Origin of the sequence: Thiomonas sp. 13-64-67 (assembly GCF_002282795.1) — a bacterium.
In the GTDB taxonomy this organism is placed as follows: Bacteria; Pseudomonadota; Gammaproteobacteria; order Burkholderiales; family Burkholderiaceae_C; genus Thiomonas; species Thiomonas arsenitoxydans.
Genome location: NZ_NCKP01000010.1, coordinates 1 through 115343 on the forward strand (window position 1 = coordinate 1; position 115343 = coordinate 115343).

General features: G+C 64.1%; 95 protein-coding genes and 2 pseudogenes (1 of these 97 running past the window's edge). 45 read left to right on the plus strand and 52 right to left on the minus strand.

The features are described from left to right. The 7 genes from B7X30_RS04095 to B7X30_RS04125 form a co-directional block, all read right to left on the minus strand. Nucleotides 1-387: shikimate kinase (locus B7X30_RS04095; protein WP_286729399.1), on the minus strand; the 387-nt coding region annotated here is incomplete at its 3' end. A 53-nt stretch (nucleotides 388-440) separates the two neighbouring features. Further along, the gene (locus tag B7X30_RS04100) at nucleotides 441-1322 is read right to left on the minus strand and encodes a hypothetical protein (protein ID WP_286729202.1); all 882 of its coding nucleotides are present in this window, start codon (nucleotides 1320-1322) and stop codon (nucleotides 441-443) included. Nucleotides 1323-1364: 42 nt separating this feature from the next. Beyond that, a complete protein-coding gene (locus tag B7X30_RS04105) occupies nucleotides 1365-3623 on the minus strand; it encodes a type IV pilus secretin PilQ (RefSeq protein WP_286729204.1) in 2259 nt (752 codons plus the stop codon). After that, the gene (locus B7X30_RS04110) at nucleotides 3620-4192 is read right to left on the minus strand and encodes a pilus assembly protein PilP (protein WP_013104916.1); all 573 of its coding nucleotides are present in this window, start codon (nucleotides 4190-4192) and stop codon (nucleotides 3620-3622) included. The genes B7X30_RS04105 and B7X30_RS04110 overlap by 4 nt, the downstream gene beginning before the upstream one ends. Continuing rightward, on the minus strand, nucleotides 4189-4872 hold the full coding sequence (locus B7X30_RS04115) for a type IV pilus inner membrane component PilO (protein WP_013104915.1): 684 nt from the start codon (nucleotides 4870-4872) through the stop codon (nucleotides 4189-4191). The genes B7X30_RS04110 and B7X30_RS04115 overlap by 4 nt, the downstream gene beginning before the upstream one ends. Nucleotides 4873-4882: 10 nt before the next feature. Beyond that, nucleotides 4883-5515, minus strand: a complete 633-nt coding sequence (locus B7X30_RS04120; protein ID WP_013104914.1) for a PilN domain-containing protein — start codon at nucleotides 5513-5515, stop codon at nucleotides 4883-4885. Between the two features lie 19 nt (nucleotides 5516-5534). Next, nucleotides 5535-6614: a pilus assembly protein PilM gene (locus B7X30_RS04125; RefSeq protein WP_013104913.1), complete on the minus strand. Its 1080-nt coding sequence runs from the start codon at nucleotides 6612-6614 to the stop codon at nucleotides 5535-5537. 397 nt (nucleotides 6615-7011) lie between these two features. Here B7X30_RS04125 and B7X30_RS04130 point away from each other — a divergent pair, with 397 nt between their 5' ends. Continuing rightward, nucleotides 7012-9381, plus strand: a complete 2370-nt coding sequence (locus tag B7X30_RS04130; protein ID WP_286729208.1) for a penicillin-binding protein 1A — start codon at nucleotides 7012-7014, stop codon at nucleotides 9379-9381. Nucleotides 9382-9393: 12 nt separating this feature from the next. Here B7X30_RS04130 and cyaY read toward each other — a convergent pair whose 3' ends face one another. After that, nucleotides 9394-9720, minus strand: coding sequence for an iron donor protein CyaY (cyaY, locus tag B7X30_RS04135; protein ID WP_286729209.1), 327 nt, complete (start codon nucleotides 9718-9720; stop codon nucleotides 9394-9396). A 25-nt stretch (nucleotides 9721-9745) separates the two neighbouring features. On the opposite strand from cyaY, the gene lptM reads away from it, so the two are divergent. Together lptM and lysA are read left to right on the plus strand one after the other, a co-directional pair. Beyond that, nucleotides 9746-9904, plus strand: a complete 159-nt coding sequence (gene lptM / locus B7X30_RS04140) for an LPS translocon maturation chaperone LptM (protein ID WP_079668451.1) — start codon at nucleotides 9746-9748, stop codon at nucleotides 9902-9904. A gap of 81 nt (nucleotides 9905-9985) precedes the next feature. Further along, a complete protein-coding gene (lysA, locus tag B7X30_RS04145; RefSeq protein WP_286729210.1) occupies nucleotides 9986-11278 on the plus strand; it encodes a diaminopimelate decarboxylase in 1293 nt (430 codons plus the stop codon). On the opposite strand, the gene msrQ is transcribed toward lysA, so the two are convergent. The 5 genes from msrQ to B7X30_RS04170 form a co-directional block, all read right to left on the minus strand. Beyond that, nucleotides 11251-12018 carry a protein-methionine-sulfoxide reductase heme-binding subunit MsrQ gene (gene msrQ, locus B7X30_RS04150; protein WP_286729212.1) on the minus strand — a complete coding sequence of 256 codons (768 nt, stop codon included), beginning with the start codon at nucleotides 12016-12018 and terminating at the stop codon, nucleotides 11251-11253. The two genes, lysA and msrQ, sit on opposite strands and share 28 nt — an antisense overlap. A gap of 5 nt (nucleotides 12019-12023) precedes the next feature. Beyond that, nucleotides 12024-13040: a protein-methionine-sulfoxide reductase catalytic subunit MsrP gene (msrP, locus tag B7X30_RS04155; protein ID WP_276706272.1), complete on the minus strand. Its 1017-nt coding sequence runs from the start codon at nucleotides 13038-13040 to the stop codon at nucleotides 12024-12026. 222 nt (nucleotides 13041-13262) lie between these two features. Then, nucleotides 13263-14627, minus strand: coding sequence for a c-type cytochrome biogenesis protein CcsB (gene ccsB / locus B7X30_RS04160; protein ID WP_465020133.1), 1365 nt, complete (start codon nucleotides 14625-14627; stop codon nucleotides 13263-13265). 112 nt (nucleotides 14628-14739) lie between these two features. Next, nucleotides 14740-16959, minus strand: coding sequence for a cytochrome c biogenesis protein ResB (locus tag B7X30_RS04165; RefSeq protein ID WP_276727818.1), 2220 nt, complete (start codon nucleotides 16957-16959; stop codon nucleotides 14740-14742). Nucleotides 16960-17367: 408 nt separating this feature from the next. Then, nucleotides 17368-18084 (minus strand): c-type cytochrome, encoded by a 717-nt coding sequence (locus B7X30_RS04170; protein WP_286729216.1) that lies wholly within the window; start codon nucleotides 18082-18084, stop codon nucleotides 17368-17370. Nucleotides 18085-18300: 216 nt separating this feature from the next. On the opposite strand from B7X30_RS04170, the gene yihA reads away from it, so the two are divergent. Further along, nucleotides 18301-18993, plus strand: coding sequence for a ribosome biogenesis GTP-binding protein YihA/YsxC (gene yihA, locus B7X30_RS04175; protein WP_286729218.1), 693 nt, complete (start codon nucleotides 18301-18303; stop codon nucleotides 18991-18993). Here the strand turns inward: yihA and B7X30_RS04180 are convergent. From B7X30_RS04180 to B7X30_RS04205, 6 genes are all read right to left on the minus strand, one after another. Beyond that, nucleotides 18974-21274, minus strand: a complete 2301-nt coding sequence (locus B7X30_RS04180) for a patatin-like phospholipase family protein (RefSeq protein ID WP_286729220.1) — start codon at nucleotides 21272-21274, stop codon at nucleotides 18974-18976. The two genes, yihA and B7X30_RS04180, sit on opposite strands and share 20 nt — an antisense overlap. A gap of 28 nt (nucleotides 21275-21302) precedes the next feature. Continuing rightward, nucleotides 21303-21941 carry a zinc ribbon domain-containing protein gene (locus tag B7X30_RS04185; protein ID WP_286729222.1) on the minus strand — a complete coding sequence of 213 codons (639 nt, stop codon included), beginning with the start codon at nucleotides 21939-21941 and terminating at the stop codon, nucleotides 21303-21305. A gap of 63 nt (nucleotides 21942-22004) precedes the next feature. Continuing rightward, nucleotides 22005-23156: a zinc ribbon domain-containing protein gene (locus B7X30_RS04190; protein ID WP_286729223.1), complete on the minus strand. Its 1152-nt coding sequence runs from the start codon at nucleotides 23154-23156 to the stop codon at nucleotides 22005-22007. 55 nt (nucleotides 23157-23211) lie between these two features. Continuing rightward, nucleotides 23212-24453 (minus strand): zinc ribbon domain-containing protein, encoded by a 1242-nt coding sequence (locus tag B7X30_RS04195; RefSeq protein ID WP_288060396.1) that lies wholly within the window; start codon nucleotides 24451-24453, stop codon nucleotides 23212-23214. Between the two features lie 136 nt (nucleotides 24454-24589). Further along, a complete protein-coding gene (gene groL, locus B7X30_RS04200; RefSeq protein WP_286729226.1) occupies nucleotides 24590-26230 on the minus strand; it encodes a chaperonin GroEL in 1641 nt (546 codons plus the stop codon). 58 nt (nucleotides 26231-26288) lie between these two features. Continuing rightward, a complete protein-coding gene (locus tag B7X30_RS04205; protein WP_013104897.1) occupies nucleotides 26289-26579 on the minus strand; it encodes a co-chaperone GroES in 291 nt (96 codons plus the stop codon). Between the two features lie 407 nt (nucleotides 26580-26986). Here B7X30_RS04205 and B7X30_RS04210 point away from each other — a divergent pair, with 407 nt between their 5' ends. The 8 genes from B7X30_RS04210 to B7X30_RS04245 all read left to right on the plus strand — a co-directional run bounded on the left by B7X30_RS04210 (nucleotide 26987) and on the right by B7X30_RS04245 (nucleotide 37287). Beyond that, nucleotides 26987-27454, plus strand: coding sequence for a type IV pilin protein (locus B7X30_RS04210; protein ID WP_286729228.1), 468 nt, complete (start codon nucleotides 26987-26989; stop codon nucleotides 27452-27454). Between the two features lies 1 nt (nucleotide 27455). Beyond that, nucleotides 27456-27938, plus strand: a complete 483-nt coding sequence (locus B7X30_RS04215; RefSeq protein WP_013104894.1) for a GspH/FimT family pseudopilin — start codon at nucleotides 27456-27458, stop codon at nucleotides 27936-27938. Then, nucleotides 27935-28435: a type IV pilus modification PilV family protein gene (locus B7X30_RS04220; protein ID WP_286729230.1), complete on the plus strand. Its 501-nt coding sequence runs from the start codon at nucleotides 27935-27937 to the stop codon at nucleotides 28433-28435. Before B7X30_RS04215 ends, B7X30_RS04220 begins: the two co-directional genes overlap by 4 nt. A gap of 1 nt (nucleotide 28436) precedes the next feature. Next, a complete protein-coding gene (locus B7X30_RS04225; RefSeq protein ID WP_156054464.1) occupies nucleotides 28437-29768 on the plus strand; it encodes a PilW family protein in 1332 nt (443 codons plus the stop codon). Further along, nucleotides 29756-30304: a hypothetical protein gene (locus B7X30_RS04230; protein WP_156054463.1), complete on the plus strand. Its 549-nt coding sequence runs from the start codon at nucleotides 29756-29758 to the stop codon at nucleotides 30302-30304. The genes B7X30_RS04225 and B7X30_RS04230 overlap by 13 nt, the downstream gene beginning before the upstream one ends. Beyond that, nucleotides 30301-33825, plus strand: coding sequence for a pilus assembly protein (locus B7X30_RS04235; protein ID WP_286729234.1), 3525 nt, complete (start codon nucleotides 30301-30303; stop codon nucleotides 33823-33825). The genes B7X30_RS04230 and B7X30_RS04235 overlap by 4 nt, the downstream gene beginning before the upstream one ends. A 116-nt stretch (nucleotides 33826-33941) precedes the next feature. After that, nucleotides 33942-34421, plus strand: coding sequence for a type IV pilin protein (locus B7X30_RS04240; protein ID WP_156054461.1), 480 nt, complete (start codon nucleotides 33942-33944; stop codon nucleotides 34419-34421). 61 nt (nucleotides 34422-34482) lie between these two features. Further along, entirely contained in the window at nucleotides 34483-37287 is a 2805-nt protein-coding gene (locus B7X30_RS04245) for a putative bifunctional diguanylate cyclase/phosphodiesterase (RefSeq protein WP_286729235.1), read from the plus strand. A gap of 3 nt (nucleotides 37288-37290) precedes the next feature. Here B7X30_RS04245 and B7X30_RS04250 read toward each other — a convergent pair whose 3' ends face one another. Further along, nucleotides 37291-38118 carry a TIGR04325 family methyltransferase gene (locus tag B7X30_RS04250; protein WP_286729236.1) on the minus strand — a complete coding sequence of 276 codons (828 nt, stop codon included), beginning with the start codon at nucleotides 38116-38118 and terminating at the stop codon, nucleotides 37291-37293. Nucleotides 38119-38348: 230 nt separating this feature from the next. Here B7X30_RS04250 and B7X30_RS04255 point away from each other — a divergent pair, with 230 nt between their 5' ends. From B7X30_RS04255 to B7X30_RS04265, 3 genes are read left to right on the plus strand one after another with little or no spacing between them, the layout of a single operon-like run. Then, nucleotides 38349-40163, plus strand: a complete 1815-nt coding sequence (locus tag B7X30_RS04255) for a tetrathionate reductase family octaheme c-type cytochrome (RefSeq protein WP_286729238.1) — start codon at nucleotides 38349-38351, stop codon at nucleotides 40161-40163. 12 nt (nucleotides 40164-40175) lie between these two features. Further along, nucleotides 40176-40838, plus strand: a complete 663-nt coding sequence (locus B7X30_RS04260) for a cytochrome b/b6 domain-containing protein (protein WP_286729241.1) — start codon at nucleotides 40176-40178, stop codon at nucleotides 40836-40838. Continuing rightward, nucleotides 40831-41628 (plus strand): hypothetical protein, encoded by a 798-nt coding sequence (locus B7X30_RS04265; RefSeq protein WP_286729243.1) that lies wholly within the window; start codon nucleotides 40831-40833, stop codon nucleotides 41626-41628. Before B7X30_RS04260 ends, B7X30_RS04265 begins: the two co-directional genes overlap by 8 nt. Nucleotides 41629-41800: 172 nt before the next feature. On the opposite strand, the gene B7X30_RS04270 is transcribed toward B7X30_RS04265, so the two are convergent. Beyond that, a complete protein-coding gene (locus tag B7X30_RS04270; RefSeq protein ID WP_286729244.1) occupies nucleotides 41801-42937 on the minus strand; it encodes an NAD(P)/FAD-dependent oxidoreductase in 1137 nt (378 codons plus the stop codon). A 235-nt stretch (nucleotides 42938-43172) separates the two neighbouring features. Here B7X30_RS04270 and B7X30_RS04275 point away from each other — a divergent pair, with 235 nt between their 5' ends. Together B7X30_RS04275 and B7X30_RS04280 are read left to right on the plus strand one after the other, a co-directional pair. Then, nucleotides 43173-44831: an alpha/beta hydrolase family protein gene (locus tag B7X30_RS04275; RefSeq protein WP_286729246.1), complete on the plus strand. Its 1659-nt coding sequence runs from the start codon at nucleotides 43173-43175 to the stop codon at nucleotides 44829-44831. A gap of 96 nt (nucleotides 44832-44927) precedes the next feature. Then, nucleotides 44928-45494 carry a Uma2 family endonuclease gene (locus B7X30_RS04280; RefSeq protein WP_286729248.1) on the plus strand — a complete coding sequence of 189 codons (567 nt, stop codon included), beginning with the start codon at nucleotides 44928-44930 and terminating at the stop codon, nucleotides 45492-45494. A gap of 8 nt (nucleotides 45495-45502) precedes the next feature. Here the strand turns inward: B7X30_RS04280 and B7X30_RS04285 are convergent, their stop codons facing one another. The 7 genes from B7X30_RS04285 to hutC are packed head-to-tail and all read right to left on the minus strand — an operon-like array spanning nucleotide 45503 to nucleotide 51984. Then, on the minus strand, nucleotides 45503-45910 hold the full coding sequence (locus B7X30_RS04285; RefSeq protein ID WP_013104880.1) for a VOC family protein: 408 nt from the start codon (nucleotides 45908-45910) through the stop codon (nucleotides 45503-45505). Between the two features lie 19 nt (nucleotides 45911-45929). Next, entirely contained in the window at nucleotides 45930-47336 is a 1407-nt protein-coding gene (locus tag B7X30_RS04290; RefSeq protein WP_286729250.1) for an FAD-binding oxidoreductase, read from the minus strand. Further along, nucleotides 47333-48649, minus strand: coding sequence for a formimidoylglutamate deiminase (gene hutF, locus B7X30_RS04295; RefSeq protein WP_286729251.1), 1317 nt, complete (start codon nucleotides 48647-48649; stop codon nucleotides 47333-47335). Before hutF ends, B7X30_RS04290 begins: the two co-directional genes overlap by 4 nt. Next, nucleotides 48633-49454, minus strand: coding sequence for an N-formylglutamate deformylase (gene hutG, locus B7X30_RS04300; RefSeq protein WP_286729253.1), 822 nt, complete (start codon nucleotides 49452-49454; stop codon nucleotides 48633-48635). Before hutG ends, hutF begins: the two co-directional genes overlap by 17 nt. A gap of 3 nt (nucleotides 49455-49457) precedes the next feature. Continuing rightward, entirely contained in the window at nucleotides 49458-50657 is a 1200-nt protein-coding gene (hutI, locus tag B7X30_RS04305; protein WP_286729254.1) for an imidazolonepropionase, read from the minus strand. Next, nucleotides 50651-51253: a HutD/Ves family protein gene (locus tag B7X30_RS04310; protein ID WP_286729255.1), complete on the minus strand. Its 603-nt coding sequence runs from the start codon at nucleotides 51251-51253 to the stop codon at nucleotides 50651-50653. The genes hutI and B7X30_RS04310 overlap by 7 nt, the downstream gene beginning before the upstream one ends. After that, entirely contained in the window at nucleotides 51250-51984 is a 735-nt protein-coding gene (hutC, locus tag B7X30_RS04315) for a histidine utilization transcriptional repressor HutC (RefSeq protein WP_286729256.1), read from the minus strand. Before hutC ends, B7X30_RS04310 begins: the two co-directional genes overlap by 4 nt. A 147-nt stretch (nucleotides 51985-52131) precedes the next feature. On the opposite strand from hutC, the gene hutU reads away from it, so the two are divergent. The 11 genes from hutU (at nucleotide 52132) to B7X30_RS04370 (ending at nucleotide 69899) form a co-directional block, all read left to right on the plus strand. After that, nucleotides 52132-53838 carry a urocanate hydratase gene (hutU, locus tag B7X30_RS04320; RefSeq protein ID WP_286729258.1) on the plus strand — a complete coding sequence of 569 codons (1707 nt, stop codon included), beginning with the start codon at nucleotides 52132-52134 and terminating at the stop codon, nucleotides 53836-53838. Beyond that, the gene (hutH, locus tag B7X30_RS04325) at nucleotides 53835-55391 is read left to right on the plus strand and encodes a histidine ammonia-lyase (RefSeq protein ID WP_286729260.1); all 1557 of its coding nucleotides are present in this window, start codon (nucleotides 53835-53837) and stop codon (nucleotides 55389-55391) included. Before hutU ends, hutH begins: the two co-directional genes overlap by 4 nt. A gap of 89 nt (nucleotides 55392-55480) precedes the next feature. After that, nucleotides 55481-56878: a purine-cytosine permease family protein gene (locus B7X30_RS04330; protein ID WP_286729261.1), complete on the plus strand. Its 1398-nt coding sequence runs from the start codon at nucleotides 55481-55483 to the stop codon at nucleotides 56876-56878. Between the two features lie 133 nt (nucleotides 56879-57011). Next, nucleotides 57012-57605, plus strand: a complete 594-nt coding sequence (locus tag B7X30_RS04335) for a cob(I)yrinic acid a,c-diamide adenosyltransferase (RefSeq protein WP_286729262.1) — start codon at nucleotides 57012-57014, stop codon at nucleotides 57603-57605. 122 nt (nucleotides 57606-57727) lie between these two features. Further along, a complete protein-coding gene (locus B7X30_RS04340) occupies nucleotides 57728-59032 on the plus strand; it encodes an efflux RND transporter periplasmic adaptor subunit (protein WP_286729264.1) in 1305 nt (434 codons plus the stop codon). 160 nt (nucleotides 59033-59192) lie between these two features. Further along, on the plus strand, nucleotides 59193-62300 hold the full coding sequence (locus tag B7X30_RS04345) for a multidrug efflux RND transporter permease subunit (protein WP_286729402.1): 3108 nt from the start codon (nucleotides 59193-59195) through the stop codon (nucleotides 62298-62300). Beyond that, complete coding sequence (locus B7X30_RS04350) at nucleotides 62297-65401, plus strand: efflux RND transporter permease subunit (protein ID WP_286729266.1); 3105 nt, start codon at nucleotides 62297-62299, stop codon at nucleotides 65399-65401. Before B7X30_RS04345 ends, B7X30_RS04350 begins: the two co-directional genes overlap by 4 nt. A 5-nt stretch (nucleotides 65402-65406) precedes the next feature. Next, complete coding sequence (locus B7X30_RS04355; RefSeq protein WP_286729267.1) at nucleotides 65407-66852, plus strand: efflux transporter outer membrane subunit; 1446 nt, start codon at nucleotides 65407-65409, stop codon at nucleotides 66850-66852. 47 nt (nucleotides 66853-66899) lie between these two features. Beyond that, the gene (locus B7X30_RS04360; protein ID WP_286729269.1) at nucleotides 66900-68708 is read left to right on the plus strand and encodes a cation:proton antiporter domain-containing protein; all 1809 of its coding nucleotides are present in this window, start codon (nucleotides 66900-66902) and stop codon (nucleotides 68706-68708) included. A gap of 93 nt (nucleotides 68709-68801) precedes the next feature. Continuing rightward, complete coding sequence (locus B7X30_RS04365) at nucleotides 68802-69566, plus strand: SDR family oxidoreductase (RefSeq protein ID WP_286729271.1); 765 nt, start codon at nucleotides 68802-68804, stop codon at nucleotides 69564-69566. A gap of 24 nt (nucleotides 69567-69590) precedes the next feature. Then, nucleotides 69591-69899, plus strand: coding sequence for an antibiotic biosynthesis monooxygenase family protein (locus B7X30_RS04370; RefSeq protein ID WP_286729274.1), 309 nt, complete (start codon nucleotides 69591-69593; stop codon nucleotides 69897-69899). 42 nt (nucleotides 69900-69941) lie between these two features. Here B7X30_RS04370 and B7X30_RS04375 read toward each other — a convergent pair whose 3' ends face one another. Genes B7X30_RS04375 through B7X30_RS04385 form a run of 3 tightly spaced genes read right to left on the minus strand, consistent with a single transcriptional unit; the run spans nucleotide 69942 to nucleotide 74849 of the window. Further along, nucleotides 69942-70619: a histidine phosphatase family protein gene (locus B7X30_RS04375; RefSeq protein ID WP_013122367.1), complete on the minus strand. Its 678-nt coding sequence runs from the start codon at nucleotides 70617-70619 to the stop codon at nucleotides 69942-69944. A 47-nt stretch (nucleotides 70620-70666) separates the two neighbouring features. Next, a complete protein-coding gene (locus B7X30_RS04380) occupies nucleotides 70667-73216 on the minus strand; it encodes a YbcC family protein (protein ID WP_286729277.1) in 2550 nt (849 codons plus the stop codon). A 1-nt stretch (nucleotide 73217) separates the two neighbouring features. Continuing rightward, nucleotides 73218-74849, minus strand: coding sequence for an NADH-quinone oxidoreductase subunit L (locus B7X30_RS04385; RefSeq protein ID WP_286729279.1), 1632 nt, complete (start codon nucleotides 74847-74849; stop codon nucleotides 73218-73220). A gap of 136 nt (nucleotides 74850-74985) precedes the next feature. Between B7X30_RS04385 and B7X30_RS04390 the strand changes: the two genes are divergently transcribed. Further along, nucleotides 74986-75915: a LysR family transcriptional regulator gene (locus B7X30_RS04390; RefSeq protein WP_286729281.1), complete on the plus strand. Its 930-nt coding sequence runs from the start codon at nucleotides 74986-74988 to the stop codon at nucleotides 75913-75915. Between the two features lie 7 nt (nucleotides 75916-75922). Here B7X30_RS04390 and B7X30_RS04395 read toward each other — a convergent pair whose 3' ends face one another. The 5 genes and pseudogenes from B7X30_RS04395 to B7X30_RS04415 form a co-directional block, all read right to left on the minus strand. After that, a complete protein-coding gene (locus B7X30_RS04395; RefSeq protein ID WP_286729283.1) occupies nucleotides 75923-77170 on the minus strand; it encodes a Y-family DNA polymerase in 1248 nt (415 codons plus the stop codon). 114 nt (nucleotides 77171-77284) lie between these two features. After that, the gene (locus tag B7X30_RS04400) at nucleotides 77285-77785 is read right to left on the minus strand and encodes a hypothetical protein (RefSeq protein ID WP_286729285.1); all 501 of its coding nucleotides are present in this window, start codon (nucleotides 77783-77785) and stop codon (nucleotides 77285-77287) included. A 171-nt stretch (nucleotides 77786-77956) separates the two neighbouring features. Continuing rightward, nucleotides 77957-78808 (minus strand): DMT family transporter, encoded by an 852-nt coding sequence (locus B7X30_RS04405; RefSeq protein WP_286729405.1) that lies wholly within the window; start codon nucleotides 78806-78808, stop codon nucleotides 77957-77959. 9 nt (nucleotides 78809-78817) lie between these two features. After that, nucleotides 78818-79279 carry a methylated-DNA--[protein]-cysteine S-methyltransferase gene (locus B7X30_RS04410; protein ID WP_286729287.1) on the minus strand — a complete coding sequence of 154 codons (462 nt, stop codon included), beginning with the start codon at nucleotides 79277-79279 and terminating at the stop codon, nucleotides 78818-78820. Beyond that, nucleotides 79276-80720: pseudogene (locus B7X30_RS04415) on the minus strand (AlkA N-terminal domain-containing protein). Before B7X30_RS04415 ends, B7X30_RS04410 begins: the two are co-directional and overlap by 4 nt. Before the next feature lie 207 nt (nucleotides 80721-80927). On the opposite strand from B7X30_RS04415, the gene B7X30_RS04420 reads away from it, so the two are divergent. The 4 genes from B7X30_RS04420 to B7X30_RS04435 all read left to right on the plus strand — a co-directional run bounded on the left by B7X30_RS04420 (nucleotide 80928) and on the right by B7X30_RS04435 (nucleotide 86153). Then, a complete protein-coding gene (locus B7X30_RS04420; RefSeq protein ID WP_286729289.1) occupies nucleotides 80928-82364 on the plus strand; it encodes an FAD-linked oxidase C-terminal domain-containing protein in 1437 nt (478 codons plus the stop codon). A gap of 51 nt (nucleotides 82365-82415) precedes the next feature. Continuing rightward, nucleotides 82416-83540 carry a glycolate oxidase subunit GlcE gene (gene glcE, locus B7X30_RS04425; RefSeq protein WP_286729291.1) on the plus strand — a complete coding sequence of 375 codons (1125 nt, stop codon included), beginning with the start codon at nucleotides 82416-82418 and terminating at the stop codon, nucleotides 83538-83540. 5 nt (nucleotides 83541-83545) lie between these two features. Continuing rightward, nucleotides 83546-84778, plus strand: a complete 1233-nt coding sequence (gene glcF, locus B7X30_RS04430) for a glycolate oxidase subunit GlcF (protein WP_286729293.1) — start codon at nucleotides 83546-83548, stop codon at nucleotides 84776-84778. Nucleotides 84779-85016: 238 nt separating this feature from the next. Next, entirely contained in the window at nucleotides 85017-86153 is a 1137-nt protein-coding gene (locus B7X30_RS04435) for an ABC transporter substrate-binding protein (protein WP_286729295.1), read from the plus strand. On the opposite strand, the gene B7X30_RS04440 is transcribed toward B7X30_RS04435, so the two are convergent. After that, nucleotides 86125-87063, minus strand: coding sequence for a DMT family transporter (locus tag B7X30_RS04440; RefSeq protein ID WP_286729296.1), 939 nt, complete (start codon nucleotides 87061-87063; stop codon nucleotides 86125-86127). The two genes, B7X30_RS04435 and B7X30_RS04440, sit on opposite strands and share 29 nt — an antisense overlap. Nucleotides 87064-87260: 197 nt before the next feature. Between B7X30_RS04440 and B7X30_RS04445 the strand changes: the two genes are divergently transcribed. Continuing rightward, nucleotides 87261-90620, plus strand: coding sequence for an EAL domain-containing protein (locus B7X30_RS04445; RefSeq protein WP_286729297.1), 3360 nt, complete (start codon nucleotides 87261-87263; stop codon nucleotides 90618-90620). Nucleotides 90621-90646: 26 nt separating this feature from the next. On the opposite strand, the gene B7X30_RS04450 is transcribed toward B7X30_RS04445, so the two are convergent. The 3 genes from B7X30_RS04450 to lplT all read right to left on the minus strand — a co-directional run bounded on the left by B7X30_RS04450 (nucleotide 90647) and on the right by lplT (nucleotide 93730). Continuing rightward, nucleotides 90647-91450 carry a TlpA family protein disulfide reductase gene (locus B7X30_RS04450; protein WP_286729298.1) on the minus strand — a complete coding sequence of 268 codons (804 nt, stop codon included), beginning with the start codon at nucleotides 91448-91450 and terminating at the stop codon, nucleotides 90647-90649. A gap of 58 nt (nucleotides 91451-91508) precedes the next feature. Beyond that, on the minus strand, nucleotides 91509-92324 hold the full coding sequence (locus B7X30_RS04455; protein WP_013104846.1) for a mechanosensitive ion channel family protein: 816 nt from the start codon (nucleotides 92322-92324) through the stop codon (nucleotides 91509-91511). A gap of 77 nt (nucleotides 92325-92401) precedes the next feature. After that, nucleotides 92402-93730, minus strand: coding sequence for a lysophospholipid transporter LplT (gene lplT / locus B7X30_RS04460; protein WP_286729300.1), 1329 nt, complete (start codon nucleotides 93728-93730; stop codon nucleotides 92402-92404). A 206-nt stretch (nucleotides 93731-93936) separates the two neighbouring features. Between lplT and alr the strand changes: the two genes are divergently transcribed. Together alr and radA are read left to right on the plus strand one after the other, a co-directional pair. Beyond that, entirely contained in the window at nucleotides 93937-95040 is a 1104-nt protein-coding gene (alr, locus tag B7X30_RS04465; RefSeq protein ID WP_286729301.1) for an alanine racemase, read from the plus strand. Nucleotides 95041-95137: 97 nt separating this feature from the next. Beyond that, complete coding sequence (gene radA, locus B7X30_RS04470) at nucleotides 95138-96700, plus strand: DNA repair protein RadA (RefSeq protein ID WP_286729302.1); 1563 nt, start codon at nucleotides 95138-95140, stop codon at nucleotides 96698-96700. Nucleotides 96701-96745: 45 nt separating this feature from the next. On the opposite strand, the gene B7X30_RS04475 is transcribed toward radA, so the two are convergent. The 3 genes from B7X30_RS04475 to B7X30_RS04485 form a co-directional block, all read right to left on the minus strand. Continuing rightward, entirely contained in the window at nucleotides 96746-97120 is a 375-nt protein-coding gene (locus B7X30_RS04475) for a hypothetical protein (RefSeq protein ID WP_286729303.1), read from the minus strand. A 106-nt stretch (nucleotides 97121-97226) separates the two neighbouring features. Beyond that, on the minus strand, nucleotides 97227-97853 hold the full coding sequence (locus B7X30_RS04480) for a hemerythrin domain-containing protein (protein ID WP_286729304.1): 627 nt from the start codon (nucleotides 97851-97853) through the stop codon (nucleotides 97227-97229). Nucleotides 97854-97863: 10 nt separating this feature from the next. After that, nucleotides 97864-99735, minus strand: coding sequence for an ABC transporter ATP-binding protein/permease (locus B7X30_RS04485; protein ID WP_286729305.1), 1872 nt, complete (start codon nucleotides 99733-99735; stop codon nucleotides 97864-97866). Nucleotides 99736-99916: 181 nt separating this feature from the next. Here B7X30_RS04485 and B7X30_RS04490 point away from each other — a divergent pair, with 181 nt between their 5' ends. From B7X30_RS04490 to B7X30_RS04500, 3 genes are all read left to right on the plus strand, one after another. Beyond that, a complete protein-coding gene (locus B7X30_RS04490) occupies nucleotides 99917-100192 on the plus strand; it encodes an acyl-CoA-binding protein (RefSeq protein WP_286729306.1) in 276 nt (91 codons plus the stop codon). Between the two features lie 197 nt (nucleotides 100193-100389). Then, a complete protein-coding gene (locus B7X30_RS04495; protein WP_286729307.1) occupies nucleotides 100390-101805 on the plus strand; it encodes a cytochrome c1 protein in 1416 nt (471 codons plus the stop codon). A 187-nt stretch (nucleotides 101806-101992) separates the two neighbouring features. Next, nucleotides 101993-102268, plus strand: a complete 276-nt coding sequence (locus B7X30_RS04500) for a hypothetical protein (RefSeq protein ID WP_286729308.1) — start codon at nucleotides 101993-101995, stop codon at nucleotides 102266-102268. A gap of 187 nt (nucleotides 102269-102455) precedes the next feature. Here the strand turns inward: B7X30_RS04500 and B7X30_RS04505 are convergent, their stop codons facing one another. The 4 genes from B7X30_RS04505 to B7X30_RS04520 all read right to left on the minus strand — a co-directional run bounded on the left by B7X30_RS04505 (nucleotide 102456) and on the right by B7X30_RS04520 (nucleotide 105893). After that, the gene (locus tag B7X30_RS04505; RefSeq protein WP_286729309.1) at nucleotides 102456-103742 is read right to left on the minus strand and encodes a TRAP transporter large permease; all 1287 of its coding nucleotides are present in this window, start codon (nucleotides 103740-103742) and stop codon (nucleotides 102456-102458) included. Further along, on the minus strand, nucleotides 103739-104362 hold the full coding sequence (locus B7X30_RS04510) for a TRAP transporter small permease (RefSeq protein WP_013122339.1): 624 nt from the start codon (nucleotides 104360-104362) through the stop codon (nucleotides 103739-103741). Before B7X30_RS04510 ends, B7X30_RS04505 begins: the two co-directional genes overlap by 4 nt. Before the next feature lie 92 nt (nucleotides 104363-104454). Next, nucleotides 104455-105471, minus strand: coding sequence for a TRAP transporter substrate-binding protein (locus B7X30_RS04515; protein WP_013104833.1), 1017 nt, complete (start codon nucleotides 105469-105471; stop codon nucleotides 104455-104457). Nucleotides 105472-105632: 161 nt separating this feature from the next. Then, entirely contained in the window at nucleotides 105633-105893 is a 261-nt protein-coding gene (locus B7X30_RS04520; RefSeq protein WP_286729312.1) for a DUF3149 domain-containing protein, read from the minus strand. A gap of 51 nt (nucleotides 105894-105944) precedes the next feature. On the opposite strand from B7X30_RS04520, the gene B7X30_RS04525 reads away from it, so the two are divergent. Next, nucleotides 105945-106739, plus strand: coding sequence for a 5'-methylthioadenosine/adenosylhomocysteine nucleosidase (locus B7X30_RS04525; RefSeq protein ID WP_286729320.1), 795 nt, complete (start codon nucleotides 105945-105947; stop codon nucleotides 106737-106739). On the opposite strand, the gene B7X30_RS04530 is transcribed toward B7X30_RS04525, so the two are convergent. From B7X30_RS04530 to B7X30_RS04540, 3 genes are read right to left on the minus strand one after another with little or no spacing between them, the layout of a single operon-like run. Beyond that, nucleotides 106705-107463 carry a glycerophosphodiester phosphodiesterase family protein gene (locus B7X30_RS04530; RefSeq protein WP_286729321.1) on the minus strand — a complete coding sequence of 253 codons (759 nt, stop codon included), beginning with the start codon at nucleotides 107461-107463 and terminating at the stop codon, nucleotides 106705-106707. The genes B7X30_RS04525 and B7X30_RS04530 overlap by 35 nt on opposite strands. A 59-nt stretch (nucleotides 107464-107522) precedes the next feature. Continuing rightward, nucleotides 107523-110054, minus strand: coding sequence for a DNA topoisomerase III (locus B7X30_RS04535; RefSeq protein WP_286729322.1), 2532 nt, complete (start codon nucleotides 110052-110054; stop codon nucleotides 107523-107525). A gap of 18 nt (nucleotides 110055-110072) precedes the next feature. Then, nucleotides 110073-110624, minus strand: coding sequence for a TlpA disulfide reductase family protein (locus B7X30_RS04540; RefSeq protein WP_276708364.1), 552 nt, complete (start codon nucleotides 110622-110624; stop codon nucleotides 110073-110075). Nucleotides 110625-110771: 147 nt separating this feature from the next. On the opposite strand from B7X30_RS04540, the gene B7X30_RS04545 reads away from it, so the two are divergent. The 4 genes from B7X30_RS04545 to B7X30_RS04560 are packed head-to-tail and all read left to right on the plus strand — an operon-like array spanning nucleotide 110772 to nucleotide 113514. Continuing rightward, complete coding sequence (locus B7X30_RS04545; RefSeq protein WP_276708361.1) at nucleotides 110772-111269, plus strand: SET domain-containing protein; 498 nt, start codon at nucleotides 110772-110774, stop codon at nucleotides 111267-111269. A gap of 51 nt (nucleotides 111270-111320) precedes the next feature. Further along, on the plus strand, nucleotides 111321-112073 hold the full coding sequence (locus B7X30_RS04550; protein ID WP_286729326.1) for a biotin--[acetyl-CoA-carboxylase] ligase: 753 nt from the start codon (nucleotides 111321-111323) through the stop codon (nucleotides 112071-112073). A gap of 55 nt (nucleotides 112074-112128) precedes the next feature. Further along, the gene (locus B7X30_RS04555) at nucleotides 112129-112899 is read left to right on the plus strand and encodes a sporulation protein (RefSeq protein WP_286729328.1); all 771 of its coding nucleotides are present in this window, start codon (nucleotides 112129-112131) and stop codon (nucleotides 112897-112899) included. 42 nt (nucleotides 112900-112941) lie between these two features. After that, on the plus strand, nucleotides 112942-113514 hold the full coding sequence (locus B7X30_RS04560; RefSeq protein ID WP_286729331.1) for a Uma2 family endonuclease: 573 nt from the start codon (nucleotides 112942-112944) through the stop codon (nucleotides 113512-113514). Here the strand turns inward: B7X30_RS04560 and B7X30_RS04565 are convergent. Beyond that, nucleotides 113477-114007: a Uma2 family endonuclease gene (locus B7X30_RS04565; RefSeq protein WP_286729334.1), complete on the minus strand. Its 531-nt coding sequence runs from the start codon at nucleotides 114005-114007 to the stop codon at nucleotides 113477-113479. The two genes, B7X30_RS04560 and B7X30_RS04565, sit on opposite strands and share 38 nt — an antisense overlap. Before the next feature lie 29 nt (nucleotides 114008-114036). Continuing rightward, a pseudogene (locus tag B7X30_RS04570) lies at nucleotides 114037-115180 on the minus strand (M20 aminoacylase family protein). Between the two features lie 152 nt (nucleotides 115181-115332). Between B7X30_RS04570 and B7X30_RS04575 the strand changes: the two are divergent. Beyond that, nucleotides 115333-115343: the 5' portion of a Uma2 family endonuclease gene (locus B7X30_RS04575; RefSeq protein WP_286729337.1), read on the plus strand. Its footprint extends 550 nt past the window's final position; only the first 11 of its 561 coding nucleotides appear in the window; it begins with the start codon at nucleotides 115333-115335; the stop codon falls past the right edge of the window.

The following is a 115343-nucleotide window of genomic DNA, read 5'->3' on the forward strand; positions in this document are numbered from 1 at the left end:
ATGCAGCTTGGCCCGCGCATCGCCTTGTTGCAGCAAAGGCCGATTGCGGTCGTTGCGCAAGCGATGCGCAAGATCGTCCGGGCTGGCGCGCAGATAGACAACCGTGCCCCTTTCGTGCAGCGCCTTGCGGTTTTCCGGCCTCAGCACCGCACCGCCCCCGGTAGCGAGCACGATGCCCTCAAGCTGCGTCAGCGCGTCAATAGCGCGCGCCTCGATGTCGCGAAACCCCGCCTCACCCAGCCGAGAAAACAGCGCGGAAATCGTGCAGCCCTGCTCGCGCTCGATCTCATGGTCGCTGTCGATGAAGCGAAGGCCCACCCTTTGGGCCAAGGTTCGTCCTACCGTCGTCTTGCCAGCCCCCATCAGGCCAACCAGAAAAATACTAATCAATAAAGCCTCTGATCAAATAGAGTGAGCGAAAACAAAGATGCGTATATTCTTTAATTCACGACGACTGTAACCGACTGACTTGCAATAATGATTCCATTGCGAGTCACTGTAAAAATAACTATGTCCGTACCAGCCCTACCTCCAGATATGTATGTTGGATTTACCAGGCCGCTAGCGTCAGTTGTATTTGTCAAAGTAGGAGAAACGGTCGCGCTCTGAGTAAGGAACCCAGGCACCACGGCAACAGGAGGATTGCCAAGATACGTTGCTGAATTGGCACTACCGAGAGCCGAGGTAACAGTCAGATTTGGCACCGCATTTCCATTTGAGTCCTTCACACTGATCGTAAACGGAATTGCTTTATCCACCGTCTGCAATGTTCCGCTAACAGCATTAGGCCCGACACTAAGTTGCCCGTTTGGCGTAACTGTCATAGTGTAGTTACTGGTTGTTGCTTGAACAGCAAGAGAGACGGATGCCGTTGCCACATTCCCCGAGCTATCTGTCACTGTCGCGGTAACGATGTCCGTGCCGCTGCTCTGATTTCCCGCAGTGTAAAGAGTCGCCGCTTGTCCGTTAGCGCTTGTATTAGCGCTGGTGGCGGTAATATTTGCGTTAGAAATATTGGCAGAAAATGCAAATGTTACCGCTTGGTTAGCAACCACTGCCCCTGTTAATCCATTGGTAACAGTCGCAATCAGAACTGTACTTTGACCGCTTGCAATGTTTGCTGTACTGGTTCCCCCAGCAACAATCAGGCTAATGGCTAGCGCAGTGCTGCCTGAAGTAGACGTTGGCGCGCCACCGCCACCCACACCAGTTCCAAGAAGCGGAGTCCCAGAACTGCCGCCCCCACCACCACAAGCCACCAGCGCTAGTGTTGCCAGCGCAGCCAAAACAAATTTCAGAGTAGAAAAAAGTGGTCGGAACATAACGTGTAATCCCATTAATTTAGTGCGCTGCCCCGAAACAAGTCAGCGAGATAGATCGTTGTTTGTCACAATTTTTGGCGTCAAAAAAACCATCAACTCGTTTTTGTTATACATCTTGCTGTTGTTCTTGAATAGATTTCCAAGTACCGGAATATCGCCGAGCAGCGGCACCTTGTCGGTCTGATTCTGCTCTTGCGAGGTATAAATTCCCCCAAGCACGACAGTGCCGCCGTTTTCCACTTGAACCTGGGTAGTCACCGTATTGGTATTGATGGAAGGTACACCCGCCGTTGATGCGCCCGGGCTATCCTTGTGAATTTCCACGTTCATGATCACATTTCCTTCGGGTGTGATTTGCGGGGTGACATCCAAGCTCAAAACGGCCTTCTTGAAAGTCACCGCAGTGGCGCCGCTCGATGTAGCTTGCTGATACGGGATTTCTGTTCCCTGCTCAATAGTTGCCTTGCTCAAATCCGCCGTAATAACACGCGGCGAAGAAATAATTTTTCCTTTGCCGTCTGCCTCCATCGCAGACAGTTCGAGATTGATGAAACGGTTGGCCGCAGCGTTGAACAAACTGATACCCAAGGAACTCGGGGCAGCACCAGCCAGCAAACTGCCGGCCAAACCGAAGGCGGGGAGATTGACAAACTGTGAATCCGCCAGTGTTGCCGCGGAGGAACCCGGTTGGTTGGTTTGATTGGCAACCCCCAAATAGTCGCCTGAAACCGTAGCATTTGTTCCGCCGACCAAATTGACGCCCGGCACGCCGCCCTGAATCCCGCGCGCATCCAGGAAACCCAGCTTCACCCCAAGGCTGCGTCCAAACTGGTCGCTGGCTTCCACAATGCGCGCTTCGATCATGACCTGGCGCACGGGCTTGTCGATCTTGGCGATGAGTTGGGCGACTTCTTCGAGCTTGGAGGGAATGTCGGTGACGAAAATCTGGTTGGTGCGGGGGTCAGCCAGCACGGTACCGCGCGGGGAGAGGATGCGCGAGGTGGGCGCTGCGGAACTGGACAGGCCGGGCAACAGTACCGGAGAAGGCGTTGCCGTCGTGCCAGACTGCGCGCCCCCAGCGGCGCCAGTGAGCATGGCGACCACGGTAGCGGCTTTCTGGTAGTTGAGCTGGAAGGTCTCTGACTTCACCGGCTCCAGGGCGCTGAGCGATTTTTTCGCTTCAAGGTCGGCCTTTTCACGGGCGAGGATTTCGTCGCGCGGCGCGATCCACAGCACATTGCCTTCCTTGCGTTCGCCCAAGCCCTTGGCGCGGAGGATGACTTGCAGCGCCTGATCCCAAGGCACGTCTTTCAATCGCAGGGTGAGGTTGCCGGTGACGGAATCACTGACCACCACGTTCAGATGCGTGAAATCGGCGAACACTTGCAGCAGCGAGCGCACGTCTATGTTCTGGAAATTGAGAGAGAGCTTTTGGCCGTGGAAGCCGGGGCCGTTGCCTTGCACCAGGGCATTCGGGTTGGGCTGGGTGCGGCGCAATTCGACGACGAACTGGTCGTCAGCCTGGTAGGCGCTTTGCTCGTAGTCGCCATTGGGCTGAATGACCATGCGCACGTTGTCGCCCATCTGGAAGGTCGTGATGGAGGTGACAGGGGTGGCGAAGTCGGTGACGTCGAGGCGACGGCGCAGGTCGGCGGGCAGCGAGGTTTTGAGGAAATCGACAACGATATTCTGGCCCTGTTGGTGAATGTCCACGCCCACCTGATTGTTGGGCAAGTTGACGATCACGCGGCCCGCGCCGTCGGTGCTGCGCTTGAAGTTGATGGCCCGAAGCGCAACTTGATGGGTGTTGAGGTTGTCGGCGAAGTGCACGGTCTGGGCTTGCGGAGCCCCCGTGGCGGCAGAAGTCGCGGCCGCTTGTTCATGCGTGGTATTGAGCAGCACGAGCAGGCGATTGCCATCCAACTGGGTTTTGTAGGTGGCAGACTGGCGCAGGTTGAGCACCATGCGGGTGCGGCCCTGGGCCTGCACCACGTTGACCGAACGCAGATTGCCCTGCTCGAAGTTGACGGTCTGGCGATCGAGCGCCGAATCAACGCCGGGGAAATCGAGCACGATGCGAGCCGGCTGGTCGATCACGAAGCCATTGGGCGCGGCACTCAGAGGCTGCGCCAGATTGACTTGCACCACGGTTTCCGTGCCCTGCCGACTGGCGGTGACGTTCTGGATCGCGTTGTTGGCGGCGTAAGCCGGAACGGCCCCAAGCCCCAATACAACCGCTACGGTCAACAGTGCAATGCCCAGGCATCGGTTAAAAAGCGGCCGTTTGAAAGGCGTCTTCATTGTGTGCTCTCCTGCAATTGAAGGGTTGCCGGGTGCTCGACCCAATCGCCTGTGGCGTCTTGCACCAGTTCCCTCAAATCGACTTGGCTATCAGTAATTTTGATGATCTTTCCGAAGTGCTGGCCGGCATACTCGCCGACATGCGCCCGGTACAACAGGTTGCCCGCCTTGAGCAGGGCGTATTGCTGCCCTTTGATCTTCACGCTGCCCACCATTTGAATCTGGTCGAGTGAATACGCCTCAAGCGGCTGTTTGGGACGGGCCAGCTCGGCCTGCAGCAGCGGGTTGAGCTGCTGCACCTCCTGTCGCACGCCCACTTCGAGTTTGGTCGTGGAGAACGGATCGGTGCCGATCGACGGGTCGTAAACGGCAGGAATGAAAGGCTTGGGCGGCTCGATGGGTTTGATGCGCGGGTGCATGCTGGCGCGCTGTTGCGCCATCCACTCGCGCAGATCTTCATGCTGCTGGCCGCAGCCCGACAGGAGTACCGCTGACAACAGGGCCGCAGAAATCAGCGGCAAACGAAAGCGCTGAAAGTGCTGATATGGGCTAACGCGGTGCAAACTCATTTCGCCCCTCCCGGTTTTTTCGCCTGCTTGGCCTGGGCGGCGATTTCATCGGCGTCCAGATAGCGGAAGGTCTTGGCCGTGGCGTCCATGACCATCGGGGCGCCGGTCTTGCCCGTATTGGCCGTCAGGCTGATGTTGTTGAGGGTCACGATGCGCGAGAGCTTGGCGATATCGGTGGCGAAGCCCGCCAGATCGGTATAGCCGCCGTCGAGCTTGATCGAAATCGGCAGTTCGGCGTAATAGGGTTTCACATCCACCTGACCCGGTTTGAACAGCTGGAATTGCAAACCGCGGCCAATGCCCGCCTGGTTGATGTCGGAGAGCAGGGCGTCCATCTCGGCCTTGCTCGGCAATTGTTTTTCCAGCAGGGCCACGTATTGCTGCACCTGGGCTTTCTGCGCCTTGAGCAGATCGAGGCTGACGGCCTGTTCGAGTTTGTTCTTGTATTCCTGACGCAGGGTGACTTCCTGCTGCTGGGCCGAGGTGAGTTCGTCACGCGTGCCCGACAGCCAGGCATACCAGCCCAACCCCAGGGTCAGCAAAAAGGCAGCGACATAGACGGTGTTGCGCGGCCAGGCCGGCCAGGCGCCCGGATCGTTGGGGTTGAGCCCGCGGAACTGTGCCGAAATATCCTGAAACGCACCGTTCAGGTCGATTTTTGAGAGTTTGGAGGTCGCCATCAGTGTCGCCTCACGAAGGATTCTTGGCCATTGGCGCCGCACCTGAAGTGGCACCCGAGGCGGCGCCCGCCGGCGTGGGCCGCTTGAGGGTGGCGCGCAACTGGAACTGCGCCACGACGCGCGCCGCATTGCCCGCCGCAGCGGGAGCAATCTGCGAGCGGATCTCGATCAGTTCAGGCTTTTCGAGCCAACCATCGGGGCGGCTCAGATTGCGCAGAAAGTCGGCCACGCGCTCCTGGCTGAGCGCGACGCCCTGAATGAGCACAGTCGCCCCGTCCTGGCGAATCTGCGAGAGCTGAACCCCGGTCGGCGTGTCTTTGGTCAGATCGTCGAACAGGTGCACCGGCAGGTTGCGGTCGGCCTGCAGGCCCTCAACCGCATCTTGACGCGCCCGCAGCGCTTCGATCTCGGCCTTGAGCGAGGCGATGTCCTTGATCTGGCTGTCGAGTTTGGCGTTTTCCGCCTTCAGGAAGTCGTTGCGGCTTTGTTGCTGGGTGATCATTTCACTCAGCACGGTATAGCCGAGCGCCAGCACCAGCCCGCCCAGCACAATGGAGGCAAAGACTCCCGCATAGAAGGCCTCGCGCCGTTTTTTGCGCTTGGCATCCCGGTGGGGAAGCAGATTGATCAACACGATATTCATGACAGATCCCGTTGCTGCGTCATTGCAGGAAACGCCGCATCGCCAAGCCGCAGCAGGTCAGATACGACGGCGCCTGACTGCGCAGCTTCTTTTCGCGCACGGATTCGGCAACCGCCATGCCCTCGAACGGATTGATGACCATGCAGGCCACCGAAGCCGTTGCGGTAATTTTTTCCGCCAGACCGGGCAAGGCCGACGAGCCGCCGGCCAGCAGGATGTAGTCGACCCGGCCAAACGGCGTGGCGCGATAGAAGAACTGCAGCGCCCGCGCGATTTCCTGCGTGAGACTGTCCATATAGGGCGCCAGCACTTGCGTGGCGTAGTCGTCTGGAAGGTCTGCGGCGCGTTTCTTGGCCTCGGCCTCCTCGAGCGAAAAACCGTAGGTGCGGGCGATCATCTGGGTGAGCTGGGCGCCACCGAAGGCCTGATCGCGGTCGTAGAGGGTTTCACCGTTGCGCAGAATCTGCAGACTGGTGGAACTTGCACCCACCTCGAACAGCGCCACGAGCAAGTCGAGCCCGGCGCGGGGCAGCCGCTCAATCAGACGTTGAGCGGCCAGACGCGAGGCGAAGGCTTCGATATCCATCACCACGGGCTTGAGACCGGCAGCCTCGGCAATACCGCGGCGATCATCCACCTTTTCGCGCCGTGAGGCGGCGATCAGCACCTCCTGGTCGCCAGGGGAGGTGCTGCTGGGGCCGAGGACGCTGAAATCAAGCGCCACCTCATCGATAGCGAACGGAATGTACTGATTGGCTTCGCTTTCGACCTGCACTTCGATTTCTTCTTCGCGCAACTCGCCCGGAAGAACAATCTTTTTAGTTATGACAGCCGACGGCGGCAGGGCCATGGCGACTTGCTTGGCCTTGGTGCCGCTCTTGCGGACGACCTTGCGCACGGCCTCGACCACATCGTCGAGCTTCTCGATGTTGCCATCGACCACGGAACCCTTTTCGAGAGGCTCCATGGCGGCGCGCAGCAAGGTGTACTGGCCGCGGTCATCCATATCGAGCTCGACGAGCTTGACGCTGGAACTGCTGATATCCAGCCCGATCATTGGCGCATAGCGCTTGCGAAACAGACTGCCAAATGTGGCCACTGAAGACCCCCCGATTGATTTGCAACATTGTGCGCAAGCTCGTAGGCCAGCTTTTGGTGCACCGAAATGCGTGCCAGCCCCTGTTGGTGCATCAACCTGCACCCCGGTTTGTTTGCGCTACGAACTCAGATTTTTTCTTCGATCCTACCAACAAGTCCTTGATGTACTAACGTGTAAACCCCGGCCCAGCAGAAAAACGTTGCAAAACTCCCACGACGGCTAGGCGGGTGAGCATTTGTGATTTCTTACGGCACAACGGCGGGGATTTTTATAATTTGCAACAAAATTTTCTTTCCGCCCTCTCCAAGCGTTTGCTCGTGGGTCGTGCGGCGGCCTCCTTCTCCACTGCGCGCAAGCCGCGTAAGCCTCCTGCGGAACTTCGCGTCCGCCCGCCTCAATGAGTTCTTCCTCTACCGCTTCGCCCTCTCCGACGCCGCGCCCGCGCGCTCGCTCTCCCTGGTGGCTGCGCGCCCTGATCGGCCTGGTGGTCACGGTCGTGGGGCTGCTGATCGCGGCCGCGCTGGTTGTGGGGCTGGTGCTGGCGCTCAGCTGGCCGCGACTGCCCGACATCTCGGAATTGCAGAACTATCAACCCCAGTTGCCGCTGCGGGTGTATTCGGCGGACAACGCGCTGCTGGGCGAGTTTGGCGAGGAGCGCCGGGTGTTCATGCCCATTGGGCAAATTCCCGATCTGATGAAAAAAGCGGTGCTGGCCACAGAAGACGACCGCTTCTATCAGCACGGCGGCATCGATTGGCCCGGGGTGGCTCGTGCGCTGCTGGCGAATCTGGAGCGCTCGCGCAGTCAGGGCGCCTCGACCATCACCATGCAGGTGGCGCGCAATTTTTATCTGTCGCGCGACAAGACCTTCACCCGCAAGTTGTTCGAGGTGCTACTGGCGCTGAAGATCGAGCAGCAGATGAGCAAGGACCAGATTCTGCAGCTTTACATGAATCAGATTTTCCTCGGCCGCAAGGCCTACGGTTTTGCCGCGGCCGCACAGGCTTACTTCGCCAAACCGCTCGACCAGCTCTCCCTGGCGCAGATGGCGATGCTGGCAGGTCTGCCCAAAGCGCCCTCGGCTTACAACCCCATCAGCAACCCGCAGCGAGCGCGGCAACGCCAGTTGCATGTGATCGCGCGCTTGCAGCAACTGCGCTGGATCACCCCGACGCAGGCGCAACAGGCCCGGGACGAACCGCTGGCGCTGCGCACCGCGCAGACGGAGGACAACGTGCATGCGGGCTACATCACAGAGACGGTGCGTCAGATGGTGTTCGACCGCTACCACGAAGCCGCCTACACGCGAGGATTGAATGTTTACACCACCATACGCTTGCGCGATCAACTGGCGGCCTGGCGCTCGGTGCAGAGCGGCGTACTGTCTTACGAGTTGCGCCAGCCGTATCGAGGACCTGACGCCTTCATCGATCTACCAGGTGCGGTGGACGCGATTCCCGGAGCGATCGAACAGGCCTGCGCCGACCGACTCGCAGCCGACGACATGGTGTGCAGCGTGGTGCTCAGCGCAAAGCCCGCCGAAGTGAAAGTGATGACCGAGGCGGGACAGATCGTGACCGTCTCAGGCGCGGGGTTGCGGCAGGTGCGCGCACTCGGGCTGTCGGACAAGGCGCAGCCCGCCATCAAGCTGCGCGCCGGGGCGGTGGTGTGGCTGGCGGAGGATGGGCCAGGACAATGGGTCATCACCCAACTGCCGCAGGTGCAGTCGGCCTTCGTGTCGATGAACCCGAATAATGGTGCCATCGTTTCGATGGTGGGCGGCCTGGACTTCGCGCGCAACAAGTTCAATCACGCCACCCAGGCCTGGCGCCAACCGGGATCGAGTTTCAAGCCCTTCATCTACTCGGCAGCGCTGGAAAAAGGCATCACCCCGCTCACCGTGGTCAACGACGCGCCGATATTTTTCTCCGCGGCGCAGACAGGCGGCGAATCGTGGGAGCCGAAAAATTATGACGGCAAATACGAAGGGCCGATCAGCCTGCGGCGAGCCGTGGCGCAGTCGAAGAATATGGTGGCCATCCGCGTGCTCGACGACATCGGCCCGAAGTTCGCGCAAACCTGGAGCACCCGTTTTGGCTTCGAGGCCAGCCGCCAGCCGCCTTACCTCACCTTGGCGCTGGGCGCGGGCACGGTCACGCCCTTGCAGATGGCACGTGCGTACAGCGTGCTTGCCAACGGCGGCTATCTGCTCAAGCCCTTTTTAATCAGCAAGATCACCGATTCCCAAGGGCAGGTGCTGTTTCAGGATCGGCCGCAGCAAGCGGGCGATGAAAAACTGCGGGTGATTTCGCCGCGCAACGCCTATGTCATGGACAGTCTGCTGCAGGAGGTCACGCGCTCGGGCACCGCGGCGCGGGCGCAGGCGACGCTCAAGCGCCCCGACCTTTACGGCAAGACGGGCACGACCAACGACTTTCTCGACGCCTGGTTCTGCGGCTTCCAGCCCAGCTTGGTGGGCGTGGCCTGGGTGGGCTACGACACGCCAAAGAAACTGGGCAACAAGGAGACCGGCGGTGCGCTGGCCCTGCCGATCTGGATTCGCTACATGCAGACGGCTTTGCAGAACGTGCCGGTTACCAGCTATGCGCAACCGCCGGGCATCGTGGTGGAAAACGGCGAGCCCGTGTACAGCAATTTCGCCAATGGCGGCGGGGTTGCCAGCCTCGGACTGGACGCGCCCCTGCCGCCGCCCGAGGTCACGCGGCAAGAGCGCGACTCCATCCTCGATCTGTTCAAAGGCAATTGACGCCGAACTGGCTTACAGCGTGGGCAAGTCGAGAAGCGGCGCGTCCAGCGTCTGCATGACCCGGTGCAGTGCCGCGCCGAGCGTTTCGCCGGTGCGGGTGTCGCACCAATGGCTGCCGCTCCACACAAAGTGATGCGCTCCGGCGCGCGAGGCGAGCCAGACCTGATGCGTGGGCTGCTGCAGGTTGATGATGACCTGATCTCCGCTGTCGAGTTCCAGCCGCAGCACGGAGCCGTCGCGTTTGGAATCGAGGTCGGCGGCGTCGGCGGCCGCTTCGATGGCGGCCATGGCCTGTTCGGCAATCTGCAGATAACGGGTGTCGTCGAGCGTGTCGGACATGGGGCGGCTGATACACTGATTTTCGATGGACACAAAGCTTAATCGACCGCAGCACCTGCGCCCTCTGCTACGCCTGATGGCCGCGCTCGGGGTGGTTGTTTTGCTGGGCGGCTGCGGACAGACCGGCCCCTTGTACCTGCCCACGCCCGCCCCAGCGCATTCAGCCTCTGCCGCACCGCGCTGAGGGTTGGCTGCCTCGGTTTGCTGCCTCGGTTTGCTGCAATGACTTGCCACGTTTGTTTGCCGCCATTTTTCGGACGCCTTGATGAAGACCTTGCTCCTCCCTGCCCTGCCTGGGCATCCCCACATCGCCTATGCCGGCTCGACCTTGAAGATCGAGCAAGTCACCGCCTCTGCCGTGGCGGCTGAATTCGGCACCCCGACCTATGTCTATTCGCGCGCCTCGATCGAAGAGGCGGCGCAACGCTATAGCCAAGCGGCGCAGGCCAGCCCGGTGCACGTCGCCCTGCGTTACGCGGTGAAGGCGAACTCCAACCTGGTGGTGCTGCAGCTGCTCGCGCGCCTGGGCTGGGGCTTCGACATCGTTTCGGCGGGTGAACTCAAACGGGTATTGGCTGCAGGGGGCGAAGCGGGCAAAGTGGTGTTTTCCGGCGTGGGCAAGTCGGCCGACGATATGCGCTTTGCGCTCGATGTCGGTGTGGAGTGCTTCAACGTCGAGTCGCCCAGCGAGTTGGCCGCGCTCAACCGGGTCGCACAGGCCGCGGGCAAAGTCGCGCGTGTGGCGCTGCGCGTCAACCCGGACGTCGACGCCGGTACGCATCCCTATATTTCCACGGGCCTGAAAACCAACAAATTCGGCATCTCGCAAGATCAGGCTGCGCAACTTGCGCTGCAGACTGCGCAGTTCGAGCAAGTGCAACTGGTAGGCATCGCCTGCCACATCGGCTCGCAGATCACGACCGTCGAACCCTATCTGGACGCGCTGGACAAGGTGCTCGATCTGGTGGAGCAGATGGAGCGCAAAGGCGCGAAAATCGAGCACATCGATCTCGGCGGCGGTTTGGGCATCCGCTACACCGACGAAACCCCGCCGACGCCGCAGGAATGGCTGAGCCCGCTGCTGGCGCGCATCTCCGCGCGCGGTTTCGGTCATCGCACCGTCGTGATTGAGCCCGGTCGTTCCATCGTCGGCAATGCCGGCGTGCTGCTCACGCGCACCCTGTTTCTCAAATCCACCCCGGTCAAGCACTTTGCCGTGGTCGACGCTGGCATGAACGATCTGATCCGCCCCGCGCTTTACTCGGCCGAGCAGGCCGTCGTCCCTACCGAGCAAAGGGAAGGCAGCGCCTTGAAATACGACATCGTCGGCCCAGTGTGCGAATCGGCCGACTGGCTGGCCCGCGACCGCGCGCTGGTGCTGGCGGAAGGCGACCTGCTGGCCATTTTGTCGAGCGGCGCCTACGGCATGGTGATGGCGTCCAACTACAACAGCCGCGGCCGACCCGCCGAAGTCATGGTCGACGGCGCCACCGCCACGCTGATTCGTCCGCGCGAAACGCCCGAACAACTCTACGCCAGCGAACGGCTCTTGCCCTGATTGACGACCTGCTTGCCGACCTGATTGGTGACCTGCTTGCCGACCTGTTTTCCGATCGGATCGTTGCTCTGATCGTCGCTAGCTCTTGCGCGGTGCAGTTGAGTGCGGCGAGCCTGCGCCGCCCGCCAGGCCCACCACAGCCGCAGCCCCAGCAGTAGCGCGAGAATCAGCGCATAGACCGTGGGGCTGGCGGTATTGTTCTTCGCCAGCTTGCCCCACCAGAAGTGGAACACCGCCACCACGCCGACCACGTAAACCAGACGGTGCAAGGCCTGCCAGCGGCGGGCGCCGAGACGGCGGATCATGCCGTTGGTGGAGGTCAGCGCCAGCGGGGTCATCAGCAATAAGGCGGTCATTCCGGCGAGCACAAAGGGATGTTTGACCACATCGCGCAAGGCCATGTCAACGCTGAAACCGTTGACCAGGCCCAGCCACGCGGTGAAGTGCAGCAGCGCGTAGAAAAACACGAACAAGCCGAACATCCGCCGAAAGCGCGCCAGCTCGGCCCATACGGTGAGCTTGCGCAAGGGCGTGACCGACAGGGTGATCAGCAGCAGCCGCAACGCCCATAGACCGGTGGTCCAGATCACGGTCTGTTCCGGGTTGGGCCCCAGATCGTTGGTCCAGCCGCGCCAGAACAAACCGGCGAAAGGCAGCAGGCACAGCACGAACAACAGCGGCTTGACCGCCCGGCTGCGCAAGACCCGACGCGGCAGAGAGAGCGACGACGCGGCAGTCATGGCACTCAGAAAAACTTTTTCAGATTCATGCCCTGATACAGGCTGGCGACCTGCGCGCCATAGCCGTTGAACAGTTGCGTGGGAATGCGCGGCGCGAACAGGCCGCCGAAGGCGCCGCCCTGTCCGATCATGCGTTCATTGGCCTGGCTCCAGTTCTGCGGGCTCACGTCGGGGTTGACGTTGGAGTAAAACCCGTACCACTGCGGCACGGCTCGCATCCATGAAGTGACGGGCTGTTTTTCCACCAGCCGAATCTTGACGATGGACTTGCCGCCCTTGAACCCGTATTTCCAGGGAATGACCATGCGCATCGGCGCGCCGTCCTGATTGGGCAGCACTTCGCCATAAAGGCCAAACGTGAGCAGGGTGAGCGGGTGCATGGCCTCGTCCATGCGCAGCCCTTCGAGATACGGCCATTGCAGAATGGGGTCGTTCTGTCCCGGCATCTCCGCCGGGTCGAGCAAGGTGATGTATTCCACATACTTGGCGTTGCCCGTGGGCTCGACGGCCTTGAGCAGGTTGGAGAGCGAATAGCCCAGCCAGGGCACCACCATCGCCCAACCCTCGACGCAACGATGGCGGTAGATGCGCTCTTCCATCGGCGCGAGTTTGAGCAGATCGTCGATGCCGAAGGTGCGCGGCTTGTGCACCTCACCCTCCACCACCACGGTCCACGGCCGGGTCTTCAGACTGCCGGCATTCTGGGACGGATCGCTCTTGCTCGTACCGAATTCGTAGAAATTGTTGTAGGTCGTGACGTCCTTGTATGGCGTCGTCGCCTGCGTGGTGGACAGGGCGGTGTTTTTTTGCGCGGCCAGCGCAGGCAACTTGCCCGGTGCGGGCAGGCCGCCGTGCACAGGTGTTGCGGTCGCCTGCGCACGATGTGCAGTGAGCGCCGCCACGCCTGCCGCGGCGCCGACTCCGGCCGCCGCGAGAAAGTGCCGACGATCTTTATAGACTTCTTTCGGCGTGATTTCCGAAGAATGCGGGTGCTCGAAACCTTGGTCTTGACGCTTGCTCATGATGTGCTCCTGTGCGGCGGGCTGGTATGCCGGTCGATAGACGGCAGATCGGGCGACCTTATTCCATCGCGACAGCGGGTAGTCGCTGCAACACGCCGAACCTTACAGTGCGAGCCCATCCCCGCCTGCTCTGAGGGGATTGGGGTGTGAAGGAGGTCTTTCTTCATGGCTACTTCCAATAAAAAAGGCCCCGAAGGGCCTTTTTTACGTCGCTAGTTCATCTCACAGCTTGCCGTAGGAATGCAGGCCCGAGAGGAACATGTTCACGCCGAGGAAGGCGAAGGTGGTGACCAGCAGGCCGGTCAGCGCCCACCACGCGGCAACCTGACCGCGCAGACCCTTGATGAGGCGCATGTGCAGCCATGCGGCGTAGTTCAGCCAGACGATCAGCGCCCAGGTTTCCTTCGGGTCCCAGCTCCAGTAGCCGCCCCAGGCCTCGGCGGCCCACAGCGCACCCAGAATGGTGGCGATGGTGAAAAAGGTGAAGCCGATAGCGATGGACTTGTACATCACATCATCCATCACTTCCAGCGAGGGCAGATGCGAGGCGATGCGACGGCGGCCATACAAAATACCGGCCACGATCAGCGCCGAGACACCGGCGAACACGCCCCAGTACTCGGAGATGCCGCCCTGACGGAACACCAGCGGCTCGAAGAACATCACAAAGCCGATCAGCCACAGCGGCGTGAGCTTCCACAAGGAAGTCTCGTTGGCATGGGTCTTGATGAGGTAAGCGAAGCCGACCATGGCCGCGATGGCGAAGGTGCCGTAGCCGATGAAGTTCGCCGGGACGTGCAACTTCATCCACCAGCTTTGCAGCGCAGGCACCAGCGGCTGAATTTCGTAGGCGTTCTGCACCATGCTGTACCACAGCAGGAAGCCCACCGCGGCGCTGACCACCAGCATGGCGAAGGCGCCCATGCTGCGGGTCTTGTATTTCTGCTCGAAATACAGATACAGAATGGTGGTCAGCCAGGAGAACAGCACGAACACTTCGTACAGGTTCGACAGCGGGATATGACCGATGTCCGGCCCGATCTGATAGCTCTCATACCAGCGCATCATGGTGCCGACCAGCGCCATGGTGATGCCCACCCAGGCTAGACGCGAACCGAAGTACTGCGAGAAATTGGACTGCCAGCCCTTGGCATCGCGCACCATACCGTCGCCGCCGCCTGCCATCGCCCCGCCTCCGCCGGCCAGCGCCATACCTGCTGCGGTATTCTGCGCCGGGCCGGTGAACATGCCGAACCAGTAGGCTGCGGTGCTCAGGAACATCAGGAACGCCATCCACAGAATCGCAGACTGGCTGGCGAGGAAGTACTTGAGGAAAAACACCTGTTCACTGCGCGCCAGCACGGCGTGCCCATCCGGCCCCTGATACAGCCAGATGCCGAAGAGCGACAGGCCCGTCACAACAAGCGCCAAATTCTTGATGGCCGTCCACCCCCATCCGAGGAACATCAACGTCGTCGTCGCTCCCAGGAAAATGAGCTTGACGTAATAGTTCATGTTCTGGCCGTACTGGCTCAGCACATACGCATCGCCGCCGGCGATGAGCAGTAGAAAAATCCAGTCATACATGGAGCGTCGGCGCAAGTAAGCACCGATGCCGTTCTGGCGCGGAGGTTCCGAACTCTTGGAGTTCAGTGGCAAGCTATGGGATTTGCTGGCAAGTTCCATGGCGGGTCCCTATTCAGGTCGAGGCAGTGTCCGGCGATTGTGCTTTCGCCGGGTCGGGTGATGCTACGCCCAGACTGGCTGTGCGCAGTGTTTCAAATTCCTTCTTGTATTCCATGGTGCGACGGTTGGTGCTCATGGCCATGAGGGTGTCGCTGCCGCCGTCTTCACGGTCTTTCACCAAAAACCAGACGCGGCGTTCACGGATGTAAAGCATGGCAAATACGCCAAGAATGAGCAAGACCGCGCCGGTATAGACCACAACCTTGCCAGGGGCGCGCGCCACCTGGAAGATGCTGGCCTGGATCTGCTTGTAATTGGTCATCTGCAGATAGAGCGGCGACGGATAGAAGAAGGTGTCGGACAGGGCGAGTACGGCCGAGTCGAAGAATTTTTCATGCGCCGGGTCTTGAGTGACCGGCTTTTCTCCATGATTTTCGCGGCTGATCTGCCAGAGCTGCCACAGCGTGCCGTTCAGAATGCGCACGAACACGTCGGACGCCTGCTGCTGCTTGTCTTGCGGCACGGCGGCTTCGAGATACTGCGCGAGCGCGGGCAGGCCGCCGGGCGCCTGAACCACCGGCTTGCCGGTTTTGGGATCGTTGGGAATTTCACCCGCAAAAATATCCAACGTGCGCGAGGCGGTTACCAGGAGTTGATTTTTCAGCTCGGCAGTCGCGTCTGGCGGCAAAGACGCGGCGACGTACTGGGCTGCGGCCTCCTGACGATCTTTCGAGTTGAACAAGGCGGCGCGGAACCGCATCCAGCCATCGATGGAATCATTGCTGTCGGCCGGTATGCGCAGATATTTGTAACCCGCGTCGAGCGAACCGCGCTCCCCGGCGAGGAACACCTTTTCGCCATTGAGCTCAACCGGCAACATGTAGTTGAAATACTCGTGCGCCTGACCCGAAGCATCGCGAATCTTATAGATCACCGCGGGGCCGATGTTCTGCAGATGCCGCTCACCCGGCGCGGCCACAGGTGCGCCCAGGTGCCGATCGAAGCCGGACATGAAGGATTGCTCCTTGGGTTTGACGCCGGTCATCTGCGCCGGGCTCATGTCCTGCACGTTGAAGATCCGCAGTTCGGTGAACTCGACCTGCATGCTCTGCGCCCCATTGCTGAGCTGGCGATCCGAGCCCACGGTGCCGGTCAGATCGAAGGTCTTGTCGCTGGGGCCGTGCATCGGCCAGGCCTTGAGGAACAGTTCAGATCCGCCATCGGCGAAGCCCGACTGGAAGATGGTGACGCCGTCATACGTCAACGGATGGTTGACCTCGATCTTCGCCGGAAAGCTCTTGCCCGAGCGGGGATCGGTGATCACCACATCACTGGCGAACAAGCGCGGCATGCCGGTGGAATAGAAGTCGATGTTGAATTTTTTCAAATGGATGTTGAACGGCAGCGGCTGCAGCAACACGCCGTCGCCCATGCTGAGCACCGCCATATTCGATTCGCCGCCATCGGGAATCTGCAGATTGCCGCGAAAGGTCGGGTTGTGCACCGACAGCTTGTTGATCTCGGGCACCTGCGACAACAGCATATTCGCCTTGAGCGGCTCTTTGCCGAACATCCACATCTGCGCCTTGATCATCATGTCGCCATCGAACAGCGCTCCTACGCAGATCAGCACGAATGCGGCATGCGCCAGCACATAACCAATGCGGTTGATGCCTCCGGTCTTCGCAGCGATCATGGTGGCGCCCGCACCGCCCTCCTGCGCCGCAGGACGCTCCTGCACCTTGAACTTGTAGCCGTGGCTCTTCATGACGCCCGTCAAATGCGCCACGGTGGCCGCGCGGCCATCGGTGAACGTGGTTTCGCCACGCTCGTGGAAGTGGCGCATGCTCTGCTCGCGCATCCCCTCTTTATAGGTCTTCAGATCGGTGATGATCTTGGGCGTATTGCGGATCAGGCACAGGCTGGTGGACACCACCAGAAAGGTCAGGATCAGCAGGAACCACCAGGAGGAATAGACGTTATACAGCTCGAACTTACGGAAAACTTCCGCCCAGAACGGTCCGAACTGGTTGATGTAATTGTTGTAGGGCTGTCCCTGGGTGAGCACCGTGCCGATGATGCTGGCGACGGCGACGATCACCAGCAGCGCAATGGCAAAGCGCATCGACGAAAGCAGTTCGACAAAGGCGCGCCAGGCGCGTGAGCCGTGCTGCAGCTCCCAGCCGGAGGTACTCAGAGTGGTGTTGGGAACTGGCGATGGGGTGGCAGACATACGATGGGAAACTAGGCGCAGCGAACGATTAGCGATCGATGGGAAATCGGTAGGCCGGACTTTGATGAATCAGACCACCCAGCGGCGCCCCGCAAAAGGGTAGGTGGACAGCATCGAAGACAGGTATGACAAATGCAATAGCTTGAAAAAATCAACGAATCAATATAACAAAACAGAAAAACCTCAAATTTGATATCCCACAGGCCAGAGGTGTCATGCGCCAGGCTGGGGCAGCGTGGTTTTCCGCGGAGCGAGCGGCCGTTCGTGCCGGGTCATTTCAAGCCAAACCCAAACCATCGGCCCCTGACTCTCACCCTTGGTCTCGCCGTAGGACAGAGCATGCCCGGCGGGGGAAAGTTCCGGTAACAGAGCGTATCGGTCGCCTTTCAGCTGGAGGCGCGGCCCGATTCAGCGCGGCAACTCGGTCGGAGCGCGCAAGCCAGCCGCATACTCCGCCACGGCGGTGATCTGCTTGTCGGTCATGCGAGACGCGATGTCGTGCATTTCCGGGCTGTTGGTGCGGCGGTCGTTGCGGAACATCTGCAGTTCCATTTCCAGGTAGCCCTGCCACTGCCCGCCGATACGCGGATAGCGCGAAGGCATGCCCGCGCCGCCCGGGCCGTGGCACGATACGCACGCCGGTACGGCCCGGTCGGGAATGCCCGCCATCCAGATCGCCTGGCCGAGTTTCAACTCTTTTTTGTCGGCAAAGGCCACCCCGGGCTTGAAGGTCTGGCGGCTGTAATACAGCGCGACATCTCGGATTTGCGCGTCGGTCAGCGTTGCCGCCATGCCATTCATGATGGCGTTGACCCGCGCCGGGTGTTTGGCGCCCTTGGCGATGCGATAGTCGTGCAACTGCTTGACCAGATAGTCGGCATGCTGGCCGGCCAGTTTGGGAAATTCGGTCGAAGTGGCGTTGCCGTCGATGCCGTGGCAGGCAGCGCAGGTCTGCGCCACCTTGGCGCCCGCCTGAAGCTGCGCCGGCGTGGGCGCGGGAAAGGAAGTTTCGCTGACGCTGGACGCCGTAGCCGCCGGGGCGTCTGCGCCCCACGATGGAGCAGACGCCAGCGACAGGCCGGCAAGAGTCAAGACAACGCGCACTGCAACCGAAGGGGTAGGCATGAAAGCGATCCATCAGAAATTCGCCCGCGCCGGACTAACAGTGACAAACAGCGACAATGCACTGCGCCGCGCGGCTCGGACACCGGCGAGAGCGCAGCCCTTTGCTGCACCCGGCCAGCCTGTTTGCACAAGATGGCGCATCCTACCGATACATAAGTTATGGCGAATATAGGGAATTCCAGCAGGTCAACCCCCCCGCAGGTGCGTTTCAGCCCCTTGCTCCACAGTGCGCGCTTTATGGTGACGAGTTCTTCGATGGAGAACCTGCCCGTTACCGGGCTGCCTGAAATCGCTTTTGTCGGCCGCTCCAACGCGGGCAAATCCACGGCGATCAACACCCTGTGCCAGCAGCGGCAACTGGCGTTCGCCTCCAAAACGCCCGGCCGTACCCAGCACATCAATTTTTTCGCCGTCGGCCCAAAAGAGTCACCCAGCGGATTGCTGGTCGATCTGCCAGGCTACGGCTATGCGGCGGTGGCCAAAACCGACAAAAAGCGCTGGCAATTGTTTCTCGCCCAGTATCTGGCCGAGCGCGGGCCGCTGGTCGGGCTGATTCTGCTGGCCGATTCGCGCCTGGGGCTGACCGAAACCGATCTGAGCCTGCTGGCTTTCATGGCCCCGGCCAGCGTGCCGCTGCATGTGCTGCTGACCAAGGCCGACAAGCTCAACCGCCAGGAGGGACAGCGCGCCGCGCAGGCGGCACGCGATCAACTCGCGCAGCACGCGCAGGCGGTGGGCATGACGGCGCCGATTTCGCTGCAACTGTTTTCAGCCACCAAGCTGTCGGGCGTTGAATCGGCGTCGCAACTCATTGAAAGCTGGCTGGAGGAGGCTGCGCGGCCAGTGGAAGGTTCCGAATCCGAGCGGGAGTCCGGCGCGGCGAGCGAGCTCACGGACGACCCAGAGTGAGATAGAAGTTGACTTTCTGCCCTGGCGCCTTGCCGAGGCCGAAATACACCGGGCCCAGCGGCGTATCGGTGCCGAGATACACACTGGTGCTTGAGCGCAGATCGCTCAGGCTGACCTGCGAGCGCTGCGCCCAGGTGTTGCCGCGCTCATAGGCCAGACCAAGATAGGCGGCGCCGCCAAACAGTCCGGGCGTGACCAGTTCGTAGCGATAGCCAATGCGGCCATAGATCAGATAGTTGCCGATGAGCTGGCCCTCGCGATAGCCGCCCAGCGCGTCGAAGCCGCCGAGCGAGAGGTAGTCGAGATTGAGCAGCCCGGCGCGGTCGCGGAAGCTGGCCACCCGGGCCGCCACCTCCACGGTGTGTCGCCCGAAGCTGGCGACGTCTTGCCCGGAGAGGTCGATGCGGTCGTAATTGGCATCGCTGCCCAGCGCGGTGCGGGCGAAAAACAGCTCGCCCCGCCCGCTCCAGCCTTTGCGGGGAAAGTAGGCATGATCGAGCCGGTCGGCCAGCACCAGCAGCCGCATGCCGCCTTCGCGCAGCAGGGCGCTGCTATTGTTCAGCGGCGGCGTTCCAAGCAGATAGGTGCCGTAGATGTTCGCCCGGCTCAGACCGGCGCGCAATTCGCCATAGTCGCCCAGGGGCACGCCCAGATCCAGGCCCACGCGCTGCGTGGTGAGGCGGTAGCGCAGCACGGGGTTGTTGCCGGAATACACATCGACGGGCCGCGCGTCCAGATCGAGATAAGGCGAGACGAACAGCCAGCCGCCGCGCGTGACGGGCTGATATAGCTCGGACATCCAGCGGTTGCGCCAGCCGATCTGCAGATCGTTGCGCCACTCGCCGCCCAGACTGTTGAGCCAGGGCCGCCGCTGCGAGAGCTGCAGCGAAAACCGCGACTGGTTGCGCAGATCGGTGTAGAGCCCGAGCCCGAAGCGCAGATAGTTGGGGCCCCAGGGCTTGTCCTGCAGGCGATATTCGAGCACCTGTCCGCGCCGACCGGAGACCAGGCGGTAATCCACCCGCGAAAAATCGCCGCTGCCGAAGAGACGATCGACATCGGTGCGCACTTTGTCGAACTGCAGCGGCTCGCCGGGCTTTTGCTCCAGCCGGGCTTTCAAGGTCTGATCGATGCCCGCAGACAGCCCGCGCACTTCCACCCCGGCCAGCGGCGCGTTGAACTGCAGCTGCGCCACCAGCGACTGCGCCCGGCGGGCGAAGGCGTCGCGCCACTGCGCGTATTGCGCGGGCGGCAAGGCCAGCGGTTCGAGCTGCGCGCGGGCGGCCATCACCGCGTCATAGCCGATTTTGATGGCGCGGTCGCCCGCCTGAAAATCGAGCGAGGACAGGTCGCCGAGGTCGGGCGAGATAAGCACGTCGCCCGGCTTGAGCGTGGCGATCTGTGCGCGGATGTTCTGCTCGATCAGAATATTGATCATCTGCGAGGTCAGCCCGACGATGTTGTCGAGCGACTCGCGCGATGCCAGCGGCGTGCCGATATTGATCGCCACCACATGCTGCGCCCCCATGTCGCGCGCCACATCCACCGGCAAGTTGTCCACCAGTCCGCCATCGCCCAGCAAGGCACCGCCAAACTCGGTGGGCGGAAACACCCCCGGCACCGACATGCTCGCGCGCAGCGCCGTGGCCAGCACGCCCTGCTGCAGGATGACCTTCTTGCCCGTCACCATATTGGTCGCCACGGCGCGGAAGGGAATCGGCAGATCGTTGAAATCGCGCACGGTCAGCGCGGGCAGGGTGAGGTTGGTCAGCACCTGCTCAAGCTGGGTGGTATTGACCGCCGCGTTGGGAAACTGCACCTGTCCGTGATCGCTCAACCCGAACTCGATGCCGCCGGGCATTTGCTCGTCGGCCCGTTTTCGACGGAAGGCGAGCCCTTCGCGCGCCGGACGGCTGGAGAGCACGCTGGCCCAGTCCATGCCCGAAACCTGACTGCGCAGCACATCCACCGACACGCCCTCGGCATACAGCCCGCCGATGATGGCGCCCATGCTGGTGCCCGCGATGCAGTCGATCGGCACGCGCAGTTGCTGCAAAGCTTGTAGCGCGCCAATGTGCGCTAGCCCCCGCGCCCCGCCGCCCGAGAGCACGAGACAGGTCTTGCCGGGCACGACGATGGGGGCGGGTGCAGGGGCAAGCGCGGGCGCGGAAGGTGTTTGAGCGGCGGCAGGCAGCAGCGACAAGCCGCCGACGACCAGCACCCCGATCAGGCACGCAGCCGCCGCGCCCCGAATCCGCCTGTAGCCCGGAAATTGCCGCATGCGAACTTTCTCGGCCCTTACCTGGCACTCAGGCCAAAGCGTTTCCGCAAGAGCCGCAAAACCGATCTTCCGGAGCCGTCTGTGTGCCACATTTCGAACAGAACCGCGCTTTCAGGGAAGGCGTCGTCGAGGCAGATTCGGCGGCCTGCGCGGCGGGCATCAGCCCCAGGGCCTGGGCGGTCGCCGCGGGCAGCACCGCGGCCGACTCCGCGCCGCCGCCGAGCAACTGATTGAACTTCCCGATATGAGCCGCGCGCTCCGCATCGAGGCTGGACTGCGGCGCGATCAAGGTGGGCCGCTCCTGGCCAAAGCCGCGCAATTCGGCCGCCATGCCCCGCGCCACATCGGGCAGCCCGCGCATGGCCAGCACCTGTCTCGGGCCGGTGCGCTCGAACAGCACGGTGTCGATCTCGGACGCCCAGACCCGCAAGGTCATGGCCTCGATGTTGATGACGTCTTTTTCCGTCTTGAGCCGATCGGCCAGCACATTACCCATTTCCATGCGCGCCGATTCATAGCTGCCCTGAATATCGACCCAGATCACGGTGGAACGAAAGTCGTAGCGCCCCCACAGCGCATACACCGCCGCCACGCTCAGCCCCGCCCCCAACAGCGCGGGATTGGGCAGGTTCAGCGCCTGACTTCGGTCGGAAAATTCGTAACTCATAGTGATGGGTTGGGTGGGTGTTAGCAGGCGATTTTCTGGCTTCCCTGGCTTCAGGGAGCGTGTTTACTTGAGCCGATAACCGCAGCTACCGCAAAACACATCGTCCGGCTGCACGGCGGCGCCGCAGGCCGGGCAATGTGTGGTGTCGGCCACTTGGGCGGGGGAAGTCGGCTCCGGTGATGGAGCGGGAGGTTCGGCCGGAGGAGCCGACGGAGCCGGGGGTGGCGGCGCGACAGGCGCGGGGCGTAGCTTGTAGTCGTCGAGCTTCTGTTTGAACTGGGCCAGCTTCTGCCCAATCTGCTCAGACCCAGCCGACTCCACGCCTTCACTCACCGCCCGGTACACGAAGATCATGCCCAGCACATAGATCAGGCTCACCACCGACCAGGCGAGAAACCACACCAGGCCGATCGACAGGCCCGCGCCGCCCATGCCCGCGCCGCCCAGCGCCACACCTTCCATGCCGCGCATGCCACCGAAGCTCCCCATACCGCCCATACCGCCGAAGCCCCCCATGCCCATGCCGCCGAAACTGCCCGCGGCAAAAAATCCGCCGACGAACATGCTGCCCACGAACACCACGGCAAAGATGAACGCCACAGCCGGGAACACCAGCAGCCCCAGCACCAGAAAGTGCATGAACACTTCCAGCGGCCGCTGGGTGACGATGCCCACGGCGCGCGACAGGCTGGCGATGAAGCCCTCGCCATGCCAGACCGCCGCAATCATCAGCGGCCCGGCGAGCAGCAGCACGGCGTAAGCCAACGCCACCACCACGACCAAAGGCCCGCCGAGGAGAAAGCCGAGAAACCCGCCAATGCCCGGAATGCGGCCGAACAGCGACAGCAGATAAGCCGCCAGCAGAATCACGGCAAACCCCAGGCCAAGCAGAATCAGCAGCCCGATGACGTAGAGCGCCGCCTGCACCCCGCCCAGAAACGCCGGGGCGAAACCGCGGATCGGCTGGTCATACGCCTGATCGACCAGCATCAGCCCGCTGGCATTCATGCCCACGATGATGATGATCGCGCCCAGCAGCCCCATCAGCATCGATACTGCGGCGCTGCCCGAGCTCATGCCCGCCGCCGCGCCCCCGCTGATCGCCAGCCCGCCGAGCACGAAGCTGCCCGCCAGCATGGCCAGCGCGCGCCAGTTGTGCAGCGCCTCGTAGCTGCGCAGCAGCACGCCGAGGTTGTTGGTGGTTTTCACGGTCATCATGTCCTCCCTGGACGGTGGTGAAGTTTGGTCGGGTCAAACCCGGTACACGCTCTTACGGATTGTTTTGTTCCGACGAATTTGGGCATTCGGGAATCTTGCCCCACAGCGGATCGGGCGACAGCGGCGCGCCGCAATACTTCCAGCGCGTTTCCTGAATGCAGAGTTGCTGGGTGAAAAAATTACCCTTGGTCTGACAGGCCGCAAGCGCGGCGCGCAGGGCTTCGACCCGTCCCGTCGGCTTGGGTGGTGCGGCGTGAGGCACGGGCTCTGCGACGGGCGCGGGGGCCTGCGTCGGCTGAGCCGCTGGCGCCGCAGGGCGCGCAGGCGCAGCAACGGGCGCAAAGGTCTCCGGCTGGGCCTGACGTTGCGGCACCGCCGGAGCAGGCGTGGCCGTGCTGGGCTTGCGCACGACAGGCTCGGGCTTGGGTGCGACCACAGGCGGCGCCGACGCCACCGCCGGTGTGGTCGGCACGGCCTGCGACGCTGGGGCAGGCGCGGTCGCAGCAGTGCGGGATGCGCTCGCCGCCGTTGACTGAGCCGGAGCCGACGCCGCAAACGCCGCCTCGCTCGCACCTACGGAAGCGCCCGTCTTGTCTTGCTGCGGAGGTTGCATCGACCACCACAGCCCTCCCCCGCCTATGAGCAGCAGCGCAATCACGCTCGTGGCGATACCGCCGATGAGAAACGCGTTGCTGCCCTTCACCGGCTGCTGGGCGCCTTGGCCTTGGCCTTGGCCGAGCCCGGATCGAGGCGATTGATCGGGCGAGGCACTGCTGCGGGGCGGCGGCGCGGCGCGGGCCGCCTGTGCACGCTCGCGTATTTCCGCTTCCAACCGGGCCGTGGCGGCAAGGCGCTCGGCCTCGCGCTGCGTGCGCTCACGCTGCGCGGTCTGTTCGGCTTCTCGCGCAGCCGCGGCGGCTTCTTTCTCCGCCTGCTGCTGCTTCGCGCGCTGCAGTTGCGCCTGGGCCTGCGCTTGCCGATCAGCGGCCTCCTGCGCCTGTCGCTCGGCTTGCCGCCGGGACTGCTCGGCCTCGGCTTCGGCCCGTCTCGCCTCTTCAGCCCGGCGCGCCTCTTCGTCTCTCAAGGCCTGTGCATCGCGCTGCGCCTGAAGTTGCGCCGCCTGAAGTTGCTCCGCCTGCTCGGCTTGCTGGCTCGCCTCATTCTGGGGATGGGGGGCAGCGGCCTCTGGGGGCTGCATCGGCTTGGCCTGAGTCGGCAACAACGCGCCGCACTGTCGGCAAAACTTGGCGTCTTCTTGGTTCTGCGTGCCGCATTGGGTACAAAAACGTGGCATGTTGGCCCCCAGATCGAAATGGCAACGATCTTAGCGAGAGCGTTGACAGCTTCATGCGTTTTTCATGACAAAAAAGCCCGCCATCCTTACGGATGGCGGGCTTGCGTTGCAGCAGGCTGCTGAACGGGACCTGGAATTACATGCCCATGTCGCCCATGCCGCCCATACCGCCGCCGGGCATGGCGGGTGCGCTATCGTCCTTCGGCGCCTCGGCCACCATGCACTCGGTGGTCAGCATCAGGGCCGCCACGGAGGCGGCGTTCTGCAGCGCGGTGCGGGTGACCTTGGTCGGGTCGAGAATGCCCATATCCAGCATATCGCCGTAGGTGTCATTGGCGGCGTTGAAGCCAAAATTGCCCTTGCCTTCAAGCACCTTGTTGATCACCACGCTGGGCTCGCCACCGGCGTTAGCAACGATTTCGCGCAGCGGCTGTTCAATGGCACGCAGCACAATCTTGATGCCAGCTTCCTGGTCGTGGTTGTCGCCCTTGATCTCGCCTGCGGCCTGACGGGCACGCAGCAGCGCCACGCCGCCGCCAGCCACAATGCCTTCTTCCACCGCAGCGCGGGTAGCGTGCAGGGCGTCTTCGACACGAGCCTTCTTCTCTTTCATTTCCATCTCGGTGGCGGCGCCGACCTTGATGACGGCCACGCCGCCGGCCAGCTTGGCCACGCGCTCTTGCAGCTTTTCGCGGTCGTAATCAGAGGTGGCTTCCTCGATCTGGATGCGGATTTGCTTGACGCGCGCTTCGATGTCGGCGGCCACACCAGAGCCGTCGATGACGATGGTGTTTTCCTTGCCCACTTCGATGCGCTTGGCTTGACCCAGATCGGCCAGCGTGACCTTCTCCAGCGTCAGGCCGACTTCTTCGGCGATGACCTTGCCGCCGGTCAGGATGGCGATGTCTTCCAGCATGGCCTTGCGACGGTCACCGAAGCCCGGTGCCTTGACGGCCACGGTCTTCAGGATGCCGCGGATGCTGTTGACCACCAGGGTAGCCAGCGCTTCGCCGTCCACGTCTTCAGCGATGATCAGCAGCGGACGGCTGGACTTGGCCACTTGCTCCAGCGCGGGGAGCAGGTCGCGGATGTTGGAGATTTTCTTGTCATGCAGCAGCACGAACGGGTTGTCGAGCACGGCAACCTGTTTGTCCTGGTTGTTGATGAAGTAGGGAGACAGATAGCCACGGTCGAACTGCATGCCTTCGACGATGTCGAGCTCGTTTTCCAGGCTCTTGCCGTCTTCGACGGTGATCACGCCTTCCTTGCCCACCTTGTCCATCGCCTCAGCGATGATCTGGCCGACATTCGCGTCGCTGTTGGCCGAGATGGAGCCGACCTGCGCGATTTCCTTGGTGTTGGAGCAAGGCTTGGAGGCCTTCTTCAACTCTTCGACCAGCGCGGTGACCGCTTTGTCGATGCCGCGCTTGAGGTCCATCGGGTTCATGCCGGCGGCCACATACTTCATGCCTTCGCGCACGATGGCTTGGGCCAGCACGGTGGCGGTGGTGGTGCCGTCACCGGCGTTGTCGGAGGTCTTGGAAGCGACTTCCTTGACCATCTGCGCGCCCATGTTCTGCAACTTGTCCTTCAGCTCGATTTCCTTGGCCACGGACACACCGTCCTTGGTCACGGTGGGGGCGCCGAACGAGCGCTCGAGCACCACATTGCGGCCCTTGGGGCCCAGGGTCGTCTTGACAGCGTTGGCGAGAATGTTCACGCCTTCCACCATGCGGGCGCGGGCGTCCGCACCAAAAATCACGTCTTTTGCAGCCATTGAAATTCTCCGTAAATTTGCAGTTGAAGCAGGAATCAGATCACGCGAATGACGTGAATTACTTCTCGATGACGGCCATCAGGTCGTCTTCGCGCATCACCATCAGTTCGTCGCCGTCGACCTTGACGGTCTGACCGGCGTATTTGCCGAACAGCACGCGGTCGCCCACCTTCACTGCCATGGCCACCAGCTTGCCCTGGTCGTCATGCTTGCCCGGCCCCACGGCCAGCACTTCGCCTTGATCGGGCTTTTCCGCCGCGCTGCCCGGGATCACGATGCCCGAGGCGGTAGTGGTTTCTTGTTCGATACGCTTGACCACGACACGGTCATGCAGAGGGCGCAATTTCATGCAAATCTCCTGAAGTTTGTGGAAAACCGGGCGCCTGCTCGGAGCCCAATGACAAACCGCCTCCCGGACGATGCCCGGAACCGACGGCCAGAAACCCATTTTGAAGGCGCGTACATGACAGTGCGATGAAGCCGTTGTTAGCACTCACCTTCAACGAGTGCTAATTATAGGGACGGACTTTCGGGTTTCAAGAGCCAGCGCACAAACCCTGCAAGCGGAGGTGATCGCCAAGAAGTCCGCCGAGAGGTCGCCCGCCGCCTCAGTGCCCACCCAACCGTGTCACCAAATGTACATCCGGTAAATATTGGAAAGAATCGACCGTTCGTCGCCAGATTCACACCGTTCGTCGGCTCGCTGCGGCAGTTTGTGCAAAGCAATTCCACAATGCACGCAAGGAGAGTCCATCCATGCAGCGCAACCGCGGTTTCACCCTGATTGAACTGATGATCGTCGTGGCGGTCGTCGCCATTCTGTCGGCCATCGCCATTCCGGCTTACACCAGCTACGTCACTCGCAGCAAGCTGACCGAGGCGTTCTCGAACCTCTCCAGCATGAGCGTGGCCCTGCAGCAGTACTACCAGGACAACCGCACCTATGTTGGCGCTCCCATCTGCGCGACACCGCCCGCCGGAAAGGATTACCAGTTCAGTTGCCCCACCCTGACGGCGACTACCTTCACCATCACCGCCACTCCGACGGGCGGCCTCGTCGCACCCAGCTACGCCATCGATCAGGACGGCAACAAATACACCACCAACGTACCCGCCTCTGGCTGGGTCATGCCGCCCGGGGTGAACACGCCTCCCACCACGCCGCCTCTACCAGCCGGAACCTCATCGAACGGCTGGGCGCGCGATCAATCCGGAAACACCTGACATGTCCCTCATCAAGTCACGTCAGACGGGGTTCACCCTCATCGAAATGATGGTGACCATCGCCATCGCCGCCCTGCTCGGCCTGATGGTCGTGCCCAATCTGGTGAGCATGGTCGATTCCGGCAAAACCTCGGTGCTGGTCAACAAGTTTCCCCAAGACGTGGCCTGGGCACGCAATCAGGCGGTGACCACGCAGCAGCCGGTCACCATCACCCTTGGGGCAAACAACACCTGTACCTGGAGCACCAGTGTGGGCGGAACGGTGATTGCAGAGCACTCGATGTCGCCAAGCCAAATCGCCGCCAGCTACCCGGGCATTACCTGCAGCATCACCGGCGGCAACACGCAGACGCTCACTTTCGATAGCCAAGGCTTCATCAACACGGCGCCCACCATCACCGTGACCGCTGCGCAAGGCCAGACCTGGACGCTGCAGGTACTCGCCTCGGGCAGTGTGATTCTCAACGCCAACACCGCATCATGATCCGCCCATTCACCGCCCCTGCCCGCGCCGCAATGCATCAGGCCGGGATGTCGCTCATCAGCGTGCTGGTCGCCATCGTCGTTTTCAGTTTAGGCATGCTCAGCATCGCCTCGCTTTACAGCCTGGCCGTACCTGCCGTCACCAGCAACCAATACGCCACCGACACCGCTGCCTTCGGCAACCAATTCTGGGCATTGGTGCAAGCCAACCCAGCGGTAGTCGGTCAATTGGCGGCAGGCACTTCTACCTACACATCGAGCACGTCGGGCTCTGCCCCGCCAGCGTTACAGCCCTTTCTCGCCAATGTATTCAGCAATCCCGCAACCATGCTGCCCAATGCCAAGGTCACCATCACCCCCGGCCCCGATGCGCAAGGCAACGCCTGCAGTGCCGCTTCCTGCGGCCTCGGTTTGCAAATCCAGTGGAGCAACGTCGGGGGCGCCAATAGCGGCAACGCCTTGCGCACACAGAACTACAACTTCCAGCTGGGGTTTTGACATGCGACACCTCTGCCAGCGTTCTACGGCCACACATCAGCGCGGCCTGAGCCTTGTCGAATTGATGATCGCCCTGGTGATCGGGCTGATTTTTTCCATCGCCATCCTGGTGGTGCAATCATCGCTGACCAAGCAGAACGTCCAGATGTCGGACGTCTCGCAGCGTGACGATCAGGCCCGCGCCGCGCTCAACCTCGTCACCCGCGACCTCAGCAATGCTGGCTTCATGCTGGGCGGCGTACAGCCCGCATGCAGTGCCACACTGGCCTACGACAACGCAGGGGCCATGCCCGGTGTGTTCAACCAGTACCCCGTGTCGGCCGTATCGCAAACCACATCCCCGGCGCTGCCCACGGCCAGCGCGCAGCCCGCGCTGGCACCCACCTCCTACACCGCCACACCCACAGACATGCTCAGCATTTACGTGGCAAAAAGCGGCGTGGCTCCGCAGCCAGCCGGCGCGGCGATGACCTTAATCAATAGCACCCTGGTGAATGCCGCCCCAAATAAGGGATCAACTAACAGTGGACCTGTCGTCACGACACAACTACCGCTGAACAGCGTCACCGGAATCAATGGCGGCATGGTGGGTTACTTGCGCTTTTTTCTGAGAAACGGCCAACAGGCCCCTCAATGGGTCTGCATCCGCGTGCCGATCGTGGGCGCTGCGAACACTCAGACACCAAATCCGATTAACAGCCTTGACCCAACCCTGTTTCCAAGCAACGGTTACAGCGGATTCAATTCCGCACTGCAATCAGAGAAATTCTTGGCCAATGGCGTCGATCTTTCCAACGCCTACTTTCCGGCGCCGACACGGTTTTATCTCCCCTTTCATGACCCGGCCAACAAAGATCGGATCTTGGTGGTGTATTACATCGCCCTGTCCAATCCAGGCGCTGCGCCGGGAACTGCGGGCAACTATCCCATGCTCATGCGAAGCGAAATCAACGCGCTTAATGACCAAATCATCACACCCCCAACTCCCGTCGCCGCAGGTGTGGTGAGCCTGCAGATCTTGTTTGGCGTGGATGAAACCAACTCAGGCGCAATTACCAATTACCTGAACTGGAGTGACGTGGTGAGCAATCACTTCACGGGCAGCGTGCGTAGCGTGCTGTTTGGAATCATTTCCAAAACATTGCACAGCGACCCCAAGTACAACGCCCCCAGCGCAATCAACATCATGCCGACAACAGCAACTTTGCCAAGCACCGGGCCCGTGGCCTCTGACAGTTTCAAGCCTTATAACGTGCCCAGCGCATACGCAAATGATCGATTTTCCGTGCTGCAGTCGGAAGTTGCCGTGAGGAATCAAATATGGCCGCGCTGAAAGCGCCCTTGCAGCGCAAACCCCAGCGGTCCCCTGAGCAGCAAGGCTATGTGCTGCTGCTCACCCTCATCACCCTGCTCGTGCTCTTATTCGGCGTGTTGTTCACCATGCGCGGCGCGGCGCTGCAAACCGTGATGACTGGCAATACCGTGCAACGGCAAAAGGACGTACAGGCCAGCGACATTGCCCTGCGGGTGATTCAGCAAACGCTAACCAACGCCTCGAACAACGCGGGCGGTGTGGCTCTCGAATACATCTCACCGCAGCCCGCCTGGTTTTCCTCACCCTCAAACAGCACTGCAGCTTGGTGGCCAACCCCCAGTGCGACCTACTGGACGCAAGCGATCAACGCTGGAACCGCCTATTCGGTGCCCCTCCCGGCAGGAACGTCTGCTCATGCCTGGGCTCTTGTCGTGTCTGCCAATCTACCCCCAGACTCCGCAGGCTGCTCCTTCTACGACATCTTCATTCACACGATAGAAGCGAACAACGTCACCGCAGCCAACACCGAAGCCCTGTTCAAACTTTGCTCGTGAGCATCATGAAATCCCATATCCGTTCAGCAGTCTCTCTCTCGGTCTCTTTGGCACTGATGCTCTCGCCCTTTGCCACAGCACCTAGCGAGGCCCAAACGACCGGTACGCCTGACCGCCCGCAAATCGTCATCGCCATCGGCAACTCGCAGTCGATGGACGGCGACCTCAGCGGCGCCATCATGACCGGATCGGGCAATCTCTCCAGCGGCCTGACCAGCCTGTACAACAGCAGTTCGCCGGTCAACTACTCAGTGCCCTCCGGCTTCACACCGCCGATGACCCCGAGCCAGACCGCCTCGGCGCCCTATACCTACAACAACAACGGCACCCTGGTGGACAACGGCGCCAGCCGACTGAATGTGGCCAAGGCCGGTCTATCCTCGGTGCTCAGCCAGTATCTCCCCAGCATGGACTTTGCGCTGGAAGACTATTCAACCTCGGGGACGAGCCTTTACACCACTTGGGTGTATTACATGTCACCGAGCGGCGGTTTCACTTTCGCCAACAGTCTGCCGACCAACGGTTTCACCAGCTACGCGGCTTACCAGAGCTTTAATGCAGCAAATCCGAATGCCTCCCCCCCACCCACGCGCTGGGTCAATAACCCCTGTTACAAATACGGCAGCGCCTCGTCTTCGGTCAAGAGTTACTGCACTAGTTTGTCGAAATCCGGCTTGTATGGCAGCAGCGCGAGTTCCGCTGCCAGCACGCTGTCAGGCAATCAATACATGCAGATCGGCGCCTCTAGCGACGACCCGAACGTGAACGACGTGCTCTATTCGAATGGGAACTCAGGACTATTCGTGTCATACAACGGGCCCAATCCGGCGTCACCCTATCCACCAAATTTCAGCCTTAACGACTACGAAAACGGCTCGATTTACGTTTCCTACGCTAGCACTTCCCCCAAACAAGGCACATATGGCAACTTTGGCACCAGTCCGACAAATGCTGGCTATGTGCCGTACTCGCCTCAGGTGGTCTATGCCCAGCGCGGCTTTGGCTACTACGTGCAAAGCCTCAACGCGACCGGCGGCAACCAGGTCGTTTCCATGACCAATCTGGGCACAAATCCCAGCACATCTGCAGTCAACACGGCACTGACGCCTTTCACCACAGCGTTAAAGCCAGAGACCAACAATTCATCGTCCAGCGAGATCAAGGCGCTGGCCTATCAGTCTCCGACGGCGGGGCTGGTGCAGGGCGCGGGCAATGTGTTGAGTAATCTCACCGCTTCTTGCGCAGGTCAATACGTCATTTTGGTGACGGATGGCCTGCCAACGATGGACTTGAACGGCAATAACTGGCCGCCGCTGGGCAGCGCTGCGGGACAGGGTTATGGGGTCAATGCCGCGTTCTATGGCATTGCAGGCGACTCCAACCACGGTATCAACGACGATAGCGGCAACGTTCCCAGCGGTCAGACCCAGGGTGGCTTGGACAGCAGCAAGACCAATGACCAAGCGCTGATCGACACCATCACCGCCATTCAGGCGCTGAACAAAAAGGGCATCAAGACCTATGTCGTCGGCCTTGGCGCGGGTGTGGACGCCAACGCGAATCCCGCAGCCAATTACGCCCTCAACGCCATGGCCATTGCCGGTGGCACGGGGACGGAATACCCGGCAAATAATGTGAGCGCATTCAACGCAGCTCTGGGAAGCATCGCCGCACAGATTTTCGGCACTATCAACGTATCCGCACCAGTGGCGCCGTCACGCCTGCCAGCTGGTGGGCTGATTTATACCGCGACCTCCAACAACAACTCAGGTGAGTTAGCCGGGCATGTTCAGGCTTTCCGCACCGTTGCTGCACCGACCACAGGCGCCAGTGCCCCCATCGGCACGGCAAGCGGCCCTGCGCTTTGGGACGTGGGCGATCCGCAATACGGACTCATGACGGCGGCGAATCGGCAGGCCAATCTGTATTCCACCGTGTCGGCAAATAGTGGAACGGCACGCTCTGTTGCGACTCTTGCACAAATGGGCGCAGCTTCAGGCACCTACTCTGACCAAGCGGCTTTCGGATTCACCGCGGCCAGCCCAGCGATACCGAATATTCAGACCATTCTTTATTACACCTGGGATCCCTCCTACAACACGACAGGAGACACCACCTCCCCGGCCTACCCTGCCGGGCCAAGCGGATATTCCTATCTTGCGGGGCGACAGCTCAACTGGATGCTCGGGAGCTTCAGCCCGAATGATCAGTTGCAGTATTTGGCCCCACCATCAGACCAGTACTTAGGGGGGCTTGGCGGGTATGTGAATTTCGCGCGGAATGAGAGCGGGCGCCAGAAGCTGGTGTTGTTCACCAGCAACGACGGTTTTCTGTATGCGGTCGATTCCCAGACGGGCAAACTCGCGTGGGGTTGGATGCCGCGTGAATTTGTCGGCCAGCTACAAAACTATCAAAATTTCCAGCGCCTCCAGCTGTTTGACGGGGGTTTCACCACCACGGATGCCGTCGATACGACGACTAACCCTACAGCGTCGAACTGGGCGAGCTATGTGGTGGGTACGGCTAGCGCAGGGGCGTATCACTACGCCATCAAACTGGCGGACGACCCGTCCACCAGCCCGCCCAGCCCAACACCCACCAAGCAGACTTGGGGAATTTCCACGCCAGGCGGAAGCTCTCCACAAATGCAGGCGCCCATCATCGCCACGGTCAATGGTGCGCAATATGCGATCTTTGTGGTGAACACCAAGACTGGCTCTGGCAGCACACAAGTGACGACCAGCACGTTGTACGAAGTGAATGTGGCGACAGGTCAGCCCGCCAGCGGCTCGGCGCAGTCTGCCAGCTTAGGGCTCGGCACAGGAAACTATGTGACCAGCGCGCTGAACTATGACTCCAGTTCGGGCACGCTCTGGTTCGGTGACAGCCAAGGCCAAGTATGGAATGTGTACCTCACCGGAACAGCCACTGCTGACGCTGCCGGCCTGCAACTTGCAGGCGCAACCAATCCGGCTCAGCCGATCAATTATGTGGGCTACACAGAACAGGGCGGCATGCCATATTTCTGGGCAGCCACACAAAACGAGGTAACTGTGTTTGAGCAGGTAAGCGGCGGCTCTGGCTATATCGTCTGGGCCAGCAGTAGTTCCGGAGGATACGAGCCAGACGCCTCTGGCACTCTGCAACAGGCGTCTGGGGTGAATGCTTTGATGGGGCAGGTTTCTGCGGTGCCCTACTTAAAAAATGGCGTGTTTTGGGTCCCTGTCTATCAGCCCCCTACGGGCACGAATGTTTGCGGCGTTGGATCAGGGGGGTTGAATTACTTCAATTTTGTCAATGGATTAGAGCCAACCACCCCGATCACCTACAAAGGGCAAGTGGTCACCGGTGGATATATCTACCTCGGCAAAGGCCCCGCACTTAGTCCAACGGGCAGCAACACAACGACCGGTGCAATTATTTTGGCGACAACCCAACTGACAAACCTGAATACGCCGCCGACCCCGATCACCCAGTTGTTTCAAAACTTGAACAGACCGATCCTCTGGCGCCAATATTGAGCGGGATTGGCAACCCGGCCACGCCTTGTGGGTTTTCCTCCACAGCGCGCCGCCGGTTTGTGCAGCATTTCACAAAACCAGCCATTCGCTCTGCGTGGCGGCGCTACAAAGCGAGCATGAATCTGTCCATCTCCTGCTCCTGCACGCCCGGCAAGCGCTCGCGCGGCTTCACCCTGCTGGAGTTGATGATGGCCATTGCCCTGGTGGGCGTGCTCACGGCCATCGCCCTGCCGATTTACAGCGGCTACCGGCTCAAGGTTGAAAATGCCCAGGCGCAGCAAGACGTGGTGTCCATCTCTGCGGCCATCCAGAACTATTGGGTTTACAACCGCACGTTGCCCAATTCGCTGGCCGACATCGGCATGGCGGGCAAGCTCGATCCCTGGGGCCACCCCTATGTTTACTACAACATCGAGGAAAACGGCAAAGGCGGCGCGCGCAAGGACAAGGCGCTCAACCCCATCAACACCGACTTCGATCTCTACAGCATGGGGGCGAACGGGCAGACCAAATCGCAGATCAGCAACAAGGTCAGCCTTGATGACATCATCCGCGCCAACAACGGCGCGTATATCGGCCTGGCCGCCAATTACTGAGCCCGTGGCCTGCGCCTCTTACTTCCCCTGCGGCGCTACGCCGCGTTGTCGTTGAGCAGCGATGCGCTCGCCGCGCCTGTCCACCTGGTTTTCCGGCAGCCGCCTGGGGCGCCAGTTGTTTGCCTTGTTCGTCGTTGCGGCACTGGTGCCGCTGGCGCTGTCGGACTGGTTGTCGAGCACAGCGGTCAACCAGGTGGCGCAGCAGCTCAATATGCAGAGCCAGCAGCGCATGACCCGGCAGGTCAGCCGTCAGGTGTTCGACCGTTTGCTCACGGCCAAAACCCTGCTGCTCGCCTTGCCGTCCTCCGCGCCGCAAGCTGACGCGCAGCTCCCGGGTTTGGGGCGGGCGTTTGATGCACTGCTGCTGCAAACGCCGCAGGGCAAGCCGGAATGGGCCTCCGCAAACGCCGCCAATCTGTGGCGCAACTGGCAGCGCGCCTTCCCCGCCATCCCGCCGGTTCAACCCCTCATGGATACCAGCGCCGGTTTGACGCAGGTGTTGTTGCGCACGCATCGCGCGACGGGCGAACCGACCCGGGTCTACCTGGCCGCCTTGCAAAACGGGCAGCCCCGGTGGATTGCAGAACTCAACCCGAAATTCCTCTGGGGCCCGGTGCATGATGCGATGGATGGCGGCGTGTGGAGCGTGCGCAATGCCGAAGGCGCCTTGCTTTACCCCGTTGCCAACGTCACGGCACCCGCCGCCCAGCGCGGCACAGCGGCCGGCTCGGTGTTTCGCTTTCAGCTTTTTCTTGGCGGCGAGTTTGGCGCGCCAGACTGGCTGTTCATTCAACAAGCGCCGCCGCCCCGCGTGAGCTGGCTGGGCTGGCCGCTGGCGGTGTGGCTGGGCCTCGTGGCGGCGGCCACGCTGCTGCTGATCGCCCTGCTCGCGCAGCGGCAAATTCGCCGCACCCTGGTGCCGTTGGAACAACTCACCGCGGGCACACGCAGCCTGGCCGCCGGCGACAACAGCGCACGCGTGCAAGTGCACAGCCAAGACGAGTTCGGCGTGTTGGCCGGTGCATTCAACGACATGGCGGCCAAGATCGGCGCGCAGTTTCATGCGCTGGAAGGGCTGGCCGCGATGGACCGCGACATTCTGTCGGGCGCTTCGGTGGACAGCCTGGCCCGGCGCGTGCTCGATCAGCTCGAAGGGCTCTACCCCGAAGCCAGCGCCGCGGTGATCTGGCAGAAAGAGCCGCGGAATTTCCGCCGCGCCGTGCTGTGGCACGACGGCAAGACGAATAAAACCGTGTTCGACGTGCGCGACTTGGCCTGCGATGCGGCCGCCCAGGCCCAGTGGTCAGGGCTGCAAGGCGATCGGCAGTTTCAGATCAACAGTCTGGGCGAAAACGCTTTGCGCGACGCCCCCTGCCTGCGCAGCCTCATGCCCCCTGCGGACGGCTGGGTGGCGCTGCTGCCGCTGCGGCAGGGCGAAGCGGTACAAGCCCTCATCGCCCTCGGCCTGCCCGCTGAGCCTGCCGCGAGCGAGTTGCAACCCGCCGTCGAAGTGCGTGATCGCTTGGCCGTGGGTCTGGCCGCGCAAGACCGCGAGCGGGCGCTGGTGCATCAAGCCACACACGACAGCCTCACCGGCCTGCTCAACCGCCACGGCCTGCACGAAAAGCTCGACGCCCTGCTGGCGCCCGGCCAGGCCGCCGCACCGCTGGCCTTGCTCTACATCGACCTCGACAACTTCAAGGAAGTCAACGACAGCCGCGGCCATGCTGCGGGCGACGCGCTGCTGTGCCAGGCCAGCGAGCGGCTGCGCACCCGCCTGCAGGCCAACGGCATCGTGGCGCGCCAGGGCGGAGATGAGTTCACCCTGGTGCTGCCCTTGGCCGACGCGGCCACGGCGCAGGCCACGGCGGACGCCATGATTCGCGCCCTGCGCGAGCCGTTCGAGCTGGCGGGCGGCCCGGTTCAAGTGGGCGCCAGCGTGGGCATTGCCCTGTGCCCGCAGCATGCCTGCGAGCGCAACGAACTGCTGCGCTGCGCCGACATTGCGCTGTACGCCGCCAAGGCCTATGGCCGTGGCCGCGCCCAAATGTTCAACCCCACGCTCGACGCCGAAGCCCGCACCCTGGCCCAGCTGCTGGCCGACCTGCGGCAGGCGCTGGTGCGCAGTGAATTTGTCGCTTTCTATCAACCGCGTGTCAACGCTGCCGATGGCCGCATCACCTCTGCCGAAGCGCTGATCCGGTGGCATCACCCGCAGCGCGGGCTGCTGTTCCCCGATGCGTTCATTGCCGTGGCCGAGTCGTATGGGCTGATTGCGGCCATCGGCCGCTGGATGCTGGACGCCGCCTGCCAGCAAATGGCCCAGTGGCGGCGCGAAGGCATCGATATCGCGCGGGTGTCGGTGAATGTCTCCGCCGTTCAGTTTGAATCGGGCGAACTCGTCGGGCAGGTGCAAAACGCGCTGGAACGCCACGCCGTCCCGCCCGCCACGCTCGAACTCGAAATCACCGAGAGCCTGCTGGTGGATGAAAACGACGCCCTGTTCGCCCAGCTCACCGCGCTACGCGACATGGGCGTGACCCTTGCGCTCGACGACTTCGGCACCGGCTATTCATCCATGGCGGCGCTGCGCAAGCTGCCGATCGACGTGATGAAAATCGACCGATCGTTTGTCATCGATCTGGAAACCGACGCCAGCGCCCTGCCCGCGGTACGCGCCATCGTGGCGCTGGCGCAGGCCTCGCATCTGCACCTCGTGGCCGAAGGCGTGGAAACCGAGACGCAGGCGCGCATGCTGCGCGAACTGGGCTGTCACGAGTTGCAGGGCTATCTGTATTCACGCCCCGTCGAGCCCTCGAAGTTTCTGCAACTTCCCGGCTTGCGCCACGGCGCGCCCGCAGCCTGAAACTCACCCCCGCAGCAGATAAAACCCGTGATACACATCGACTGAATGCTCGGGTTCGAAGGCGATGTGGCAATGTTTGTCGGGGTTTTGCCAACGGTCGACGATCTGGTAGCCCAAGCGGGTAAAGCCTTCCAGAAACGGCGCGTAGGCGGCGATGCGGTACGGGCAGAAGGCGGTGCCGATGCTCTGCAGGGTGAAGTAGTCTTGCCCGCCGTTGTCCAGCACATGCAGCGGTGTGAGGTTGAGGATGATGTGACGCGGAGGACGCTCCAGCGTGGCTAAGCGCTGCGCCAGCGTGTCGGGCAGGTACTGCAGCACGCCCAGCGCCAGCAGCACGTCCACACCCTCGGCGCCGCGGAAATCGCCGTTGAAGCTCAGCCGCCCCACGGGGTCGCGCTCGCGGGCGATGTCTGCGCCCCGCGCCATCACCGCAGGCACGTCGCTCACCGTCCAGCGCAGACCCGGCGGATAGTCGAGGTAGCGCTGATAGCCGTAGTAACCGATGCCGATATGCCCGCCCAGATCGAACACCGAACTCTGCCCCTGTGCAAACAGTTTTTGCAGCCAGAAGATGACGGGATAGTCGCTGGGGTAGATGCGCTTGATGCGCTCAAGATACATGCCCGCCGCATCGGCGTTGTCATAGCCCAGCGGGCGGGTGGGCGGCGCGCTGGCCTGCGCGGCGTCGAAGCTGGAATAAACGCCGCGAAACAGGTTGGCGTCGGTGTTTTTGGCAAAGGCGGCCTCTGCACGCTGGCGGCGCAGCGCGCCGAGGGGCGGCAGATCGGCCAGGCGATCCAGGGCGGCGTGAGTGCGCTCAAGCAGGGGCATGACGGTCTCCATCGAAGCGGCAAACGATACCGCAAAACTGGCCGCGCGCAAGCTCGCTTTGAATGTAATTAGTTGTCTCTAATGGTGTCTTTATTTTTCTTTTGTGTGGCCAGATCAAGAGATGGCGTCACCGAAACACGGCGCCAGAAATCGATTGCGAACGGTCAATCTTTTCAAACAACGGCAGGCGCAGCATCTCGCCCATTCTTCCAACGAGACGAGTGTGGGCCATGGATTTCCATCGACAAACCGGAGAGAGCCGGATCGCGCGCGCGGCGCGATCTGCGCAGGCCGTTCTCTTAGCCGCGGGGCTACTGGCGCTCAGCCCCTTGGCGCGGGCGCAAGACGCTGCAATCTTCGTGGCACAGAACGGGGTAAAAGTTCAACCCGCCGATGCGGCGCAGGACAGTTGGCATGTGGAGCCCAGTGTCGTGCCCACGGTGCAGAAGGGCAATGTGGGCAAGGAAATGCCGCAGGATCACAGCCAGTTTCCGCAGCTCAAGGGGCCGTTCACCTCGCCCGAGCAGGTGACCAAAGCCTGCCTGAGCTGCCACACCGACGCGGCCAAGCAGGTTATGTCCACCATTCACTGGACCTGGAAGGCCTACGACCCCAAGACCAAGACACTGGTGGGCAAGAACCACGTCTACAACAACTTCTGCGTCAGCCCGATCAGCAACGAACAGTTCTGCACCGTGTGCCATGTGGGCTATGGCAGCACCGACCCGAACAAGTTCGTGCCGTTCGACCACCGCAGCCAGGATCATGTGGACTGTCTGGTGTGCCACGACCAGACCAAGACTTATCACAAGATTCCGTTCATCGGCGGCAATCCGGCGATGGAAAAAATCGCGGTGCGTCCCGGCTGCGGCGAGGTCTATGGCACCGACAAGCCTTTCGTCGAGCCGGAGAACCTCGCCAACATCGCGCAGCATGTGGGCTCGCCCACGCGCTACACCTGCGGCCAGTGCCACTTCTACGGCGGCGGCGGCGACGGCGTGAAGCACGGCGACATGGACAGCTCGCTGGTCAACCCCGCGCGCGCTGAAGACGTGCACATGGCGACCAATGGCCTGAACTTCTCTTGCCAGGAGTGCCATAAGACCGAGAACCACAATGTCAGCGGCTCGCGCTACGTCACTGACATGATGTTCGGCGACAAGCAGTTCATGCGCGGCAACCCGCACAACACCCAGGCGGCGAGTTGCGTGTCGTGCCACGGACAGACGCCGCACAAGGGCAACGACCTCAACAGCCAGATTCAGGCCGCGACGCTGAACATGCACACCCGCGACATCGCCTGCGAAACCTGCCACATCCCCGAGTTCGCGCGCGGCGGCCTGCCCACCAAGATGGAGTGGAACTACGCCACCGCAGGCAAGCTCGCGCCCAACGGCTCGCCGCTGGTCATCAACGACAGCCACGGCTGGAACACCTATTGGGGCGTCAAAGGCAGCTTCAAGTGGGCGGAAAACGTGGTGCCGCAGTACCGCTGGTTCAACGGCGTGGAACGCTGGATGAATGTCGGCGACAAGGTGCAGGACTTCAAAGACACCAACGGCGTGGTGCAGCTCAACGCCATCGAGGGCAGCCCGACCGACGGCAAGTCCAAGATCTTCCCGTTCAAGATCATGCGCAACAACCAGCCGTATGACACCCAGACCGGCATCCTCGCGGTGTTTCATTCCTTCGGTTTCGACAAAGACTCCTACACCATGAGTTACGACTGGCAGACCTCGATCGAGGCTGGCATGAAGGCCGCGCACCTGCCGTATTTAGGGCACTACAGCTTTGTCAAGACCGATATGTACTGGCCGATCGAGCACATGGTGGCGCCCAAGACGCAGGCACTGTCGTGCATGCAGTGCCACGCCAGCGACGGCCGGCTGCAAAACATCGACGGCGTGTACATGCCGCATCGCCCGAAAGACCACAACACCTGGCTGGAACGCATCGGCCTGACCGTCGCCGCGCTCGCCTTGGCTGGGGTGCTGCTGCACGGCCTCATCCGCTTCGGTCTGTGGCTGCGTCGCCGCGGTCATTGAAAGGACATCATCATGACGACACAACGCGTTTACAGATTCACCCGCTTCGAGCGCTTCTGGCACTGGAGCCAGGCCGCGCTCATCATCACCATGCTGTTCACCGGCTTCGAGATTCACGGCTATCTGGGCGGCTTCAATTTCGAGCACGCCCTGCTCATCCACGAATACGCCGCCTGGCTGCTGATGACCCTATGGACTTTCGCCATCTTCTGGCACTTCACCACCGGCGCGTGGAAGAACTACATCCCCGACCTGCGCCCGAAAAGCCTGTGGACGGTGGCGCGCTATTACGCCTGGGGCATGTTCATCGGTGAACATCACCCGTATCACAAGGAGCCGTTTCGCAAACACAACCCGCTGCAGCGGCTGGCGTATCTGTGGCTCAAGCTGATGATCAATCCGCTCATCTGGGCCAGCGGCCTGCTGTTGCTGTTTTACAGCTATGGCTGGATTCGGCTCTCGCCCCTGGGGCTGCAGCTCGACTGGGTGGCGCTCACCCACACCGCAGCCGCCTACATGATGCTGCTGTTCTTCATCCTGCACGTCTATCTGGGCACCACGGCGCACCCGCCAACCGCCTACATCAAGGCCATGATCACCGGCTGGGAAGATGAAGACGAACCGGCCGCGCCCTCTTCCTCCAGCGTCGCACAACCGGAGCCTCACCATGGCTGATACCCGACTCTCCCGCCCCGGCCGTCTGTTGCAGTTGACCGTGCTGGGCGCCGCACTCTCGGCCCTGAGCCTGAGCGCCGTTCTAAGCATCGATACCCTGGCGCAGGCTGCCGAGCCTGCGGCCAAGCCCGCCTCGGCCCCGGCGACACAAATCAATCTGGAAAGCGCCTCGCTCACCGATCTGCCCGGCTCGCCCTCGCGTGTGCGCATCGATCAAAGCCTGGGCGTACACGCCATCAAGCAGCGCGACGGGTTTGTCGAGCTGGACAACGCCGTGCTGCTCAAGACCTATGTCTATGCGTATTCCAAGCAACCGGTGAACTACACCGGCATCCTCACGCCGAATACCGAAATGATCGAACCGCCCGCGCCGGTGCAGGCCAGCGCGAAGGAAAAGCAGCAGGTCGACGCCATGATCGCTTTCGACAAAGCGCACCCCAAGCTGCGCATCGACGTCGATGACATCGCGCTCGACGCCTATGTGCCGCAGGGCAAGTACTACCCCATCGACAACCGACTGTTCATCCACGGCGCCGGGTATTACTTCGACAACTCGCCGTATCACTACACCTACGATCACCCCGAAGCATTTCGCCATTTGGCCTGCGCCGATGCCGCCGTGATGAAAACCCTCGACGACGCCATCGCCAACTACCAGCACTTTCACATGGCCATTTTCGCCACCGTGCTCGGCGGCGACGCCAAGACGCAAGGGTTGCTGCTGCGGGTGGATGAAGTGCAGCTCAAGGATGCACTGGGCAATGTGCTGATCGACCAGAAGGCGCAGTGAGTTGGCGCTGTTGGCTTGGCGCCAACTGAGTCGGCGCAAACCCGCACCCCCTCCCAACCTCCCCCACCAGTGGGGGAGGAGCAAACCATCTCCGGCGCGGTGGGAGAGACGTTTCTAACTCCCTCCCCACCCGTGGGGAGGATTGGGGTGGGGTGAGGTCGTTTGCGCTGAATTAGGCCGAGCGGTAGTCCTTGAGGTATTTGCCCTCGAACCAGCGCTTGGCCCAGGTGAAAGCGCGAGAAGGCGGCAGGACGATGGTTTTGTTCTCGTCGCGGAACACCAGAATGCCGCTGTCCACGGTATCGACGATGCACACCAACTCGGCCTTGGGCACATGCTTCGCGGGCTGGCCTTGCATCACCAGCAGCAGATTCTCGGCGGCGGCCTTGGCCTGCAGATCGGCCATGTGCGCCTGCTTGGGCAGCCAGTCCGGGCCGGGATAGCTGCCGGCGTCTCCAGCGACGAACACTCGCTCGAAACCGGGCACGGCGCAATGCGCGTCCGCCTGAATGAAGCCGCCGGGCGAGCGCGGCAGCTCGGAGTTGTGCGTCCAGCCCGGCCCTGTCATGCCGGGCATGAACAGGATGAGATCGGCCTTGACCAGGCCGCCCTCGGTCTCCACCCCTTCGGGCGACATGCGCAGCGGCTTGTGGCCCAGATGCGTGTCGATGCGGCGCTTGGCCATGTGCGACAGCAGGCCGGTGACGGCGCGCTCGCCCAGGCGTTGGCCGGGTTTGTCCGAGGCGTTGAAAAACACCAATTCCACCTTGTCGCGTTTGCGCTGGCGGCGCAGCCAGGTGTCGATGCCGAACAGCAGTTCGAACATCGGCCCGCCGCGCGCGGCAGTGGGCTCCTGCGGGTTGCCGCCAAAACCGCAGGCGATGCGCCCGCTGTCCATCGCCAGCAGACGCTCGCGGATTTTTTCCGTCGCCGCCACGCCCTCGCACAGCGCGATGGCGTGCTCGATGCCCGGCAGCTTTTTGATGAAGCGCCCGCCCGTGGCGATGATCAGGCCGTCGTTCTCCACCGGCCCGCCGGTCGTCAGCACCGTGCGGCCGCCGTCTTGCAGCCCGGTCACTTCGGCGGCGAGAAAGTCGATGCGGTGCTTGCGCAAAAACGGCGCCAGGTCGATGACCAGATCGCTGCTCTTGCGCACTCCCGTGGGCACCCAGATCAGGCTGGGCAGATAGACGAATTCAGCCTTGGGCGCCACCAGAGTGATACGCGCCTGCGGCGCCTTGGAGCGCAAGGTGCGCGCCGCGGTGAGGGCGGCAAAGCCCGCGCCGAGTACAACAAAATGGTCAGACATGATGAAGGGGCTCTACGAATACGACAAGTGCGAAGCATAGGCCCGGCATGGCCGCTCGGGCTTGTGAATTGTCAGAGCCAAAGGGTCCGCTGCCCGGGCTGCCCCACCGCTTCTGAAACGCTTTGTAAATACCGTTGACGTGCTCTGGAGAAGCGGAGAATTCTTGATAAAGAACGAGCGTTCGATTTTCAGATCAACTTAAGGCCGCGACACGGCCAGACAACGGAGACAACCCATGCACACCTTCTCGCTGAGGACGGCCCTGGCCGTCAGTTCCAGCGCCCTGCTGCTTGCGGCCTGCGGTGGCGGTGGCGGCACGCCCACTCCCACCACCGGCACGGTTGACACCCTGGTTTCAGCCAGCGCCACGCCCACCGCGGCGATCTCGACCAACACCATCGCCACGTCGAGCCACTGGATGGGCCGCTACCCCAGCGGGGTGCAGCAGCTCATCGGCGCCCCGGTTTGCGGCGTGACGGTCTACAAGTACACCTACGCCACCGTGGGCGGCGAGAACGAACCCACCACCGCCACCGGCGCGCTGATGATTCCCTCCGGCAGCACCGCGCAATGTCAGGGCGCAAAGCCCATCGTGCTCTACGCCCACGGCACCGCGCTGAGCAAGAACCGTGACCTGGCCGCACTCGGCGACCCGAGCAACCCCGCCTTCGGCACCGCCTCACGCGTGGCCATGATCTTCGCCGCGCAGGGCGACATCGTCGTTGCGCCCAACTACGCCGGTTACGACACCTCGCCCCTGCCCTACGCGCCTTATCTCAATAAACAGCAGCAGTCGCAGGACATGATCGACAGCCTCACGGCCGCGCGGCAAGCATTGATGCAACTGAACCTGCCCGTGAGCGACAACGGCAAGCTGTTCGTCACCGGCTATTCGCAAGGCGGCTTTGTGTCGATGGCCACACTGGCCAAGCTCGATGCCCAGGGCCGCCCGGCCACAGCGGGCGCGCCGATGTCCGGGCCTTACGGCATGCTCGCCATCAGCGATGAAATCATGCTCGGACATCCCAACGTTGGCGGCACCGCCTACCTGCCGCTGGTCGCCAACTCTTACGCCCATCTGCCCGCGGGGTCGCCGCAAATCGATCTTGCCGCCATGTTCAACCCGCTTTATGCGGACGCGCCGACCCTGTTCCCCGGCCCCGTGGGCTTTGCGGGCTTTGGCCAACTGGTGCAGGCCGGAAAGATTCCGTACACCGCCATCTTTCAATCTCCGCCCACCGGCAACGCTGCGCTGGATAGCCTGAGCGAAGGCTGGCCGCTCGGCCCGCTGGGCTTCGATCCGACCAACTACCTCATCAGCACCGCCTACCGCGCGCAATATGTGGCCGACGTGCTCGCCCACCCCGACGGCGCCGCGCCCGTTGATGGCTCCGCACCCAATTTCACCACCACTGCGCCAACGCCTGCGAGCAACCCGCAAGATCCCCTGCGGCAAATTCTCCTGGCCAACGATCTGCGCGGCTACACCCCGAGCATGCCGCTGCTGATGTGCGGTGGCGACCAGGACCCCGAGGTGTTTTGGAACCAGGACGCCGCCGCCATGACCGCCACCCTGATGAACAAGGCCCAGACCACCAACCCCGGCCTGCGCTTTGCCACCCTCGACCTCGACAACCAGGGCAGCCCCGGCACCTACAGCAACGGCCTGACCAGCTACGGCCTGAACACCGCACAGCAACAGACCCTGCAGACCGTGGCGAGCACGGTGCAAGGTGGTTTCATCGCGTATCAACAAGGTGTGGTGCAAGCGGCTGAAGCGCAGGGCTACACGGCGCAGCAGGCCGCTGCCTACGCGATGGAGAGCTACCACACCGACGAGCGCCCGTTCTGCACCGTGGCGGCGCGCACTTTCTTCAATCTGTATGCGCAGTAGGCAGGCAGGGGCTGGCGCCATGTAGACACCGCAACCTAGCCAATACGGCGAGAATACACTGCACTTTCGCCGCTTGGACACGACTAGGATGACCACATGGCCTTGGCACAACACAAACTGAATTTGGGCGATTACCTCGTCTGGGAAAACGCGCAGCCCGAGCGGCACGAGTTTTATCGCGGCGAAGCCTTCGCCATGGTGGGGGTGCGCCGGGTGCATGGCATGGTGTCGGGCAACCTGTTTGCAGCCCTCAAATCTGCGCTCCGAGGCGGCCCCTGCGAGGTGTTCACCGAAAGCCTGAAGGTGCAGGTGGCCGATGAGGCGGTGTTTTACCCGGATGTGTTCGTCACCTGCCATGCCGACGACCTGCGCACCGAGATGGTGTTTCGTCATCCGGTGCTGATCGTCGAGGTGTTGTCTGACAGCACGCAGGGCATTGAGCGCAGCCTGAAGTTTGCCATGTACCGACGCATCGCCGAGTTGCGCGAATATGTGCTGATCGACCCCGACAGCCGCAGCGTGGAGGTGTTCCGGCGCAACGAGCGCGGCTTGTTCGAGCTGCACGATTTCACCGGGCTGGCGGAGATGGAACTCGCCAGCGTGCAACTGCGCATCCCCCTGACGGAAGTGTTCAGCGGGCTGGAGCCAACGCCCGCTGGGTGATTGCACCCCTATGCCGCTGCACGACAGACGGCGGCAAGTTTGTTGCCATCGGGGTCGCGCACGTAAGCGGCGTAGAAATCCGGGCCGTAGTGCGGGCGCAGACCCGGCGCGCCCTCGCTGCGACCGCCATGCGCCATTGCGGCGGCATGAAAGGCATCGACCTGCGCCCGGCTGCGGGCGGCCAGCGCGATCATGGATCCATTCCCCACTGTGGCGGGCTGACCGTCGAAGGGCTTGCATAGCCACAGCGCCAGTTCCACCCGCCCCTCGTCGGCGTAGCGGCCCCAGCCGATTTCATGGGCGGGATCGTCGTCTTCGGTCACGCAGCGCGCGTGCCCAAGCGCGGCAAGCACCGGGTCGTAAAACGCGGCCGCGCGAACCAGATCGTTGCTGCCGAGCATGAGGTAGGTGAACATGGCCTCACTGGTCCCGCTTTTACGCAAAAATCTTCCCCGGATTGAGGATGCCCCTCGGATCGAGCGCCTGCTTGATGGCGCGCATCACGTCGAGCGCGTCGTCGCCGGCTTCCTCGCGCAGAAAGCCCTGCTTGTGCAGGCCGATGCCGTGTTCGCCGCTGCAGGTGCCGCCGAGTTTGAGGGCGCGGCGCACGAGTTGGGCGTTGAGGCGTTCGGCCAGTTCGCGTTCTTCGGGTTTGGCGGGGTCGATGAGGTAGCCGATGTGGTAGTTGCCGTCGCCCACATGGCCGACGACAAAGTAGGGCAGCCCGGCGGCGTCGGCCTCTGTGATGGTGTCGTTGATGCTTTCGGCCAGGCGCGAAATGGGCACGCAGGTGTCGGTGGTGACGCAGCGGCAGCCGGGTTTCATTTGCAGCGCGGAAAGGTAGGCGTGGTGACGCGCCTTCCACAGCTTGGTGCGTTCTTCCGGCGTGTCGGCCCAGGCGAAGTCGGAGCCGGCATGGTCTGCGGCGAGGGCCTGCACGGTTTCGGCCTGCTCGCGCACCCCGGCGGGCGAGCCGTGGAATTCCATCAGCAGCAGGGGCTGCTCGGGCAGGCCGAGATGGTCGTGGGCGTTGACCGCGCGCACCGCGCCCGCGTCCATCAGTTCCACGCGGGCGATGGGAATGCCGGCCTGAATGAGGGCGATGGTGCAGTCCACCGCGTGCGCCACGTCGCGGAAGGAGCACACCGCCGCGGCCACGGCCTCGGGTTGCGGGTACAGGCGCAGGGTGACTTCGGTGATGATGCCCAGCGTGCCCTCGCTGCCCACCATGAGGCGGGTGAGGTCGTAGCCCGCGCTGCTTTTGCGCGCCTGGGTGCCGGTGCGAATGATGCGGCCATCGGCCAGCACCACGGTGAGCGCCAGCACGTTTTCGCGCATGGTGCCGTAGCGCACGGCGTTGGTGCCCGAGGCGCGCGTGGCGGCCATGCCGCCTATCGTGGCGTCGGCGCCGGGGTCGATGGGGAAGAACAGGCCGGTATGGCGCAGTTCGTCGTTCAACTGCAGCCGCGTGACCCCGGCCTGCACGGTGACGAGCATGTCGGCGGCGGCCACGTCGAGGATGCGGTTCATGCGCGTGAGATCGAGGCTGATGCCGCCCTGCACCGCGAGCAACTGGCCTTCGAGCGACGATCCGGCGCCAAAGGCGATGACCGGCACGTCGTGCGCGGCGGCCAGTTTCACCGCGTCGGCCACGTCTTGCGTACTTTCGCAGAACACTACGGCGGACGGCGGCGGCACGTCGAAGGGCGATTCATCGCGCCCATGCTGCTCGCGCACGGCCTGCGCGGTGGAAAGCTGCGCGCCGAAGCGGCTGGCCAAGGCGTCGAGCAGGGCGGGCGGCGTGGGGCGGGTGAGAATTTTCGGGGTGAGGGGGGCGTTCATGGCAGTACCCAGCGCCCGGCCACCATGACCGCCTTCGATGCTGCGGAGGGGCTGGAAAACACGAGGGCGTCGAGCAGATGGCCAGGCGGCATGCCGAGGGTTGCTGCGGCATGCGGGTTGAGCACCAGAGCGTCAGCGCGGGCGCCTGGCGTCAAGCCCCACGCGGGCTGTCCGGCAGCGTGGGCGCTGCCAGCCTGCACGCAGGACCACAGCCGGGCTGCGGTGGACGGCTGCGCCGCTTCGGGTGCTGCCGCGGTGTTGCGCTGACGCTGGATGAGGCGCTGACCATATTCGAGACAGCGCACTTCCTCTCTCCAGTCGCGGGTGATCTGGCTGTCCGACCCCAGGGTGATGGGCACGCCTTGCGCCAGAATGCCGGGCAGATCGGGCAGGCCGTCGCCGAGGTTGGCTTCGGTGGTGGGGCAGAGCACGATGCCCGCGCCGCTGCGGGCGACGGCATCGATCTCTTGCGGCACCGTGTGGGTGGCGTGGACGAGTTGCCAGCGCACGTCGAGCAGGCCTTGCGCCGCCAGCCAGGCGATGGGTCGCTGGCCGGTGGCGGCAAGGCAATCGTCCACCTCGGCGGTTTGCTCGGCAACGTGGATGTGGATGGGGCCGTCGAAGCCGTCTGCCCGTTGCACCAGCGCTTGAATGGAAGCGGGCGACGCCGCGCGCAAGGAATGAATGGCGATACCCGCGTCCAGCCCCGGCTGGCGTCGGCCCCGGATGGTTTGCACCGCCTGCCACACACTCTCGGCGCTGGTGGCGAAGCGCCGCTGGTCCGGGCGCAGCGTGGGTTGCTGAAAGCCGGCGCGTTCGTACAGCACCGGCAGCAGAGTGAGGCCGATGCCCACATCGCGCGCCGCGTCGGCCAAGGCCCAACTGAAGGCGAGCGGATCAGCGTAGGGCTGGCCGTCTGGCGCATGCTGCAGGTAATGAAACTCGCACACCTGCGTGTAGCCGCCCTGCAGCAGTTCGATGTAGAGCTGCGCGGCAATGGCGCGCAGTTGCTCCGGGGTGATGCGCAGGGCTACGCGGTACATGCGGTCACGCCACAACCAGAAGGTATCGGCGGCACTGGTGCGCTGTTCGGCCAGGCCGGCAAAGGCGCGCTGGAAGGCATGGCTGTGCGCATCGACCAGCCCAGGCAACACAGTGCCCAGTTGTTCTGCGCCCTGCGGCGGCGTGAGCACGCCGGGAACGATCTCGGCCCACCGGCCATCCGCACCGATGCGCAGCAGCACCTTGTCTTGCCAGCCTCCGGGCAGCCAAGCGCGGCGAGCCCACAGCAGAGAATCAGCGGGATTGTTCATGCGGTCTCCATGCCAGCATGGCATCGATCAGTTGCTCCAGCACGAGGCGCAGCCTTGCGGTGAGTGCGGGGTCAAGGCGAAACGGTGGGGCTTCCTGCATATAAGTGGAAAAACACATTTCCATCTGCACCGCATGAATGCCCTGCGCGGGTTGACCGTAGTGGCGGGTGATGTACCCGCCCTTGAAACGGCCGTCGACCACCTGAGTAAAAGTGGTCTGCCGCGCAAGCACCTCGGCCAACTCCGCACGCAACGGCGGCGCGCAACTGGCCCCGTTGGCCGTGCCCAGATTGAGGTCGGGCAAAGTGCCCTCGAACAACCACGGCAGCGTGGACTGGATGCTGTGACCGTCCCACAGCAGGGCGTAGCCGTGCCGCGCATGCAGGCGTTGCAACTCGGCGTTGAGCGCGGCGTGGTAGGGGCGCCAGTAGTCCGTCAGCCGCTGCGCAATCTCGGCTGCGTCTGGCTCCTGCCCCGGCAGGTATATCGGCTGGCCGGTGAAGGCGTGGGTCGGGCAAAGCTCGGTGTTGTTCACGCCGGGATACATGGGCGCGTTTTTCGGTGGACGGTTGAGGTCGATGACATAGCGCGAAAACCGTGGCACGAGCAGGCTGGCGCCGCGTTGCACGGCAAAGGCGTAGATCGGCTCGAGATGCCAGTCGGTATCGTCCACATTCAAGGCCTGCGCGGTGTAGCGCGGCTTGAGGGCTGCGGGAATTTCGGTGCCCACATGCGGCAAGCTCACCAGCAAGGGGCTGTCACCGCTGTGGAGGGTATAGGTGGATGGGGTGGATGTGTCTTGCATGGTTCAGACCTCCTGGCCGCCGATGAACACCCGACAGGCCGGATTCAAACCCAGCCAGTAACTGAGTTCGTTGGGATGATGCAGGGGCCAGGCCACAAAGTCGGCGCGTTGCTGTGCGGCAAGTTGGCCGCGGTCGTGCAGGCCGAGCGCCCGCGCGCCGTTCACGGTAAAGCCACGCAGGGTTTCTTCGGGCGTGAGGCGAAACAGGGTGCAGGCCATATTGAGCATGAGCAGCGGGTTCAGGGTGGGGGACGAGCCGGGGTTGTGGTCGGTGGCCAGCGCGATGGGCACGCCGGCCTCGCGCAGCGCGGCAACGGGCGGCAAGCGGGTTTCGCGCAGAAAGTAGAAGGCGCCGGGCAGCAGCACCGCCACGCTACCCGCGCGCGCCATCGCGGCGATGCCTTGTGCGTCGAGGTACTCCAGATGGTCGCAGGACAGCGCGCCGTAACGGGCTGCCAGCGCCGCCCCGCCCTGGTCGCTGAGTTGTTCCGCATGCAGCTTGACCGGCAGGCCGAGGGCGCGGGCGGCTTCGAACACCCGCCCGGTTTGCGCCGGGGTGAAGGCGATGCGCTCGCAGAACGCATCCACCGCGTCCACCAATCCTTCAGCCTTGAGTTGGGGCAGCCAAGTGCAGACGGCGTCGATGTAGTCGTCCGCGCGGCCCTCGAACTCGGGCGGCAGGGTGTGCGCGGAAAGGCAAGTGGTGCGCACAGTCAGTGGCAGTTCCTGCCCGACCTTGCGCGCGGCTCGAAGGCAGCGGGCCTCGTGCTCCAGGCTCAAGCCGTAGCCGGACTTGATTTCCACCGTGGTCACCCCAGCGCGCATGAGATTGCGAGCGCGCTCGCGCGTGGCGGCCAGAAGCTCTGCATCACTAGCGGCACGGGTCGCCCGCACCGTCGCCCGAATGCCACCGCCGGTGCGGGCGATGTCTTCGTAGCTCGCCCCGTTAAGCCTCTGCTCGAACTCGTCAGCGCGCTGGCCGCCGTAAACCAGATGGGTATGACAATCGACCAAGCCCGGCGTGACCAGGTCGCCGCCCAGATCGTGCGTGCGCGCTGCAACCACATCGCTTGGCAGTTCCGACTCGTGTCCCACCCAGCGCAGCATGTCGCCCTCGGCGAGCAGCGCTCCCTCGTCGATCAAACCCCATCCGTATGCGCCATCGAGGGTGCAAAGCCGGGCATTGCGATAGAGGGTCAGCATGATGCAGTGGGCTCCGTTTGAACGGCCAGCCAATAGCCGATGCGGGCTTCGCCGGCGCGATCAGCCTCAAAGATCAGTCTGCCGGGCGAGCGTTCAAACCACAGGAGACTGAATGCGGGCATCGGAACGACAACAGCCTTGCGCGCATCGCCCTGATCGGCAATGTGGCAATGCCCCGGCTGCGTAGCGAACAAGCCGCAAGCGCCGTCTGTTGCGCTCCATGCTATCCCCGCATCTGCGCGCTGCATCCGTCCGCTGACATTGCGTAGCATGAGGTTGAGATCGCGCGTGGCGCCGCCCAGCAGACGGCAATGGATCTGCGCCGCGCCATCGAAGCGCAGCGGTTCTTCATGCGGAAGTTGACGATGGCCGTTGCCGTCGATCTGCAGATACACGCCCTCGCCCTCCAGCACGGCAAACCAACGGTCCACGCCCGGATAAGAAGAGAAGGCGCCGTCGCCGTTGATATCGGCCACGCTGATGCGGTATTGCCAGTTTTGCGAGTCGGGCGCAGCCAGCAGTTCCCGCGTCATGCCGCCACCGTTGCGCCAGGGCTGGGCAACGATGCACGCGCAGTCGATCAGCCGGGGATTCATGGTTGAAAACGCCCTTCCAGCAGGTAGCGACTGCCCGGATGCACCAGCCGTACCAAGGTCACAGGAGCGCCCCGGCTGACCGTCCAGCGGGTGATGACCAGACAGGGCTCAGTCGGCTCGATCTTCAGATAACGGGCCTCTTGCCGCGTCGGGCTCAAGGCCTCGATGGTGTAGGAGGCCTCCCACATCGGCGCGACTTCAAGCAGATATTGCGTTGGCGTGGTGCTGGAAAAATCGGCGTCCAGGTAGCGCGGCGCGGCAGCGGGATTCACCCAGCGGTCTTCCAGTTGCAAAGGCACATCGTCCTCGAAATGAATCGCCAGGGAATGGAACACCTTGGCTCCGACCTTAAGCCCCAGCCGATGCGCCACAGTGGCTGAGGCAGCCTCCTCGCGACGCAGTTTGAGATCCAGCCGGTGGTGATGACCGCGCGACTCGACATGCTCGTGCATGTCGCGGATGGAAAGCGTTGACGACAAGCGGTGCAGTTGCGCCGCGAAGGTGCCCACGCCCTGCACCCGGTCAACCAAGCCCTCGGCCTGAAGCTCTCGCAGCGCGCGGTTCACCGTCATGCGGCTGACGCCGAACAAGGCCACAAGCTCTGCCTCCGAAGGCATCAACTCGCCAGGCTTCCACCGGCCCTGCTCAAGCCCCTGTTTGAGATGCTGCTTGACACGGTTGTAGGGCGCCGTGGCTGCTGCGCCGAGATCGATTTTTGCAAGGGAATTCATGGATTCATCTTAGTTGCACGCGCCTGTCTATACAAGTTGATTCCCGGGCGGAAATAACTAGGGTAAATACGGATCAAAATATCTTGTACAGGCTTGTCTAGACAACTAGAGTGGTCACCACGCAACGACCCAGAAGTGAGCTAGACCATGACTGACCTCTCCACCCCTCCGCAACAAACAGCACAGCGCGTCATTCGCGCTCCTCGCGGCACCCAACTGACCTGCAAAAACTGGTTGATCGAAGCCGCCTACCGCATGATCCAGAACAACCTCGACCCCGACGTGGCCGAGAACCCCCAGGCCCTGGTTGTCTATGGCGGCATCGGCAAGGCCGCTCGCAACTGGGAATGCTTTGACGCCATCCTGCGCGAGCTGCGCGCCTTGAAGGAAGACGAAACCCTGCTGGTGCAGTCCGGCAAGCCCGTTGGCGTGTTTCGCACCCATGTAGATGCACCAAGAGTGCTCATTGCCAACTCCAATCTGGTGCCGAAATGGGCCACCTGGGAACACTTCCACGAGCTTGACCGCAAGGGCCTGATGATGTTCGGCCAGATGACGGCAGGATCGTGGATTTACATCGCCAGCCAGGGTATCGTGCAGGGCACCTACGAGACCTTCGTCGAAGCCGGGCGGCAGCATTTCGGTGGCAACCTTGCGGGACGCTGGATTCTCACCGCCGGGCTGGGCGGCATGGGCGGCGCGCAACCGCTGGCGGCCACCTTTGCCGGTGCGTCATCGCTGAATATCGAATGCCAGCAAAGCCGCATCGATTTCCGTCTACGTTCCAAATATCTGGACGAGCAGGCGCACGACCTTGACGACGCCCTGGCCCGCATGGCGCGCTATGCCGACGAAAAAAGGGCCGTGTCGGTGGGGCTGCTGGGCAATGCGGCAGAGATTTTGCCGGAGCTGGTCAAGCGCGCCAAGGCCGGCGGCATCAAACCCGATCTGCTGACCGACCAGACCTCGGCGCACGATCTGATCAACGGCTACCTGCCGATGGGCTGGACGCTGGAGCGCTGGAAAACCGCACAGACCGACGCCAGCCAGCACTCGGCGCTGACCGCGGCCGCCGCCAGAAGCTGCGCCGTGCATGTGCAGGCCATGCTCGACTTCCAGGCCATGGGCGTGCCCACTTTCGACTACGGCAACAACATCCGCCAGGTCGCGCTCGATCAGGGGGTGAAAGACGCTTTCGCCTTCCCCGGCTTTGTGCCCGCCTACATCCGCCCGCTGTTCTGTCGTGGCAAGGGGCCGTTTCGCTGGGTGGCGCTGTCGGGCGACCCGGAAGACATCCGCAAGACCGACGCCAAGCTCAAGGAACTGTTCCCGCACGACCACCATCTGCATCGCTGGCTGGACATGGCGGAAGAGCGCATCGCCTTTCAGGGCCTGCCCGCGCGCATCTGCTGGCTGGGTCTGGGCGAGCGTCACAAGGCTGGCCTTGCCTTCAATGAAATGGTGAAGTTGGGCGAACTGAAGGCGCCAATCGTCATCGGCCGCGACCATCTCGACAGCGGCTCGGTGGCCTCGCCCAACCGGGAAACCGAGGCCATGCGCGATGGCAGCGACGCCGTTTCGGATTGGCCGCTGCTCAACGCCCTGCTCAATACTGCGGGCGGCGCCACCTGGGTGTCGCTGCATCACGGCGGCGGCGTGGGCATGGGCTACTCGCAGCATGCCGGCGTGGTCATCGTCTGCGACGGCACCGAGGCCGCCGCCAAGCGGCTTGAGCGCGTGTTATGGAACGACCCCGGCACCGGCGTAATGCGCCATGCCGACGCCGGCTACCCCGACGCCGTGGCCTGCGCAGAAGAGTGCGGGCTGCATCTGCCGATGGTGAGCAAAGCATGAAGATCACCGTCACACCGGGCCAGCTCGACATGGCCCAACTCAAAAGGCTTCACGCGGGTGGAGTGCAAGTGGAACTTGCGCCGTCCGCCTGGGAAGCCGTGAAGGCAAGCGCCGCCATTGTTGAGAAAGCCGCCCGTGGGGATGCGCCGGTTTACGGCATCAACACCGGCTTTGGCAAACTGGCCAGCACGCGCATCGATGCGCACGACCTCGCACAGTTGCAGGTCAATCTCATCCGCTCGCACTGCGTGGGCGTTGGCGAACCCATGCGCGCCTCGGTCGTCAGGCTGATGCTGGCGCTCAAGGTGTCCTCGCTCGCCCGGGGCTACTCGGGCGTGCGGCCGGTAGTGATTGAAACCTTGATTGCCGTGCTCAATGCCGGGCTGATTCCCGAAGTACCCAGCCAGGGCTCGGTGGGCGCATCGGGCGATCTGGCCCCGCTCGCGCATATGACTCTGGCCTTGATCGGCGAGGGCAGTTTCGTCGTCGATGGGCAATCCGTTCCCGCGAGCGAAGCGCTGAGTGCGGCGGGCATCAAACCTCTCGCACTCGCAGCGAAAGAGGGGCTGGCCTTGATCAACGGCACGCAGGCATCCACCTCGCTGGCCTTGCATGCCTTGATCGATTTCCAACCGGTTTACGAGGCGGCGGTCGTCTCAGGCGCGCTCAGTCTGGAGGCGGCCAAAGGCAGCGACGCGCCGTTCGACCCGCGCATTCACGCCGTGCGCGGGCACCCAGGACAAATCGCCACGGCCGCCTGCTATCGCGCCCTGCTGCACGACAGCGCCATTCGCGCGTCGCACCTCAAGGGCGACGACCGCGTGCAAGACCCCTACTGCCTGCGCTGCCAGCCACAGGTCATGGGCGCCTGCCTGGACCAACTGCGCTACTGCACGGAAGTCTTGCTGCGCGAGGCCAATGCCGTGACCGACAACCCGCTGGTCTTTCCGGACGACGGCGCACTCATCTCGGGCGGCAACTTTCACGCCGAGCCCGTGGCGCTGGCGGCAGACGCCATGGCCGTGGCCATCGCGGAGGTTGGGGCCATTGCCGAACGCCGCATCGCCATGCTCATCGACACCAGCGTGTCGCGGCTACCCGCCTTCCTCTGCGTGGAGCCGGGGCTGCACTCGGGCTTCATGATCGCCCACGTCACCGCCGCCGCCCTGGCCAGCGAGAACAAGTCTCTGGCGCACCCGGCCAGCGTCGACTCCCTGCCCACCTCGGCCAATCAGGAAGACCATGTGTCCATGGCCACCTTCGCCGCGCGTCGGCTGCAGGCCATGATCGACAACGTCGCCCACATCATCGCCATTGAATGGCTGGCCGCCGCACAGGGCATTGATTTCCTGCGCCCGCTGCACACGTCAGAAGCACTGGAGAGCGCCATCGCCCTGCTGCGCGCCAAGGTATCGCGCATGACCGAAGACCGCGTCATTGCACGCGATATTCAGGCCGCGTTCGCATTGATCCGCGAAGGGCGATTGGCGCAGATTTTGCGTGACAAAACCGAATGCGATGCCTTCTGGCCCGCTGAGTCTGCAGATTCCTGATGCAGAGCAAGCCGATGCGCTGATTGCCGGATTCGGCGCATCTCACCCAACAACCGGCACGGCACAACTCCACGAAGGGCAGGTGTTCCATGGCACAAGAAACGGCGGTGATTGAGCGTAGAACCATTGATTTCGTTCCGGAAAGCGAACGGCATGGCAAGGTGTTTTCCATGTTCACGCTGTTCTTTTCCGGCAATATGCAGATCACCGCGGTGGCCGTGGGGGTGATTCCCATCGAACTCGGCCTGAGTCTGTGGTGGAGTGTGTTCGCCGTGGTGCTGGGAAACATTCTGGGCGGCTTCGTCATGGCGGCCCATGCGGTGCAGGGGCCGCGCATCGGCATTCCGCAGATGATTCAGAGCCGGGCGCAGTTTGGTGTGCTGGGCGCCAATATTCCGCTCGCCTTTGTCGTGCTGATGTATCTGGGATTTTTCTCGGGCAGCGCTATTCTGGGCGGCTCGGCCGTGGCGCTGCTGCTGGGTGTGTCCAAGCCCATCGGCATCCTCATCACCAATCTGCTGACTTTCCTGCTGTTGGCGCTGGGCTACGACACCATTCACCGCTACGCCAAATGGGCCGCGTGGGTGTTTGCGGCCATTTTCATCGTGGCGACCGTGCTGGCCATCAGCAAGTTGACGGCCATGCCCGCCTCGCCAGCAGCTGCGGCAGCCGTGTCTTTGCCCATGCTGCTGGTGGCCATTTCCATTTTCGCCACGTGGCAAATCACCTACGGGCCTTACGTCGCCGACTATTCGCGCTACATGCCCAAAACCACTTCGGCGCGCGCCATTTTCTGGAATACCTATTTCGGCTCGATGATCGGCTCCGGCTGGGCCATGCTCGTAGGCGTGGTGCTCGGGCTGTTGAACCAGAAGGTGGCGTCGGCCGACCCAACCGCGGCGTTCTCGGGTCTGTTCAGTGGGCCGACAGCGTGGCTGTACGGCGCTGTGCTGTTCATCGTTCTGGCAGGTGTGGTGGTGGTCAATGCGCTGAACCTTTACGGCGGCAGCCTGTCCACCCTCACCATCCTCAGCTCAAGTGCGGGGCTGCGGCAATCCACACTGCAGCATGGCAAGTGGTGGCGGATTGGCCTTGGGGCGACCGGCGCGGTGATCGGCAGCCTGATCGCCATCCTCGGGGCGAACAGCGTGATGGCCTATCTGAACAACCTGCTGCTGATCCTCATGTATGTGTTCGTCCCTTGGTCAGCCATTAACCTGACCGACTTCTTCCTGCTGCGTCACGGTGAGTATTCGATCCCGGACATCTACGACCGTCACGGCCGCTACGGCGCCTGGGGCTGGCCCGCCCTGATCGCCTTCGCCGTGGCCATTCTGGTCGAGGTGCCGTTCATGAGCATGCCGTTTTTCACCGGCCCGGTTGCCAGCATGATCGGTGGGGCCGACGTGACCTGGGTGGTCGGGCTGATTGTCGCCAGCGTGCTCTACGCCGTACTGATGAAAAAATCAGTGCCAAAGACGGCCTGAAGGCCGAGGCTGGCGCCGCACGACGGCCCGCGGCCTGTGCGAGTTTGTGCGATTTCCCGGCGCCAGAAAATCGCCGGGAACTTCACTATGCTCTTTCGGATTTCGTCTATCCATCCGAAAAGGGCAAGTCTCCATGGGCCACCGCCTCACCGCCATATCCACCCGCACCGGCGACGCGGGCACCACCGGGCTGGGGGACGGCTCGCGCTGTCTGAAATCGGCCGCGCGCATTCAGGCGCTGGGCGAGGTGGACGAGCTGAATTCGCACCTCGGGCTGTTGCGCAGCATGGGGCTGCCGCCGGCCATCGACGCCTTGCTCTCGCAGGTGCAGCACGATCTGTTCGATCTCGGCGGCGAGCTATCGGTGCCCGGCATGACGCTGCTCAAACCCAAGCAGGTGGCCGCGCTCGATGACGCGCTGAAAGACTACAACGCCAAGCTGCCGCCGCTGGCCGAGTTCATTCTGCCCGGCGGCACGCAAACGGCCTCGCAGGCGCATGTGTGCCGCACCGTGGCGCGCCGTGCCGAGCGGTCGGTGGTGGCGGTGTCCTGCGAAGTGGCGCAGGCCGGCGGGGAGCAGGCGCCCACGCTGCTGCGCGCCGAGCTGCTGCAGTACCTCAACCGCCTGTCCGATCTGCTGTTCGTGTTGGCGCGCACGCTCAACCGCGCGGGCGACGCCGCCAGCACCGAGGTGTACTGGAATCATCAGCGTCAGCCCAAGGCTTGACGCCCCAGCGGCAGACTCAAAGCGACATACTTCTTCACACTGCCTGCACACGACTTTCACGTCGCGCTGGCAGGATGTGAAGACTGCCAACCGATCTGTTTTCCCACCGTGACACCCCGCCCATGACTGCGACCCCTCCCTCCCCTGAACAACATCGCCGTCCCGTGACCGCCCGCCGCTGGCTTTGGGGCGGGCTGGGCGTGGCCCTGCTCGCCGCGGGCGGTCTGGCCCTGCTGGGCAGCGAGCACCCGGCGCAGGCGCAGATGCGCGGCCCGGGCGGAATGGAAAAAGGGCAGATGCCGCCGCAGCCGGTCACGGCATCGGTCGCCAAAACGCAGGACGTGCCGGTCTGGCTCACCGCGTTGGGCACGGTTACGCCGCGCAGCTATGTGAACGTGATGCCGCGGGTGGCCGGACTGCTGCAGAGCGTGGACTACAAGCAGGGGCAGACGGTCAAGGCCGGACAGTTGCTCGCGCAGATCGACCCGCGGCCCTTCCGCATCGCGGTGGAGCAGGCGCAGGCGCAACTGGAGCAGACGCAAGCGCAGCTCGCCGGTGCGCAAAGCGATTTGCTGCGCTATGAAACCCTGCTCAAGCAAGATTCGATTTCGGCGCAACAGGTCAGCGATCAGCGCGCCACCGTGGCCCAGCTCAAGGCCACGCTCGACGCCAACAAGGCCGCGCTCGACAACGCCAAACTGCAACTGAGCTGGACGCGCATCACCGCCCCGGTCAGCGGCCTCACCGGCCTGCGCCCGGTGGACGCCGGCAATATGGTGACGACTTCGGGCGCCGTGGGCAGCAACACCAGCAGCAGCACCAATTCGGCCTCACCGGTTGCCACCATCGCGCAGGTGCAGCCGGTGGACGTGACCTTCGCTCTGCCGCAGCAGCAGATCGGCGAGGTGGTAAGCCAGCTCATGGCGGGCAAGCAGTTGCAAACCCAATCCTGGGATGCCCGCAACACCCAGTTGCTCGAAACCGGCAAGCTGGTCGCGGCCGACAACCAGATCAACAACACGACGGGCACCCTCAATTTGCGCGCCGAGTTCGCCAACCCGAAGCTGACCCTGTTCCCCAACCAGTTTGTCAACGTGCGGCTGCTGGTGCGCACCATCCCTGACGCGATCGTCGTGCCCACCACCGCCGTGGCGGTTGGCGCGCCCGGCACTTATGTGTATGTCATCGGGCCGGACAACAAGGTGAAGATGCGGGTAGTGAAAACCGGGGTGGCGTTTGACAACCTCACGCAGATCGTCAGCGGCCTGAAGCCGGGCGAGCGCGTCGTCACCGACGGCCTCGACCGCCTGCGCGACGGCCGCGAGGTGAAAGTGGTGCAGGCCGTGGTGCAGTCCGCAGGCGGCGCCGGGAAGGAGCGTGCCCGGCCTGACGCCCACGCCAAGCCCGCCGCCAGCGGAGCACGCTGAGCATGAGTGCGCCACACGACGACAAAGCCTCCCCTCCCCAGCCCTCAGCGCCAACCTCTCATCCCCCACTCGTGCGGGAGGTTGGGAGGGGGAGCCGCTCGAAGACCGGCCGAGCCCCTCACGGCTGTTCATCCTGCGCCCCATCGCCACCACGCTGCTGATGATTGCGGTGCTGGTAGCCGGGTTCGTGGGCTATAAGCTGCTGCCGCAGGCCGCGCTGCCCGAAGTCGATTACCCCACCATCCAGGTCACCACGCTCTACCCCGGCGCCAGCCCGGACGTGATGGCCTCTTCGGTCACCGGCCCGCTGGAACAGCAGTTCGGCCAGATGCCGGGGTTGGCGCAGATGTGGTCGGTGAGTTCCGGCGGTGCGTCGGTCATCACCCTGCGCTTCGATCTGTCGCTGTCGCTTTCCGTAGCCGAGCAGGAAGTGCAGGCCGCCATCAACGGCGCGAGCAATCTGCTGCCTTCCGACCTGCCGCAGCCACCGATCTACGCCAAGGTCAACCCGGCCGACGCCCCCGTCATCACCCTCGGCCTGACCTCGGCCACGCTGCCGCTCACCACCCTGTACGACCTGGCCGATACGCGCCTGAGCCAGAAGCTCTCGCAAGTGTCGGGCGTGGGCCTGGTCACGCTCTCGGGCGGACATAAACCCGCCATTCGCGTGACGGTCAACGGCCCGGCGCTGGCCGCGCTGGGGCTGACGCTCGACAGCATTCGCACCGCGATTGCCGGGGCGAACGTCAACAGCCCTAAGGGCAGCATCAGCGGCAGCCAGCAATCCTTCAGCATCGACGCCAACGATCAGTTGCAGTCGCCGCAGCAATACCGCGACATGATCATCGCCTACTCCGGCGGCGCGCCGGTGCGGCTGGGCGACGTGGCCACCATCAGCACGGGCGCCGAAAACGCCTGGCAGGCCGCGCTGGTCAACGGCAAGCCCGGCATTGTGATCAACGTGCAGCGCCAGCCGGGCGCCAATGTCATCGCCGTGGTCGATGCGATTCACAAGCTGCTGCCCAGCCTGCAGACGCAACTGCCCGCCGCCGCGCAGCTCACGGTGCTGTCCGACCGCACCGTGACCATCCGCGCGGCCATTGCCGACGTGCAGTTCGAGCTGCTGCTGGCCGTGCTGCTGGTGGTGCTGGTGATCTTCGTGTTCCTGCGCAGCGTGCGCGCCACTTTCATTCCGGCTACCGCGGTGCCGCTGGCGCTGGTGGGCACTTTCGGCGCGATGTATCTGTTCGGTTTTTCGATCAACACCCTCACCCTCATGGCGCTGACCATCGCCACCGGCTTCGTGGTGGACGACGCCATCGTGATGATCGAAAACATCTCGCGCTACATCGAAGCCGGCGAGCGGCCGCTCGCCGCCGCGCTCAAGGGCGCGGGGCAGATCGGCTTCACCATCATCACCCTCACCTTCTCGCTCATCGCCGTGCTCATTCCGCTGCTGTTCATGGGCGATGTGGTGGGGCGGCTGTTCCGCGAATTCGCCATCACCCTGGCGGTGGCCATTGTCATTTCGGCCATCGTGTCGCTGACCTTCACGCCCATGCTGTCGGCCCGCCTGCTGCGGCATACGCCGGAGGAAAAACAGAGTCATTTGTTCCGTTCCACCGGCGCGTTTTTCGACCGGCTTTCGGCCCGCTACACCCGCGCGCTGCGCTGGGTGCTGCGGCATCAGCCGCTGGTGCTGCTGTTCGCGGCGGGCACGCTGGTGCTCACGGTGGTGCTGTACGTGCTCATTCCCAAAGGCTTCTTCCCGGTGCAGGACACCGGCATGATCCAGGCCACCACCGTGGCGCCACAGGACGTGTCGTTCCAGTCGATGAACGCGCGCCAGCAGGCGCTGGTCGATGCGCTGCTCAAAGATCCGGCGGTGGAGTCGGTGTCGTCGGTGGTCGGCATCGACGGGGTGAACACCACCATGAACACCGGGCGGCTGCTCATCTACCTCAAGCCGCTGGAACAACGCCCGCGGGTGCAGGCCCTCATCAGCCGGTTCGACGCGCGCGCCGCCAAGGTCGAAGGCATAGCAACCTACCTGCAGCCGGTGCAAGACCTGACCATCAACGACATCGCCAGCCGCTACCCCTATCAGTTCAGCCTGTCAGCCACCAGCGCCGCGCAGCTCTCTAGCGCCAACACCGCGCTGATGGACCGGCTCAAGGCGCTGCCGCAACTCTCCGGCGTGACCAGCGATCTGCAAGACCAGGGCTTGCAGGCTTATGTGGACGTGGACCGCAGCGCGGCCTCGCGCCTGGGCATCACCATGAGCGCGATCGACAGCGCGCTGTACAACGCCTTCGGCCAGCGGCTGGTCTCGACCATCTTCACCCAATCGGCGCAGTACCGCGTGGTGCTCGGCGTGGAAAAACAGCCCGACCAGGGGCTGGCCGCGTTCAACAGCGTGTATCTCACCGGAAGCAACGGGCAGGCGGTGCCGCTGTCCACCATCGCCACCATCGAGCCGCGCGCCACGCCGCTGGCCATCGACCATCTGGGCCAGTTTCCGGCAGCGCTCATTTCCTTCCAGCTCGCGCCCGGCGTGTCGCTGGGCGAAGCAGTGGACGCGATCAAACAGGCGGCCAAGCAGGCTGCACTGCCCGCCTCGGTGACCATCGCCTTCCAGGGCTCGGCCAGCGCCTTTCAGTCTGCGCTGTCCAACCAGCTCTGGCTGCTACTCGCCGCGGTGGCCACCATGTATATCGTGCTGGGCGTGCTGTATGAGAGCTACATCCACCCGATCACCATTCTGTCCACCCTGCCCTCGGCCGGCATCGGCGCGCTGCTGGCGTTGATGGCCACCGGGCATGACCTCACGGTGATCGCCATCATCGGCATCATTCTGCTCATCGGCATCGTGCAGAAAAACGCCATTCTGATGGTGGACTTCGCGCTGGACGCGCAGCGCAACCAGGGCCTGCCGCCCGATGAGGCCATGCTGCAGGCGGCGCACCTGCGGCTGCGGCCCATTCTGATGACCACCTTTGCCGCGCTGTTCGGCGCGGTGCCGCTGGCGCTGGGCACAGGCATGGGCTCGGAGCTGCGCCAGCCGCTGGGCATCGCCATCGTCGGCGGCCTGCTGGTGTCGCAGGTGCTCACGCTATTCACCACGCCGGTGATCTATCTGGCGTTCGACCGGCTGAGCAGTCGGATAGGGACGTGGCGGCGACACCCCCTCCCAACCTCCCCCACAAGTGGGGGAGGTGAAGTCCCTCCCTCCCCACGCGTGGGGAGGGAGGGGGAAGGGCTGAAGTGAACCCGTCCGCCCTGTTCATCCGCCGCCCCATCGCCACCAGTCTGCTGGCGCTGGCGGTGTTGCTCGCCGGGCTGATCGCCTTCCGGCTGCTGCCGGTGTCGCCGCTGCCGCAGGTGGATTTCCCCACCATCGTGGTCAACGCCAGCATGGCCGGGGCCAGCCCGGAGGTCATGGCCGCCACGGTGGCCACGCCGCTGGAGCGCAGCCTGGGCACGATTGCCGGCATTTCGCAGATGACCTCCAGCAGTTCGCTGGGTTCGACCCGCGTCATTCTGCAGTTCAGTCTGTCGAAAAACATCAACGATGCCGCACGCGAAGTGCAGGCGGCGATCAATGCGGCCATTCCGCTGTTGCCTTCCGGCCTGACCGGGCGGCCGACTTACAAGAAGATGAACCCGGCGGACGCGCCGATCATGATTCTGTCGCTCACCTCCAAGAGCCTGTCGCGCGGGCAGATGTTCGATGCCGGCTCCACCATTCTGGCGCAGAAAATTTCGCAGATCGCGGGCATCGGCTCGGTCACCGTGGGCGGCGCGGCGCTGCCTGCGGTGCGGGTGGAGCTCGACCTGCCCCGCGTCAACGGCATGGGGTTGGGGCTGGAGCAGGTGCGCCAGGCCATCGCCAGCGCCAATGTGGATACGCCCAAGGGCGCCATCGACAGTGCCACGCATCGCTGGCAGGTGGGCGCGAATGACCAGCTCTCCACACCGCAGCAGTACCAGCACATCGTGGTGGGCTACCGCAACGGCGCGCCGATCCGCCTCGACCAGATTGCGCAGGTGTATGAAGGTCTGCAGAACGACCGCAATATGGGCCTGGCCAACGGCCAGCCCTCGGTGCAGCTCATCATTTACCGACAGCCGGGGGCGAACATCATCGATGCGGTCGAAGGGGTGAAGGCGGCGCTGCCGCAGCTCAAAGCCTCGATCCCGGCAGCCATCGACATCACCCTCATGTCCGACCGCACCACCACCATCCGCGCGTCACTGGACGAGGTGGAAAAAACCCTCATCCTCGCGGTGCTGCTGGTGATTGCCGTGGTCTGGCTGTTCCTGCGCGACTGGCGCGCCACGCTCATTCCGGCCATCGCGGTGCCGCTGTCGCTGGTGGGCACTTTCGCCGCCATGTGGCTGCTCGACTATTCGCTCGACAACCTCTCGCTGATGGCGCTGATCGTGGCCACCGGCTTTGTGGTGGACGACGCCATCGTGGTGCTCGAAAACATCATGCGCCATGTGGAGGAAGGCTTGTCGCCGCTGGCTGCCGCCTTCAAGGGCGCGCGGGAAGTGGGCTTCACCGTGCTGTCGATGAGCATTTCGCTGGTGGCGGTGTTCATCCCGGTGCTGTTCATGGGCGGCATCGTCGGGCGGCTGTTTCACGAGTTCGCCGTCACGCTGTCGGTGGCCATCGGCATCTCGCTGCTGGTGTCGCTCACCGTCACGCCCATGCTGGCCTCGCGCTGGCTGCGGCCGCAAGCGCGCACGGCTCACGGCGCGCCCAAACCAAGCTCCTGGCTGGAACGGGGCTGGAATCATGTCCATCACGGCTACGCCCGCAGCCTGCGCCGGGCGCTGCTGCATCCGGTGCTGATGCTGGTGCTGTTTTTCTCCACCATCGGTTTGACGGTGTATCTGTTCAAGATCGTGCCCAAAGGCTTTTTCCCCACGCAGGACACCGGGCTGCTGATCGGCTCGGTGCAGGCCGATCAGTCGATCTCGTTCCAGGACATGAGCAAAAAGTTGCAGCAGATCGTTGCCATCGTGCGCAAGAACCCGGGTATGGAAAACGTGGTGGCGTTCACCGGCGGCGGAACGACCAACAGCGCTTTCATGTTCATGCAGCTCAAGCCGATCGATCAGCGCAAAGGCGTGCAGAGCATCATCGTCGAGCTGCGCCGGGCGTTGTCGCGCGTGCCCGGGACGCAGACCTTCATGTTTCCGGTGCAAGACATCCGCGCCGGCGGGCGGCCTTCGGCGGCGCTGTATGAGTACACCCTTCAAGCCTCCGACCTGAACACCCTGCGCGAATGGGAGCCGAAGGTGCTGGCCGCGTTCAAGCGCATTCCGGGCCTGAACGACGTCAACAGCGACCAGCAGGCCAACGGCCTGCAGCTCTCTCTGGTGATCGACCGCGCGGCCGCGGCGCGCTATGGCATTGCCGTGTCCACCATCGATCAGACCCTCAACGACGCCTTCGGTCAGCGCCTGGTGTCCACCATCTACAAGCCGCTCAACCAGTACCGCGTGGTGATGGAAGCCGCGCAGCAATATCAGAACAACGCCCAGGCGCTGAACGATGTTTTTCTGGTGGGCAGCAGCAGCCAGCGCGTGCCGCTCTCGGCGCTAGCGCATCAGGAACTGACCAACACCCCGCTGGCGGTCAATCATCAGGGGCTGTTCGTCTCGTCCACCATTTCGTTCAACCTCGACAAGGGCGTGTCGCTCGGCAGCATCCAGACCAAGATCGACGACGCCACCGCCGCCATCGGCCTGCCGTCCGAGATTCACGGCGGTTTCCAGGGCACGGCGCAACTGTTCTCGGACACGCTGAAAAACGAGCCGCTGTTCATCATGGCGGCGATCTTCGCCATCTACATCGTGCTGGGCATGTTGTATGAAAGCACCCTGCACCCACTCACCATTCTGTCCACCCTGCCCCCGGCCGGGCTGGGCGCGCTGCTGGCCCTGCAGCTCACGCACACCGAGTTTTCCATCATTGCGCTCATCGGCGTGTTCCTGCTGATCGGCATCGTGAAAAAAAACGCCATTCTCATGGTCGATTTCGCCCTCACCGCAGAACGCGAACATGGCGCCAGCCCGCGCGACGCCATCTATCAGGCCGCCACGCTGCGGCTGCGCCCCATCCTCATGACCACGCTGGCCGCGCTGGGCACGGCTTTGCCGCTGGCCTTCATCACCGGCAACGGCGCCGAGTTGCGCCAGCCGCTGGGCATCTCCATCGCCGGGGGACTGATCGTCAGCCAGGCGCTCACCCTCTACACCACCCCGGTGATCTACCTCGAACTCGACCGCCTGCGCCGCTGGACGCTGCGCAAATTCGGCCGCAGCGACCGCCCGGCGGCTCTCGATTCCACGGCCTGAACCTCATGAAAACCATCGTCCCGCCCCGCCTGTCGCTCGCCGTCCCCTTGGTCTTGATACTGGCTGCCTGCGCCGCCACGCCGCCTGAAGCCCCGGTGAAAATCGCCCTGCCTGCCAGCTATGCCCAAGCCCAGAGTGGCTGGGAACCCGCGCAGGCGATGGCCGCGGCGCCGCGCGGCGCGTGGTGGAGCGTGTTCGACGACCCAGTGCTCGCCGGCCTTGAAACCCAGGTGGCGCAGCACAACCAGAGCCTCGCCGCCCAGCTCGCCGCTTACGAACAGGCGCAAGCTGCGGTGGCACAAGCCCAGGCCGCCTACTACCCTGCAGTCACTGCCGGGGCTTCGGCCAACCGCGCCAGAACCGCGGGCAACGGCGCCGTGGGCAATAGCCTGAGCGCCTCGCTCGGCGCCAGCTGGGAGCCCGACCTGTGGGGCAAAGTGCGGCTGCAGGTGCAAGCCGGGCAGGCCACCGCTGCCGCCAGCGCCGCCACCCTGGCCAACACCCAGCTCAGCCTGCAATCGACTCTGGCTACCAGCTATTTGCAACTACGCACCGTGGACGCGCAGATCGTGCTGGCCCAAAACACCGTGGCCGCCTACCAGCGCGCTCTGCAGATCACCGACAACCGCTACAAGGCCGGGGTGGGCACCGCCGCCGACGTGGCCTCGGCGCGCACCCAGTTATTGCAGGCGCAGACCAGCCTGACCGATCTGGGCGTGACCCGCGTGCAGTTGCAGAACGCCATCGCTGTGCTGGTGGGCAAGCCCCCGGCGGAGTTCTCCCTGTCGGCAAGCGACACCCTGCCCGAAGTGCCTGCAATTCCTGCGGGCATCCCCGCGCAGTTGCTGCAGCGCCGCCCCGATCTGGCCGCGGCCCAAGCCCAGGTGCAAGCGGCCAACGCGCAGATCGGCGTGGCGCAGACCGCCTGGTTCCCCAACCTCACGCTCTCGGCGCAAGGCGGCAGCCAGGCCGCGCGTATTGCCGAGCTGTTTTCCGCGCCCTCGCTGTTCTGGTCTATCGGCCCGCAACTCGCGGCCACATTGTTCGACGGCGGACTGCGCCGCGCGCAGGTGCAAAGCAGCCAGGCGGCCTACCGCCAGACGGTCGCCAACTACCGCCAGAGCGTGCTGACCGCGCTGCAACAGGTGGAAGACAACCTCGCCGCACAGCGCATCCTGGCGCAAGAGGCGCAGCAACAGGCCGAGGTGGTGCAGGCCGCCGAGGTCTCGCTGCGTCTGGCCGAAAACCAGTACAAGGCGGGCACCGCGCCCTACCTCAACGTGATCACCGCGCAGACCACAGCCACCGGCGCGCGCAATGCGCAGCTCACCCTGCTGAACCGCCGCTACGCCGCCAGCGTGGCCCTGATTCAAGCGCTGGGCGGCGGCTGGGGCGTGGGCGACACGCCGGCCATCGGCCCATTGCCAGCGGCTACGGCCGGAGCGCGATAGGCGCGCGGGCGGCAGCGGCAGACGGCGGCTGTTCGTACCATCGCCCCATGTCCGCCACCGCCCTGCTCACCCTGCTGGCCGCCAGCGTCCTGCTGGTTCCACTGTTCAAACGCTTCGGCTTGGGCTCGGTGCTCGGCTATCTCGTGGCGGGCATCGCCGTCGGGCCTTACGGTCTGGGCGTGGTGAGCCGGCCGGAGTCGGTGCTGCACACCGCCGAGCTGGGCGTCACGCTGCTGATGTTCCTCATTGGTCTCGAACTGCAGCCCAGCCGCCTGTGGGCGCTGCGGCGGCAGGTGTTCGGCCTGGGCGCGCTGCAAATGGCCGGGGTGGCGCTGCCGGTTGCCGCCATCGCCGCGGCGCTGGGCCTGGGGTGGACGGGCGCGGCGCTGGTGGGCGTGGCGCTGGCGATGTCGTCCACCGCCTACATCCTGCCGCTGCTGGCCGAGCGCCGGGAGCTGACCACGCGCTTCGGCCGTGAGACCTTCGCCATCCTGCTGTTCCAGGACGTGAGCGTCATTCCCATTCTGGCGCTGCTCGCCCTTACCGGTGCCGGCGGGCAGGCGCCGGGTTGGCCCGCCCTGGCGGCTTTGCTGATCGTGGCCCTGGCCGGGCGGCCGGTGCTGGCCACCATGTTCCGCTATGTGGCGCGGTTCGGTGGCGGCAACCGCGAACTGTTCGCCGCCGCCGCGCTGCTCGGCGCCGTGGGCATCGGCGTGGGGCTGAGCAGCGTGGGGCTGTCGGCCTCGCTGGGCGCGTTTCTCGCCGGGGTGCTGCTGGCCGATTCGGAATTCCGCCATGAGTTGGAGGCGGCCATCGAGCCCTTCGAGAGCCTGCTGCTCGGCCTGTTTTTCATCGCGGTGGGCATGGGCATTGCGCTTCCGCTGGTGATGGCCGAGCCCTTGCAGGTGCTCGGCCTGGGGGCAGGCATTCTGCTGCTCAAGGCGCTCACGCTCTATGCGGGGAGGCGGCTCATCGGCGGCGACGATGCGCTCAGCCGTCCCTTGGCCATTTTGCTGGCCTGCGGCGGCGAATTCGCCTTCGTGCTGTTCACCAGCGCGCGCAGTGGCGGTCTGCTCGACGGCCCCACTGCCGAGCTGCTGACCGTGGCGGTGGCCGTCTCCATGGCCCTGGCGCCGTTTCTGCTCATCCTCAACGACCGGCTGATCCAGCCGTGGGCGCGCAACCGTCAGGCGCCGCCCTTCAGCACTATCGACGAACCCGGCCAGCCCGTCGTCATCGCGGGCTACGGGCGCGTCGGCCAGATCGTCGGCCGGCTGCTCAACGCGCAAGGCGTGGCCTTCACCGCGCTGGACGCCAGCGCCGAACAGGTGGATTTCGTGCGCCAGTTCGGCAACAAGATCTACTACGGCGACGCCACCCGCCTGTCGCTGCTGCGCGCCGCCCATGTGCAGGACGCCCGGCTGTTCGTCCTCGCCGTCGATGACGTCGAGGCTAGCCTGAAGATCGCCGAGCTGCTGCGTACCCACTTCCCCGACGTGCCGCTGCTGGCGCGGGCGCGCAACCGCACCCATCTCATGCGCCTGCGCGAGCTTGGCGTGAAAGACGTGCTGCGCGAAACCTGGGGCACGAGCGTGGAGCTGGGACGGCGGGCACTGCAGACCGTGCAGCCCGAGGTGGATGCCGACCGGGTGGTCGCGCTGTTCACCGCCCACGACCTGCGAGTGCTCGACCGTCAGCAGGCCGTGTTTCACGACAGGGCCGCGCTCATCGCCCTGTCGAAAAACGCCCGCGCCGAGCTGGAAGACATTCTCCAGGGCGACGCCCAGCTACACCTGACCACGGCTGCGGAAGGCAGCAGCGAAGCGCCCAAGACCATGCCGGATGGCGCGGCGTAGGACGACATCGGGCGCCGGAGTTTCGCCGTTCGCGCGCCTGCACAAAACACGCCACGCGCGTACAGTCTTTGGCTTTGCCCAAGGAGAAAAAACATGTCCCTGAATCTCGCTCCTGCATCGCTCAAAGATCGCGTCGTCCTCATCACCGGCGCCTCCTCCGGCTTCGGCGAAGCGACCGCCGAACTGTTCGCCCAGGCTGGCGCGCGCCTGGCCCTGAGCGCACGCCGCGGCGACCGGCTGGACGCTCTGGCCGCGCGCCTGCGCGCACTGGGCGCCGAGGTGCTGGTTCTTCCTGCCGACCTGGCCGAAGTCAAAGCCGCGCAAGCCATCGTGCAAGATACCGAAGCGCATTTCGGCCGCCTCGACATCCTGGTCAACAACGCCGGGGTCATGTATCTGGAGCCCATCGACAGTGCGGACATGGCACGCTGGCAGCACATGATCCAGCTGAACCTGCTCGCGCTCATGGCCAGTTGCCAAGCCGCCCTGCCCGGTATGCGCGCCAGGAAGGACGGACACATTTTCAACATGGCCTCCACCGCCGGGCGGCAAGCCAACCCCAACGGCGGGGGCTATTCGGCCTCGAAATGGGGCGTGGTGGGTTTTAGCGAATCGCTGCGGCGCGAGGCCTACAAAGACAATATCCGCGTCACCGTGATCGAACCAGGCGTGGCGCAGACCGAGCTGCGCGACCATATCGCCCACGCGCCCACGCAGACGGCGCTCAACAACTGGGCCGACAGCATGCGCCAGTTGCAAAGCGCAGACATCGCCCGCGCCATTGTGTTCTGTGCCGGCCAGCCCGCGCATGTGAACATCAATGAAATCCTGATGCGCCCCACCGATCAGGAACGTTGAACCCAACTCTGGAGACTTCCCAACATGATTCATGAACTCGCTGATATTCAGATCCGGCCCGGCAGTCAGGCCGAATTCGAAGCCGCCATCGTCCATGGCGTGAACACCGTCATCTCGCACGCCAAGGGATTCGAAGGCTACGAGATCCGCAAAGGCATTGAAACGCCCGAACGCTATCTGCTGATGATTCGCTGGGCCACCCTGGAAGACCACACCGTGGGGTTTCGCCAGTCCGAGGCATTCTCGCAGTGGCGGGCGATTGTCGGCCCCTACTTCGCGCAGCCCCCGGTGGTCGAGCACTTCACGACTTTGCCCGAAGCGCAGAAACATTGAACGCCGAAGGAGCGCCTGTACGCGGCCCCGGCCGCAACACCCTCAACCCTCCACCGTCGGACGCCACCATTTCGAGGTGCGTTCGGCAATCTCGCGCTCGGGATATGACTGGTAATGCGATACGTCGTTGAACAGCTTGAGGCGCGGGCGAACCTCGTTCATGAAATCGAGAATGGTCAGCGCCGCGGGGCTTTGATCGAGGCGCTCGCGGTAGCCGCGCGCATCCAGGCCCAGCAGGCTGCTGACAAGCAGGCGATTGGTGCCTTTGTGCGAGACGACCAGCACGGTCTGATGCCGGTGCCGCTCGATGATCTCGCGCATGATCGGCAACGCCCGGTGGATGACGCTCAGTCCCGACTCCCCGCCTTCGGGCGCCACCAGTAGCGGGTCTTCCTCCCACAGGCTGTAGGCCTGCGGAAATCGGCAGGTGACTTCGTCCCGGGTCAGGCCTTCCCAGTTGCCGTAGTCGATCTCGCGCAGCGCATCAACGATTTGCACAGGCAGATTGTGCGGGCCTGCGATGATCCGGGCGGTTTCCAGGGTTCGCGCCATCGGGCTGGCATAGACCGCAGCGATGGACACGCTGGACAACCTGATTCCCAGGCTCGCAGCCTGCTCTCGGCCCTCGTTCGACAACGATATATCGTTCGATCCGGCAAAGCGGTCTTCCAGCGTCAGGCGGGTCTCGCCATGACGGACGAGCAGAATTCTTGTGGGCATTGGGTTCTCCTGCGTGTCTCGTGAACACAGTGTGATGTCGGGCGCACTCAGGGGCGTAGCGCCGTCTGGAATGAACTCTGTGCCGTCATCGATTTTTCGCTTTCAAGGCTGACTGGTTGCCAGCAGTATCCGTCCTCCGTTACCAAACGCCGGATCACCTCTGCGTTCTCGTCAATGCGAAAAATGTGAAGCCATTTGTTGTCCACCAATTGACGGATCATTTCATGGCGAGCAATGATGTTGTCGATCGCTTCAGCAGGCGCCTCCAGATAGACACTGAGCCGCAAAGGCTCATGCATCCAACGGCTACCGTCATGTAAAGACTGCAGGGGCAGGCCCACTCGCAGATCACCTCCATTGCCTTCCAGAACGCCGATGGCGCCACCCACCACGTTGTGAAGCACCTTGTTGCCGCTTCCGAAGCGTGAATTGTCGACAACCGAGCCGTAATACTGCATGTTGATCCAGTTGGCGACGACCATCGGGGCGGTCATGATGAGCTCGAGCACCTTGAAGTCGGCATCGTTTTTCCAAACATAGTCATGCAAAAAGGCGCGCCCGCCAAGGTCGGCGCCACGTGTACGGAACCTGGGGGCGGCAATGAAGGCGGCGTTATTGGCCAGCGCCCATTCAGGGCGCACTTGCGACCAATCCCGGCTGCGCGCCTGCACATGCTGGGCGACATCGCGATCTGTCATTGCATCGATGCCCATCGACGCAGCACGCTGCATGCGGGTCAAGTCGCCAGCCTGTTCGAGTGCGCGTTCAAGGTTGGCGAGATCAGGCGCCAGGTCATGCGGTACGGCATGCGCATCGAACACCTGCACGATGTCGGTCGTCGTGTCATGCAAGGCCGCCAGGAACCAGGTGTCTTCTGGAATGAGAATGCCACGGCGTGCCAGTTCCACCCGAACCTGCTTGTCGTTGAATAGCGCTGCAACCACTTTCGCACTCGCCTCGCCTGTTTGTCCGGCACACGCGCCGCAGTCCAGACTCGTGGCATGCGGATTGTTCACAGAACTGCTGCCATGCCCAACGAGCAAGACAAGGCGCGCAAATGGCCCGGTCAGGCCCATGGCGCGCAAGATTCTTTCCGCGTTCTCAATCCGTTGGTCCTGCGGAATTCCTGTTGCGCCGTGATGCGAGCAGCACGCATCACTTGTCTTGGGCAACAAACTCGGCGAAAGAGCCAGCGCCCTTTTCCGGCCGATGCCCTGAGTTTTGGGGTCAGGAACGGGTCGAGACCAGCCCATGCTGTCCGACAGAAGTTTGGGCGCGTAGGTCAGCCCGGCAGACTCCACAAAAGAAAAACAGGAGGACGCCGAAAATTTGAAACCCTTCCACACCTTCGCCCATTTCAACCGAGCTCGGCGCTGTTGACGCAGTTGATCCGTTTCGTCTCCACCCTGCTCTTGCAAACAATAGCTGGGGGTGAACAGAATCGGTACGTGAGAGTGCCCGCAATCGGCGCCCAGCGGAACGACCTCAATGAAAATCCCGAAGAACCCGGCAAAGCCGATGGTCTGTATCGAGGGCGCCACGATTTCCAGCGAGCGGCGGAATATCTCTGAGCGGACATCAATACAAAAAGCAGCCTGCACAGCGGGGCGCGTCGGCAGCGGCTGCGGACGCTGCGCTTCTTTCAGCGCTGCGAGCACCGAGTTCTGAAACCCGATTTCCATGGCACTGAGCAAGATTCTGTCGACCTCCGCAGCCGCACGGCGTTTGGCCGATGGCGCACGCATGCTGGCTGCGAGCATCTCCCGCCAGCGGGCCTGAAGTGCAGCACTGCCCTTCTCCTGAAACAGCAAGACATCCCAGACCAGACGAATCGCCAGAAGATCGACGATCGACGCATCGGTCTGGCCTGAGAGTTCCGCTTGCCATTTCAGGTATCGCGTCCAGGCGGCCCATCCCCCCACGCTCAGCAAAGCGGCGTGAAGATAGCGCTCGGTGGCCTCTGCAGGAATGTCGAGCTTCTCGACGGCCCATGCAATCGCATCCCGTGGGGCATGCGGAACCTCGGCGATGGCAGCGCGCAGGCCACGCAACCCCATCAACGCCGGGCTCTGGTCAATGGTGGCGGTCTCCCGCCAGGCGGCAAACAACGATTGGTGACGATAAGGCATGGGAATGACGGCCTGGCCGATGTCGAAGTACGCGGCGCAGTGCATGCTGATGCGTTCAACGACAAATCGCGTCCACAGACCTCCCTCGACTTTGTCGAGCAGATCACTCACGGTCGCCATGCCCATGCGGGGCTGAGGGCGGTCTGTGGCCAGAGCTTCCTGAACGTCCTCCAGGCTGAGCGTGCTGCCGCAGAGCCTGATCGCTTGGCGAATGTCCTTGCTGCTGATCCGGCCTTGAGCCACCTGCTCCTGGAAATAGGTGCGCGGCATGTAGAGGCTCGTGCCCATGACACGAGCCAGTAGATCAGAGGCGCTCTGAAAGTCGTGATCACGCAGCCCAAAAAATGGATTGACGGCCACAAAATTCTTCAGCGGCCAGAGCGGCGCGATTCGGCCGCAGGCGGCGTCGATCTGAGGATCAATCGACAAGGTTGGCTCCATCAGCGTGGGCATGTCGGCGAGGTTCATCTCAAGCTCCTTGAAGTTGAATGTCATTGGTTTGGGGAACAGGCCACAACTTTTGCAGCAGACGGGTGACATAGACATCAACATACAGCCCGTTGTAGAGGTGCACATACAGCCTGAAACGCGCCGGAGAAGCACTCGCCTGCAGGAATTGCTGCATCATCAACAGCGCGACGAACGTCACGCTCACGACGGGCACGAGCACGCTGTAAGCCGTGTGAGCAAGCCCCGACACCGGCAAAACACTGTTCAGCAGCAAGCGATCGAACAATGCGTGCAACACAAAGTAGGTCGTGCATAGAAGCGCGCTCATCCCCCCCGCCATGACCAAGGCAGGCACCAGCCCCAGCGCCGTGGCTGCCTGCAACACGAGTTGACTCATGGACACCGCCAGAATGACGCCCACAACAAGCAAGGTGTCCTGCCCGTGCCAATAGACACCCAATAGCGAGCCGATACCGAGTGACGCGGTCACGCCGAGCGCGAGGGCGGCAATCAGCCGCACAAGATCAAAGCCTTTGGGGGACGCTTGCAGGGCGGGCGCCCGAAAGGCATCGACTGCACTGCCCGATGCCAGAAAAGCATGGGCTTTATAAAGCGAGTGTGCAACGAGATGCAGCATGGCGAGGCTATACAGCCCGAGGCCGCATTCGAGCAGCATGAATCCCATCTGTGCAGTGGTTGACCAGGCAAGAGAGACCTTGACGCTGGTTTGCGTCAACATCACCAGGGAAGCAAGCACCAGGGTGACCAGCCCGATGAGGGTCAGCGTGACGAGCGCCCCTGTGGAATGCGACAGGATGGGGCTCATGCGAATCACCAAAAAAGCTCCGGCATTCACGATGCCCGCATGGAGAAGAGCCGACACCGGTGTCGGTGCTTCCATGACCTGCAGCAGCCAGCCATGCAGAGGAAACTGCGCCGATTTCAATGCCGCGCTCAAAACAATGAGGTAACTCGCGATCTGCAGTTTCATCGGCATCTCGCCTCTGAGCGCCGCCATCAGTTGAAACAGGCGCTCGAACTCCAGCGTGTGGAGTGTCGAGCCAATCAAAACGATAGCGAGCAGAAGGCTGGCATCACTGATGCGGCTGGCGACGAATTTTTTGTGTGCAGACAGCACGGCAATCGGCCGCTTTCTGTAAAACATCAAAAGCTGATGCAAGCTCAGACTGGTGGCGATCCATGCCAAGGCGAACATCAAAAGATTGCCCGACACGATCAAGCTGAGAATGCTGGCCAGGGTCAAAGCGAGCCACTTATGAAACCGGCCCTGTTGCGCGTCGCCCGCAAGATAGTTTTTGGAATAACGCGATACGATCACGCCCACAAAGGACACCAGCAGCAGCATCATGATCGTCAGCGCGTTCAGATAAATCGAGAGGGTCAGATGCCCCAGTTCCGCAGGGAGCGCAGCGGATGCCACGGTGAAAGTGTGCGTGGAGCCCTGCAGCGTGCCGAGCAATCCAGCAGTGATAGCCAGCACGAAGGCCAGCCAGGCCATGGCTTCATTCAACCGTGCAATCAATCGAGGCCGTGCGTTGGCCCACGCAGTCGGAACGCAGCCGACGACCAATAAGGCAAGGGGCACGCACAGGGCGAGCAGTGGACCGAGCGAATTCCATGAGGGCGACATGGCATATCTCCTAGAGGTTGTTCCGGCAGATCAGTGGTGCAGCGGAACTCAGTCTATGGAGTACCTGACAAAATTAATAATGAATAATTAGAATAAAAACCATAGACAAAAAGCTATAAATAAAGGATCGGACATAATGCATGTCAGCTTGAGGCAGTTACGCACCTTCGAGGCCGTCGCACGGCTGCGGAGCTTTTCGAGGGCCGCTGAAGAACTTCATGTGACACAACCCACGGTCTCGAAGCAGATTCGTTTGCTCAGCGATGAAATTGGTCTTGCCCTGCTGGAGCAAATCGGCAAGAAAGTCTTTCTCACCGAGGCCGGAGAGCACCTCTACGCCACCTGTGGCGACTGGCTGGAAACGTGGGGCCGGTTTGAGCAAACCATTGCCGACATGAAGGGGGTGAAAAAAGGTCGACTCCGAATCGCTTCGGTCACCACGACCAAATACTTCATGCCCCGCTTGCTCGGCCCCTTCTGCGCGCAATATCCCGGCATCGACATTGCGCTGGAAGTGATCAACCGAGATCGTCTGCTTGAGCGCCTTGCACGCAACCAAGACGACATTTACGTCATGGGCGTCCCGCCCGATGGAATGAACATCGAGTGCGAGCCTTTTCTCGAAAACTCGCTCGTCGTCTTGGCGCCCTCGTCACACCGGCTGACGACGTTGGGGCGTACCGTTCGTTTTGCCGAACTGGCACAAGAGCACTTTCTCGTTCGAGAGCGGGGCTCTGGAACGCGTTTGACGATGGAGCGACTCTTCGAAGGGCATGGCGTGCGCCCGAACATTCGCATGGAATTGGGGAGCAACGAGGCCATCAAACAAGCGGTGGCCGGCGGCCTTGGCCTTGCCATCCTCTCGGACAGTACGATCGGCGAGGATCATTTGAACCATCAGGTTTGCGTCCTCGACGTTGAAGGTTTTCCTATTCGACGCTCTTGGTACCTGGTCAGATCGAAAGAAAAGCGCGTCTCCGTGGTGGCCGCGACTTTTCTCGAATTTCTGAAATCCCATGTCAACCTGCTGGGCCATCCGGCGAAAGAGGTTCAGCAAGCGGTCTGATCACGATTTACCCCTCCGTTTCGAGATCGGGGATGTGGTTGAACGCGATGCGCATGGGGGCTTCCTCCCGCCCCTGGTGGCCGCTGCCGCAATAGATGGTGTGGCGGCCGTAGCGCACGTTGAGGGCATCGACCGCGCTCCACAGCGCGGCCTGCTCCGCATCAGAGCCGGGCACATCGCCCTCAAACAGGCTGGCGCTGGTCTGCCCGGGCTGGCGCAGATCGTGCAGCAGCATAGCCACTTTCATCGGCGCCCAGCCCGCAGGCACCATGCCGGGCCACAACTCGCGCAGGGTGTGCAGCAGGGCGCGGGTGTCGGCCGTCGGCGCGAAGCGGGCGCCGCGCTCGGGACGCAGACGCTCGCCGTGCCGACAGGTGAGCTTGAGCATCACGGTCATGGCGCCGGCCAGCAGGTGCTCGCGGCGCAGGCGCATCGCGGCTTTTTGCGTGAGGCGGTCGAGCACGGCCAGCGCGCCCTCGGCGCTGCGCATCTCCGGCGGCAGCACATGCGAATGGCCGAGCGAACGCCGCGGGTTGGCGGCCTGCACACCAGACGCCAGCCCGTGCAGCCGGTCGTAAAACGCCTCGCCCGCCATGCCGCCCCACACCACGTGCAGTTGCTCGCGCCGCGCCCGCCAGAGCTGCTCCACGCTGTGGATGCCCTGCGCCTGCAGCCGCGCGAGCATGCGCACATTGATGCCAGTGAGATCGGTGAGCTGCATGCGCAGCAGCGGGCCGGGCAGATCGCCCGCGTCGATCACCACCAGACCGTCGGGCTTTTGCAGATTGGACGCCTGCTTGGCGAGAAACACATTGGGGGCGATGCCCACCGAGACACGCAGGCACTCGCCCAAGGCCTCGCGCAGCGCGGTCTTGAGGCGCAGCGCCAGTTGCGTGGCGCGCTCGCGGCTGGTCCAGCCCATGGGCAGGCTGCAGGCCATCTCATCGATGGACAGCACCTGCTCCACCGGCGCGATGGTGTCCACCACCGCCACAGCGCGGTGGTGAATCTGCACATACTCGGCATGCCGCGCCACCACGAACACGATGCCCGGACACAACCGGCGCGCCTCGGCCACCTGCGTGCCCGTCTTCACACCAAACGCCTTGGCCTCGTAGCTGGCAGCGATGCAGCAGGTCGTGTCGGCCAGCATCGGCACCACGCCCACCGGCCGCCCGCGCAACTCAGGGCAAAGCTGCTGCTCCACCGAGGCGAAGTAGGAATTGAAATCGACCAGCAGGCAACGCAGTGTCATGGCAACCCGCGCCGCTTGCACGGCGCGCCGGAATACTGTTTTTAAGAACAGTATTTCATGCTGTCATGACGCTGGCAAGTGGCCCGCTGCAAGTGGCGCTGCCGCGCGGGGGTTTTACGCCTGCCAGCGCTGCGCCGGATGCGCGGCCGGAGCCGCCGGGTGCTGCTGTGGCGGTTGCGCTTGCGGGGTTTGCAGCGGCGTCAACAGCACCATCGTGGGCAGCACCGGCGGCATCGGCCACGGCGACTGCGGCAACAGCACACGCAGGGTGGACGTCGGCCCGAACACCGCGCTCATCTGCGCATTCATCTGCGCGTCCACCCGCTCGATCAGCCGCTGCATCGGCGCAAACTGCGTGTGCATCTGCCGCAGCGCCCAGGCGGGGGCGGCCGCGCCCGAGCTTTGCTCAATCACCACCCGCGCATGGCCCTGCGGGCTTTGCCAAGTCCAGGTCTTGACCTGCACCGGGCCTGCGGCCGTGTGCATGACCTCTACCGTCTGGTGCATGGGCATGTCATGCCCGTCGTAACGCACCGCAAGCGGCTGCGCCGCCAAGGCCAGCGCGGGCAGGGTCATCGCCAGCGCTGCAACCAGGATTTTGGATTGAATCTTCATAATCGAACTCCTTTCTCAAACTGAACCCAACGCCGCAGCGCATGGATGCCGCCGCGGCGATTTTTTCGTTCTTTTCCAGCGATCGGAGTTCCTGAAGCGAAGCTGAAGGTCGCCCGCACAGGCCGCCGTTCAAAGCGCCTGCACGGCCTCAAACCGCCGGGGATGGACGGCCTACGCCCGCAGGCCCACCAGCCGCTTCCACTGTCCGCTCGCCAGCGCGGTGCCCGCCAGGATGATCGCGCAGCCCGCCAGCATGGCGCCGGTGACGGCTTCCTGCAGAAACAGCGCGCCCCAGAGCATGCCGAAAGCCGGAATGAGAAAAGTGACCGAGGCAGCGTAGGCCGCGCCGACCTGCGCCACGAGGCGGAAATACACCACATAAGCCAGCCCGGTGCACAGCACGCCCAGCGCCACCACGGCGGCCCAGATGTCGCCCTGCACCGCGTGCGCAGGCCAGGTGAATGCAGCGGGCAGAGCGAGCAGCACCGTGGCCGTGAGCTGGCTGCCGAACGCGGTGAGCGCCGGATCGACCCCGGCCAGATGGCGGCGGGCGTAATGCACGGCAAAGCCATAGGACACAGGCGCCAGCAACACCGCAGCCACCGCCCAGGGCGCAGCGCCCTGCGAGAGGCCGGGCTGATCGCCCACCAGCACGACCACGCCGAGCAGGCCGACGCCCAGTCCCACGATCTGCGCCCGGCCGATCGGCGCGCCGAACAGCGTCGCCCCCAGCACCGCCGCCCACAGCGGGGTGGTGGCATTCAGTATAGCCTCGAAGCCCGCGCCCAAGTGCAGCGCGCCCACGGCGAACAAGGTGAACGGCAACGCGGAGTTGGTCACCCCGACGACCAGCAGCGGCCAGAGTTTGTGGCGAAACTGGGCGCGCGCCGCGGCGGTTCGCAGCACCGGCAGCAGCACAAGCGAGGCAATGCCCACGCGCAGCGCGATGAGCGGCAGCGGCCCGAACTCGGGCACGGCGATGCGCAGAAAGAGAAAAGAAGCGCCCCAGATGGCGGCGAGCAGCCGCCATGCTCAGGCCGCGCGTTCGAGATCGAGCAGCGCCTGCTTGCGCGGCAGGCCGGCAGCGTAGCCGGTCAAGCGGCCGTCATGGCCGATGATGCGGTGGCAGGGCACGATGATGAGCAGCGGGTTGCGCCCCACTGCCGCACCCACGGCGCGCGCATGGCTGGCGGGCAGGCCCAGCCGCTGCGCGAGCAGCGCATAGCTGATCGTCTGTCCGTAGGGTACGGTCTGCAGCGCCCGCCAGACCGCCTGCTGGAACGGCGTGCCCTGGGGCCGCAAGGGCAGATCGAAGGCGATGGCGTCGCCGCTGAAATAGGCTTGAAGTTGCTCGCGGGCGCGCTGCAGCAGAGGTGTGTCGGCGGCGGTTGGGGGCTTTGCGTCGTCGAGAAAACTCAGGGCAGTGAGCCCATCTTCCTCGGCGGTGAGTTGCAACGCGCCCAGCGGGCTGTCCATGACCAAGACGGTTTTCACGATGTTTCTCCTTCAGTCGCGCGGCGCCACAGATGCACCGCGGCATAGCCCCGCCACGGCGCCCAGCGCGCGGCATGGGCCAGCATGTCGGCCGGACGGGCCAGGCCGAGTTGTTTGCGCAACACCAGATCGCCGGCGGGAAAGGCATTCGGCCAGCCCAGACCGCGCAGCGCAATCAGCTGCGCCGTCCAGTCACCGATGCCGGGCAGGGCCTGCAGCGCCGCAAGCGTGGGCTCGACCGGGGCGAGCGGCTGCAGCGCCACGCGTCCCTCGGCCACGGCCAGCGCCAGCGCGTGCAGGCTGAGGGCGCGGGCGCCGGTCAGGCCGCAGGCGCGCAGCGCCTCGGGGGTGCAGGCGGCGAGCGTGGCCGCGTCGGGCAAGGTGCGGCGCAAACCGTCGGGCGCATCGGGCACGGAGGTGCCGTGACGCTGCGCCAGGCGGCCAAGAATGAGGCGCGCCTGCGGCAGGCCGATCTGCTGGCCGACCACGGCGCGCATGGCGATCTCGAACCCGTCGAAGGCGCCGGGAATGCGCAGGCCGGGCGCCTCGGCGGCGAATTCGGGCAGATGGGCGTCGATCAGATCCGGGCGGGCATCGAGGTCGAACAAGCGCCGCACACCGCCCACGATGCGGCCGATGTGCCCGGCGGCAGGGTAAGGCGCAGGCTGTGGCGCTGGGGTTCGTGGGTCACCGCGATCCAGCCTGTGACTGGCGCCGAGCCCGGCTCGCTGTTAAGCGCCACCGCGCGGCCGTAGCCATCGGCGCTGACATGCTCCACACCGTCCACCGCGCGACGCGCGAGAAAATCGACCATCTGCCTCCAGGCGTAGGGGGGCCGGTAGGCGAGCGACACGGTGAGCAGGTCTTCCTGCCCGCAGGCCCCGCCCGTGCGCCGCAGGCTCAGCGGCGTCAACCCATAGCGGGTGCGAAACAGATGGTTGAACCGCCGCACGCTGCCAAAGCCCGCCGCGCCGGCCACCGCCGCCATCGGCAGCGTTGTGTCCGTGAGCAGACCCTTGGCCAGCAGCAGCCGCTGCGTCTGCGCATACGCCACGGGCGAGACGCCGAATTCCGCCTCGAAGATGCGCCGCAAATGCCGCGGCGTGATGCCCACGCGCCGGGCCACGGCGCTCAATCCGGCGGGATCGGTCAGCCCCTGGTCGATCAGCGCAGCGGCAGCGCGGGCCAACTGGCCCGAGAGGTCGAGCACGCCGTGCCCCGGCGCCAGTTCGGGGCGGCAACGCAGGCAGGGCCGATAACCCGCCTGCTCCGCCGCCGCCGCGCTGGGATAGAAGCTGCAGTTGCGTTTGAGCGGCGTGCGCACCGCACACACCGGCCGACAATACACCCCGGTGGACGACACGCCGACGTAAAACCAGCCATCGAAGCGGCGGTCGCGGGTGAGCAGCGCGCTGTAGCAGGTGTCGGGATCGAGTTGCATGCCCTCACTCTAGTCGCGCAGCGCAACGAAGTCTGGCCGAAAACGGACATCAGTCTGCCTCGCCGTCGTACACCGCGCCCTGACTTTTGCGCAACACAGCTTTGCCTTCGACAAATCGCAAAAAGCCGGGTTACTCCTGCCCCGCTGCAGCGCAGCAAACGGGATAATCCGCCAGTAAAACCAATATATTTTTCCGGAAGACTCGCTATGAATGCCCCCCTCCAACCTGACTTGGCCGCGCGCGCGGCGCGGCAGGCCGAAGTGGTCGCCGCGCTTGGTGCGGTGGCGCCGCCGCACATCCTGCTCTGGCAGCCGGAGGAGGTCACGCCCTACGAGTGCGACGGCCTTTCGGCCTATCGGCGCAAACCGCTGGTCGTCGTGCTGCCGGAAACCGAAGCGCAGGTGGCGGCGGTGCTCAAGGCCTGCCACAAGCTGAACGTGCCGGTGGTGGCGCGGGGCGCGGGAACCGGCCTTTCGGGCGGGGCGCTACCCAATGAAGACGGGGTGCTGTTGGCGCTGGCGCGGTTCAACCGCATCAAGCGCATCGACCCCATCGCCCGCACCGCCACGGCGGAATGCGGGGTGCGCAACCTGGCGATTTCGGAGGCCGCAGCGCCGCACGGCCTGTTCTACGCGCCCGACCCGAGCAGCCAGATCGCCTGCACCATCGGCGGCAACATCGCCGAAAACTCTGGCGGCGTGCATTGCCTCAAATACGGCCTCACCGTGCACAACGTGCTGCAGGTGCGCGGTTACACGGTGGAGGGCGAGCCGCTGACCCTCGGCGGGCTGGCCTGCGACTGTCCCGGCCCCGATCTGCTGGCCGCCGTGATCGGCAGCGAAGGCATGCTCATGGTCGTCACCGAAGTGACGGTGAAGCTGCTGCCCAAACCCGTTCTGGCGCGCTGCATCATGGCCAGCTTCGACGACCTGCGCAAGGCGGGCGACGCGGTGGCGGCCATCATCGCCGCGGGCATCATTCCGGCCGGGCTGGAAATGATGGATCAGCCCATGACGGTGTGCGAGAGCGACGGCACGCCAGAAGAGGTCGAAGAAGAAATCGGCCGCATGACCGAAGTGCTGTCTCGCTGCGGGGCAACCAAGCTCAAGTGCAGCGAAAGCGAGGCCGAGCGTCTGCGCTTCTGGAGCGGGCGCAAAAACGCCTTTCCCGCCACCGGCCGCATCTCGCCCGACTATTACTGCATGGACGGCACCATTCCGCGCAAGCGCGTGGCCGACATGCTCGAAGCCATTCAGGGCATGGAGAGCAAGTACGGGCTGCGCTGCGTGAACGTGTTCCATGCGGGCGACGGCAATCTGCACCCGCTCATCCTGTTCGATGCCAACCAGCCCGGCGAGCTGCACCGCGCCGAAGAATTTGGCGCCGAGATTCTGGAGACCAGCGTGGCCATGGGTGGCACGGTCACTGGCGAGCACGGCGTGGGCTTCGAGAAGATCAACGCCATGTGCGTGCAGTTCAGCCCTGAAGAGCGCGAGCAGTTTTTCGCCTTCCGCCGCGCCTTCGATCCGGGTGAAACGCTCAATCCCGGCAAGCAGATTCCCACCCACGCCCGCTGCGCCGAGTACGGCAAGATGCATGTGCGCGGCGGCCTGCTGCCGTTTCCCAACCTTCCCCGGTTTTAACCGCGTCGCATTCCGATCTTGGCTGCGACCCCGCGCCGCAGCGTCCCGTACATGCAAGCAGACGATCTGATTCCTCTTTGGCAAGACCTGGTGCGAGAAGCCGCCTCGCGCGGCGAACGCATTCGCATTCACGGCGGCGGCAGCAAAGCGCCGTGGTGGGCCGCCGCGCAGCACAGCGGGGTGGATGCCGCCGAACACACGCTCGACGCCACGCAGCTGTCGGGCATCACCCATTTCGAGCCGACCGAGCTGGTCATCACCGCGCGGGCGGGCACGCCGCTGGCCGAGATTGAGGCGGCGCTGGCCAAGCATCACCAGTTCCTGCCCTTCGAGCCGCCGCACTTCGCCCGCATCGGCCGCGCCACGCTGGGCGGCATGGTGGCTAGCGCCCTGAGCGGCCCGGCGCGCATCAGCGCCGGCGGGGTGCGCGACTATGTGCTCGGCGCCACGCTGCTCGGCGGCAAGGGCGAGGTGCTGCGCTTCGGCGGCGAGGTGATGAAAAACGTCGCCGGGTTCGACGTCTCTCGCCTGCTGTGCGGCTCGCTCGGCTCGCTCGGGGTCATTCTCGACGTGTCGCTCAAAATCATGCCCGTGGCCCCGGCGCAAACCACGCTGCGCTTCTCCATGACGCAGGACGAAGCCATCACCCGCTGCAACACCTGGGCCGCGCAACCCCTGCCGCTCAACGCCAGCGCCTGGCTGCCCGATCGCAGCGCGGGCACCGGCAAAGGCGTGCTCACCCTACGGCTGCGCGGCGCGCAGGCGGCCGTGCAGGCCGCGCAGACCCGTCTGGGCGGCGAACGCATGGCCGAGACGGAAGCCGCCGCTTTCTGGACCGGGCTGCGCGAGCAGACCCTGCCCTGGTTCGCCCCCACCTGGCCGGGCGATTCGCAGGCCGCGCTCTGGCGACTGTCGCTGCCCTCCACCGCACCCGCGCTCGATCTTTCCGGAACGCAGTTGGTGGAATGGTTCGGCGGCCTGCGCTGGCTCATCAGCGCCGCGCCGGCGTCCATCATTCATGAAGCGGCCCGGCAGACCGGTGGCCATGCCACACGCTTTCGCGGCGGCGACGCCAGTGCGCCCGTGTTCGACACCGCGCAGGCCACGCTGCTGCGCATTCAGCGCAACGTCAAGGCCGCCTTCGATCCGCACGGCGTGTTCCCCACTCTTTTCTGATCCCGATGGAAACCCATCTCAGCCCCGAATTCGCCAGCACGCCCGAAGGCCAGCAGGCCGAAGCCATTCTGCGCAACTGCGTGCACTGCGGCTTTTGCACCGCCACCTGTCCCACCTATCAACTGCTGGGCGATGAGCTCGACGGCCCGCGCGGCCGCATCTACCAGATCAAACAGGTGCTCGAAGGCGAGGCGCCCACCCGCACCACCCAGCTGCACCTCGACCGCTGCCTGACCTGCCGCAACTGCGAGACCACCTGCCCGTCCGGGGTGGAATACGGCCGTCTGGTGGACATCGGCCGCGCCGTGGTCGATGCCAAGGTGGAACGTCCCGCCGGAGAAAAACTCGCCCGTTGGGCGCTGCGCGAAGGCATGACCTCCAGCCTGTTCGCCCCGGCCATCAAGCTCGGCCAGGCGCTGCGCCCGCTGGTGCCCGCCGCGCTGCGCGACAAGGTGCCCCCCCGGCAGCGCGCAGGCAAACGCCCACAGCGCGACCACGCCCGCAAAGTGCTGATGCTGGGCGGCTGCGTACAGCCCACGCTCATGCCCAATATCGGCGCGGCCACCGCCCGTGTGCTCGATGCCGTTGGCGTGCAGCCGCTGCTGGCCGACGGCGCCGGTTGCTGCGGCGCCATTCGCCAGCATCTCTCCGACCACGGCGGCGCGCTGGCCGACATGAAACGCAATGTCGATGCCTGGTGGCCGCTGGTGGAAAGCGGCGCGGTCGAAGCCATCGTCATGGACGCCTCGGGCTGCGGCGCCATGGTCAAGGAATATGGCCACCATCTGCTGCACGACCCCGCCTATGCCGAACGCGCTCAGCGCATCAGCGCGCTGTGCCAGGACATCAGCGAGTACCTGCCGCAGTTCGCCGCATCACTCAAAACCTTGCTGAAAAACAAGCCGGTCGACCATCTCGCCTACCACCCGCCCTGCACCCTGCAGCATGCGCAGCAGGTGCGCGGCGGGGCCGAGGCCCTGCTGCGCGAGCTGGGCTTCGAAGTCAAGCTGCCGCTGGAAAGCCATCTGTGCTGCGGCTCGGCCGGCACCTACTCGGTGCTGCAGCCCGAGTTGTCGAAAGAGCTGCGCAACCGCAAGCTGCAGCATCTGGCCGAAACTGCGCCGCAGCGCATCGTCAGCAGCAATATCGGCTGCATCCAGCATCTGCAGACCGGCACCACCATTCTGGTGCAGCACTGGGTGGAACTGCTCGACGAAGCGCTGCACGGCAAACCCTGAACGCTGTTGGATTTCCGCCTCTGAGCGCAGCGGATGCGGTTGTCAGCCTCGGCCGGGTTGTGGACAATGCAAAAAATTTACAAAAAACAGGGGTCGGGGGGCCCTGCTCGCTTCATGCGCGGATGCTGGCTTGTTCCGCGACCCGGTCGTCCCCTCCCCTGATGTCCCCTACGCTCGCAGCGCAGGCCGGCTGGCTGAACTGCAGAACCCTTGCCGACGCATTTTTTCCGAGACCACGATGAAATTTTTTGCCACCCTGTTTGCTGGCCTGAGTCTGATGGCGGCCACGTCCGCATTTGCGGCCACGCCGGGCGTGACTGACACGCAAATCGTCATCGGCCAGTCGGCCCCGCTCACCGGGCCGGCGGCGCAGCTCGGCATCCGGCTGCGCATGGGCATCGAGGCGTATTTCAAGCAGGTCAATGCCGACGGCGGAGTAGCCGGGCGCAGCCTCAAGCTGGTCAGCCTCGATGACGGCTACGAGCCGGCTCGCGCCGTGGCCAATACCAAGACCTTCATCAACGGCGGTGATGTGTTCGCCCTGCTGGGCTATGTCGGCACGCCCACCACCCTGGCAGCCAAACCCCTGATCGATCAGGCCGGGATTCCCCTCATCGGCCCGTTCACCGGCGCGATGGGGCTGCGCTCCCCCGTCGATCCCCACATTTTCAACATCCGCGCCAGCTACAACGACGAAACCCGCAAGATCGTCGATCAGTTCCTGTTCCTCGGCCTGAAAAAAATCGCCGTGTTCTACCAGGACGACGCCTACGGCATGGCCGGACTGACGGGCGTGCAAAAAGCCCTGGCCGCGCACGATCTCAAGCCCGTGGCCACTGGCACGGTCAAACGCAATACGGTGGATGTGGCAGGAGCGCTGGCCTCCATCTTGCCTTCCAAGCCCGACCTCATTGTGGAAGTCGGCACCTACACCGAAGTGGCGGCATTCAATCAGCAGGCCATCGCCAAGGGCTACGGCGGCCAGTTCGCCAACGTGAGCTTCGTCGGCTCTGAAGCGCTCGCCAAGGCGCTCGGCCCCGAGGGCAACGGCGTGATCATCACCCAGGTCGTGCCCTTTCCCTTCTCCACCGTCACCCCGCTGGTGCGCGAGTACCAGGCCGCGATGAACAGCGCCGGGCATAAGGGCGATTACGACTTCACCAGCCTGGAAGGCTATATCGACGCCAAGGTGCTGGTGCAGGCCCTGCGCAAAGCCGGCAAGACGCTCACCCGCGCCAACCTGATGGACGCCCTCAACAGCATGGGCAACGAGAACCTCGGCGGCTTCACCGTGCACTTCTCGCCCGACAACCACTCCGGCTCCGACTACGTGGACACCACCAGCATCACGGCCAGCGGCGGCTTCCGCCACTGACCTCCAGCACCGTATCGGCCTCGGGCTGCTTTCGCGCAGGCCAGGCGGCCAGTAAGATCGCCAGCAGAATCAGGCAGCCGCCCCACAGCGCCTGCGCGCTCAGACGCTCCACGCCGAGCAGCACGGCGCTGCCGCTGGCGAACACGATTTCCACCGTCATCACCACCGCCGTCAGCGCAGACGGCAGCCGCTCTGCGCCATACTGCAGCCCCAGATTCGCCGCCAGAAAAGCCAGCGCCATCAACACCACGCCCATCAGCCACCCCGGCGCCGGCGCAGGCATGGGCGCAACGGCGCCGCTGGCGGTCAGCAGGGCCGCGGCGCCGCCCGCCACGATCACCCCGCCGGCGAACATCGCCAGGCCGCGCGCCTCGGGCGGCGTGTGCGCATATTTGCGCAGCAGCACATTGTTGAGCGCGAAAAACATACCGCCGATCACACCCAGCCAGTCTGCCGGATGTTGCGGCAGCGGCAGACCACCCCCTTGCGGCCACAACACCACCATCGCCCCGGCCAGGGCCAGCGTCAGGCGCAGGCCGACCAGCTTTGTGAGTTTTTCGTTCAGTAGCCAGCGCGCCAGCAGTGTGGCCCAGACCGGCATGAGATAGAACAGCAGCACCACCCGCGCCACGTCGCCCTCGGTCACGCCCCAGTTGAACGCCGCGTTCGTCGCTCCCGAGGCGATGAGAATGCCCCACAGCGGCGGATGCCGCCAAAGCGCCCGCACCGCCGATGGCCGCGCCGCCACGATGATGAGCGTGCTCACCGCGTACATCGCCGCGGTGGCCCACAGCGGATTGAGGCCCAGACCATTGAAATGGCGGAACGGCCACCACGACACGCCCCAGACGAAGGCATTGAGCATCAGACCGCCGATGGCGGCCAAGGTGATTGCAGATGAGGTCGGCATAGAAAAAACGTCAGGCCGCAGGGTGCGGATCCAAGCTGCGCAAGATAGCGGGTTTGCACGCGGGCGTCGCCGAGTCTCACTTTGGCTGGGCGATTTCGAGAAAAATTCACGCCCGCTGCGCGGCGCGACATCGTAAAGTCGCGTTTTACTGGGCGCTGGCGAAAGACTGCCGCCCGATCTCCATTGCATCCTTCATCATGCCCGATCAGAACGCGTCCCTCGGACTGCTCGAATTGCCCAGCGAAATCCTGCGGGGGCTGGCGGCCGGGCGCCCGGTAACCGAGTTGGCGGCGCTGCTGTGCCGCATGGCCGAGCAGGCGGTGCCGGGACGTCTCGCCAGCCTCTTGCGGCTGGGGCCGGACGGCGACCTGCACCCGCTGGCGCTGCCCAGCGGCCCGCCGGAATTGTTGAGCGCCTTCGACGGGCTCACGCCCGGGCCGCATGCCGGTTCCTGCGGCAATGCGGTGCTGCACAACGCACCCACCTTCATTGCAGACATCCCCACGGATGATCGCTGGGACGACCTGCGCGCCGCAGCCGAGCAATGCAACCTGCGCTCCTGCTGGTCGTGGCCGGTGCGCGACGGCGCCCAGGTGATCGGCAGTTTTGCCCTGACCAGCACCGTACCCGGCCTGCCCGATGCGGCGCAAACCCAGCTGCTCGAATTCGTCGCCTCCATGGCCGGCGCGCTGCTGCGCATGGACGCGCTGCAGCGCGAGCGCGAGACCGAGACGCGGCTGCGCCAGGCCATGCTCGACAACGCGCTGGTGGGCATCGCGCTAGTGGGAGACCGCGTCATCCGCAGTGGCAATGCGCGCATGGTCGAGATGTTCGGCTACCCCGATCTGCAGTCTGTGCAGGGCGTGCCGGCACGCGAAATCTATGCCGACGACGCCGAGTTCCAGGCTATCGGCGCCGATATCTACGCGGCCATGGCGCGCGGCGAGTCGGTCACGCGCGAGGTGCACATGCGGCGGCGCGACGGCAGCCTGTTCTGGTGCGAACTCACCGGCCAGGCCGTCACGGGCCAGCCCGGAGTCGATTCGGTCTGGGTCGGGCAAGACATCAGCGAACGCCGCGCCGCGCAGGAACGCCTGCGCTGGCAGGCGCGGCACGACGCCCTCACCAGCCTGCCCAACCGCTACGCCCTCGACGAATGGCTGCCGCAGCGGCTGCAAGCCGCGCAGGCGCAAGGCGCCACCGTGGCGCTGGGTCTGCTCGACCTGGACGACTTCAAGGCGATCAACGACGACTGGGGCCACGCCGTCGGCGACGAGGTGCTGGTGCAGGTCGCCCGCCAGCTCGGCGCCCGGCTCGAACCCGACGACCTGCTCGCGCGCATCGGCGGCGATGAGTTCGTGCTCGCGCTCCACAGCGCAGGCGGGGCGCAGGCCATCGCCCGCCGCATCGAGGCGCTGGGCGCCCTGCTGCCGCTGAGTGTGCCGCTGCCCGGTGGCAAAACCCATCCCCTACGGCTCAGCATGGGTCTGGCGCTGTTCCCGCAGGACGGCCCCGATCCCGACACCCTGCTGCGCCACGCCGACGTCGCGCTGCACACCGTCAAGCTGCACAAGCACACGCGTCGCCATTGGTGGCTGCACTGGGGGCAGGAGATTGAAGCCGACTTTCTCGGCGACGGCCCCGAGCACTGGGTGCCGCAGCCCTATGGAGCGCAAGCGCAGGAGCTGTTGCGCATCGCCGCCCCATCTTTCGTCGCCGCGGCAACGGAATTCATCGCGCAGTTTTACAGCCTGCTCGAACACGACGCCGAATCGCGCCAACTCCTCAGCCACCTCACCCCAGAGGAATTCGATCATCTCAAGGCGCGGCAGGCCGATCATTTCCGGCTGCTGCTCAACCCGGATCTGCTGGAGGACACGCATGTGCGCGAAGCCACGCGCATCGGCCAGATCCACGCCCTGGTGGGCGTGCCCACGCAGCTGCTGGTGCAGTCTGCGGGGCTTTATCTGCAGGCGCTGATCGATCGCAGTCAGGGCTTGAGCGCCCGTCCGCGAGACCGTCGGCGCATCGTCCAGTTGTTCACTGCGCGGCTGCAAACCGAGCTGCAGACCGAGGTGGAAGCGGCGCAGACGATCCGCGAGCAGTTCCAGCAAAGCGTCATCGCGCTGGAACACGCGCTGCAGGACGGCACCGCGTGGAGCGAATTCATGCAAATGGCGCTCGACCGGCTGGCCGCCCTGCCCGGGGTCAAAGCGGCCGCTTTGGGCGCACCCGATGCCAACGGCGAATTCGTCGTCGAGCTGTCTTCCGGGCTCGAACCCTACGCCCGCGCCATGAAGAAGCACTACGGCGGCATCAAAGTGCCCAAGCTGCAAGGTGCGCACGCCGAGAGCCTCGGCCCCACGGCTACGGCCTGGCAGACCGAGAAAATCAGCACCCTGGCGAGCTACGCGCACGACACCCCCGGCGCCCCCTGGCGCGAGGCGGCGCGCGACGCCGGTATTCGCAGCGCCGCCTCGGTTCCGCTGACCGACCGCAATGGCCGCGTGGTCGTCATCCTCAGCCTGTACGGCGGCTACCCGGCCATGTTCGAGCGCGGCGCGGCGCGCAGCTTTCTCGACAACCTTGGCCAGACGCTCAGCCGCGCCTGGCAGCGCCTGCACGCTCACGGCCGCCAGCAGCCCGTGCCCGTGGTGCTGCGCCAGCGCTGGCGCAGCAGTCTGTTCGATCATGGGCTGGAGATGCATCTGCAACCCTTGGTCGATCTGCAGACCGGCAAGCCTTACGGCGTCGAAGCCCTCGCCCGCCTGCGCATGGACGACGGCAGCCTCGTCATGCCGGGGCAGTTTCTGCCGTGGTTCGGCCAGGCCGAACTCTCTCGCCTGTTTCGCGGCGGGCTGGCGCAGGCGCTGGCGCACATCGCCCGCTGGGATGCCGAGGGTCTGCGCCTGAGCCTGGGGCTGAACCTGCCGCTGGACGTGCTGCTGCAGCAAGACTGTCGCCGCCGCGTCGAATCGGCGCTGCGCGAGGCCGGTGTCGCCCCCGACCGCCTGTCGCTCGAAATGCTGGAAAACGCCGAATTCGACAATCCGCAGCGCCGCGACGATGCGGTGCGCGACCTCGCCGCCACCGGCGTGCGGCTGGTGATGGACGATCTGGGCAGTGGCTACTCCAGCCTGCTGCGCCTGCGCACCCTGCCGTTTCATACTGTCAAAATCGATCAGGGCCTGGTGCGCGAAGCCGGACGCGACCCCGAGCAGGCCATCGGCTTCATCGGCGCGCTGGTGCAGCTGGCGCAAAGCCTGGGCCTGTGGGTGGTCGTCGAAGGGCTGGAAACGCCCGACCTGGTCGAAGCTGCCACCCTGCTGGGCGCCGATACCGGCCAAGGCTACGCGCTGGCGCGGCCCATGCCCGCTGCCGATGTGGCCGACTGGGTACGCAACTTCCGCTGCCCGGTCGATCCGCGCCAGCCCGCCACGCCGCTGGGCCGTCTGGCGCAAGACTGGATGGCGCAGCACGGCCGCCTGCTCGCCGACGCCTCGGCCCGCCGCCTGCTGCACGCCGCGCGGCGCAAAGCGCTGAACACCGACGCCTGACGCACCGGGATTGCGCCCACTCGCCGTTACTTGCGCAGCGCGGCGATGCCCTGCTGCAACGTCGCCGCCGACAACTCGCCGATGTGCACCCGCTGCACCGTGCCATCGGCGCGGATGAACAAGGTGGTGGGCAGCCCGGGAGACTGATAGAGCGACAGCAGCCGGTTGCCCGGATCGAGCAGCACCCCCGGATCGGTGAGTTGCTCGCGCTGCAAATACGCCGCCACGCGCGTCGCCGCCTCACCTTCGTTGACCAGCACGATGCGCGCCCCGGTCTGCTGCTGCGCGGCCTGGATCAGCAGCGGCAATTCGCGGCGGCAAGGCGGGCACCAGGTAGCCCAGAGATTGACCACCAGCGGCTGGCCACGCAGGCTGGCCAGCGCCACCAAGCGACCCTGCAGCGTTTGCAGGGTGAGATCAGGCAGAGGCGGGCGCGCCGGTTGCAATAAGGTGAGCGCTCCCATGCCCGCCAGCACAACGGCGGCTCCGGCGCTGGCGCTCAGCGGCAGGCTCATTCGCAAGGCTGGGCGCCGCCAGACCCAGAACGCCACACCGGCTGCCGCCGCGGCCCAGCCCGCCCAGGGATCGAAGCCGCGATCGCGGATGTCGATCATCGCCAGCACGCTGGAATAGTCTGCGCTGTGCCGTGCAACGAACACGGCGCGCGCCACGACCAGCGCCCCAATCAGCAGCGGCAGCAGCGCGGGCTCGGCATTGCCGCGCCCCGCCTTCTGCGCCACGCCCGCCACCCAAACCGCCACGGCATAACCCAGCACCAGCAACAGCGGCACCCAGGGCAAGACGATGGGGCCGAGGCGCAAGGCGTCCATACTCAACCCTGCCGGCCGAGGCCGGGCACGAACATCGACGGCCAAGCGTTCCGCATCGTTACGCCGCCTTGCCCACCCAGACTTGCTTGGGCAGGGCGTAGGCGAAACCGGCCTGCGTCAGCGTTTCGCGGATGGTGCGGTTGGTGTCGAAATACACCTGCCAATAGTGGGCGTTGTTGCAGAAGGGAAAAACCGTGAGCACCGGCCCGACGCTGTTGAACTCCAGAATTTCAATCACCGGTGCCGGATCGGTCAACACATTGGGAATGGCCTGCACCTGTTTGCGCAGCAGTTCCATGGCGGCGACATGATCGGCGTCGCTGGAAAGCTGGCATTTGAGTTCGACGCGGCGGTAGTCGTTGGTCGAATAGTTTTCGATGTTGTTGCCCAGAATCTTGCCATTGCCGACAAAGGTGAGCACGTTGTCGAGTGTGACGATGGAGGTGACGAACAGCCCGACCTCCTTCACCGTGCCGGTCACATCACCCGCCTTGACGAAATCGCCCACCTTGAAGGGCTTGAGCACCAGCAGAAAGGCGCCCGCCGCGAAGTTGCCCAGCAGGCCGCTCCACGCCGCGCCGATAGCCACGCCAGCTCCTGCCACCAAGGCGGCGAAGGTGGTGGTCTGCACCCCGAAATAGCCCAGAATGGCCACAACCAGCACGATGTTCAACGCGATGTTCATGAAGCTGAGCATGTAGCGCGTGAGCATGGGGTCGAAATGCTGCCTGTCCAGCACGCCGCGCAGCAGTTTGTCGGCAATGCGGATGAGCCAGCGGCCCAGAATCCACAGCGCGATGGCCGCGAGAATTTTCATTCCCGCCTCGGTGGCGTATTGCAAAAGGAGATTGCTGTAGTGCTGCACGTCATTCATGGTGGCGCTCCTGGAAAGGACATCGGGGGTTAGACCGATTTTGCGACGGTTTGAAGACAGGGCGAAGCGGCAGAATGTTAAGAATGATGCTCTTCGTGACGCGGCTCGCCGATCAGTTGCGTCCAGTCGCGCTCCCTCTGGTTGCGGCGATACCAGAGGATGACCAGAAACATGCTGACGCAGACAAAGGTGCCGAACAGCGCAATCACCCACGGCACCGGCAGGTTCAGGCGAATGAGCAGGGCGTAGAACAGCAGCATGAGCAGCACGCTGACGTTTTCGTTGAAGTTCTGCACCGCGATCGAATGCCCCGCCGACAGCAGCACATAGCCCCGGTGCTGCAGCAGCGCGTTCATCGGCACCACAAAATACCCGGCCAATGCGCCGATGAATACCATGAAGCCATAGGCGAACAGCATGTAAAGCGGCAGTTGCACCACCCAGAAATGCAGCTGCACGTCGGGCAGCAGCTCGCGGTTGAAAAACGCCAGCGCCACGGTGGTCAGCCCCATGCCCACGCCCAGCGGCAGCACGCTCAGGCTCTTTTTCAGCGGCACGCGCACGGCGGCGCTGATGGCCCCTGCGGCCACGCCCAGCGCCACAGCTGCCTGCATCACCGACGCCATGGTGAGATCCAGCCCCAGTGCGTGTTCCGCCCACTTCAGCACGATAAACTGCAACGTCGCCCCCGCGCCCCAGAACAGGGTGGTGACCGCCAGCGAAATCTGCCCCAGCTTGTCCGTCCACAGCACCTTGGTGCAATGCGCAAAATCCACCAGCAGCGCCACCAGCCGGGTTTTCTGTTTTTCGTAACGCGCCCCGGTATCGGGAATGCGCAAATTGCATAAGGCCGCCAGCAAATACACCAGGGTGATGACCAGAATGGCCGCCTCGGGCGTGGTGTTGATACCAACCGCAGCCAGCCCGGGCAGCCCCAGCAAAAAACCCGACGCCGCCTGACTCACCAAAAACCCGCCCAGCACCGTGCCCAGAATGATGGAGCTGACCGTGGTGCCCTCGATCCAGCCATTGGCCGCGACCAGTTGCTGCGGCGGCAGCAATTCGGTGAGGATGCCGTACTTGGCCGGCGAATAGGCCGCCGCGCCCAGGCCCACCACGCCGTAAGCCAGCAGCGGGTGCACCGAGATCAGCATGAGCACCAGCCCGGCCACTTTCACCAGATTGGTGATGAACATCACCTTCCATTTCAGAATGGCATCGGCAAACGCCCCCACGAAAGGCGCAAGCACCACATAGGAGATGGTGAAAAAGAATTTGAGCAGCGGCGTCATCCAGTCGGGCGACTGCATCTGCACCAGCAGGGCGATGGCGGCGATGAGCAGCGCGTTGTCGGCCAGCGAAGAAAAAAACTGCGCCGCCATGATCCAGTAAAAGCCTTTTTTCATCGCGTGGCTGCCCGCGATGCTGCGGCAGGCTGTGTCGTATCGTTGGGTGAGAACAAGATCAGGGATTGCGATGAATGAGGCGGGCTGGCGCGTGCGGCATGGCTGGCGGCTTGCGGGAACAGACCCGCAGGCTGCCGAGGTTTATAGCACAGGGCATTTCAGGGCATTTGCGACAATGCTGGCCTCAACCCTCTGCCCGAGCTGCCATGCCCCGCCCGATTTCCGCCGTGATCCACACGGCCGCGCTCTCCCACAACCTCCTGCGAGTCCGCCAGGCCACGCCCGCGAGCAAGGTCTGGGCCGTGGTCAAAGCCAATGCCTACGGTCACGGCATCGCCCGTGCGTATGGCGCGCTGCGCACGGCCGACGGTTTCGCGCTGCTCGATCTGACCGAGGCCGAGAAGCTGCGCGCGCTCGGCTGGGTCGGCCCCATTCTGCTGCTCGAAGGCTGTTTCGCCCCGGAAGACCTCGCGCTTTGCGAACGCCTCAACCTCTGGCATGTAGTGCATTGCCGCGAACAGATCGACTGGCTGGCGGTGCACCGCGGCAACCGCACGCACCGCGTGTTCCTCAAAATGAACACCGGCATGAACCGCGTGGGCTTTTCGCCCGAGGCCTACGCCGCCGCCTGGGAGCGGCTGAACGCGCTGCCGCAGGTGGGCGAAATCACCCACATGACCCACTTCGCCTGCGCCGACGAAGCGGGCGGAATCGACGAAGCGCTGGCACGATTCGCCCGCGGTGTGGGCCATCTGCCGGGCGAACGCACCCTGGCCAATTCCGCCGCGGTGCTGGTGCACGGCGCCGACCCGCGCGTGGCGACCGACTGGGTGCGGCCCGGCATTGCGCTCTATGGCAGCTCGCCCACCGGGATGGCGCTAGACGCGGCGCACTGGAAGCTGCGCCCCGCCATGAGTCTGCGCAGCGAGCTCATCGACATTCAGCACATCGCTGCGGGCGAGTGTGTGGGCTACGGCGCGCGCTTCACCGCGCCGCGCCCCATGCGCATCGGCGTGGTCGCCTGCGGCTATGCCGATGGCTACCCGCGCGTCGCCCCCAACGGTACGCCCATCGTGGTGGACGGCGTGCGCACGCAGTTGGTCGGCCGGGTGTCGATGGACATGATCACCGTCGATCTCGAGCCGGTGTTTGCCGCAGGCAACCGGCCCATGATCGGCAGCCCCGTGCTGCTGTGGGGACAGGACGCGCAGGCCGAGCTCTCGATCGACGAGGTTGCGGCAGCGGCGGGCACCCTCGGCTACGAGCTGATGTGCGCCCTGGCTGCCCGCGTGCCGGTGCGGGTGGAGTAGGGAATAGCCCACCCCGAAAACCTTCGCTACGCTCGGTTCTCCCCTCAAGGGGCCAGAAACTCTTGGGACGGCCCGGCGAGTTTCTGTGACTACACCTATGGCCAAACCCCAAACTGTTTATATCTGCTCCGAATGCGGCGGCAAGTCCGCCAAGTGGCAGGGCCAGTGCCCGCACTGCCAGGCCTGGAACACCTTGGTGGAAACGGCAGAGCGCAGCACCGATGCCGCCCGCCCCGGCGCACGGCACGGCGCCGCGGCAGCGCAGTTCGCCGGGCGCGGCGGCCTCACCGCGGCGAGCGGCCCGGTGCTGCTCACGCAGGTGCAGGCCGAGCACCACGCACACCGCACCAGCGGCATCGACGAACTCGACCGCGTGCTCGGCGGCGGCCTGGTGCCCGGCGGCGTCTTGCTGCTCGGCGGCGATCCGGGCATCGGCAAGTCCACCCTGCTGCTGCAAGTGCTCGCCAATCTGTCCGCCGAACTGCCGGTGCTCTATATCAGCGGCGAGGAGTCCGCCGCGCAGGTGGCGCTGCGTGCCCAACGTCTGGGGCTGAAAGACGCGCCGGTGCGGCTGATGGCCGAAACGCAGCTGGAAGTCATGCTCGACGAATTAGCACGCGGCCCCGGTGTCGGGCCGTCCCAAGGCGGGCGTTTCCCCCTCCCAACCTCCCCCACTGAGCGGGGGAGGAGCAATCACTCCCTCCCCACGGGTGGGGAGGGTCGGGGTGGGGATGCCCCCCTCGGGGAGCAGCGAGCGAATGCGAACGTGGGGGCCTATTCCATCGCGGTGATCGACTCCATCCAGACGGTTTACACCGAGGCGCTGTCGTCGGCGCCGGGGTCGGTGTCGCAGGTGCGCGAATGCGCGGCGCAACTCACCCGCGCGGCCAAGGCCAGCGGCATCACCCTAGTGCTGGTCGGCCACGTCACCAAGGAAGGCGCGCTCGCCGGGCCGCGCGTGCTGGAGCACATGGTCGATACCGTGCTGTATTTCGAGGGCGACACGCAGTCGCGCTTCCGGCTGATTCGCGCCATCAAGAACCGCTTCGGCGCGGTGAATGAACTGGGCGTGTTCGCCATGACCGAGCATGGCCTCAAAGGCGTGTCCAACCCCTCGGCCATCTTCCTCTCCACCCACGCCGAGCCGGTTCCGGGCACCTGCGTGCTGGCCACGCTGGAGGGCACCCGCCCGCTGTTGGTGGAGGTGCAGGCGCTGGTGGACAACGCCGCCGCGCCTAGCCCGCGCCGCCTGTCCGTGGGCCTGGACGCGGCGCGGCTGGCCATGTTGCTGGCCGTGCTGCACCGCCATGCCGGAGTCGCCAGCGGCGATCAAGACGTGTTCGTCAACGCCGTGGGCGGGGTGCGTATCACCGAGCCCGCGGCCGATCTGGCCGTGCTGCTGGCCATTCAGAGTTCGCTGCGCAACCGCCCGCTACCGCGCGGTCTGCTGGCCTTCGGCGAAGTCGGCCTGGCGGGTGAAATCCGCCCCGCCCCGCGCGGCCAGGAGCGTCTGCGCGAAGCCGCCAAACTCGGCTTCTCTGCTGCCATCATTCCGGCTGCCAATGCCCCCAAGGGTGCGGGAAAACAGTTCGAAGGGCTGGAGTTGCACCCGGTGTCGCGCATCGAAGAAGCGCTGGACGTGGTGCGCGGGCTGGGGTGACGCATCAACCCCGCGCCGCATCACGGGTGCGCATCCCTTGGAGGATCAGCGCCGTTCCCAGCGGCCGCCCTGACCGTGCCAACCGCCGCCTTGCTGCACCCAGCGATGCGGCACCCAACGGTAGCCAGGGCGTGGCGCGTGCCAGTAGCCCCGGTTCCAGATGTAGCGACCGTTTACCCAGCCCCAATAGCCGGTGATCCACACCGCCCCGGGGTAGGGCGCCACACCGACCGCCTCGTACTGCGGGGCGGGAGGCGGCACACTGACCACGTCATACGCAGGCGCACCGTAGCCATATTGCGGCGGCACGGGCGCCACCACGCAACCGCCCAGCCCCAGCGCGGCAACAGCAGGCAAGATCAGAGCCGCGAGGCGACGCTTCGGGGTGTTGAGTGCAGCGGGAATGAGCGGTTCAGACATGGCGATGACCTCGTGTGTCTTGGGAGCAGGTTCTGAAGTAACGCGCAGCGCTGCGAAACCGCGACAGACGATCACGCCTTTCTCACACCAATGGCGTGAACAGACCTTAATCGGAAGGCCAGCGCACTCCACGGCGAGCAGCCATGTCCTGGCCCATCGCCGTGATTTGGGCGGCATTCATGCGCGCTTGCGCGGCCGGAAAAATCCGCGTGTTTTCGATGGCAATATGCGCGGCGTGCAGGGCGCTGAAGCGTTGCGCCGCATTGGCGATGAGCGCCGACGCGGGCAGGGCCTGCGCGGCTTTCACTTGCAGCAGCCAGTCGCGCAACTCGGCCCAGAGCACGTCCAGCACGCGGTGATCGCTTTCAAGCGTTTCCAGCACCGCGTCGTCGCCGTCCCACTCTTCCGCCGAAACGCGCAGCAGCGGAAACACATGCAGTTCCTCGTCTTCATGGTGCAGCGGCGCGGCTACATCGAAGTAGCGCAGCACTTTGCCGGCCGCCTGCTGCGCCTGTGCGTCCGTGCCTTCTTGTGCGCCCCCAGGGTCGGCACGCCGCCCCGCCCCCCGTGGGGAACAAGGAAACTTGGGGCGGCCCTGCGTTTCCTTGAGCGCCACATGATCGATCAGCCGCAGCAGCAGAGCGTCCATGCGGGTGATGCGGGCATGGCAGCCGCGCAGCAGCTCGAAGGGCTGGTCAAACCCGGCGGCGGACAGATCGTCAGAAAGGAGCATCACTGCCGCATCACGATGCGAAGGCTGGCGCCCCCGGTGCGCCCTCGTCGCCCAGCGCTGCCTTTTGCGCCCGCTCGGCATCGCGTTTTTCCATGCGCGCCGGGCCTTCGCCGGAGGGGTCGGCCACGACCGCGTAAATCTGCGCATGAAATCCGATCACGCCCACACGGTGCGCCACACTGACCAGCGTGGCGTCGGGCAGACGCTGCTGCAAAAGCGCGTACATGGCGCGTTCGGTTGGTGCATCGAGCGCGCTGGTGGCCTCGTCCATGAACAACCAGTCCGGGGCGATGAGCAGGGCGCGGGCCACGGCCAGGCGCTGTTGCTCGCCGGGCGAGAGGCGTTGCATCCATGTATCGGTCTGCTCCAGCGCGGCCTCCAGATAAGGCACGCGGGCGAGTTGCAGCGCCTCGCTGATTTGCGCGGCAGTGAAGTCTTCCGGGCTTTGCGGATAGGTGAGCGCCTGTTTGAGCGTGCCCAGCGGCAGATACGGCTTTTGCGGCAGGAACAGCGTACGGCCCGATGGCGCGTGCGCGTGCGCGGTGTTGAGCGCGTAGGGCCAGATACCGGCGAGCCAGCGCACCAGCGTGCTCTTGCCGCTGCCCGACGGCCCGGTGAACAGGGTGTGCTGGCCGCGGCTGATGTGCTCACCCGCGCATTGCAGCAGCGGCCGTCCGTCGGGAGAGAGCAGCAGCAGATCGCCCAGCGCCACCGACTCGCGCGCGCTGCGCAGCGGCACCACACCGGCCGAAGCGATCGCAGCGCTTGATGACCGGTCTGAGGGCAGACCTGCGGAAGCGGGCGCCGTGGGCGTAGGCGGATGGCTCTGCGCGTTTTGCATGGCCTCGACAAAGGTCTGCAGACGCTCGACGGTGGCGCGCCAGTCGGCAATGCTGGTGTACGCGCCGATGAACCAGGACAGCGCCCCCTGCACTTGGCCGAAAGCCTGCGCCGTCTGCGTCAGGCCACCGAGTTGAATCTGCCCGGCAAAGTAACGCGGTGCGGCCACCAGGATGGGGAAGATGATGGCGAGCTGGCCGTAAAACGCGCTGTACCAGGTGAACAGCTTCTGCCGCTTCATGATGCCCCACCAGTTGCTCCACACATTGGCGAACCGGTCGCGGTGCCCGGCCAATTCGCGCTGCTCGCCGTTGTAGAGCGCAATGCCTTCGTCGTGCTCGCGGGTACGCGCCAGGCCGAAGCGGAAATCCGCCTCGTAGCGCTGCTGGTAGAAGTTGAGCCGGATCAGCGGCTTGCCCACCCAATGCGCCAGCACGCTGCCCACACCGGCATACAGAATGGCGACCCACACCATGTAACCGGGAATGGTGATGCCGAACAGGGTGACCGCGCCCGACAACATCCACAGCATGACCAGAAAAGAAAACAGCGTGACCAGCGAGGAGACGAAGCCGAAAAACAGATTCAGGCTGCCGTTGATGAAACCGCCGATGTCGTCGGCGATGCGCTGGTCCGGGTTGTCGGTGTTGCCCTGCCGCAGCGACATGCGGTAATGCGTGCCACCGGCCAGCCAGTCTTTGAGAAACACCTCGGTCATCCAGCGCCGCCAGTTGATCTGCAGCATCTGCAAAAAGTACTGTGAATACACCGCCAGGGCGATGTAGAGAAAGGCGTAGCCAGTGAAGTACAGCAGCAGTTGCTTGAACGCGCCGAAATTCTTTGCCTGCAGCGCATTGAAAAAATCGCCGTTCCACTGCGTGAGCTTCACATTCACCCAAACCAGCGCCAGATTCATCGCCAGCACCAGCAAAAGCAGACCCCAGCCCTTTTTCTTCTCTTCCGAAACCAAGTACGGTTTGGCGAGCGAATAGAAATGTCTGAGGGCGAAGCGATACGACTGTGGAGAGGCTTGAGGTGGCATGAGGCAAACGGCTCCCGAAAACGCGAAAACTGCGGCATTGTGCCGTGAGGGCGCGGCCGTTGTCACAGTACGGACATGCCCTCAGCTGTCGCAGCCTAACGACGCCGCCTGAGGATCGGCTTAAGACCGCCGCCCACCCGGGCCGTATGATGCGCACTCTCGAACGACCGTGCTTTTTCTCATGACCGACACCCCCATTTCCGCCGAGCTTCAGACCGCCTTCGACGCTGCCGTCGCCCATTCCAAAACCCTCACCACCCGCCCCGACAACCAAACCCTGCTGCAACTCTACGGCCTATACAAACAAGGCAGCGCGGGCGACGTTTCGGGCGAGCGCCCCGGTTTGACCGATTTCGTCGCCCGTGCCAAATGGGATGCCTGGGCCGCACGCAAAGGCATGCCCCGCGCTGAGGCCATGCAGGCTTATATCGATCAGATCACCGCCCTGTTCATCTGAGCGCCCCAGGGCCGGGCTGCGCTGACCCTTCTGAGGCGCTCAGACGTTGCATCTGATTACATTCAAGTATTTAGATGTCGTTGACTTGAATCAAGCTCGCGGAACACAGGGCGCCCAGAATGCAGACATGACAAAACCCCTTCAGCGTTGTGCGCCAATTTGTCGCAGTCGCCGCAAGGAAAAACATGGAGGTCGTCATGTCTCTCATCCCTTGTTCACAAAACGTTTTTTTCCGCCAGTTCTTCACCCGACAGCGTGAGTCTGCGCGCCGATTGAAATACAGCCTCGCGGCGTTGACCGGCTTGATCGGCTGCCTAGCGTGGGCGCCCAATGCGCAAGCCGTGCCCGCCTTTGCCCGCCAGACCGGGCAGGACTGTATCGCCTGTCACGTCGGCGGCTTCGGCCCGCAGCTCACGCCTTTTGGCCGTGCGTTCAAGCTCGATGGCTACACCCTGAGCGACGGCAAAAAACACATTCCGCTGTCGGCCATGCTGGTGGCTTCTTACACCCACCAGGCGCAGAGCTATGGCAACAACAACTACATGGGCCCGCCGCCCGCAGGATTCAGCGCCAACGACAACTTCACCGCGCTGCAGCAGGCCTCCATTTTTCTGGCGGGTCGCATTACCGACCACGTGGGCATGCTGGGGCAGGCCACCTATTCCGACCCAGGTTCGCAAAACCTGGCCTGGGACAACACCGAGCTGCGCTACGCCCACGCCTACACACTCGGCTCCGCCAGCGGCCTGTTCGGCATGAGTCTGAACAACAACCCCACTCTGTCGGACGTGTGGAACACCACGCCCGCTTGGCAATACAGCTATATGGCGCCGCCATTCGGCAACAGCGGTCCGCCGGTATCCCCCGTCATTTACAACCTGGGGCAAAGTGTCGTGGGCGCCACGGCGTACACGATGATTGACAACAGCTGGTATGCGGAGGCTGGTGCTTATCACAACCTTTCGACTTACTGGGCCAACGCACTGCATGCGGGCAACGCCTCCCTGCAAGGCGAAGCGCCCTACTGGCGGCTGTGGTACTCCAAAACCGTCGGCCCTCATGTATTCGAGGCCGGCCTGCTGGGATTTGACGCCCGCATCAACACCAGCGGTCTACCCGGACTGCCCACAGACGACTATCGCGACATCGGTCTGGATGCGACCTATCAATTCCTCAATGGCGGCCCGAACATCATCACCGCAAACGCCATTTATATGCACGAACGCCAGAACCTGAACCAAGCGCTGTTGCAAGGCAACGCGAGTAACGGCAGCAACACGCTGAACTCGGCCAATCTGAACGTGGCCTACTGGCGTGACAATACTTACGGGGCAACGCTCGGGCTGTTTCAAACCACTGGCTCCTCCGACGCCGCGGTTTATGGCAACGGTTACAGCTCGCGCACCAACAGCCCGAATACCAACGGCGCCATTTTTGAAATCGACTGGAATCCGTTTGGCAAGAGCTGGGTCAACCCCGAGAAAAATCTGCGGATCGGTTTGCAGTACACGCTGTACAACAAATATCTCGGGGCCAAAACCAATTTTGACGGCGCCGGCACCAATGCACGGGATATGAATACCCTCTATCTCTATCTGTGGACGGCGATCTGATCGGCGAAGTGACCAGGCGCAAAGCCGATGCGCTCCGCGAGTAGCGGGGCGCATCTCAGTTTGATCGCAGCCGGGCCGCTTGACGGCCCCACCTCGTTATCGCTTGTCACGATTTCATCATCTGATCCAGCGCAGAACGTCCTATGCTTTTCGCATTGATCATTCGGCTTACGCAAGGAGGTTTTCCATGACAAACGCCAACACATTCATCTATTTCGCCCAGGCCTTCCACCACGGCGAGGCCGAGCAGCACAGTTATGTCGTGGCCGTCGGCGACCACGCAGTCGTCGAGGCGCTGGCCAAGGCGGAGCACGCCCGGCTGCGAGGGGCTTATGGCGTGGCCATTTACCGCACTCTGCCAAATATCGCCACGCAAGACAACTTCCGCCTGGTCGGCTACCTCTCGTCCGACATGGGCGAGAAATGGACCTGCAGCCAGCCCGACGAAGCGCAAGCGGCCTGAGAGGGTGTGAACAAATCCGCCATGCCCGCTCATCGCGCCCAAATCGCCCCACTCGGCGTTGCGTTCGGTGTTGTAAGCGCGCGCCGTGCCGATGGGCACGGCTGTGCTTTGCGCCTTGATTGGAACCCTTTGGGCGCACTGCTCGGCTACGCCGAATTCATTCACACCCTCTGAGCCGCGCTAGGGTTCACTGCACCATGCCCAGCCAGCGCGGAAATGCCAGGCTGATTGCCGGGATGTAGGTCACCAGGCCCAGAAACACCAGCATGGTCAGCAGCCAAGGCCACACCGCGATGGTGAGTTCGGTGATGCCCATCTTGGCGATGCCGCTGGCGACATAAAGGTTGAGGCCCACCGGCGGGTGGCACATGCCCACTTCCATATTCACCACCATGATGATGCCGAAGTGGATCGGGTCGATGCCCAGTTGCATGGCCACGGGAAACAGAATGGGCGCGAGAATCAGCACGATACTCGACGGCTCCATCACATTGCCGGCCACCAGCAGCAGCACATTCACCAGCAGCAGGAAGGCAATCGGCCCCAGGCCCGCGCCCAGCAGCCACTGCGCCATGTTTTGCGGAATGTGCTCCGAGGTCATCAGGAACGAGAACAGCACCGCGTTGGTGATGATGTAAAGCAGCATGGCGCTCATATTGGCCGAAGCCAGCAGCACCCGCGGCACATCGCTGAGCTTGAGATCCTTGTAGACGAACACGGCGATGATGAAGGCATACACCGCGCTCATCGCCGCCGCCTCGGTAGGGGTGAACATGCCGCTGTAAATGCCGCCCAGCACGATGAGGATGAGCATCAGCCCCCAGAAACTCTCACGCAGCGCCTTGCCGCGCTGCGCCCAAGTCGCCCGAGGCTGGCGCGGGTACTTGCCTCGCCAGGCGCGCCACCAGGTGGTCGCGCCCAGCATAGTGGCCAGCATGATGCCGGGCACCACCCCGGCCATGAACAGCGCGCCCACCGACGAATTGGTGGAAACTGAATACAGCACCATCACGATCGACGGCGGAATGAGAATGCCCAGCGCGCCCGAGGTGGTGATGACCCCGGCTCCGAAGCGCGGCGGAAACCCGGCCTTGACCATGGCCGGCATCAATATGGAGCCGATCGCCACCACGGTGGCCGGGCTGGACCCCGACACCGCGGCGAACAGCGCGCAAGCCAGCACCCCGGCCAGCCCCAGCCCGCCGGCCCAATGTCCGATGAGGCTGCTGGCGAAGGTGATCATGCGGCGCGCCACGCCACCGTGGGTCAGAAAGTTGCCGGCCAGAATGAAGAACGGAATCGCCATGATCTCGAAGTTCTCGATCCCGGTGAACAGCTTGAGCGCGACGGCCTGGATCGGCACATCGGTCATGGTGAACAAGAAGGTGAGCACCGTCAGCCCGAGGGCGATGGAAATGGGCATGCCCGTGAGCATCAGGGCGAGCAGCAGGGCGAAAATGATCAGCGCGCTCATTTCGCACCTCCCATCTGCGGCACCGGATGAATGTTGTCCGCACCGGGCGCGATCTCCATCGGCTCATCCAGCCCTTCCACCGCGCCCGGATCGTGGTGCGGCAATTGCCCGTCGCGGTTGAAGCGCCAAGCGACCTGCAAAAAGCGGTAGCACATCAACGACGATCCGAGCGGAATCGCCAGGTACACCCACCACATCGGCACTTCGAGATCGGGCGAAGTCTGGACGGTATGGGCGACATGCCAGACAAAGTTCGCGCCCATGACCGCAACCGTGCCGGTGAACAGCGCTCCGGCCAGCAGACCGAACAGAATGACGGGTTTTTGTTTTTCCGGCGCAAGGCGGTTGACCAACACGTCCACGCCCACATGGATGCCGGTGCGCACGCCATACGCCGCGCCGAACTTGGCCATCCACACGAACATATAGATGCAGAGTTCCTGCGCCCAGCTCAAGTTGAGCGACAACAGCCAGTCCTGCAAGCCCGGAATGGCAAAGCCCGCCATATAGCGATGCACGACGGCAACAAAAATGAGCAAGGTCGCCGCCGCCATCAGAATGGCGATCAGCGTTTCTTCCAACCGGTCGAGCACGCGGTTGAACAGGGCAAGAGCAGACATGGGAGGGTCCGATCAGGAAGGGGGTTGACGGGCCAGAACGACAAAAGCCCATGCCGACTGGGCACGGGCTTCGCACATCGATTCTGAACGACTCAGAGCTTGGCGGGATCGAAACCGGTCGCCTTGAACACAGAGTCCATCAGCGCCTTGGGCACGCGCGACTCGGCCTGTTTGTAAACCGGCACCATCGCCTTTTTCCAAGCCAGACGCTCGGCCGGAGTGAGCGCGATGACCTCGCACTTGCCCGACTTGCGCACCGCTTCGGTGGCATCGTCGTTGTCCTTCTTCGCCACCTTGTTGGCGAAATCGGTGGCTTCGACCATGGCCTGATCGAGCGTTTTGCGAATGTCGGCCGGCAAGCCATCCCAGAACTTCTGGTTGACGATGACCGCATAGCCCAGATAGCCGTGCTGGGTCTGCGTCATGGCCTTCTGCACTTCATAGAACTTCTGGGTGTAGAAGTTGGACGGCGGATTCTCGGTGCCGTCCACCACCCCGGTCTGCAGCGCCTGATACACCTCGGAGAACGCCAGCACTTGCGGAATGGCGCCGATGGCGCGCATTTCCATCTCAAGAATCTTGCTCGACTGGATGCGCATCTTCAGGCCCTTGGCGTCTGCGGGATTGCGCAGCGGCTTGTTGGCGCTCATGTCCTTGAAGCCGTTGTCCCAATAGGCCAAACCGAGAATGCCCTTGGATTCGAGCTTTTTCAGCAGCCCGGCGCCGATGGGGCCTTGCGTGATCTTGTGCAGGGCGGTGTAGTCGTCGAAGATGTAGGGCAGGTCGAACAATTCGAATTCCTTGGCCCCCAGCGGTCCGAACTTGGCCAGCGAAGGCGCGAGCATCTGCACAGAACCGAGCTGCAGCGCCTCCATTTCCTCCTTGTCTTTATAGAGCTGGCTGTTGGGATAGACCTCCACCTTCACCCGGCCCTTGGTGCGCTCTTCCGCCAATTTTTTGAAGTATTCGGCGGCCTGCCCTTTGGGGGTGTTGGGCGCGACCACATGGCTGAACTTGATGACGATGGGCTGTTGCGCCCGCACCAGGGGGCTCAGACCCAAACCGGCTGCGGCCAACCCCAGACCAATGACTGCTTGACGACGCTGCATGGCGATCTCCGTTGATTTGTTGTGTTGTGAAATGACTTGTATTTTTTTGTAACCGGCAAGAGCATACGTCAACCCGCGGCTGAAGCGCGCAGGGTTAGCCCGGGGGATCAGGCAGCCGAAGGGGTCGCCGAATAGGCAGCGTCAGCCAAAATCAGACGCTCTTAGCTGCGGCCGTTGTTGACTGGCGGCTTGCTTGCGCCTTTGCGCAGTTCGCGCGCATGCTCGTCGGCGCTCTGCTGAATTTTGCGGCTGAAAAACCAGATAAAAAATACGCCGATGCCCAGCATGAAAATGATGCCAATCAAGCTGAACAGACCATAATCGGTGCCGAGCAATCCTTGCCAAGCAGATCCCATGATGTCTTCCTCCCTGTTGTTGACGATGCGTGAGAATAAATCCGTACACAGTTTACTGTTTGACACAGAACAAACAGCGTTCGGCCTGACCCGGCTAAGCCGCATCGGGCGCAAGCGATGAACGCGGCGCGTTTCGGCATCGTCAGCGCCATTGCGCAGGAGCAGCAGGGTTTGCTGGAATATTTGCAGCAGACGCGCGGTGTGCGTCACGGCAGCCGCGACTACACCCTGGGCACGCTGTGGGGCAGCGAAGTGGTGCTGGTGCTGTGCGGCATCGGCAAAGTGGCGGCGGCCGCCACGACCACCAGCTTGATTGTCGAATTCGGCTGCGACGCGCTGCTGTTCACCGGCGTGGCTGGCGGCCTGGGAGGCGGCGTGGCAGTGGGCGATCTGGTGATTGCCGACACGCTGCTGCAGCACGACCTCGATGCCCGACCGCTCTATCCGCAATACGAAGTGCCCGACACGGGGTTGACGCACTTTGTTGCAAACCGCGCGCTCACCGACCGCCTGCACGCCGCTGCGCAGCGGCTTTTGTCAGCGCAGGCCGAGCCCTTGATTGATGCCGAAACCCGCCAGACTTTCGGGCTGCACACCCCACGCGTGCATCGCGGGCTGATTGTCAGCGGTGACCGCTTTATCTCAACCCGCGCCGACAGCGATGCGCTGCGCCGGGCGCTGCCCGACGCGCTCGCGGTAGAGATGGAGGGTGCCGCAGTGGCGCAGGTCTGCCGCGATTACGACGTGCCCTTCGCGCTGGTGCGCACCATTTCCGACCGCGCCGACGACACCGCCCACATCGACTTCGGCCGCTTCATCCACGCCGTGGCCAGCCAGTACAGCCGGGCGTTGCTATCTGAGCTTTGGCACGCCGGACTTACAAACGAGAAGGCAGATCCAGGCGGTCGGTAAACAGACCGTCCAGCCCGTCAGCCAGCAGCGCTCTCGCCTGATTGGCGTCATTCACCGTATAGGCGCGCAGCTTCAGTCCGCGCGCATGCACTGCCGCCACGACCGCAGGCGTCACCTGTTGCCAATCAGTGTGCAGCCCCTCGGCGCCCAGCGCCACGGCCTGCGCCAGCGCCTGATCGTCGTAGGTTTCCACCAAATAGGCCAGCGGCACATCGGCCTGCAGGGCGTCGAGCACCGCGCGTGCCGCCTGCAGCGCGGCAAGCGAAAAGGAGGACAGCAAGGGTCGCGGAGCTGAGGGCTGATCGGCCAGCCACTGCACCACGCGGCGCGCCACGGCCTCGCCGGTTTGTGCATCCTGCTCGGGGTTGGGCTTGATTTCCAGGTTCAGCCAGGCCGCATGGCGCGCGGCGAAGTCGAGCACCTGATCGAGCGAGGCCGGAGGCTCGCCCTTGAAGGTCGCACTGTGCCAGCTTCCGGCATCCACCAGTTGCAGGTTTTCCCAGCGCCAGGGCGCCGCCGGGCCGCGCGCGTCGGTGGTGCGGTCGAGCGTGTCGTCGTGCAGCAGCCACAGCACGCTGTCGGCACTGAGTTTCACATCGCATTCAAACGCGCGAAAACCGGCCTTGAAGCCGACTTCGAACGCAGCCAGCGTGTTCTCGGGCGCGGCATCGCCCCCGCCGCGGTGCGCGAACCAGCGCAGGTCAAATGGAATTCGAATCGTCATGATGGTGAGCGGCGTTGATCATCCCGTGCATCTTGCGCTTGCAGCATGACGCCCAGTTGTCACGCCGTTGCCTTTTTGGCGGCCGCTTTTTTCGCCGGCGCTTTGGCCGGGCGCGGCTCGAACTCGAAGCCGATTTTGCCACCCGTTTGTTTCACCAGAAACGCCTTGAACTTGCGTTTGGTGCGCGCCGAGACGAAGCCGTCGAGCAGATCGGTGCGGCCAGTTTGGAGCAACTTGCGCATCTGCTCGGGCTCGATGGGCTGCTGCAAAATGATCTTGCCGCTGCGAAAGTCGCAGCTCGGCGCCGGGCCCACGCTCTTTTCGCAGACATAGCTGCTGCCCGCTTCATACACCGCGCTGCCGCATTTGGGGCAGGCGCTCAGCGGCTGTTGCGAACTGAAGTCGGGCGCTTCGCCCCCGTCGCTGCCGGGCGCGCTGTCGCCGAAGTCGAATTCGAGTTTCCACTGCCCTTTGCCGTCTTCCTGCGCCAGCTTGAGTTCGGCGGCGAACGGGCGGCCCATCTTGCTGCGAAAACCGGTGAGCGGGCCGAGGTGCTTGTCGCGCAGCAGCTGCTCCACTTCGGCCAGCTCGAAGCTGCGTCCGCCCGGATGTTTGCCGATGGAAAAATCGCACTGCGTGCAGGCGTAGCGGTGGTAGTTCTCCTTGACCACGCCGCCGCAGTTCGGGCAGGGCGTTTGCAGCGTGGCGTAGTCGCCGGGCACGGTGTCGCGGTCGAATTCCTTGGCGCGGCGCACGATGGTTTCGGTCATGCCGGCAATGTCGCGCATGAAGGCTTCGCGCGAGAGCTGGCCGCGCTCCATTTGCGCCAGCTTGTGCTCCCAGCCGCCGGTGAGTTCGGGCTTGGTGAGTTCTTCCACCTGCAGGCCGCGCAGCAGGGTCATGAGCTGGAAGGCCTTGGCGGTGGGAATGAGCTCACGGCCCTCGCGCACCATATACGCCTCGGCCAGCAAGCCTTCGATGGTGGCCGCGCGCGTGGCCGGCGTGCCCAGCCCTTTGCCCGACATCGCCTCGGCGAGTTCTTCGTCTTCCACCATCTTGCCCGCGTTTTCCATCGCGCCCAGCAAGGTCGCTTCGGAGTAGCGCGCGGGCGGGCGGGTCTTGAGGGTTTTGAGTTCCACGGTCTCGGCCTGCACCGCGTCGCCCTCTTTCACGGCGGGCAGGTTGTCATCTGCGCCCTGCTCTTCCTTGCCGTAGATTTCCAGCCAGCCGGGTTTGACCAGAATCTTGCCCTCGGTCTTGAACTGATGCGCGCCCACGGTGCTGATGCGCGTGGTCACCAGAGATTCCGCCGCCGGGAAGAACACGGCGAGAAAGCGCCGCGCCACCAGGTCGTAAATCTTGGCCTCGGCCTCGGTGAGTGCGCCCGGCGTCTGCGTGGTGGGGATGATGGCGAAGTGATCCGACACCTTGGCGTTGTCGAACACGCGCTTGCTCGGGCGGATGTAGTCGGCCTCCAGCGCGCGGCGTGCGTGCGGCGCGATGGCCCCGCCCGCCTCGGCCAGCGCCTGCGCGGTCTGCCGCGCCACGGCGAGATAGTCTTCGGGCAGATGGCGCGAGTCGGTTCGCGGATAGGTCAGCGCCTTGTGCTTTTCGTACAGCGCCTGCGCCAAGCCGAGCGTGGTCTTGGCGGAAAAGCCAAAGCGCCCGTTGGCCTCGCGCTGCAAAGAGGTGAGGTCGAACAGCGCGGGCGAGAGCTGGGTGGACGGCTTGGATTCGTCGCGCACCGTGGCGGGCTGTCCGTTGCAGGCGGCGACGATGGCTTCAGCGCGCGCCTTGTCCCACAGCCGGTCGGCGCGGACGTCTGCATCTTCCCCTCGCTTGAACGCCGGATCGAACCACTTGCCCGCATACGCCCCGGCGGGCGCGCCAAACTGCGCGTGCACCTCGAAGTATTCGCGGGCAATGTGCTTGCGGATCTGCTCCTCGCGCGTCACCACGATGGACAGCGTGGGCGTCTGCACCCGGCCCACCGGCGTGAGGAAAAAGCCGCCGTCCTTCGAATTGAACGCGGTCATCGCCCGCGTGCCGTTGATGCCCACCAGCCAGTCGGCCTCGCTGCGGCTGCGCGCGGCATCGGCCAGCGGCCGCATGTCGGCATCGGCGCGCAGACGCTCGAACCCTTCGCGGATGGCCTGCGGCGTCATCGACTGCAGCCACAGCCGCTTCACCGGCTTGTCCAGCGCCTTCTTGCCCTCGGCGTATTGCAGGATGAGGCGGAAAATCAGCTCGCCCTCGCGCCCCGCGTCGCAGGCGTTCACCAGCGCGGTCACATCCTTGCGCTTGAGTTGTTTGACCACCGCCGCCAGTCGGCTCTTGGTCTTTTCGATCGGGTTCAGATCGAAGTGCGGCGGAATGACCGGCAGATGGGCGAAGCTCCATTTGCCGCGCTTGACCTCGAAGTCGTCCGGCGCCTTGATTTCCACCAGATGGCCGACCGCCGACGTCACGACATACTGCTCGTTCTCGAAATACTCATCATGTTTGTCGAACTTGCCCGACTGCGGCGTCAGCGCGCGCACGATGTCTTGTGCCACGCTGGGCTTTTCGGCGATGACCAGGGTTTTACTCATAGGACGGAATGGATGCGATCAAAGAAATTTGGCGATGCCCGCGATGTCTTCGGCGAACAGCTCGCCCGAATCGGCCATCTTCACCCGGCCGTCGCGGCCAATGACAATGGTGACCGGCAGACCCGCGGGTTTGGGAAGCACCTTGGCCAGCGCGGGCGACAGCCACGCCACCGGAAAGGTGTAGTTCTTGCTCTTGAGAAACGGCGCAATATCGGCCGCCTTCTTGTCGATGGACAGGGCCAGCACTTCCAGCCCGCGGCTGTGCTCCTTCTTGTATAGCGCCTCGACATGCGGCATCTGCCGCGCGCAGAACGGGCACCAGGTAGCCCAGTATTCCAGCACGATGACCTTGCCCGCCCAGTCCTTGGTGTGCAGCGTCTTGCCGCCCAGCAACTCCACCGTGGGCGGCAGCGTAAACACGCTGCCCTCCTTCGGCAAGGGCACGGCCTTCTTGTCTTTTTTCTCCAGCGCGCTGGCCTGCTCGGCCACGTTTTGCGCCCAGGCGGGCACGGCCACAGCGCCGAGCGCGGCGGCAAACCCTTTCAACTGAGTACGACGAGATTGATCCATGATGACGGCTCCCTAGAATGCCTCGATTTCGACCATAACGAGAACGATCACGGGCGGTTTGTCTCCTCCACCTCTCGCGTTCTCTTTTTTTACTTTACCGAGTTTCTTCGCCGCCGCGCATTCCCACCCGTCTCGCCCTGACCACCGATGCCCAAAAGCCGCCCCGCCCCCGCCATTGCTCCCTCCGGCGGCCCCTACACCCAAGTGCAAGATTCTCCCATCCACGGACGCGGGGTGTTCGCCCGCCGCCCCATCCACGCCGGGCAGCGCCTGCTGGAATACAAGGGCGAGCGCATCGACTGGCCCGAAGCCCTGCGCCGCCACCCGCGCGACCCGGCCCAGCCCAATCACACCTTCTACTTCTCACTGGGCGACGACACCGTGATCGACGGCGGCGTGCAAGGCAACAGCGCCCGCTGGATCAACCACTCCTGCGCGCCCAACTGCGAAGCGCAGCAAGTCGGCAGCCGCGTGTTCATCGACGCCCTGCGCGACATCGCCCCCGGCGAAGAATTGTTCTTCGACTACGCCCTTGAACTCGACGCCCGCTACACCGCCAAACTCAAGCGCGACTACGCCTGCCGCTGCGGCGCCCCCAACTGCCGCGGCACCCTGCTCGCGCCCAAGAGGCGCAAAGGCAAATGAGCAAAGGGCGCCCTGCGCGCGCAACTCGCCGTCAGCCACCCCGCCTGCACCGTGCGCTGGACCCCACGCACCGGCTCGACCAATGCCGATCTGCTGGCCGAGGCGCGAGCCGGGCGGCTCGACGGGCCGACGCTGCTCGCCACCGGCCAGCAAACCGCGGGCCGCGGGCGTCAGGGCCGGCCCTGGGCCGACGATGCGCAAAGCAGCGTGCTGTGCTCGCTGGCCTGGCCCGATCCGCGCAAGCGTGAACCGGGCCCGCTGAGCCTGGCCGTGGGCGTCTGGCTGGCGCAGGCGCTGCACGCGCTCGGCGCTGCGCAAGTGCGCCTGAAGTGGCCCAACGATCTGCTCCTGCCCGCGGCGGACGCCTCCAGTGGCTGGCGCAAGCTCGGCGGCATTCTGGTGGAAATGGCCGACACGCCGCAGGCGCGCTGGGGCGTCATCGGCTTCGGGCTCAACCTGGGCGCCCCGGCCGATCAGCCGCAGGCGACGGGACTGAACGTCGCCGGGCTCGATCTCTCGCGGGAGCAGGTGCTCGCCGCTCTCGCCCCCGCCTTGCTCGACGGCCTGCAGCAAAGCCCGCGCGGCGTAAGCGAGGCGCTCACCCATTGGAACGCGCTGCACGCCTGGAGCGGCCAGACGGTTGCGGTGCTCGATCATGGGCAAACGCTGTTTTCCGGCGTCGCGCTGGGCATAGCCGCCGACGGCGCGCTGCGCGTGAGCACGCCCGAGGGCGAACGCCGCGTGCGCAGCGCCGACGTGTCGCTGCGCCTGCGCGCCGCAGGTATGGCGGACGCGGCAAAATGACGGGGCCGAACGCCCTCCATAACGCCCTCCCGAACGCCCTCAATCCCACTGACCCATGCGCACCCTGCTCCTTGCCCTGCTGCTCGTCAACCTCGTGTTTTTCGCCTGGTCGCAGGGCTGGATGGCGGGGGTCGGGCTCGGGCCAGTGACTCAGCGCGAGCCGCAGCGCCTGGCACTGCAAATCCACCCCGAGCAGGTGCAGATCACCCCGTTGGCCAGCGCCTCCGCCACGCCCGCCATCCCGCCGCAGCCCACGCCTTCCGCACCTGCTATTCCGGCCAGCCTGCCGTCCGCCCCGATCAACGCGTCCGCCCCGGCCAGCGCCGAGCCCGCCCGTACCGCCAATGCCGTCTGCCGACAGATCGGCCCCTACGGCGCGCTCGAAGCCGAGGCGCTCGCGCAGGCGCAGTCCGCACTGGCGCAGGCCGGGCTCAAGCCCACAGTCCTCAACGCGCCTGTGCCCGCGCAATGGATGGTGCTGCTCGGCCCCTATCCCAGCCAAAGCGCCATGCGCACCGCGCTCGACGAAATCACCCAGCAAGGCAAGGTCAAGGTCTTCGCCCCGGTGACCGACCGCCCACGCTACGAGCCCGGCATTTCGCTGGGCGTGTTTGCCAACGAAGCCGCGGCGCAGCAGCAGTTGCAGATCGTGCGCAAGCAAGGCGTACAGGGCGCCAAGGTGGTGCAGCGCAATGCCGGACTGAGCCGCACCGTGCTGCGCCTGCCCGCGCTCACGCCCGAGCAACTCGGCGCGCTGCAAAAAGTGTCAGGCCAACTCGGCGGGCAGATCGTCAAGACCTGCGCGACCGAAGGCGCTGCGCCGTAAACTTGTCACGCTCATACTGGTCACGCTCACCAAGGAGACGCCATGTCCGCCGTGCTGTCCCGAGCTCATTTCACCTTTGAAGACTATCTCGCCTGGGAAGAAACCCAGACCGAGCGCCACGAATACATCGGCGGCGAAGTCTTCGCCATGGCCGGTGGCAGCACCGTGCACAACACCCTCTGTCTGAATGCCGCCATCGCCCTGCGCAGCCAAACCCACGGCACGCCTTGCCGGGTGTATATGGCCGACGTCAAGCTGCAAGTCGATGCCGCCGACGCCAGCTTCTATCCCGATGTGTTCGTCACCTGCTCGGCAGCAGACGCCGAGCGGCGTACCGTGCAACAAGATGCACGGCTCATCGTCGAGGTGCTTTCGCCCTCGACCGAAGGCCACGACCGCGGCGACAAATTCGCCGCCTACCGCCTATTGCCCAGTTTGCAGACCGTGCTTTTCGTCGCGCAGGGCCAGCCTCACGTCGAAGCCTTCAGCCGCAACGCCGACGGCTCGTGGACGCTGCATGAAGCCAGCGGGCTCGACGCCCAACTCACCTGCATCGCCGCCGAGCGTTCGTTCATTTTCAGTCCAACCGCAGCGCGCCAGCGGTGCAGCGGGTGAAATCCCACTCTTCGCCCGGCGCGCCTTGGGCGCGGTGGTAGCGATCGACTGTCGCGCTCGCACTGTCCACGATCAGGTATTCCCGCAGACCCGGCGCCTGCTGGTAGGCGAACAGTTTTTCCCGCCGGTCGATACGCTCGGTGCTGGGCGACGTCACCTCCACCACCAGGCAGGGTCGCCTACGGTAATACGGCGACTCGCGGTCTTGCGCGTCACAACTCAGCACCAAGTCCGGGTAATAAAAGTAGGTGCCGCGAAGCGCCTGCACCCGCACCTTCATGTCGGCGATGAACAACTGGCAACCCGACTTGCGCGCCAGCGGTCCCAGCGCGATGGCCAAGGCCGTGCAAATCAACCCATGCCGGTCGCTCGCCCCGGCCATCGCCACCACCATGCCGTCGAGGTATTCGCGCTTCACCTCCGACAAAGGTTCGGTGTCCAGATACTCCTGCACGCTCATGCGCGGTGCATAGTCTTGCAAGTTCGCTGCCATCACGCTCTCCGCTGCTCATCGAAGCCCAATCAGCGCCGATTGTCCTGCTGCCCGGCCCCGCTTTTCAACCACGCCTGCGCCAGCCTTACCCAGAAACTGCCGCCCAGCGGAATGAGGTCGTCGTTGAAGTCGTAGTTCGGGTTGTGCAGGGTGCATGGCCCTTCGCCGTGGCCGGGCATGCGACTCGTGCACCGCCTCCGCGCCCACCATCTCCACCATCACCCGCCGGGCGAACTCGGCCTCGGCGGGGTGATTGACCGTGGGCGGATAGTGGCGCTTGAACGCAAACTCGCAGCCCACGCCAAAGGCCGCCGCGGTGTGGGTGGCGATGTCGCGCATGCGGGCTTCGATCAGGTCGAGCGTCTCGGTGGTGAAGGTGCGCGCCGTGCCCTGAATCTCGGCATATTCGGGAATCACATTGGTCGCCTCGCCGGTATGAATCATGGTGACCGAGATCACCGCCGGGTCGAGCGGGGCGCGGTTGCGGGTGACGATGGTCTGGAACGCCTGCACCATCTGGCAGGCCGCAGGCACCGGGTCGATGCCCAGATGCGGCATGGCCGCATGCGCGCCCTTGCCGGTGAGCTTGATGTGAAACTCATTGCTTGAGGCCATCACCGGCCCGGCCTTCACCGCGAAGTGCCCTGCGGGAAGGCCCGGCCAGTTGTGCATGCCAAACACCGCCTGCACCGGAAAACGCTCGAACAGGCCGTCTGCGATCATCTCGCGCGCCCCGCCGCCGCCCTCTTCGGCCGGCTGGAAGATGCACACCACCGTGCCGTCGAAATCGCGCGACTTGGCCAGATGCTGCGCGGCTGCCAGCAGCATGGCGGTGTGGCCATCGTGGCCGCAGGCGTGCATCTTGCCAGGGTGTTGGCTGGCGTGGGCGAAGGTGTTGAATTCCGTTACCGGCAGGGCGTCGAAGTCGGCGCGCAGGCCGATCATCCGGCCACTTCCGTCGCTACCCCGCCCGCCGTCGCGGCCATGAATCACCCCCACCACCCCGGTCTTGCCCAGACCGCGGTGTACTTCCACCCCCCAGGCGGCCAGCCGCGCCGCCACCACGTCGGACGTGCGCTGCTCCTCGAAGCACAGCTCGGGGTGCGCGTGCAGATCACGCCGCAGCGCGGTGAGCGCGGCGGCCTCGGTCACGATGGAATCGATGACTTGCATGGCAGTGTCCTCTGAGCAGCCCCATAGGCAGGATTTACCCGACTCCCCCTAAGGGGGGCGACCCGGCGTTTTCTGGAGAGTGTCCGCCGAAGTCAATTCCCCTCAACTCGTGCAGAATACGATGGTCTTCCCTAAAGGTACAGGACATCACCATGCCCCCCAT

Coding starts and splice junctions, on each gene's coding strand:
- B7X30_RS04100 (WP_286729202.1), bottom strand. CDS start 1,322: ATGTTCCGACCACTTTTTTCTACTCTGAAATTTGTTTTGGCTGCGCTG.
- B7X30_RS04105 (WP_286729204.1), bottom strand. CDS start 3,623: ATGAAGACGCCTTTCAAACGGCCGCTTTTTAACCGATGCCTGGGCATT.
- B7X30_RS04110 (WP_013104916.1), bottom strand. CDS start 4,192: ATGAGTTTGCACCGCGTTAGCCCATATCAGCACTTTCAGCGCTTTCGT.
- B7X30_RS04115 (WP_013104915.1), bottom strand. CDS start 4,872: ATGGCGACCTCCAAACTCTCAAAAATCGACCTGAACGGTGCGTTTCAG.
- B7X30_RS04120 (WP_013104914.1), bottom strand. CDS start 5,515: ATGAATATCGTGTTGATCAATCTGCTTCCCCACCGGGATGCCAAGCGC.
- B7X30_RS04130 (WP_286729208.1), top strand. CDS start 7,012: ATGAGTTCTTCCTCTACCGCTTCGCCCTCTCCGACGCCGCGCCCGCGC.
- cyaY (WP_286729209.1), bottom strand. CDS start 9,720: ATGTCCGACACGCTCGACGACACCCGTTATCTGCAGATTGCCGAACAG.
- lptM (WP_079668451.1), top strand. CDS start 9,746: ATGGACACAAAGCTTAATCGACCGCAGCACCTGCGCCCTCTGCTACGC.
- lysA (WP_286729210.1), top strand. CDS start 9,986: ATGAAGACCTTGCTCCTCCCTGCCCTGCCTGGGCATCCCCACATCGCC.
- msrQ (WP_286729212.1), bottom strand. CDS start 12,018: ATGACTGCCGCGTCGTCGCTCTCTCTGCCGCGTCGGGTCTTGCGCAGC.
- msrP (WP_276706272.1), bottom strand. CDS start 13,040: ATGAGCAAGCGTCAAGACCAAGGTTTCGAGCACCCGCATTCTTCGGAA.
- ccsB (WP_465020133.1), bottom strand. CDS start 14,627: ATGTATGACTGGATTTTTCTACTGCTCATCGCCGGCGGCGATGCGTAT.
- B7X30_RS04165 (WP_276727818.1), bottom strand. CDS start 16,959: ATGTCTGCCACCCCATCGCCAGTTCCCAACACCACTCTGAGTACCTCC.
- B7X30_RS04170 (WP_286729216.1), bottom strand. CDS start 18,084: ATGCCTACCCCTTCGGTTGCAGTGCGCGTTGTCTTGACTCTTGCCGGC.
- B7X30_RS04180 (WP_286729220.1), bottom strand. CDS start 21,274: ATGCGGCAATTTCCGGGCTACAGGCGGATTCGGGGCGCGGCGGCTGCG.
- B7X30_RS04185 (WP_286729222.1), bottom strand. CDS start 21,941: ATGAGTTACGAATTTTCCGACCGAAGTCAGGCGCTGAACCTGCCCAAT.
- B7X30_RS04190 (WP_286729223.1), bottom strand. CDS start 23,156: ATGACCGTGAAAACCACCAACAACCTCGGCGTGCTGCTGCGCAGCTAC.
- B7X30_RS04195 (WP_288060396.1), bottom strand. CDS start 24,453: ATGCCACGTTTTTGTACCCAATGCGGCACGCAGAACCAAGAAGACGCC.
- groL (WP_286729226.1), bottom strand. CDS start 26,230: ATGGCTGCAAAAGACGTGATTTTTGGTGCGGACGCCCGCGCCCGCATG.
- B7X30_RS04205 (WP_013104897.1), bottom strand. CDS start 26,579: ATGAAATTGCGCCCTCTGCATGACCGTGTCGTGGTCAAGCGTATCGAA.
- B7X30_RS04210 (WP_286729228.1), top strand. CDS start 26,987: ATGCAGCGCAACCGCGGTTTCACCCTGATTGAACTGATGATCGTCGTG.
- B7X30_RS04215 (WP_013104894.1), top strand. CDS start 27,456: ATGTCCCTCATCAAGTCACGTCAGACGGGGTTCACCCTCATCGAAATG.
- B7X30_RS04220 (WP_286729230.1), top strand. CDS start 27,935: ATGATCCGCCCATTCACCGCCCCTGCCCGCGCCGCAATGCATCAGGCC.
- B7X30_RS04225 (WP_156054464.1), top strand. CDS start 28,437: ATGCGACACCTCTGCCAGCGTTCTACGGCCACACATCAGCGCGGCCTG.
- B7X30_RS04230 (WP_156054463.1), top strand. CDS start 29,756: ATGGCCGCGCTGAAAGCGCCCTTGCAGCGCAAACCCCAGCGGTCCCCT.
- B7X30_RS04240 (WP_156054461.1), top strand. CDS start 33,942: ATGAATCTGTCCATCTCCTGCTCCTGCACGCCCGGCAAGCGCTCGCGC.
- B7X30_RS04245 (WP_286729235.1), top strand. CDS start 34,483: ATGCGCTCGCCGCGCCTGTCCACCTGGTTTTCCGGCAGCCGCCTGGGG.
- B7X30_RS04250 (WP_286729236.1), bottom strand. CDS start 38,118: ATGCCCCTGCTTGAGCGCACTCACGCCGCCCTGGATCGCCTGGCCGAT.
- B7X30_RS04255 (WP_286729238.1), top strand. CDS start 38,349: ATGGATTTCCATCGACAAACCGGAGAGAGCCGGATCGCGCGCGCGGCG.
- B7X30_RS04260 (WP_286729241.1), top strand. CDS start 40,176: ATGACGACACAACGCGTTTACAGATTCACCCGCTTCGAGCGCTTCTGG.
- B7X30_RS04265 (WP_286729243.1), top strand. CDS start 40,831: ATGGCTGATACCCGACTCTCCCGCCCCGGCCGTCTGTTGCAGTTGACC.
- B7X30_RS04270 (WP_286729244.1), bottom strand. CDS start 42,937: ATGTCTGACCATTTTGTTGTACTCGGCGCGGGCTTTGCCGCCCTCACC.
- B7X30_RS04275 (WP_286729246.1), top strand. CDS start 43,173: ATGCACACCTTCTCGCTGAGGACGGCCCTGGCCGTCAGTTCCAGCGCC.
- B7X30_RS04280 (WP_286729248.1), top strand. CDS start 44,928: ATGGCCTTGGCACAACACAAACTGAATTTGGGCGATTACCTCGTCTGG.
- B7X30_RS04285 (WP_013104880.1), bottom strand. CDS start 45,910: ATGTTCACCTACCTCATGCTCGGCAGCAACGATCTGGTTCGCGCGGCC.
- B7X30_RS04290 (WP_286729250.1), bottom strand. CDS start 47,336: ATGAACGCCCCCCTCACCCCGAAAATTCTCACCCGCCCCACGCCGCCC.
- hutF (WP_286729251.1), bottom strand. CDS start 48,649: ATGAACAATCCCGCTGATTCTCTGCTGTGGGCTCGCCGCGCTTGGCTG.
- hutG (WP_286729253.1), bottom strand. CDS start 49,454: ATGCAAGACACATCCACCCCATCCACCTATACCCTCCACAGCGGTGAC.
- hutI (WP_286729254.1), bottom strand. CDS start 50,657: ATGCTGACCCTCTATCGCAATGCCCGGCTTTGCACCCTCGATGGCGCA.
- B7X30_RS04310 (WP_286729255.1), bottom strand. CDS start 51,253: ATGAATCCCCGGCTGATCGACTGCGCGTGCATCGTTGCCCAGCCCTGG.
- hutC (WP_286729256.1), bottom strand. CDS start 51,984: ATGAATTCCCTTGCAAAAATCGATCTCGGCGCAGCAGCCACGGCGCCC.
- hutU (WP_286729258.1), top strand. CDS start 52,132: ATGACTGACCTCTCCACCCCTCCGCAACAAACAGCACAGCGCGTCATT.
- hutH (WP_286729260.1), top strand. CDS start 53,835: ATGAAGATCACCGTCACACCGGGCCAGCTCGACATGGCCCAACTCAAA.
- B7X30_RS04330 (WP_286729261.1), top strand. CDS start 55,481: ATGGCACAAGAAACGGCGGTGATTGAGCGTAGAACCATTGATTTCGTT.
- B7X30_RS04335 (WP_286729262.1), top strand. CDS start 57,012: ATGGGCCACCGCCTCACCGCCATATCCACCCGCACCGGCGACGCGGGC.
- B7X30_RS04340 (WP_286729264.1), top strand. CDS start 57,728: ATGACTGCGACCCCTCCCTCCCCTGAACAACATCGCCGTCCCGTGACC.
- B7X30_RS04345 (WP_286729402.1), top strand. CDS start 59,193: ATGATTGCGGTGCTGGTAGCCGGGTTCGTGGGCTATAAGCTGCTGCCG.
- B7X30_RS04355 (WP_286729267.1), top strand. CDS start 65,407: ATGAAAACCATCGTCCCGCCCCGCCTGTCGCTCGCCGTCCCCTTGGTC.
- B7X30_RS04360 (WP_286729269.1), top strand. CDS start 66,900: ATGTCCGCCACCGCCCTGCTCACCCTGCTGGCCGCCAGCGTCCTGCTG.
- B7X30_RS04365 (WP_286729271.1), top strand. CDS start 68,802: ATGTCCCTGAATCTCGCTCCTGCATCGCTCAAAGATCGCGTCGTCCTC.
- B7X30_RS04370 (WP_286729274.1), top strand. CDS start 69,591: ATGATTCATGAACTCGCTGATATTCAGATCCGGCCCGGCAGTCAGGCC.
- B7X30_RS04375 (WP_013122367.1), bottom strand. CDS start 70,619: ATGCCCACAAGAATTCTGCTCGTCCGTCATGGCGAGACCCGCCTGACG.
- B7X30_RS04380 (WP_286729277.1), bottom strand. CDS start 73,216: ATGAACCTCGCCGACATGCCCACGCTGATGGAGCCAACCTTGTCGATT.
- B7X30_RS04385 (WP_286729279.1), bottom strand. CDS start 74,849: ATGTCGCCCTCATGGAATTCGCTCGGTCCACTGCTCGCCCTGTGCGTG.
- B7X30_RS04390 (WP_286729281.1), top strand. CDS start 74,986: ATGCATGTCAGCTTGAGGCAGTTACGCACCTTCGAGGCCGTCGCACGG.
- B7X30_RS04395 (WP_286729283.1), bottom strand. CDS start 77,170: ATGACACTGCGTTGCCTGCTGGTCGATTTCAATTCCTACTTCGCCTCG.
- B7X30_RS04400 (WP_286729285.1), bottom strand. CDS start 77,785: ATGAAGATTCAATCCAAAATCCTGGTTGCAGCGCTGGCGATGACCCTG.
- B7X30_RS04420 (WP_286729289.1), top strand. CDS start 80,928: ATGAATGCCCCCCTCCAACCTGACTTGGCCGCGCGCGCGGCGCGGCAG.
- glcE (WP_286729291.1), top strand. CDS start 82,416: ATGCAAGCAGACGATCTGATTCCTCTTTGGCAAGACCTGGTGCGAGAA.
- glcF (WP_286729293.1), top strand. CDS start 83,546: ATGGAAACCCATCTCAGCCCCGAATTCGCCAGCACGCCCGAAGGCCAG.
- B7X30_RS04435 (WP_286729295.1), top strand. CDS start 85,017: ATGAAATTTTTTGCCACCCTGTTTGCTGGCCTGAGTCTGATGGCGGCC.
- B7X30_RS04440 (WP_286729296.1), bottom strand. CDS start 87,063: ATGCCGACCTCATCTGCAATCACCTTGGCCGCCATCGGCGGTCTGATG.
- B7X30_RS04445 (WP_286729297.1), top strand. CDS start 87,261: ATGCCCGATCAGAACGCGTCCCTCGGACTGCTCGAATTGCCCAGCGAA.
- B7X30_RS04450 (WP_286729298.1), bottom strand. CDS start 91,450: ATGGACGCCTTGCGCCTCGGCCCCATCGTCTTGCCCTGGGTGCCGCTG.
- B7X30_RS04455 (WP_013104846.1), bottom strand. CDS start 92,324: ATGAATGACGTGCAGCACTACAGCAATCTCCTTTTGCAATACGCCACC.
- lplT (WP_286729300.1), bottom strand. CDS start 93,730: ATGAAAAAAGGCTTTTACTGGATCATGGCGGCGCAGTTTTTTTCTTCG.
- alr (WP_286729301.1), top strand. CDS start 93,937: ATGCCCCGCCCGATTTCCGCCGTGATCCACACGGCCGCGCTCTCCCAC.
- radA (WP_286729302.1), top strand. CDS start 95,138: ATGGCCAAACCCCAAACTGTTTATATCTGCTCCGAATGCGGCGGCAAG.
- B7X30_RS04475 (WP_286729303.1), bottom strand. CDS start 97,120: ATGTCTGAACCGCTCATTCCCGCTGCACTCAACACCCCGAAGCGTCGC.
- B7X30_RS04480 (WP_286729304.1), bottom strand. CDS start 97,853: ATGCTCCTTTCTGACGATCTGTCCGCCGCCGGGTTTGACCAGCCCTTC.
- B7X30_RS04485 (WP_286729305.1), bottom strand. CDS start 99,735: ATGCCACCTCAAGCCTCTCCACAGTCGTATCGCTTCGCCCTCAGACAT.
- B7X30_RS04490 (WP_286729306.1), top strand. CDS start 99,917: ATGACCGACACCCCCATTTCCGCCGAGCTTCAGACCGCCTTCGACGCT.
- B7X30_RS04495 (WP_286729307.1), top strand. CDS start 100,390: ATGTCTCTCATCCCTTGTTCACAAAACGTTTTTTTCCGCCAGTTCTTC.
- B7X30_RS04500 (WP_286729308.1), top strand. CDS start 101,993: ATGACAAACGCCAACACATTCATCTATTTCGCCCAGGCCTTCCACCAC.
- B7X30_RS04505 (WP_286729309.1), bottom strand. CDS start 103,742: ATGAGCGCGCTGATCATTTTCGCCCTGCTGCTCGCCCTGATGCTCACG.
- B7X30_RS04510 (WP_013122339.1), bottom strand. CDS start 104,362: ATGTCTGCTCTTGCCCTGTTCAACCGCGTGCTCGACCGGTTGGAAGAA.
- B7X30_RS04515 (WP_013104833.1), bottom strand. CDS start 105,471: ATGCAGCGTCGTCAAGCAGTCATTGGTCTGGGGTTGGCCGCAGCCGGT.
- B7X30_RS04525 (WP_286729320.1), top strand. CDS start 105,945: ATGAACGCGGCGCGTTTCGGCATCGTCAGCGCCATTGCGCAGGAGCAG.
- B7X30_RS04530 (WP_286729321.1), bottom strand. CDS start 107,463: ATGACGATTCGAATTCCATTTGACCTGCGCTGGTTCGCGCACCGCGGC.
- B7X30_RS04535 (WP_286729322.1), bottom strand. CDS start 110,054: ATGAGTAAAACCCTGGTCATCGCCGAAAAGCCCAGCGTGGCACAAGAC.
- B7X30_RS04540 (WP_276708364.1), bottom strand. CDS start 110,624: ATGGATCAATCTCGTCGTACTCAGTTGAAAGGGTTTGCCGCCGCGCTC.
- B7X30_RS04545 (WP_276708361.1), top strand. CDS start 110,772: ATGCCCAAAAGCCGCCCCGCCCCCGCCATTGCTCCCTCCGGCGGCCCC.
- B7X30_RS04555 (WP_286729328.1), top strand. CDS start 112,129: ATGCGCACCCTGCTCCTTGCCCTGCTGCTCGTCAACCTCGTGTTTTTC.
- B7X30_RS04560 (WP_286729331.1), top strand. CDS start 112,942: ATGTCCGCCGTGCTGTCCCGAGCTCATTTCACCTTTGAAGACTATCTC.
- B7X30_RS04565 (WP_286729334.1), bottom strand. CDS start 114,007: ATGGCAGCGAACTTGCAAGACTATGCACCGCGCATGAGCGTGCAGGAG.